This window comes from Nitrincola alkalilacustris (genome assembly GCF_008973755.1).
Taxonomy (GTDB): Bacteria; Pseudomonadota; Gammaproteobacteria; order Pseudomonadales; family Balneatricaceae; genus Nitrincola; species Nitrincola alkalilacustris.
On record NZ_WBOM01000004.1, the window covers coordinates 229755 to 345097 of the forward strand.

Annotated in this window: 101 protein-coding genes and 1 pseudogene (2 of these 102 cut by a window edge); 33 read left to right on the forward strand and 69 right to left on the reverse strand. The window is 54.1% G+C overall.

Annotation, left to right across the window (positions count from 1 at the left end; all coding sequences use genetic code 11):
* Positions 1-249: the 3' end of a bifunctional enoyl-CoA hydratase/phosphate acetyltransferase gene (locus tag F7R27_RS09030; RefSeq protein ID WP_240776311.1), read on the forward strand. The gene continues 723 nt to the left of window position 1, outside the view; 249 of the gene's 972 nt are visible here — the last part of the coding sequence; the start codon falls outside the window, past its left edge; its stop codon occupies positions 247-249.
* On the forward strand, positions 246-1442 hold the full coding sequence (locus tag F7R27_RS09035) for an acetate/propionate family kinase (protein ID WP_151703919.1): 1197 nt from the start codon (positions 246-248) through the stop codon (positions 1440-1442). The genes F7R27_RS09030 and F7R27_RS09035 overlap by 4 nt, the downstream gene beginning before the upstream one ends.
* On the opposite strand, the gene F7R27_RS09040 is transcribed toward F7R27_RS09035, so the two are convergent.
* The 8 genes from F7R27_RS09040 to F7R27_RS09075 form a co-directional block, all read right to left on the reverse strand.
* Positions 1433-3442, reverse strand: a complete 2010-nt coding sequence (locus F7R27_RS09040; RefSeq protein ID WP_151703920.1) for a hydantoinase/oxoprolinase N-terminal domain-containing protein — start codon at positions 3440-3442, stop codon at positions 1433-1435. The genes F7R27_RS09035 and F7R27_RS09040 overlap by 10 nt on opposite strands.
* A 55-nt stretch (positions 3443-3497) precedes the next feature.
* Positions 3498-5528 (reverse strand): ASKHA domain-containing protein, encoded by a 2031-nt coding sequence (locus tag F7R27_RS09045; RefSeq protein ID WP_151703921.1) that lies wholly within the window; start codon positions 5526-5528, stop codon positions 3498-3500.
* A 97-nt stretch (positions 5529-5625) separates the two neighbouring features.
* Positions 5626-6540: a dihydropteroate synthase gene (locus F7R27_RS09050; RefSeq protein WP_151703922.1), complete on the reverse strand. Its 915-nt coding sequence runs from the start codon at positions 6538-6540 to the stop codon at positions 5626-5628.
* A gap of 96 nt (positions 6541-6636) precedes the next feature.
* A complete protein-coding gene (locus tag F7R27_RS09055; protein ID WP_151703923.1) occupies positions 6637-7698 on the reverse strand; it encodes a methylenetetrahydrofolate reductase in 1062 nt (353 codons plus the stop codon).
* Positions 7698-8180 (reverse strand): methylenetetrahydrofolate reductase C-terminal domain-containing protein, encoded by a 483-nt coding sequence (locus F7R27_RS09060; RefSeq protein WP_151703924.1) that lies wholly within the window; start codon positions 8178-8180, stop codon positions 7698-7700. Before F7R27_RS09060 ends, F7R27_RS09055 begins: the two co-directional genes overlap by 1 nt.
* Before the next feature lie 35 nt (positions 8181-8215).
* A complete protein-coding gene (locus tag F7R27_RS09065) occupies positions 8216-8521 on the reverse strand; it encodes a virulence factor (protein WP_151703925.1) in 306 nt (101 codons plus the stop codon).
* Positions 8521-9141, reverse strand: a complete 621-nt coding sequence (locus tag F7R27_RS09070) for a DUF1638 domain-containing protein (RefSeq protein WP_151703926.1) — start codon at positions 9139-9141, stop codon at positions 8521-8523. Before F7R27_RS09070 ends, F7R27_RS09065 begins: the two co-directional genes overlap by 1 nt.
* Before the next feature lie 17 nt (positions 9142-9158).
* Positions 9159-9857 carry a corrinoid protein gene (locus F7R27_RS09075; protein ID WP_151703927.1) on the reverse strand — a complete coding sequence of 233 codons (699 nt, stop codon included), beginning with the start codon at positions 9855-9857 and terminating at the stop codon, positions 9159-9161.
* Positions 9858-10311: 454 nt separating this feature from the next.
* On the opposite strand from F7R27_RS09075, the gene F7R27_RS09080 reads away from it, so the two are divergent.
* Entirely contained in the window at positions 10312-11868 is a 1557-nt protein-coding gene (locus F7R27_RS09080) for a trimethylamine methyltransferase family protein (protein ID WP_151703928.1), read from the forward strand.
* Positions 11869-12053: 185 nt separating this feature from the next.
* Here the strand turns inward: F7R27_RS09080 and F7R27_RS09085 are convergent, their stop codons facing one another.
* On the reverse strand, positions 12054-12524 hold the full coding sequence (locus F7R27_RS09085) for a Dps family protein (protein ID WP_151703929.1): 471 nt from the start codon (positions 12522-12524) through the stop codon (positions 12054-12056).
* 353 nt (positions 12525-12877) lie between these two features.
* Between F7R27_RS09085 and F7R27_RS09090 the strand changes: the two genes are divergently transcribed.
* Positions 12878-15055: a TonB-dependent receptor gene (locus F7R27_RS09090; protein ID WP_151703930.1), complete on the forward strand. Its 2178-nt coding sequence runs from the start codon at positions 12878-12880 to the stop codon at positions 15053-15055.
* Between the two features lie 68 nt (positions 15056-15123).
* Here F7R27_RS09090 and F7R27_RS09095 read toward each other — a convergent pair whose 3' ends face one another.
* The 5 genes from F7R27_RS09095 to F7R27_RS09120 all read right to left on the reverse strand — a co-directional run bounded on the left by F7R27_RS09095 (position 15124) and on the right by F7R27_RS09120 (position 21547).
* Positions 15124-15396, reverse strand: a complete 273-nt coding sequence (locus F7R27_RS09095; protein WP_151703931.1) for a hypothetical protein — start codon at positions 15394-15396, stop codon at positions 15124-15126.
* Positions 15397-15737: 341 nt separating this feature from the next.
* On the reverse strand, positions 15738-17150 hold the full coding sequence (locus F7R27_RS09100) for a methyl-accepting chemotaxis protein (protein WP_151703932.1): 1413 nt from the start codon (positions 17148-17150) through the stop codon (positions 15738-15740).
* A 254-nt stretch (positions 17151-17404) separates the two neighbouring features.
* Entirely contained in the window at positions 17405-18889 is a 1485-nt protein-coding gene (locus tag F7R27_RS18790; protein ID WP_240776312.1) for an HTH domain-containing protein, read from the reverse strand.
* Positions 18882-20438, reverse strand: a complete 1557-nt coding sequence (locus F7R27_RS09115; RefSeq protein WP_151703933.1) for a glutamate synthase-related protein — start codon at positions 20436-20438, stop codon at positions 18882-18884. The genes F7R27_RS18790 and F7R27_RS09115 overlap by 8 nt, the downstream gene beginning before the upstream one ends.
* An 86-nt stretch (positions 20439-20524) precedes the next feature.
* A complete protein-coding gene (locus tag F7R27_RS09120; protein WP_151703934.1) occupies positions 20525-21547 on the reverse strand; it encodes a GlxA family transcriptional regulator in 1023 nt (340 codons plus the stop codon).
* Between the two features lie 156 nt (positions 21548-21703).
* Here F7R27_RS09120 and F7R27_RS09125 point away from each other — a divergent pair, with 156 nt between their 5' ends.
* Entirely contained in the window at positions 21704-22267 is a 564-nt protein-coding gene (locus F7R27_RS09125) for an OsmC family protein (protein ID WP_206060460.1), read from the forward strand.
* 114 nt (positions 22268-22381) lie between these two features.
* On the opposite strand, the gene F7R27_RS09130 is transcribed toward F7R27_RS09125, so the two are convergent.
* From F7R27_RS09130 to F7R27_RS18915, 15 genes and pseudogenes are all read right to left on the reverse strand, one after another.
* A complete protein-coding gene (locus F7R27_RS09130) occupies positions 22382-23611 on the reverse strand; it encodes a Zn-dependent hydrolase (RefSeq protein ID WP_151703935.1) in 1230 nt (409 codons plus the stop codon).
* Between the two features lie 21 nt (positions 23612-23632).
* Entirely contained in the window at positions 23633-24637 is a 1005-nt protein-coding gene (locus F7R27_RS09135; protein ID WP_151703936.1) for a TIGR03842 family LLM class F420-dependent oxidoreductase, read from the reverse strand.
* 114 nt (positions 24638-24751) lie between these two features.
* The gene (gene npdG / locus F7R27_RS09140) at positions 24752-25420 is read right to left on the reverse strand and encodes an NADPH-dependent F420 reductase (RefSeq protein ID WP_151703937.1); all 669 of its coding nucleotides are present in this window, start codon (positions 25418-25420) and stop codon (positions 24752-24754) included.
* A complete protein-coding gene (cofE, locus tag F7R27_RS09145; protein ID WP_151703938.1) occupies positions 25417-26190 on the reverse strand; it encodes a coenzyme F420-0:L-glutamate ligase in 774 nt (257 codons plus the stop codon). The genes npdG and cofE overlap by 4 nt, the downstream gene beginning before the upstream one ends.
* Positions 26187-26930 (reverse strand): 2-phospho-L-lactate guanylyltransferase, encoded by a 744-nt coding sequence (gene cofC / locus F7R27_RS09150; protein WP_168927468.1) that lies wholly within the window; start codon positions 26928-26930, stop codon positions 26187-26189. Before cofC ends, cofE begins: the two co-directional genes overlap by 4 nt.
* 8 nt (positions 26931-26938) lie before the next feature.
* Positions 26939-28003 carry a 2-phospho-L-lactate transferase gene (gene cofD, locus F7R27_RS09155; RefSeq protein WP_240776314.1) on the reverse strand — a complete coding sequence of 355 codons (1065 nt, stop codon included), beginning with the start codon at positions 28001-28003 and terminating at the stop codon, positions 26939-26941.
* The gene (cofH, locus tag F7R27_RS09160) at positions 28000-29340 is read right to left on the reverse strand and encodes a 5-amino-6-(D-ribitylamino)uracil--L-tyrosine 4-hydroxyphenyl transferase CofH (protein WP_240776315.1); all 1341 of its coding nucleotides are present in this window, start codon (positions 29338-29340) and stop codon (positions 28000-28002) included. The genes cofD and cofH overlap by 4 nt, the downstream gene beginning before the upstream one ends.
* Before the next feature lie 55 nt (positions 29341-29395).
* A complete protein-coding gene (gene cofG / locus F7R27_RS09165) occupies positions 29396-30526 on the reverse strand; it encodes a 7,8-didemethyl-8-hydroxy-5-deazariboflavin synthase CofG (protein ID WP_151703940.1) in 1131 nt (376 codons plus the stop codon).
* 204 nt (positions 30527-30730) lie between these two features.
* Positions 30731-31387, reverse strand: a complete 657-nt coding sequence (locus F7R27_RS09170; RefSeq protein WP_151703941.1) for a TetR/AcrR family transcriptional regulator — start codon at positions 31385-31387, stop codon at positions 30731-30733.
* Positions 31388-31699: 312 nt separating this feature from the next.
* Positions 31700-31963: a Txe/YoeB family addiction module toxin gene (locus tag F7R27_RS09175; RefSeq protein ID WP_151703942.1), complete on the reverse strand. Its 264-nt coding sequence runs from the start codon at positions 31961-31963 to the stop codon at positions 31700-31702.
* Positions 31960-32202 (reverse strand): type II toxin-antitoxin system Phd/YefM family antitoxin, encoded by a 243-nt coding sequence (locus F7R27_RS09180; protein ID WP_151703943.1) that lies wholly within the window; start codon positions 32200-32202, stop codon positions 31960-31962. The genes F7R27_RS09175 and F7R27_RS09180 overlap by 4 nt, the downstream gene beginning before the upstream one ends.
* Before the next feature lie 150 nt (positions 32203-32352).
* Positions 32353-32634: a type II toxin-antitoxin system RelE/ParE family toxin gene (locus F7R27_RS09185; protein ID WP_151703944.1), complete on the reverse strand. Its 282-nt coding sequence runs from the start codon at positions 32632-32634 to the stop codon at positions 32353-32355.
* A complete protein-coding gene (locus F7R27_RS09190) occupies positions 32631-32903 on the reverse strand; it encodes a CopG family ribbon-helix-helix protein (RefSeq protein ID WP_151703945.1) in 273 nt (90 codons plus the stop codon). The genes F7R27_RS09185 and F7R27_RS09190 overlap by 4 nt, the downstream gene beginning before the upstream one ends.
* Before the next feature lie 171 nt (positions 32904-33074).
* Positions 33075-33833, reverse strand: coding sequence for a DUF2726 domain-containing protein (locus tag F7R27_RS09195; protein ID WP_151703946.1), 759 nt, complete (start codon positions 33831-33833; stop codon positions 33075-33077).
* Positions 33834-33863: 30 nt separating this feature from the next.
* A pseudogene (locus F7R27_RS18915) lies at positions 33864-33959 on the reverse strand (DUF3024 domain-containing protein); the annotation flags it as partial.
* A gap of 646 nt (positions 33960-34605) precedes the next feature.
* Here F7R27_RS18915 and F7R27_RS09205 point away from each other — a divergent pair.
* On the forward strand, positions 34606-36351 hold the full coding sequence (locus F7R27_RS09205) for an HsdM family class I SAM-dependent methyltransferase (RefSeq protein WP_151703947.1): 1746 nt from the start codon (positions 34606-34608) through the stop codon (positions 36349-36351).
* Here F7R27_RS09205 and F7R27_RS09210 read toward each other — a convergent pair.
* From F7R27_RS09210 to glnA, 8 genes are all read right to left on the reverse strand, one after another.
* Positions 36325-37371, reverse strand: a complete 1047-nt coding sequence (locus F7R27_RS09210; RefSeq protein ID WP_151703948.1) for a restriction endonuclease — start codon at positions 37369-37371, stop codon at positions 36325-36327. The two genes, F7R27_RS09205 and F7R27_RS09210, sit on opposite strands and share 27 nt — an antisense overlap.
* The gene (locus F7R27_RS09215) at positions 37361-37606 is read right to left on the reverse strand and encodes a helix-turn-helix domain-containing protein (protein WP_206060461.1); all 246 of its coding nucleotides are present in this window, start codon (positions 37604-37606) and stop codon (positions 37361-37363) included. Before F7R27_RS09215 ends, F7R27_RS09210 begins: the two co-directional genes overlap by 11 nt.
* A gap of 572 nt (positions 37607-38178) precedes the next feature.
* The gene (locus F7R27_RS09220) at positions 38179-38466 is read right to left on the reverse strand and encodes a hypothetical protein (RefSeq protein WP_151703950.1); all 288 of its coding nucleotides are present in this window, start codon (positions 38464-38466) and stop codon (positions 38179-38181) included.
* A gap of 86 nt (positions 38467-38552) precedes the next feature.
* Positions 38553-39125: a hypothetical protein gene (locus F7R27_RS09225; RefSeq protein ID WP_151703951.1), complete on the reverse strand. Its 573-nt coding sequence runs from the start codon at positions 39123-39125 to the stop codon at positions 38553-38555.
* A 476-nt stretch (positions 39126-39601) separates the two neighbouring features.
* Positions 39602-40075 (reverse strand): tRNA (uridine(34)/cytosine(34)/5-carboxymethylaminomethyluridine(34)-2'-O)-methyltransferase TrmL, encoded by a 474-nt coding sequence (trmL, locus tag F7R27_RS09230; protein ID WP_151703952.1) that lies wholly within the window; start codon positions 40073-40075, stop codon positions 39602-39604.
* Between the two features lie 87 nt (positions 40076-40162).
* Positions 40163-41593 (reverse strand): nitrogen regulation protein NR(I), encoded by a 1431-nt coding sequence (gene glnG, locus F7R27_RS09235; protein ID WP_151703953.1) that lies wholly within the window; start codon positions 41591-41593, stop codon positions 40163-40165.
* Complete coding sequence (gene glnL, locus F7R27_RS09240) at positions 41577-42650, reverse strand: nitrogen regulation protein NR(II) (RefSeq protein WP_151703954.1); 1074 nt, start codon at positions 42648-42650, stop codon at positions 41577-41579. Before glnL ends, glnG begins: the two co-directional genes overlap by 17 nt.
* Before the next feature lie 331 nt (positions 42651-42981).
* Positions 42982-44388 carry a glutamate--ammonia ligase gene (glnA, locus tag F7R27_RS09245; RefSeq protein WP_151703955.1) on the reverse strand — a complete coding sequence of 469 codons (1407 nt, stop codon included), beginning with the start codon at positions 44386-44388 and terminating at the stop codon, positions 42982-42984.
* A 402-nt stretch (positions 44389-44790) separates the two neighbouring features.
* On the opposite strand from glnA, the gene typA reads away from it, so the two are divergent.
* The 5 genes from typA to F7R27_RS09270 all read left to right on the forward strand — a co-directional run bounded on the left by typA (position 44791) and on the right by F7R27_RS09270 (position 51066).
* Positions 44791-46599, forward strand: coding sequence for a translational GTPase TypA (gene typA, locus F7R27_RS09250; protein ID WP_151703956.1), 1809 nt, complete (start codon positions 44791-44793; stop codon positions 46597-46599).
* A 174-nt stretch (positions 46600-46773) separates the two neighbouring features.
* Entirely contained in the window at positions 46774-47724 is a 951-nt protein-coding gene (gene pip, locus F7R27_RS09255) for a prolyl aminopeptidase (protein ID WP_151703957.1), read from the forward strand.
* Between the two features lie 7 nt (positions 47725-47731).
* The gene (gene dtd / locus F7R27_RS09260; protein WP_151703958.1) at positions 47732-48169 is read left to right on the forward strand and encodes a D-aminoacyl-tRNA deacylase; all 438 of its coding nucleotides are present in this window, start codon (positions 47732-47734) and stop codon (positions 48167-48169) included.
* A 186-nt stretch (positions 48170-48355) separates the two neighbouring features.
* Positions 48356-49681, forward strand: a complete 1326-nt coding sequence (locus tag F7R27_RS09265; protein ID WP_168927469.1) for a M16 family metallopeptidase — start codon at positions 48356-48358, stop codon at positions 49679-49681.
* A gap of 11 nt (positions 49682-49692) precedes the next feature.
* Entirely contained in the window at positions 49693-51066 is a 1374-nt protein-coding gene (locus F7R27_RS09270) for a M16 family metallopeptidase (protein ID WP_151703960.1), read from the forward strand.
* Positions 51067-51226: 160 nt separating this feature from the next.
* On the opposite strand, the gene F7R27_RS09275 is transcribed toward F7R27_RS09270, so the two are convergent.
* From F7R27_RS09275 to gcl, 5 genes are all read right to left on the reverse strand, one after another.
* Positions 51227-52492 (reverse strand): glycerate kinase type-2 family protein, encoded by a 1266-nt coding sequence (locus F7R27_RS09275; protein ID WP_151703961.1) that lies wholly within the window; start codon positions 52490-52492, stop codon positions 51227-51229.
* Positions 52493-52538: 46 nt separating this feature from the next.
* Entirely contained in the window at positions 52539-53999 is a 1461-nt protein-coding gene (gene pyk / locus F7R27_RS09280; RefSeq protein ID WP_151703962.1) for a pyruvate kinase, read from the reverse strand.
* Between the two features lie 142 nt (positions 54000-54141).
* Positions 54142-55035: a 2-hydroxy-3-oxopropionate reductase gene (gene glxR, locus F7R27_RS09285; RefSeq protein ID WP_151703963.1), complete on the reverse strand. Its 894-nt coding sequence runs from the start codon at positions 55033-55035 to the stop codon at positions 54142-54144.
* A gap of 57 nt (positions 55036-55092) precedes the next feature.
* A complete protein-coding gene (gene hyi, locus F7R27_RS09290) occupies positions 55093-55872 on the reverse strand; it encodes a hydroxypyruvate isomerase (protein WP_151703964.1) in 780 nt (259 codons plus the stop codon).
* Positions 55873-55890: 18 nt separating this feature from the next.
* Positions 55891-57687 (reverse strand): glyoxylate carboligase, encoded by a 1797-nt coding sequence (gene gcl / locus F7R27_RS09295; protein WP_151703965.1) that lies wholly within the window; start codon positions 57685-57687, stop codon positions 55891-55893.
* Between the two features lie 185 nt (positions 57688-57872).
* Here gcl and F7R27_RS09300 point away from each other — a divergent pair, with 185 nt between their 5' ends.
* Positions 57873-58784, forward strand: coding sequence for a LysR family transcriptional regulator (locus tag F7R27_RS09300; protein WP_151703966.1), 912 nt, complete (start codon positions 57873-57875; stop codon positions 58782-58784).
* Positions 58785-58805: 21 nt separating this feature from the next.
* Here F7R27_RS09300 and glcC read toward each other — a convergent pair whose 3' ends face one another.
* Entirely contained in the window at positions 58806-59555 is a 750-nt protein-coding gene (glcC, locus tag F7R27_RS09305) for a transcriptional regulator GlcC (RefSeq protein ID WP_151703967.1), read from the reverse strand.
* A gap of 236 nt (positions 59556-59791) precedes the next feature.
* Here glcC and glcD point away from each other — a divergent pair, with 236 nt between their 5' ends.
* From glcD to F7R27_RS09325, 4 genes are read left to right on the forward strand one after another with little or no spacing between them, the layout of a single operon-like run.
* Positions 59792-61291 (forward strand): glycolate oxidase subunit GlcD, encoded by a 1500-nt coding sequence (glcD, locus tag F7R27_RS09310; RefSeq protein WP_151703968.1) that lies wholly within the window; start codon positions 59792-59794, stop codon positions 61289-61291.
* Positions 61291-62385, forward strand: a complete 1095-nt coding sequence (gene glcE / locus F7R27_RS09315) for a glycolate oxidase subunit GlcE (protein ID WP_151703969.1) — start codon at positions 61291-61293, stop codon at positions 62383-62385. The genes glcD and glcE overlap by 1 nt, the downstream gene beginning before the upstream one ends.
* Positions 62386-62400: 15 nt before the next feature.
* Positions 62401-63621 carry a glycolate oxidase subunit GlcF gene (glcF, locus tag F7R27_RS09320; protein ID WP_151703970.1) on the forward strand — a complete coding sequence of 407 codons (1221 nt, stop codon included), beginning with the start codon at positions 62401-62403 and terminating at the stop codon, positions 63619-63621.
* Between the two features lie 33 nt (positions 63622-63654).
* Positions 63655-64056: a heme-binding protein gene (locus F7R27_RS09325; protein WP_151703971.1), complete on the forward strand. Its 402-nt coding sequence runs from the start codon at positions 63655-63657 to the stop codon at positions 64054-64056.
* Between the two features lie 17 nt (positions 64057-64073).
* Here F7R27_RS09325 and F7R27_RS09330 read toward each other — a convergent pair whose 3' ends face one another.
* Positions 64074-64514 (reverse strand): GNAT family N-acetyltransferase, encoded by a 441-nt coding sequence (locus F7R27_RS09330; protein ID WP_240776317.1) that lies wholly within the window; start codon positions 64512-64514, stop codon positions 64074-64076.
* 289 nt (positions 64515-64803) lie between these two features.
* Here F7R27_RS09330 and cysP point away from each other — a divergent pair, with 289 nt between their 5' ends.
* The 5 genes from cysP (at position 64804) to F7R27_RS09355 (ending at position 70227) form a co-directional block, all read left to right on the forward strand.
* Entirely contained in the window at positions 64804-65811 is a 1008-nt protein-coding gene (gene cysP / locus F7R27_RS09335) for a thiosulfate ABC transporter substrate-binding protein CysP (protein ID WP_151703972.1), read from the forward strand.
* 24 nt (positions 65812-65835) lie between these two features.
* A complete protein-coding gene (cysT, locus tag F7R27_RS09340) occupies positions 65836-66693 on the forward strand; it encodes a sulfate/thiosulfate ABC transporter permease CysT (RefSeq protein WP_151703973.1) in 858 nt (285 codons plus the stop codon).
* Between the two features lie 3 nt (positions 66694-66696).
* Positions 66697-67551 (forward strand): sulfate/thiosulfate ABC transporter permease CysW, encoded by an 855-nt coding sequence (cysW, locus tag F7R27_RS09345; protein ID WP_151703974.1) that lies wholly within the window; start codon positions 66697-66699, stop codon positions 67549-67551.
* A complete protein-coding gene (locus F7R27_RS09350) occupies positions 67548-68693 on the forward strand; it encodes a sulfate/molybdate ABC transporter ATP-binding protein (protein ID WP_151703975.1) in 1146 nt (381 codons plus the stop codon). The genes cysW and F7R27_RS09350 overlap by 4 nt, the downstream gene beginning before the upstream one ends.
* A gap of 118 nt (positions 68694-68811) precedes the next feature.
* On the forward strand, positions 68812-70227 hold the full coding sequence (locus F7R27_RS09355) for an MFS transporter (protein ID WP_151703976.1): 1416 nt from the start codon (positions 68812-68814) through the stop codon (positions 70225-70227).
* Between the two features lie 178 nt (positions 70228-70405).
* On the opposite strand, the gene aceF is transcribed toward F7R27_RS09355, so the two are convergent.
* From aceF to F7R27_RS09370, 3 genes are all read right to left on the reverse strand, one after another.
* Complete coding sequence (aceF, locus tag F7R27_RS09360; RefSeq protein ID WP_151703977.1) at positions 70406-72361, reverse strand: dihydrolipoyllysine-residue acetyltransferase; 1956 nt, start codon at positions 72359-72361, stop codon at positions 70406-70408.
* A 44-nt stretch (positions 72362-72405) separates the two neighbouring features.
* Positions 72406-75054 (reverse strand): pyruvate dehydrogenase (acetyl-transferring), homodimeric type, encoded by a 2649-nt coding sequence (gene aceE / locus F7R27_RS09365; protein ID WP_151704152.1) that lies wholly within the window; start codon positions 75052-75054, stop codon positions 72406-72408.
* Between the two features lie 215 nt (positions 75055-75269).
* The gene (locus tag F7R27_RS09370) at positions 75270-76031 is read right to left on the reverse strand and encodes an FCD domain-containing protein (protein ID WP_151703978.1); all 762 of its coding nucleotides are present in this window, start codon (positions 76029-76031) and stop codon (positions 75270-75272) included.
* A gap of 247 nt (positions 76032-76278) precedes the next feature.
* On the opposite strand from F7R27_RS09370, the gene F7R27_RS09375 reads away from it, so the two are divergent.
* From F7R27_RS09375 to F7R27_RS09385, 3 genes are all read left to right on the forward strand, one after another.
* Positions 76279-79134, forward strand: coding sequence for an FAD-binding and (Fe-S)-binding domain-containing protein (locus F7R27_RS09375; RefSeq protein ID WP_151703979.1), 2856 nt, complete (start codon positions 76279-76281; stop codon positions 79132-79134).
* Between the two features lie 15 nt (positions 79135-79149).
* The gene (locus tag F7R27_RS09380; RefSeq protein ID WP_151703980.1) at positions 79150-79623 is read left to right on the forward strand and encodes a universal stress protein; all 474 of its coding nucleotides are present in this window, start codon (positions 79150-79152) and stop codon (positions 79621-79623) included.
* 103 nt (positions 79624-79726) lie between these two features.
* Positions 79727-80620, forward strand: a complete 894-nt coding sequence (locus F7R27_RS09385) for an AEC family transporter (protein WP_151703981.1) — start codon at positions 79727-79729, stop codon at positions 80618-80620.
* A 54-nt stretch (positions 80621-80674) separates the two neighbouring features.
* Here the strand turns inward: F7R27_RS09385 and F7R27_RS09390 are convergent, their stop codons facing one another.
* From F7R27_RS09390 to gyrA, 11 genes are all read right to left on the reverse strand, one after another.
* A complete protein-coding gene (locus tag F7R27_RS09390) occupies positions 80675-80965 on the reverse strand; it encodes a helix-hairpin-helix domain-containing protein (RefSeq protein ID WP_151703982.1) in 291 nt (96 codons plus the stop codon).
* A gap of 109 nt (positions 80966-81074) precedes the next feature.
* Positions 81075-81803 carry an orotidine-5'-phosphate decarboxylase gene (pyrF, locus tag F7R27_RS09395; protein WP_151703983.1) on the reverse strand — a complete coding sequence of 243 codons (729 nt, stop codon included), beginning with the start codon at positions 81801-81803 and terminating at the stop codon, positions 81075-81077.
* Between the two features lie 21 nt (positions 81804-81824).
* Entirely contained in the window at positions 81825-83045 is a 1221-nt protein-coding gene (lapB, locus tag F7R27_RS09400; RefSeq protein WP_151703984.1) for a lipopolysaccharide assembly protein LapB, read from the reverse strand.
* Between the two features lies 1 nt (position 83046).
* Positions 83047-83352 (reverse strand): LapA family protein, encoded by a 306-nt coding sequence (locus F7R27_RS09405; protein WP_240776318.1) that lies wholly within the window; start codon positions 83350-83352, stop codon positions 83047-83049.
* A gap of 50 nt (positions 83353-83402) precedes the next feature.
* Positions 83403-83693: an integration host factor subunit beta gene (ihfB, locus tag F7R27_RS09410; protein WP_151703985.1), complete on the reverse strand. Its 291-nt coding sequence runs from the start codon at positions 83691-83693 to the stop codon at positions 83403-83405.
* An 82-nt stretch (positions 83694-83775) separates the two neighbouring features.
* The gene (rpsA, locus tag F7R27_RS09415; RefSeq protein WP_151703986.1) at positions 83776-85440 is read right to left on the reverse strand and encodes a 30S ribosomal protein S1; all 1665 of its coding nucleotides are present in this window, start codon (positions 85438-85440) and stop codon (positions 83776-83778) included.
* A 28-nt stretch (positions 85441-85468) separates the two neighbouring features.
* A complete protein-coding gene (cmk, locus tag F7R27_RS09420; RefSeq protein ID WP_151703987.1) occupies positions 85469-86161 on the reverse strand; it encodes a (d)CMP kinase in 693 nt (230 codons plus the stop codon).
* Positions 86161-88371, reverse strand: coding sequence for a bifunctional prephenate dehydrogenase/3-phosphoshikimate 1-carboxyvinyltransferase (locus tag F7R27_RS09425; protein ID WP_151703988.1), 2211 nt, complete (start codon positions 88369-88371; stop codon positions 86161-86163). The genes cmk and F7R27_RS09425 overlap by 1 nt, the downstream gene beginning before the upstream one ends.
* A gap of 36 nt (positions 88372-88407) precedes the next feature.
* Entirely contained in the window at positions 88408-89529 is a 1122-nt protein-coding gene (pheA, locus tag F7R27_RS09430) for a prephenate dehydratase (protein WP_151703989.1), read from the reverse strand.
* Positions 89530-89544: 15 nt separating this feature from the next.
* A complete protein-coding gene (gene serC, locus F7R27_RS09435) occupies positions 89545-90627 on the reverse strand; it encodes a 3-phosphoserine/phosphohydroxythreonine transaminase (protein WP_151703990.1) in 1083 nt (360 codons plus the stop codon).
* Complete coding sequence (gene gyrA, locus F7R27_RS09440) at positions 90611-93196, reverse strand: DNA gyrase subunit A (protein ID WP_151703991.1); 2586 nt, start codon at positions 93194-93196, stop codon at positions 90611-90613. The genes serC and gyrA overlap by 17 nt, the downstream gene beginning before the upstream one ends.
* Before the next feature lie 207 nt (positions 93197-93403).
* Here gyrA and ubiG point away from each other — a divergent pair, with 207 nt between their 5' ends.
* Genes ubiG through F7R27_RS09455 form a run of 3 tightly spaced genes read left to right on the forward strand, consistent with a single transcriptional unit; the run spans position 93404 to position 95605 of the window.
* On the forward strand, positions 93404-94123 hold the full coding sequence (gene ubiG / locus F7R27_RS09445; RefSeq protein WP_151703992.1) for a bifunctional 2-polyprenyl-6-hydroxyphenol methylase/3-demethylubiquinol 3-O-methyltransferase UbiG: 720 nt from the start codon (positions 93404-93406) through the stop codon (positions 94121-94123).
* Positions 94123-94806, forward strand: coding sequence for an HAD-IA family hydrolase (locus tag F7R27_RS09450; protein WP_151703993.1), 684 nt, complete (start codon positions 94123-94125; stop codon positions 94804-94806). The genes ubiG and F7R27_RS09450 overlap by 1 nt, the downstream gene beginning before the upstream one ends.
* Positions 94807-94846: 40 nt before the next feature.
* On the forward strand, positions 94847-95605 hold the full coding sequence (locus F7R27_RS09455; protein ID WP_151703994.1) for a YciK family oxidoreductase: 759 nt from the start codon (positions 94847-94849) through the stop codon (positions 95603-95605).
* Positions 95606-95734: 129 nt separating this feature from the next.
* On the opposite strand, the gene rluB is transcribed toward F7R27_RS09455, so the two are convergent.
* From rluB to F7R27_RS09475, 4 genes are all read right to left on the reverse strand, one after another.
* Positions 95735-96646 carry a 23S rRNA pseudouridine(2605) synthase RluB gene (gene rluB, locus F7R27_RS09460; RefSeq protein ID WP_151703995.1) on the reverse strand — a complete coding sequence of 304 codons (912 nt, stop codon included), beginning with the start codon at positions 96644-96646 and terminating at the stop codon, positions 95735-95737.
* A gap of 82 nt (positions 96647-96728) precedes the next feature.
* Positions 96729-97121 carry an H-NS family histone-like protein gene (locus F7R27_RS09465; protein WP_151703996.1) on the reverse strand — a complete coding sequence of 131 codons (393 nt, stop codon included), beginning with the start codon at positions 97119-97121 and terminating at the stop codon, positions 96729-96731.
* Positions 97122-97240: 119 nt separating this feature from the next.
* Positions 97241-97861: an L-threonylcarbamoyladenylate synthase gene (locus F7R27_RS09470; RefSeq protein ID WP_151703997.1), complete on the reverse strand. Its 621-nt coding sequence runs from the start codon at positions 97859-97861 to the stop codon at positions 97241-97243.
* Between the two features lie 48 nt (positions 97862-97909).
* Positions 97910-98773 (reverse strand): PHP domain-containing protein, encoded by an 864-nt coding sequence (locus F7R27_RS09475; RefSeq protein WP_151703998.1) that lies wholly within the window; start codon positions 98771-98773, stop codon positions 97910-97912.
* A gap of 116 nt (positions 98774-98889) precedes the next feature.
* On the opposite strand from F7R27_RS09475, the gene F7R27_RS09480 reads away from it, so the two are divergent.
* Positions 98890-99189 carry a YciI family protein gene (locus tag F7R27_RS09480; RefSeq protein WP_151704154.1) on the forward strand — a complete coding sequence of 100 codons (300 nt, stop codon included), beginning with the start codon at positions 98890-98892 and terminating at the stop codon, positions 99187-99189.
* A 172-nt stretch (positions 99190-99361) separates the two neighbouring features.
* Positions 99362-99961, forward strand: coding sequence for an OmpA family protein (locus F7R27_RS09485; RefSeq protein WP_151703999.1), 600 nt, complete (start codon positions 99362-99364; stop codon positions 99959-99961).
* 353 nt (positions 99962-100314) lie between these two features.
* Here the strand turns inward: F7R27_RS09485 and purL are convergent, their stop codons facing one another.
* A complete protein-coding gene (gene purL / locus F7R27_RS09490) occupies positions 100315-104217 on the reverse strand; it encodes a phosphoribosylformylglycinamidine synthase (protein ID WP_151704000.1) in 3903 nt (1300 codons plus the stop codon).
* Between the two features lie 107 nt (positions 104218-104324).
* On the opposite strand from purL, the gene mltF reads away from it, so the two are divergent.
* On the forward strand, positions 104325-105818 hold the full coding sequence (mltF, locus tag F7R27_RS09495) for a membrane-bound lytic murein transglycosylase MltF (protein WP_151704001.1): 1494 nt from the start codon (positions 104325-104327) through the stop codon (positions 105816-105818).
* A gap of 8 nt (positions 105819-105826) precedes the next feature.
* Here mltF and tadA read toward each other — a convergent pair whose 3' ends face one another.
* The 4 genes from tadA to F7R27_RS09515 form a co-directional block, all read right to left on the reverse strand.
* The gene (gene tadA, locus F7R27_RS09500; protein ID WP_151704002.1) at positions 105827-106297 is read right to left on the reverse strand and encodes a tRNA adenosine(34) deaminase TadA; all 471 of its coding nucleotides are present in this window, start codon (positions 106295-106297) and stop codon (positions 105827-105829) included.
* Positions 106298-106413: 116 nt separating this feature from the next.
* Positions 106414-106698: a YqjK-like family protein gene (locus F7R27_RS09505; RefSeq protein ID WP_151704003.1), complete on the reverse strand. Its 285-nt coding sequence runs from the start codon at positions 106696-106698 to the stop codon at positions 106414-106416.
* Entirely contained in the window at positions 106695-107084 is a 390-nt protein-coding gene (locus F7R27_RS09510; protein WP_151704004.1) for a phage holin family protein, read from the reverse strand. The genes F7R27_RS09505 and F7R27_RS09510 overlap by 4 nt, the downstream gene beginning before the upstream one ends.
* A 1-nt stretch (position 107085) precedes the next feature.
* The gene (locus F7R27_RS09515) at positions 107086-107406 is read right to left on the reverse strand and encodes an ElaB/YgaM/YqjD family protein (protein ID WP_151704005.1); all 321 of its coding nucleotides are present in this window, start codon (positions 107404-107406) and stop codon (positions 107086-107088) included.
* 290 nt (positions 107407-107696) lie between these two features.
* Between F7R27_RS09515 and F7R27_RS19025 the strand changes: the two genes are divergently transcribed.
* Positions 107697-108413, forward strand: coding sequence for a helix-turn-helix domain-containing protein (locus tag F7R27_RS19025; protein ID WP_151704006.1), 717 nt, complete (start codon positions 107697-107699; stop codon positions 108411-108413).
* A 131-nt stretch (positions 108414-108544) separates the two neighbouring features.
* Here the strand turns inward: F7R27_RS19025 and guaA are convergent, their stop codons facing one another.
* Together guaA and guaB are read right to left on the reverse strand one after the other, a co-directional pair.
* Entirely contained in the window at positions 108545-110125 is a 1581-nt protein-coding gene (gene guaA, locus F7R27_RS09525) for a glutamine-hydrolyzing GMP synthase (RefSeq protein WP_151704007.1), read from the reverse strand.
* A 93-nt stretch (positions 110126-110218) separates the two neighbouring features.
* Positions 110219-111688, reverse strand: a complete 1470-nt coding sequence (gene guaB / locus F7R27_RS09530; protein ID WP_151704008.1) for an IMP dehydrogenase — start codon at positions 111686-111688, stop codon at positions 110219-110221.
* A gap of 462 nt (positions 111689-112150) precedes the next feature.
* Here guaB and F7R27_RS09535 point away from each other — a divergent pair, with 462 nt between their 5' ends.
* Together F7R27_RS09535 and F7R27_RS09540 are read left to right on the forward strand one after the other, a co-directional pair.
* The gene (locus tag F7R27_RS09535; RefSeq protein WP_151704009.1) at positions 112151-113131 is read left to right on the forward strand and encodes a TAXI family TRAP transporter solute-binding subunit; all 981 of its coding nucleotides are present in this window, start codon (positions 112151-112153) and stop codon (positions 113129-113131) included.
* Positions 113132-113329: 198 nt separating this feature from the next.
* Positions 113330-115343 carry the 5' portion of a TRAP transporter permease gene (locus F7R27_RS09540; protein ID WP_151704010.1) on the forward strand. 587 nt of this gene lie beyond the right edge of the window, so only the first 2014 of its 2601 coding nucleotides appear in the window; it begins with the start codon at positions 113330-113332; the stop codon falls past the right edge of the window.

Sequence of the window (115343 nt, forward strand, 5' to 3'; positions counted from 1 at the left end):
GCAGCCCTGGACAAGCATATCGACTCACCAGTATCGGGTGAGGCAGATATTCTGCTGGCACCGGATCTTGAGTCAGCCAATATGATCGCCAAGCAGTTGATCTATCTGGCAGGGGCCAAATCTGCCGGCCTTGCCGTCGGTGCCAGAGTACCGATCATCCTGACCAGCCGGGCAGAGGGCACACTTGGACGCCTGGCCTCCTGCGCCATGGCCTCGCATATGGTTCACCACCCCGAGCAGATCTCATGAAGAGCATCCTGACCGTCAATGGCGGCTCCTCCAGTCTGAAGTGTGGCCTCTACAGCATCGGGGCTGATGATCAACTGACAGCCGGCTGCATCCTCAAGCTCGGTAATCTGCTGGGTCATCCAGTACAGGTACAGATCCAGCAAGGCGACCATGAGCGTCAGACGTTGACACTCGACCTCAGCGAATCCGGAGCCGAACAGCGCCATCAGGCGGCGCTCGGTTGGGTCCTGACCTGGATTGAGCAGAACCTGCCGGAGCATCAACTGATCGCGACCGGCCATCGTATTGTTCATGGTGGCGATCGTTTCAGTGCCCCCACCCATATCAACGACGATGTGATGAGTCAGTTACTGCAGTTCATTCCACTGGCCCCTCTGCATCAGCCCTACAATCTGAAGTTGATAGATGCCTGCCGCGAACTGGCTCCTGACCTCCCTGTCGTGGGTTGCTTCGACACCATGTTCCACAGTCAGCAACCTGAATTGGAACGCCTGTATGCGATTCCAAGACAGATGACAGAGGCGGGTATCCACAAATATGGATTTCATGGCCTCTCGTATGAGTATATCCAGCGCCAGTTGGTCAAGGCAGACAGCGGCGACCTCAACACTATTGTCTGCCATCTCGGAGCCGGCGCCAGCATGTGTGCCATCCGCGATGGCCACTCCATCGCCTCCAGCATGGGCTTTACGGCCGTGGAGGGGCTGCCGATGGGTAGCCGCAGCGGCAATATCGACCCGGGCGTACTGCTCTATCTGATGCGCGAATATGGGATGGATGCCGATGCGCTGGAAACCTTCCTGTATAAAGAGTGCGGCTGGCAGGGTGTATCAGGTGGCATCAGCTCAGAGATGCTGGCTCTGCATGCGGCGCAACACCCTCATGCAGAAGAGGCGATAGATCTCTTCTGCTACCGTGTTGCGCTTGAAACCGGACGCCTCGCCGCCGCGCTGGGCGGCGTTCAGCAGGTGGTGTTCACCGGCGGTGTCGGTGAGAACGATGCTGATGTTCGCGCACGCATCATCGCTCGTTATGACTGGCTGGGTGCGAAACTGGACGAGACGGCTAATCATCAGCATCAACCGATCATCAGCACACCCGACTCAGCCCTGCTGCTGCGTGTGATGCCCACGGATGAAGAGCGCATGATTGCACAACAGACGCATGAGCAACTGGAGATGGGTCAGGCCTGATGTCGCGGTGAGCCGCTGCCTATGGCGGTCACCCTGGCTTCGAAGAAGACACTGCCATCGATATCATGATCGACACGATTTTCATCCACTTCAAAGCGAATATTCACGCTGCTGGCGCCCGCCTGGAGGGCGAGCGTTTCAGCACGATGCGCTGCTGAGTCTCGAGCCCTGGCGTAGGCCGCATCCAGGGTAGTGAAATCCTGCGGGCCATCGGGAAGGAAAACGCGAAAACAGCCATTCACAGGCTGCAGTACCGTGACATGGACACGCTGAACAACCTGACCAAGCACCGTACCCACGGCATTGGCAACCTCACCATGAGCAGGCAATACCACTTCTGTGCCAAGCGCATCACCTACTGCGGGGTAGTAGCTGGCCGCTGGGCCTCCCACTGCCACAATGGGCGCTGTCGGAGAGAAATGCAGCGTAAAGGTGGTTGAGCTGATGGTACTGCCGGAATCACCGCTCAGGATCAGGGAGGTCAATGAGCTGGCAAGGTGATTGTGTCGTCCCTCAATATCGGCATCATGCAGACCCGCTTCAATGAGTTTGGACGCAATCATCTTTACAACACGGCCATAAACATCCTGCGAAGGTGATACGGCATCACCGTCAGCCCATCTGCCCACTCCATACTGCCGTCGCATGCGCCTGGCCCAGATGATTGCCGACATGCGCGCTGCTTCTGTATCCCAGTGGTGAGAGATGCCCAGCACATGCGCCGCATCGGTCGGAGTAAATCCACTGAAGATAATCAGGCCACGACGCTCAAGTCTGGCCAGAGCACGAGCCAGCCAGCGCTCCTGCTCTACGACACGCAGCATCTCCAGGGGGCCATCGTTCAGACGCTCCAGTGCGGCATGCTCATCCTCTGTCAGTTGGCTGAGCAGGGCTTCACTCTGATGCAAGCGCATGGCAAAGCGATTGTGGCTGCTGCCGGCAGGGCTGCTCAGCTGACGCCGCAGCGCTGCGTGCAACTCGGGATGCTGTGATAACAGCAGACTCATGGGCACGACCCTGCGGGGGCCTATGGCAAAACCCTGGCCTGGATCAAAGCTGATCTCACTGTCACCACCCAGGCCAATTGAGTAGAGTTTTATCGCTTCAACCATTGGCCGCCAGTCGCCCACTCTCGCACCATCGAAGGCAAGAGAGGGCTGGCCGTCCCGTACCACGGCGATATCAGTCGTGGTTCCCCCCATGTCAGCTACGATCAGGTTGCGGCGCCCACTGAGATGCATGGCACCTGTAACGCTTGCCGCTGGGCCTGAAAGCACAGTGGTAATGGGTTGCAGGATAGCGCTGTCGGCTGCTATCAGAGAACCATCCCCCTTGACGATCATCAGCGGTGCGTTGATCCGATGCAGCGTCAGCAGCTTCCTCACCGCCAGAATCAGCTCCGCAACATAAGCAATCATGCGGGCATTCAGTGCAGCGGTCATGGCACGACGAGGAGCTCCCAGAGAGGCGGCAAGCTCGTGGCCACAGGTAACCGGCTTGGCTGTCAGCTCACGTATCAGCGCAGCAGCACGTTGCTCATGTGCCGGATTGCGCACACTGAAGGAGGCCGAAACGGCAAAAGCGGATACACGGCTCTGCCAGGCGGTCACTCTGGCGCACAACGCCTCCTCATCAAGTTCTGCAAGCGCCTTGCCTTCAGCATCGTGCCCTCCCTGAATCAGGGCCAGACTATGGGTTCCGAGCAGCTCTTCGAGGCCGCTGATCTTGACCTGGCGGCTGTCGTAGCCGATCAGCAGTACACCGATGGGCGCACCCTTTCCCTCCACGGCAGAATTTGTAGTCAATGTGGATGACAGGGAGACCAGCTCGACCTCGGCAAGTTTATCTTGCGGCAGCGCCAGCAGGGCATCGGCGATGCCCTGCTGGAGATCCATGCGCGTGGTCAGGCACTTGGCGGTTGACACCACCTGGTCAGAGTCGTCAAGCAGAACGGCATCCGTGAAGGTGCCACCCGTATCAATGCCCAGTCGATAGCTCATACAGGTTCCTTACCAGCCAAAAAGGGCCAGCTAAAAAGAGAGGTCGGAATTGCTTTCATGAAGACTGACTCTGGCGCCGTCGCCTGCGCCCCATGCGGGACTCTGGTGCCAACTCAGATACTGGAGAGGGCAGCACAACCTGTGAGCGTAGCCTGTGGAAGGGATCCTGCCGGTGAGGAATCGCCATGGCATTGATGAAATGCTCCTGAAAGCGCAATTCTGTAGCAGTCTCAACTTTCTGAACACGGCGCACAACCTCTTCAATCTCACGACGCGCCTTGCGGCTGAGCAAAGCAATACGCGCCCCGGTACCGGCAGCATTGCCAGCCGAGGTGACATGTTCAAGATCACAGTCCGGAATAAGCCCCAGTATCATGGCGTACTTGACATCGATATGCGTTCCAAAGGCCCCTGCAAAGCGAATCCGGTCGACGTGTTCAGTGCCAAACCGCTCCATCAGCAGACGAACGCCGGCATAGAGTGCTGCCTTGGCTAGTTGGATGGCACGGATATCATTCTGAGTGATGGCCAGCGTCCGGCTATCATCCCGATGCAGCACATAGGAAAAAGTACGCCCATCGGCCACAACCCGTTCCGTGCGCTCAGCGAGACCACCCTGCACCACCCCGTCCTGGTTGATAATCCCTGCCAGGTACATCTCGGCGATAACCTCGATAATACCCGAACCACAGATACCGGTGATACCATGGGAAGCCGCCCCCTCCTTGAAGCCAGGTTCATCAGACCATAGCTCGCACCCTATCACCTTGTAGCGTGGTTCCAGGGTCAGTGGGTCGATGCGCACGCGCTCAATGGCACCTGAAGCCGCCCGCTGCCCACAGCTGATCTGGGCTCCTTCAAAGGCGGGCCCAGTCGGACTGGAGCAGGCCAGCAGCCGGTGTCGGTTGCCCAGCACTATCTCGGCATTGGTGCCCACATCGACCAGCAGCATCAGCTCCTCCCCCAGATAGGGAGTCTCGGAAAGGATAACCCCGGCAGTATCGGCTCCGACATGTCCAGCAATGCACGGCAGGCCGTAGACTCTGGCATTGGGGTGGATGATCAGGTCCATTTCGGTTGCCCAGAGCCCGTCGATCGCTTCATCACTGGCCAGTGCAAAGGGTGCCCCTCCCAGCTCCACAGGATTGATGCCGAACACCAGACTCTGCATGATGGGGTTGCCGACAAAGGTAGCCTCGAGAATGGCATCAACATGTACACCGGCTTCGGTAGCCAACTCCACGGTGAGCTCATTCAAGGCATTACGCACCGACGCTGTCAGTAATGACTCACTCCCGGGGTTCATCATGATATAGGAGATCCGGCTCATCAGATCCTCACCGTAACGGATCTGAGGGTTCATGCGGCCGGCAGATGCCACAACTTCCCCGGTCTGCAGGTTGCAGAGGTGGGCGGCAATGGTCGTTGAGCCAACGTCCACAGCCATACCGTAGATTTGTTCCTGAAACCCTGGCCAGACTGCGATGATGCGCTTGTCATCGTAAATCGCAACGGTAACACCCCAGTTACCCTTCCTCAGCGCTTCCTGGAGATGCTGCACAACACGTATATCGTTCTCCAGCCCCTCAAGATGCCACTCATAAGCCAATGCGTCTTTCAAGCGCCGCAGATCCGATGCCGGTACGTGCATATCAGGCTCCTGCACCTGCACATAGTAGAGTCGTACGATGGGATCGAGCTCGATATCAAGCACCTCGGCACGTTTGCGCACGATCTGCCGGTGGACCTGGCTGGATGAAGGGACGTCGATAACCGCATCGCCCAGTATCTGGGCCGAACAACTGAGCCGGCGACCGTCACGCAACGGACTGCGACGCTTCTCCCAGGCTTTCTCCGTATCGCTTTTTCCGCTGAGGTGATCCGCCCGGGATTCCACGCCATGCTTGGTAAAATGACCTTCGCAGAGATCAACCTGACAGCGTCCACACAACCCGCGCCCACCGCACACAGAGTCAATATCGACACCCAGGGCCCTGGCAGCCTCCAATATGGGTGTACCCAGTGGAAAACGACCGCGGTGCCCGGAAGGAGTGAAAACGACAAGTGCCTCGCCAGTATCGGACATGGTGACCTCCAGTCGGCAGTGGTTCGTTCATGTAAACAAAGAACCTCATTTGAAGCTCTTGAGCTGTGTTTTAATTATGGTCGCTGACAAGCCTTTTTCAGGTCTCGGCACGCCGACGTCGAGTCTGACGGCGCCCACGTCCCTCAGTGCCGTCTGCTGCAATCGCTGGCGGTTCACGGAACTTCTTGATCCAGCGCATGCAGTCCGGGTCGTGCCCCATCAGCACGTCAGCGCCCATGATGGAGGTCATGATCTCCAGATGCAGTGGATTGGTAATTGCCGAGGTCATACCCGATGCGATAGCCATGCTCATGAAGGAGGCGTTGATGCCATTGCGGTTAGGCAAACCGAAGCTGACATTGGAGGCACCACAGGTTGTATTGACCTTCAGCTCAGTCTTCAGCCGATGACAGAGCTCAAAAACCTGACGCCCTGCAGAGCCTACCGCACCGATCGGCATCACCAATGGATCAACCACCACGTCACAAGCGGGAATACCGTGGTCAGCAGCACGCTCCACTATTTTCCTGGCGATGGCAAAGCGCACATTTATATCCTGAGAAATACCGGTCTCATCGTTGCTGATGGCCACCACTGCAGCGCCATACTTCTTGACCAGTGGCAGCACCGCCTCAAGGCTTTCATCTTCGCCGGTGACAGAGTTCACCAGTGCCTTGCCCTTGTACACGGAGAGGCCCGCTTCCAGCGCCTTGATGATTGACGAGTCGATACACAGAGGTACGTCGGTCAAGGACTGAACCAGCTGAATAGTCTGAGCCAGGATGGCCGGCTCATCGGCCAGAGGAATACCGGCATTGACATCCAGCATGTGGGCGCCGTGGGCCAACTGATCCTCCACATCCTTGATCACTCGGGAGAAGTCACCAGCGGCCATCTCTGCGGCCAGTTGCTTGCGACCGGTGGGGTTGATCCGCTCACCGATAACCACGAAGGGGCGGTCGAAGCCGATCACGACTTCCTTCCTGGACGAGCTAATGACGGTATCAGTCATGGTAGTACCTCTATCATAATGGTTGTTTTTTCAGGCTATTATTTCCGTCACGAGTGATATTTATGGCTACGCTCTCTTCCCGCTGAGGCAGCATCATCATGGATTTTGCTCAAGCGTTCCCTGTAGCGCATCGGGTGATTCAGGATTGAGATCTGCCGGATTGTCACGCCCCGGATACCAGGGCACTCTTCCCTCCAGAACACCGGTCTGTTCAATGATATCCGCGACTGTATGCTCCTGGCGGTAGGCCATGAGATGAGCGCCGCTGACCCCTGGAATTTCGCGGATCTGATGCAGAATATCCATGCACAGCTGCTTGCCCTCCTCCTTCTGGTTACTGGCACCTTCCAGACGCGTGATAACGTTGTCCGGGATGTGCACGCCAGGCACATTCTCACGAATCCAGCGGGCGCTGCGGGCCGAAGCCAGTGGTCCGATACCGGGCAGGATAAAAACCCGATCCGGTCCCTCGAGCAGTCCCAGGTCATTCACCTTGAGCATGAAATCTTTAAGTCGGGGAACATCGAAGCAGTACTGCGTCTGTATGAACTGGGCACCGGCTGCTATCTTCTTGGCCAGACGGTGCGGACGCCAGTCCAGAGGGGGAACAAAAGGGTTTTCCGCAGCACCCAGAAAGATCCGCGGTGGCACAGTGATCTGACGCCCACTCTGGAAACGACAGTCATCACGCATGGTACGCGCTATCTCCAGGAGCGACATGGAGTCGAGATCAAATACCGGCTTGGCCTGGGGATGATCACCGGCTTGAACACCATCGCCCGTCAGGCACAAGAGGTTACAGGCCCCCATGGCAGCGGCACCCAGGATCTCACCCTGAATCGCAATTCGGTTGCGATCACGGCATGAGATCTGAAGGATGGTGGCATAGCCCACCCGGGTCAGCAGCGAGCAGACACCGACACTGGACATATGGCAGTTGGCACCAGAGCCGTCAGTGGCATTGATGGCATCCACGTAGCCATCAAAGATTGCCGCCCGCTTGAGCACCTCCGCCGGATCGGCTGAGTCCGGCGGATCGAGTTCAGTTGTAATTGCAAATTTGCCGGCACGCAACACGCGTTCCAGACGCCCCGGAGAGACATGTCCCGGCAAGATAGGAAGAGAGTATCCTGGTACTGGTTCGTCATCGAACTTCATTACTCAGCCCCTCCATTTTGACCCTGCTCACGCGCTTGGTCGACCTGCTGACGCACCACGCGCAACCAGGAGGAGGAGTCTTTCAAACGGAAGTCGACTGGCTGCTGCACGGCATGGATGAGATTGCCATGTTTCATGCGCAGACTTCCCTCCCAGCCCTCAACCCAGACACATCGCATCTCGGGCTTGACCTCACAGTGACCATTGGCACGAACGCCGCCACAAGGACCATTACGTAGACTCTTCGGGCAGTTCATCGGACAGGACATGCCGGTGGCTGAGAGCGCGCACTGACCACACATCTGGCAGTCGAAGAGCAAGCCCTTGACGCCTTTTTCAACGGCCTTGACCGGGGCTTCGATACGCTCGTAACCGAGCCGACTGAAGAGTGGCGCCAGCCTTACCAGCATCGGCTCGAAGGCATGGTATATTCGTTCGAAGAACCGCGCATGACGCACTACCCATCGCCTTACTCTATACATACCCCCTCCTTTGCAGTCCTGCCTGACACACCACCTCAATCAGGACTGGCGAGCCCTTTCTGACGCGCCAGCAAGTCGAGCAGAGCATCGTCATAACTGGCCTCCAGACGTGCTGCCTCGGCTTCAGCCTCGGCCTGCAGGTCATCACCACACTCGCGATGCTCCCCACGAGACCAGTCAGCCATATAGGCATCTGCCTCCTTGCGCTTGGCCCGCATGGCTGCACGGTCGATGGCGTGCTGAAAGCGTTGCGAGAGAAGCACCTTGGCACTCCTGCGCCCCTGCTTTGCAATTACCTGAGCAGGAATATCTCTCCAACTGACAACAATCAACTTGGCCATTACGTTTCCTCGCGATCAGTGCTGCCCATTCCAGCCTGCCCCACCAGGCGTATCAGGGTGGTCTCCAGACTGCCAAAGCCAGTGTTACGAATCTCCAGCGGCAGTTGCAGCTTCTCCGCAGCCTGATAAGCCAGAGCTTCGAGCTCAGCACCTGGGCATTGGGAGAGGTAGACAAGCCTTTTATAGTGGGCAAAATACACGCTTGTCAGCTCCGGGTGCTTGACGAGGCCCAACTCACGAATAACCAGACGGTCAAAGTGGCGTACCAGAAAGTCGGTCAGATAAAAAGTGCCTGGCTCCTGCTCCGACAGCGCCGCCATCACCGATTCACCTGCATAGATATCATAGCAGTGTGCGCCTGAAAGGCGCTCAACGCCTTGCTCCTCCAGCACCTTGTCCAGACGACCTCCGGTACCACAATCACCATAGGCGACAAGCACCCGGGTTCCCCTGGAAACCTGGCTCAGCTTTTCGCTGACGGCAGCAGGGATCTTTTCCGGACGGTTATGCAGATCGGCCGGTAGACACTCCAGGCGGACATCCGTCCACGCATTAGCACTGATCAGAGCCTTGATCTCACGGCTCAGTGCTCCGCAGGCGATGATCAGCAAGGATGGCATCTGTTGACCCATCGGCATCAGGCTGCGCGACGAGCTGCGATAAGCTCCTTGGCCATATCCACGGCAACCCCGGCATCACGACAGTAGGCGTCTGCACCTATTGCCTTCCCGAACTCCTCATTCAACGGTGCACCACCGACCATCACAATGATGTCATCGCGGATACCCTTTTCCACAAGAGTATCGATAACAACTTTCATGTAGGGCATGGTAGTCGTCAGCAGTGCCGACATTCCGAGGATATCAGGCTTGTGCTCCTCCAGTGCGGCAAGATAGGTTTCAACAGGAATATTGATACCAATATCGATCACTTCAAAACCCGCACCTTCCATCATCATCGTAACAAGGTTCTTACCTATGTCGTGGATATCACCCTTGACGGTGCCGATCACCATCTTGCCGATCGTTTCAGAATCGGAAGCCGCAAGCAGAGGGCGCAGCACCTCCATGCCCCCTTTCATGGCATTGGCTGCCATCAGGACCTCGGGCACAAAGAGAATACCATCGCGAAAGTCTACACCGACGATAGCCATCCCACCCACAAGGGCTTCATCCAGCACTCGATTGGCACTCCACCCTCGCTCAAGCAGGATTTCGGTTCCCTCAACAACCTCTTCTCTGAGACCGTTGTACAGGTCATCGTGCATCTGCTCGACAAGCTCATCATCTGGAAGGTCATTGAGATCAAAGTCTTCTTCGCTGTACTCATCTGACATGCGCGCCACTCCTGAACATGCCGCCCAATCATGGGCTGTGCAAAAAATGATCATTCATCATAATTTATTGAGTTGCCACTTCATCCGCTCAGGCGACACACTCATATCCAGTAACGTCACCAATCGGTCAGTTGATTTGCGAAATTGCCACATATTATTTCAGTCGTGACGTCGATCGTTCGCGTCGCTCACGGGTAAGCACCAAGAGGCAAGCGGAGTAGATTGCAAGATGAGCTATAACAGATTCAATTATTCCAGTGAGGGCTGTAAAGCCCCTGGAGCTTATTGATTGATGCAACAACCCAGTCTGATTGGGGTGAGACCTCTGCTGAACATGTGTGATACCAATCGATGTGCCTGGATCGCAGGTCGAGCAGATTCTCATGCATGTTAATGTTACAAAACACCTGGCGGTCGCTCCCAGGATCGCCACATAGCAAACAGGGAGACCTCTATGAACACCCCCAATGCTCGCCGCCGTACCCGCGGTGGTGGTCGCCGAAGTGAAAGAGGCGCCGCTCAGGCGGTTGCAGCGGCCCCCTACGCCACACGTCAGATACCCTATTATGAAGTCATTAACGAGGAGGGCCTGGCACTCATCGAACACAATGCCGATACGATCCTGGAAGAGATCGGCATCGACTTCCGTGATGACGAGGAGGCTCTGCAGATCTGGCGTGATGCCGGTGCCGACGTTCAAGGGGAGCGTGTACGCATGCCCCGTGGTCTCTGCCGACAATTGATTCAGCAGAGTGCACCGAGTCAGTTCACCCAGCATGCGCGCAATCCGGAGCGCAGTGTGGAGATTGGTGGGCCTCATACGGTATATGCACCGGCCTATGGCTGCCCCTTCATCTACGACATCGACCAGGGGCGTCGCTACGGCACACTTGATGATTTCCAGAACTTCGTCAAGCTGGCCTATCTGTCACCGAGCATGCACCACTCCGGCGGAACGATTTGCGAACCGGTTGATCTGCCGGTGAATAAGCGTCACTTCGACATGGTCTACAGCCACATGAAGTACTCCGACAAGTGCTTCATGGGCTCGGTAACCCATCCAGAACGTGCCCAGGACACAGTGGAGATGGCAAGAATCCTGTTCGGAGATCGCTGGATAGATCCCGAGACCGGCAAGCCGCGCACCTGCGTGATCAATCTGATCAACGCCAACTCGCCGATGACTTTCGACGACACCATGCTGGGGGCCGCCAAGGTATATGCTCGGGCCAATCAGGCCTGCATCATCACGCCGTTTATTCTGGCAGGGGCGATGTCACCGGTGACCGTGGCGGGTACAGCTACACAGACTCTGGCAGAAGCCCTGGCCGGAATGGCTTTTGTGCAACTGGTCAATCCCGGTGCACCGGTGGTGCTGGGCAGTTTTGCCAGCTCCATGTCGATGCAGTCAGGTGCACCCACCTTTGGTACACCTGAACCGGCACTGGTGCTGTATATAATGGCCAGCCTGGCTCGCCGGCTTGGCGTACCTTTCCGCTCCGGTGGCTCACTGACAGCCTCCAAGCTGCCCGATGCTCAAGCGGCCAGTGAGAGTGCCAACACCCTGATACCCACTACACTGGGTGGCGTCAATTTTGCGTTGCATACAGCCGGTTGGCTCGAAGGGGGACTTGCCATGGGCTACGAGAAGTTCATCATGGATGCCGACCAGGCCGGCATGATGCAGACCCTGCTCAAGGGAGTCGATCTGTCGGAGAATGGGCAGGCCATGGATGCGATTCGTGAGGTAGGGCCCGGCAAGCACTTCCTGGGCTGCTCTCATACCCAGGCTAACTTCAAGAACGCCTTCTACCTCTCACCGATCACAGACAATAACAGTTTTGAGCAGTGGGATGCCGATGGCCGACTGGACATGGCCCAACGTGCCAACGCCCGCTGGAAGAAACTGCTGGCTGAATATGAAGCACCGCCTCTGGATGAGGCAGTCGATGAAGCACTGCTTGACTATATAGCAAAGCGCAAGGCAGCTTTCCCCGACTCCAATTACTAGTATAGGCTGGCGAATAAATGGTTAGAGGGGCTTTTTGTCAGTACACCTGATTACTCAAGGCACCGGCCGGTAATACTCAACCGGCTGGTGCCCATAACCCGGTATCTGATAAATCACAACGCTGCATCACCCAGATAAGCAGCACCTGAGATAAGCTTTATTACCACCATCAAAATCCAGGATTTTTACTTGCGCAGTGCGCGCAGCATCCAGGCTGTTTTTTCATGCACACGCATCCGGTCGGATACCAGTGCCGAGGTCGACTCATCATCAGCCGCCTGCGCAACCTTCAGTACCAAACGACAGGTTTTCACAACCTGCTCATGGCCTTTGGTCAGGTAATCCACCATGTTTTCTGCCGAGGGAACCCCCTCCACCTCTTCGATTGAGGTCAGCGCGGCCAGTGATTTATAAGTACCTGGCGCGGCAACATCCAGTGTGCGGATACGTTCAGCAATCTCATCGACAGCTATAGCCAATTCTGTGTAGTGCTCCTCAAACATCAGGTGCAGTTCACGAAAAGAGGGGCCGGTCACGTTCCAGTGGAAGTTGTGTGTCTGCAGATAGAGTGTGTAAGAATCTGCCAGGAGCTTTTTCAAACCTTCAGCAATTTCCTGACGGTCACTTTCACGAATACCGATATCAATAGTGGTCATACATCCTCCACGAATCCATTTGAGTTGTTCATCAATCACTTGCCTCTATCTTAATCAGTGCTTCGTAATATAGCTATTGACTTACATCAATGTGATAGATAGATAAAATCTATCTTATACTCAGGCTTAATAGCTATAAAGACAGATATGATTACCTCTAAACAAACTACGCGATAGTAGGACACAATCATTAGAACATTTAAGCTTAATGATAATTACTTGCGTTAGTTTTAATATTTTAATAACATCCTGTCAACACTCGGTCGGCCGTACAACAGCCAGTCGAGCATCACCAGCGATTTCAGCTCTATCCATAAATCAATTCACACATCATTTTCTATAAGTCAGATGCCATGATCCTCAAAAAGAGAAAGCCACTGTTTATTACATCCCTGTCAACACTCACACTGAGCATCCTCACCGCCACCAGTGCACATGCCCAGGTGTCCGCGGTTCTGCCCACACTGGTGATTGAGGGAATGGATGAAAATGATCCAACGAGAACTTACATCGACTATCAGCAAGCCAGTGTCACGCGTAACAATCTGAATAAAAAAGATATTCCACAAACTATCGATACCATCGATGTACAGAAATACAAACTGTATGGCGCCAATGATCTGAGTGTGATGCTGCAGGGAACACCGGGTGTCTCCACCTCTTATGACATGCGCGGAGACGGCATCATGCTCCGAGGTTTCAGCGCCGACAGCAGCGATATCTACCGTGACGGTAATCGAGAAAGCGGACAGGTCCGTCGCAGTACTGCCAATGTTGAGCGTATCGAAATCCTTAAGGGCCCGGCATCCGTTCTTTATGGCCGCAGTGGCGGTGGTGGCGTGATCAACATGGTCACCAAATATGCCAACTTCAATACCGCCAGCTCCTTCGGTGCTTATGCTGGCTCCTATGACAACAAGGGCGTGGTCGTGGATATCAATGAAGTGATATCCGATCATTGGGCGGTCCGACTGACAGGTGAACATGGCAAGACGGAAAGTTTCAGGCAGGGGATCGAAAGTGAGATCAACATGCTGTCACCCAGCTTCACCTACAATAACCAGAATGGGCTGACCTGGACCGCACAATACACTTACGACAAGCTGCATCGCATCCCCGATCGTGGGCCCGCTTTCCAGAACCTGCCTGAAGGAACATCGATCAAAACCGGCTTTGCCCAGGATGGCGACTTTGTTGATGACAAACTTCAGGTGATCCGTTCAAACCTGCGCTACGACCTCAGCGACACCTGGCAGATCCATTGGGCTGCCAGCTATCGGGAAGCCTATCAGAATTTTGATCATTTCTACCTCGGCACCTACTGTGCTACCGAATTCACCCCTGTCAGAACCGGTGGGGCCTGTGCTGGCCATGTCGGTGAGATCAGCCAGGTCTATTACTGGCAGGAAACCTCGAACAGTACGCTGGCGAATACACTGGAGCTCCAGGGTGAATTCATGACCGGTGCCCTGCGCCACCAACTCACGGTCGGTTTCGATTACTCCATAGAGGAGCGAGAGCCAAAACTGGCAAATGAGAACAGGGATGGCTCTCCGATTTTCGGTTATGTGAACCCCCTGACCGGCGAACGCACCAGTACACGTGGCTCGGGGGATCTGCAGATCCGCACCCATAACTACGCCAAGGGAACGTCATCCGGCCTGTTCATGCAGGATCTGATCTCACTGAGACCCGATCTGGACCTGATGCTGGGACTACGCTATGACCATTATAAAAGCCAGGCACAGAATCGCCTGCTGTCATCTGATGACATCAACTATCAGCGCAGCATCAGTGATCAAACCCTGAGCCCCAACCTGGGTGTAGTCTGGCGTCCAGCTCTGGATCACGCCTTGTACGCTTCTTACAGTAGAAGCTTTGCCCCCTTCGGTGGACGAGTCAGTGTTAACACCGTCAGCGCTAACCAGAATCTGGAGCTGTTCGACGCCGAACCGCAATACAACGATCAATACGAAACAGGGGTCAAAAGTGACTGGCTGAATGAGCGCCTGAGCACCCAGCTATCTCTGTTTGATATCCGCAAGCACAATATTCGCTACCGGCCCGACCCAGACGCTGATCCCTATCTGTGGGCAGTTCAGGGAGAACAGCAATCAAGAGGTCTGGAACTCAGTTTTATCGGCCGTGTTACGGATAATGTGTACCTGCGCGGTGGTTATGGCTACAACAAAGCCACGGTCAAAGAGGATAAGGCGTCACCGGGAAATAACGGTAAAAGTCTAGCGGGGGTGGCCCGACATACCGGCAACCTGTTTGTACGCTATCTGCCCAATGATAATACCTATGGTGAGATAGGAGTGACGCATGTTGGCGACACCTGGACCAACCTCAGCAATACGACAAAACTGGATGGCTTCAATCGTGTGGATGCTGCCGTCGGTTATAACATGGATCAGTGGCGCATGACATTGGCCGTCAGTAACCTGCTGGATAAGGAGTACTGGAGATCCAATGCCATGCCCGGCACACCGAGAAGTCTGCTCTTCCGTGTCAACTACACTTTTGATTGATAACTCATTAAGTCATCACTCCAATGTTAAGAAAAAGCCCCGGTCACTCCCTGCGACCGGGGCCTTGTCTAAGCCAGTGGTGCTCCACTGGGTTTACACGGGCTGTTAACCTTATCAGCTTTCACCGCCTTGTTCTTTCCGGCTCCCGGTGCAGCAGAGATTGTCATGATTAACGAGTCTGTCAGTGGGTTGATCGGTTTCAGGTCTCCACGCTCCCAGTGCAGTCCAATATCTTTGAGCATGCGCTGGTCGTAGTGCTTCAGGGAAGCATGCAGTTTCCGATTGGCATAGTAAGTCCGAACGCCGCGCAGAAGTTGGTTGATAGTACGTTTAATAGCCATTGTACGAGTCTCCTTGTTAAGGGAGGCCGGAACCTGGCGCAGACGTTGCTATCGAAAAGAGGATAACTGAGCCGCGACAGGTGTCGCGGCCAATGTTCAGTTCAACTCAGAATCATGGCACACGACAACGACAATGCTCGCATTGCGTTAATCGAAACGCATCGCGGCATGTTTTGTGTTGTGACGTGATTCAGCCAGTTCATGAGGAACTCATCAGTTTAAAGTGTTGAAAGTCGTTGAACGTCGCACTTTATGATGCGACGTCCTTGTTTTTAACCAATATTCTGGATAGCGTCAACCTTTATTTTCATATCCTTATAACTCATATCAATAAGAGACACTCAGTGTTCCAGAAACGCCGCCAAGCGAACATCCGCACCCAGCACTGCTATCACCCCTCGCTCTGGATGGCGAACCGGGACGCTGACGGTAAAGCAGTACTCATCAGTAGCCACTGAACGATAGACCGGACTGACATAGGGACAACTCTTGTCCAGTGCTTCACGAAACCATTTTCGATCCGACCAGTTACGCCCTTTTCCGGTGCCTTCGTAGTTAACAACCACCCACTCCGGATGAATGTTCGCACTGACCTGTCGCCCCTGCGGATCGACCAGATATAACAACTCAAACCGCTTGCCACTATGCGCCAGCGCTGAACGAAGTGTCCTCTCAATGCGTTGCTCATCCTGCAGATTAGTCAGACCTGCATCAGCTGCCAGCGCTTCAACGTCGAAACGAGCCGCGCCATGCAGATCCAACTGATACACGCCTAGCGCTTCCAGCAACAGATCACCGTGCTGACGGACACTCTTGCTGCCAGATCCCAACAGGGAAGCAGACTCAAGCAGATGGCGTGCGGCATCGGCAATGCCCTGCACATCCTGAGTTGCGCTGCTGATCGCACTGCCGATCTGTGTCGTGCCGGCCGCCACCTGACGACTGCAATCCTCCAGTTGATGCATATCGAGGCGAGTCTGCTTCAGCAGTCCGCGCACCTCCTCTATGCCAACCCAGCCAGTCTCGACCCGCTCACTGACCAGCTCACCGCCTCGGGTCAGTTCCGTGACCTCATCACGTATCAGACCGATACGGCTATCCACCTCTTCTGTTGCATTCATAGTACGGTAAGCGAGTGCTCGAACCTCATCCGCCACCACGGAAAATCCTCGGCCAGCCTCTCCGGCCCGTGCCGCTTCGATCGCCGCATTCAGCGCCAGCAGATTGGTCTGACGTGAGATATCAGCAATCATTTCAACCAGCCGCTGCATCGCTTCCGCCTGCTGATCCACTTTCTGAATGCGCGCCTGCAGATCAGCCATCTCGGCACGCATTGTGGCCATCACCTCCCCCACTGATTGCCCCTTCGCATCACACTGTGTCACCTGGCGTGATGCACCGGAGGCAAGTTGATGCATCGTTTCAGCTGCAGGTGCCAACTCTCGACTGACCGTGACGCTGATCTGCTCACTGGCACTGGCAAGCTGAATGGCAGCCTCACTCAGGCGTGCGCCTTCCTGCTCAGCCATCTGGGCCGAACTGGCAAGCAGCGGCGCCTGACCGGCAATGGCGATCGCATGACGCAAGCCTTCAGTAAAGGAATCGTGCAGACGGGCAGACAGCTGATCAAACACTTTAGCAGCCGGATACTCCACACCACTACGCAGACTCAGATCAGCCGTGTCGGCTGTCATTTGCAAATGCTGGATAAACAGGTGGCGTGCACGGGAGGTGGGTGTGATGCGTAGTTTCATGGCCTAATCCCTGAGATGAAAGATATCACATACCATGCAAACTCAGGGCCATCTGTAACACAGCGCAGCAGCAGCAGAAAACCGGCAGCCCCGGTGCTTCGACCCAAAAGCTGCGCACCACTATAGTGCACACTGTATTAACATTGACTCATATCTGGCAGCAGCAGGTGGCTTCAAGGTACCAGCGGTATCCGGGGCCTGATCAGTCAGTTTCCATTCTGCTGATGCCAGTAGTCTGTCAGCTTCGGCCTTGATCAGATGCCAGCCCAGGCATGTTTGGTCAGCGCCTTTTCAATCATCTGTTCGGTACGCAGATGTGCCGGTCGATTTTTCAGGCCATCCCAGTAGCCCACAAACTCGGGCCGTTTCTCCAGCGTGCCAAACTGCATGCCCCAACCGATATGAGAGCCGACGTAGATATCCGCCGCACTGAAACGATCTCCGGCAATATACTGGCGTCCACGCACAGCACCAGCAAGCGTATCCACCACAGTATCCAGCCGCCCACAACCCAGTTGCATCTCCTGCTCCGGGTTCAGCTCAACCTTGCACAGACTCAGGCCAGCGGCTGCCTCAAAAGGACCTGCCGCAAAAAACAGCCAGCGATAGTAATCCGCACGCAGATTCAACGCGGGTGCCAGACCGGCCTCAGGAAACTGATCAGCCAGATAGGCACAGATTGCTGCTGCTTCAGTCACGATCACGTCACCATGACGAATCGCCGGCACCTTACCCATCGGATTGATTGCCAGATATTCCTGGCCTTTCATCGATTGACCATACTCAAGATATTCCAGGCGATAAGGTACGCCCAGTTCCTCCAGCATCCACAGAACGATTCCGCCACGTGAGTAGGGGTGGGTGTAAAGAATGATTTCCTGTTCCATGCGTTTCTCCATGTTGTTGTTTACGACGGAGAGATCATAATCCCTGATGCTGACAGATTGTGGCAGTAGTGTTTTCCTAGCAATCGGTGCCACGCTTGCCTTGTTTTCGGTAACCAGCTTTTCTGATGAAAGCCTTGATGGTTGCTCTGGCAGGAGATCAGCAGATGACCTTACCTCAGGCCCCAAAGACGCCAGCCACTCCTTGCGCAGATCATGGCGTCGACGCGGATAATGCTCGCCCAGCAAAGTTGCCGATTCAATTCGATCAAGCCGGAACTGACGATAGTCCTGTCGCAGCTCACACCAGGCCGCGAGCATGCGCATCGACTCAAAATATCCCAGCGCAAACGGCCAGATAGTGCGTGCAGAATGGCTGCCGGAGCGATCCCGGTAACGGATGCTGATCTTGCACTCCTCCCTGATCGCCCTGCGCAACTGTGTCAGTTCTACAGACAGCGGCCGTACAAACCCGCTCCCGACAATCAGCGAAGAGTCCTCCAGTTTGTATGACAGCTCCGGTGGCAGCACTGCCCCAACCTTGGCCAGCACATCGGTCGCAGCAGATGCCAGTTCATGATCGGCGCGCCGCTCCACCCACTTCAGCCCCAGTGCCAGCGCCTCCACCTCCTCGGCAGAGAACATCAAGGGTGGCAACATGAAGCCGGGGCTGAGCACGTAACCCAGCCCCGGCTCGCCATCGATATGTGCACCGATCGCCTTGAGGTCGGCAATATCGCGATACAACGTGCGCAGCGAGACTCCCAACTCCTGTGCCAAATTTTTTCCGCTCACTGGCTTGCGATGACGGCGCAGTACCTGCATCAAATCAAATAGACGGGTGGTTCTAGACATCAAAAGCGTGTCCCGGATGAATTAAACCCGCATAGCTTACACCAGTGAGATAGGCCATTTCACGGTGCCAGGTTGCAAGATCCTCCTTGCGAAACTGATTCAGTGCATCATGCCCACAGGCACGCGCCATAACCTGCATCAGGCTCACAGAAGCCTCGAAGAAATTCTTCAACTGATTCGCGGACTGGTCAATATTCAGTCTCTGTCGAAGATCTGCTTTCTGAGTGGCGATCCCTGCCGGGCAATTATTGGTATTGCATATTCTGGCCGCCACACAACCAATCGACTGCATTGCGCTGTTGGCCAGTGCTATACCGTCCGCACCCAGAGCCATCGCTTTGACGAAGTCGATCGGTACTCTCAGCCCACCCGTAATGATCAGTGTCACTCGGCCACTGGCACCCTGCTGATCCAGATAATGACGCGCCCGTGCCAAGGCCGGTATGGTCGGCACACTGATGTGATTGCGGAACATCTCGGGCGCCGCACCGGTACCGCCGCCACGCCCATCCAGAATGATGTAGTCTGCACTCGCATCCAGGGCAAACTGAATATCGCGCTCAATATGATTGGCGCTGAGTTTGAAACCCACCGGGATCCCACCACTTATCTCCCTGACATGCTCAGCAAAACGTCTGAAATCCTCCACCGAGTGAAGGTCTTTGAAGGCCGGTGGTGAAACGGCTGGCGTACCCTCCGGCAAACCCCTCACTTGCGAGATCTTGCCGACATTTTTACTCGCCGGGAGGTGACCTCCTGTTCCTGTTTTCGCGCCCTGCCCACCTTTGAAATGAAAACACTGAACCTTCTCGAGCAACTCTTCGGCATAGCCAAACTTCGCGCTCGCAAGCTCATAAAAATAGCGTGAGTTTGCCGCCTGCTCCTCCGCCAGCATCCCCCCTTCCCCTGAGCAGATACCGGTGCCAGCCAGCTCGGCCCCGCGCGCCAATGCTACCTTCGCCTCCTCAGACAGCGCACCAAAACTCATGTCTGATACCAGCAGCGGAATTTTCAGCGTCAGTGGTTTTCTGGCTTCGGGGCCAATCACCAGCTCAGTCGCCACCTCAGCATCCTCCATCAGCGGCTGAGTGGCCATCTGCGCCACCATCAACTGCAGATCATCCCAGTGCGGTAACTGGTGGCGTGGCACGCCCATTGCCACCATAGGGCCATGGTGGCCTATCCTGGTAAGCCCTTCACGAGCCAGTTGATGGATAAACTCAACTGTAGGCTCCTCCTCGGTTTGCTTCGCAACCGGCGCAGTGTCTTTACTGGCAGTGGGACCCGGTCCCTCCTTGCCAACCTGCTCGGTGCTGAACTGCTTATGTGTACCATCACAATAGGGCGCATTGGCCGTATGCTTACAGCGGCACAACCAGGCGTCGCCGCCCTCGGCTACAAAAGGTTTCGGTTTGAGGTCCGTGCTGGCATGAGAGCCATCACAAAAGGGCTGTTTTCCAGAACGCCCACAGACACAGAAGTAATACTCCTCTCCCTTGTTCAGCGACACTTTTATTGGCTTGTTATCGGCTATGACTGGCTTGCTCATCCCTACCCCTCCTGGCAGATTCAGGTAACGAAGCCTGAGTACTCAGGCCTTTACAATGCATTTAACATAGCACTGATCTGACAGGGTCACATCCGGCTGATCGGTTGAAACATCCGCCGGTATTGACTGGGTGACAGGCCAGTACGGCGCTTAAACAAGCGGCGGAAAAAGGAAGCATCCTCATAGCCCACTTCATTACTGATCTCATCCACCGGCAGCGATGTGGTTTCCAGTAACTGTTTGGCCTGTTCGATACGGATATTCTGTAAGCGCTCTATCAGCGTTGTACCGGTGGCGGCCTTGAAACGGCGTTTCAGTGTGCGCTCCGGTATTGCAGCCTGCCGCACAGCCTTTTCCAGCGCATCCGCTTCACGGAAATGATCACTCAGCCAGGCCTCACAGCTTTTAACAACAGCATCCGCATGCGGGCTGCGCCGGACAAGGGATGCAAAGGGCAGTTGCCCTTCGTCATGCCATTTGAGCAGATAGACTTTGGCGATACGCAACGCTTCGCCGGGGCTGGCATGACGTGCAATGATATGCAGCGCCAGATCATGCCAGGAGGTGGTACCTCCGGCTGTCACGATACGGCCAGCCGGATCGGCAAATGCCAGATTGGTTTCGGGGCGAAATCTCACCTTGGGGTAGCACTGCCGGAACAGGTTCTCGTAGCCCCAGTGGGAGGTTGCCTCACAGCCATCCAGCAAGCCGGTTTCTGCCAGCATCAAGGCACCGGAACAGGCGGAGTAAAGCGTAGCACCCGCTCGATAGCGCCGACGCACCCAATCGATCAGGGCTGTATAGCGACCACTGATCTGCTCATCCGGCCCCAGCCAGATCTCGGGCAAGATAATGATCTCGGCAGATGGATCATCCTCAACTGACAGATCAGGCATCACCGGAATCGCATGGCCGCAGCGAAACGGCTCACGCGATGGCGAAACAATCAGCGGCTCAAACAGGCGTGACGCTGGCTCGGTTCCTACCAGCGATTGCCAGATATTACCGGCAGCAGCGAGCACGTCGATCATCCCATACAGGGCTGATCCGGCGGTTTCCGGTACAGCTACTATCAATACCTGAAGAGTGGGTTTGGTTTGCTTTGTCATCTTCTGTCTGCTCAGGTGAAATAGTGGCGCAAATGAACCGATTCTGACAAAAATCCATCTTAGCGAACACCCTCTGAACTCCTATTCTAGCACTACGTCGCCACACTGCACTGTCGCAGCACGACGCAATCCATTGCTATCCAAGAGGAGTTTTACATGAACACAATGAACACTCAGACACCCACCATCCGTAACGGTGTGAACGTAACCGCACTGTTTGACACCATCGAGGCCGTCAAGGGCAACCAGGCAATCGCTCAGTTCAAATTCCGTGCTGGCAACCGTTGGATGGGAGGCGATCACAACCATACCACCGTAAAGGGCTTCTATGGTGCCTGTGAAGAGATGCAGCATGCACAGACCTTCGAAATGGACAATGGTGAACCGGCTGTGCTGCTCGGTGCCGATGAGTACCCCAATCCGGTCGAATTCGTCCTGCATGCTCTGATCGGCTGCCTGACCACTACAATGGTGTATCACGCAGCCGCACGCGGCATCACCATCGACGGGATCGAGTCGGAACTGGAAGGCGATCTGGATCTGCGTGGTTTCCTCGGCCTGTCGGATGAAGTGCGCAAGGGATTCCATAATGTACGCGTGACCATGCGCGTGAAGTCCACCGCTTCGGCGGCTGCCCTGCGCGAACTGGCCAAATACTCACCTGTGTACGATATCGTGTCCAACTCACTGCCGGTTGAGGTCAGGGTTGAAACCTGCTGACAAAGACTGGTCAGAAAAAGGCTGAAATCCGGTTCATGCAAAAGAACTCCCCCTGCCCGACTGTGTCGAGCAAGGGGGAGAAAAGGGAGGGTCATGGATGTAACAGGGAACCGATCAGCCTGCCTGGTTAAGCACCGCCTGCAGCAGGACGTTGCAGCCGGCTTCCAGATGCGCTGGATCGGCGTTTTCTATCTCGTTGTGGCTGATGCCGTTTTCGCAGGGGACAAACACCATCGCCGTCGGGGCAACGCGTGAGATGTAGCAGGCGTCGTGTCCGGCACCGCTGACAATGTCACGGTGACTGAGGCCTGCAGCGATAGCTGCATCGCGCACGGAGTTAACACAGGACTCGTTGAAGTGCACCGGAGGTGAGTACCAGATCTGCTCGAATGCCATCTCCAGCCCGACATCTTTGGCAACGCTCTGGCAGATCTCACGCAGTTCGTGATCCATTGCCGACAGGACCTTGTCATCCGGGTGGCGGAAGTCGATAGTGAAGAACACCTGGCCGGGAATGACGTTGCGTGAGTTGGGGTGCACATTGAGCAGGCCAACGGTGGCGCAAGCCAGTGGTGCATGACGCAGGCCTATCTCGTTCACAGCACTGATGATGCGCGCAGCACCGACCAGCGCATCCTTGCGGCGTGCCATCGGGGTTGGGCCGGCATGCGCTTCCTGACCTGTCAGGGTCACTTCATACCAGCGCTGGCCCTGAGCATCAGTGACAACGCCAATGGTGATCCCTTCATCTTCCAGAATCGGGCCCTGCTCGATATGTGCCTCGAAGAACGCCTTGAATGGACGCCCGCCTACGTCATCCTCACCGGCATAACCGATGCGCGCCAGCTCTTCGCCCATTGTCTTGCCATCCAGATCAGCACGGCTCAGGCCATACTCCAGATCAAACACACCGGCGAACACGCCGGAAGCGACCATGGCTGGCGGGAAGCGTGATCCCTCTTCATTGGTCCAGACGGAAGCCTCAATCGGCGCATCGGTCTCCACCTTGTGGTCATTAAGGGTGCGGATCACCTCCAGCCCGGACAGCACACCGTAGATCCCGTCGAACTTGCCGCCGGTCGGCTGGGTATCCAGATGACTGCCCATCACCACTGGCGGCAGGCTGTCGTCACGACCCGCGCGGCGGGCAAAGATGTTACCCATCTTATCGACACGGATACTGCAGCCGGCCTCCTTGCACCAGCTGACAAACAGATCGCGCCCCTGCTTATCCAGATCGGTCAGTGCCAGACGGCAGACACCCCCTTTCGGGGTGCCTCCAATCTGTCCCATCTCCATGATGGAATCCCACAGGCGTTCGCCATTAACAGTTATTTTACTCATTGCTCTCTCCTGCTATCGGTTTCAACGGGTGAAGTGCGGGATGATCTTGTTGCCATAGTCGGCAATGATCCGCTCTTCGTCGCCATTATCCAGATAGATGTTGAACTGAGTGGTACCGGCTTTTTCCAGCTCCAGCAGCTTGGCGATATGGGCATCGATGCCCCCCAGCACACAGAAACTTTCGACGATATCGTCGGTGATGAAGTCCAGATAGGGGTTATCGCTCTGGCCATGTTTGGAGTAGTCATAGCCTTTACGCTGTTCGATATAGGCGGTCAGACTCTCCGGCACCAGGCCACTGTGCGCACCGTATTTTTCAACGATATCAGCCACATGATTGCCGACCATCGCCGGGAACCATTTAGTTGCTTCCAGACATTTATCCATATCACCGGTAAAGGCTGGTGCAGCCGCGATCACCTGGAAGTTAGACATATCACGCCCCGCTTCCTTACCCGCCGCAATCGCCTGATCGGCAAACCATTTCACCAGCGCTGGCTCTGCGATCTGCAGGATCACGCCATCGCCCACTTCACCGGCTGTTTTCAGTGCCATGGGGCCATAGGCACCGATATGCACCGGCAGCTCGTAGCCGTTTGCCCAGGGGAACTTGACCGCTTCCGGACTTTCGCCATACTGCACCTCGTCACCGCGCACCATCGCTTTCACCTTCTGAGTGAACTCGGCGACACGCGCCAGTGGAGCGGGTTTTTTGCCCATCACTCGCATGGCACTGTCGCCACGACCGAGGCCCACCACAAAGCGCCCTTCACTCTGCAGCGCGAGGCTGGCAAACAGGCTGGCAGCAACGGACCAATCGCGCGAGTTGGGGTTGGTGACACAGGGGCCGAACTTCATCTTTTTGGTGTGTTCCATGCACATGGCGATGGCGGGATAGCACTCGCGCCAGAGCACGTGCGAGTCATAAAACCAGCAGTGGGTAAAGCCGGCTTCTTCAGCCTGACGAACCAGATTACGGGCGCGAGCCGGGCTGACAAAGCCCTTGAAGGTAATTCCAAATTCCATTGTGCTTACTCCTGAACAGTTGTTTTTCTTTTTCAGTGATGGGTCTGATAACCCTCTGCATTGCGTGTAACAGGTTGTATATAGTGAGTTGGCATTCTAACTGTGTATGTCGACTCAGTGATCCGGTGGTGCAATCCGTATGCCTGCATGGGTGAACGGGACTTTTTTGGAGATATTGATCCGGATCAGTATCGGGGTGATCGCCTCGATGCAGCGCGCACTCTGTGCAGGGCCTGCGTTGTAGGCTTTCACATCCAGTTTCTCGATCAGTTCGATCACCTCTTCACGTGCCGCCAGATCGTTACCGCAGACCAGGATGTCGCAGTTGATCGAGTGATCGAGCTGACTCAAGGTGGTGGCCGAGACGTTATGCAGCGCTCCGATCACCGGGATCTCATCACCCAGCAGCGCCTGAGCGGCTTCGGTGGCAGAGCCTTCGGGCGGCATATCTACCAGCTTCGGATCGCCCTGTTTCAGCGGCACCACGATATCCACCAGAATCTTGCCGCTGAGCTGGTTGCGGATCGCTTCCAGCGTGGCGTTATGGGCAGCGTAGGGCACGGCGAGAATCACCATGCGCTCGGCGGCAGCCACTGCACCCTCATTATCGGTGCCGCTGATAATCCCGGTTGCACCGGGGATCAGTTGGTTCAGTTCGGTAGCGATCTCTGCTGCGCGCTCAGCATCGCGTGAGCCGAGCACCACATCCACGCCGGCCGCTGCAAAGCGCAGGGCCAACCCCTTGCCCTGAGGGCCGGTACCGCCAAGAATTGCGATTGTCATCTGAATAAATCCTCCAGTTGGGGTCTGATAAGGTCGAGTGCGGAACTGTTGTCCGGTGTCCACTCAACCCCTTTAAAAATCAATGCGGGCACCTTGCCCTCTTTGCTCATAAGCAAACCGGATGCGGCAGCCAGCTCATCGGCCAGTGCTGGCACGGTCACTTTCAGCTCGCGACCATAGGCGTCGGACTCACCGGCCAGATCAATTTTGCTCGGCACCCTGGCCAGACCGATCGCGACATTCACCAACCCCATGCGCCAGGGTCTGCCGAAGGTGTCGGTGATCACCACGCCAAGCTGTTTGCCACTGGCCTGCTCCAGACCCTCGCAAAGGCGACGGGCACTGGCATCAGGATCGATCGGCAGCAGAATCACATGCCCCGGCATATCGACATTGGACTCATCCACCGCGGCATTGGCGCAGATAAAACCCAACCGGTGCTCGGCGATCAGCGTGCCCTCCTCCTGACCGGGCCGTTTCACGGCACGCACCACACGGCGTGACTCGGACAGGATCACCTCGATCTTGCGCGGGTCCTTGCTCAGGGTGTCACTCAGTTCAAGCGCCTGCTCCGACGGGGTAACATCAGCCAGATTGACGATCCGCCCTTCCGCCTTGGAGACCACCTTATGTGCGATCACCAGAATGTCGCCGTCCTCCAGCATGATGCGACCACGGTCCAGTGCGGCCAGCAGGATTTCCACCAGATCATCACCGGGATGAATATCAGGGATGCCCGGGAGGGTCTGTAATGTGATCTGTCCGTTCATCCGTTAAGCCTCGTTGGTGAAGTGATGGCAGGTGCCAGGATACTGCTCAGATTGTCGAGCTGATCAGGTGCCGGAATCGCTGTCAGGCAGCCTTGCCAGTGGCGCAGATCATCCGGTGTGTCGATATCACGCGTCAGTTGAGCCAATGTCAGCAGTCGCGCCGGGATGGCACGCTGGTGAGCCTCGGCCAGATGTGCCCGACTGGATTGTTTGCCGAAACGAAAAGGGATCACCCCCGGTGGAGAGGTCAGCAGCGCATTGGTGCCACCGTCATGGGCAGGACAGACCACCACTGATGGCATCTCACCCGCGGCGCTCAACAGATGACGAATCTCGGCGACATTCAGCTCTGCAATATCAGCTGGCAACAGCAACTGGGACTCGAAGCCCTGTTCACGACACCAGTGCGCGGCCAGAGTAACGGCATGGTTGAGTCCTGCTTCCTTATCACCAGCCAGCAGCAAGGTTCGCTCAGCGTCGGTCAGGACAGGTTCCAGTAGCACTTGTGCGCCATGGCTCACTGCGATATCGGCTATCTGCTCCGATGCAGTCACCACCAGCAGAGGGGTATCGCTGAAATGATGTGCGAAAAAAGTCAGGGTCTGCCGGTACAGCGCAAGCGCAACCGCTTCACGCTGGGCCCCATTCAGCAGCCCTGACAAACGACGTTTGGCACACGCAGGCGCCTTCATCGGAACCACGATACAGGTGCTCATGACACTACTCTTAACACTACTCATGACACTACTCATGACACCACCGCTCGCAACGATTCACTCAACACCGCCTGAACATCAGCAGGCGGGTGTGACCGGCCACTGCCGACATAGAGCTGCACCAGAGTCTCGGCCACACGGATCTTGTTCTGTCGCGACTGCATCAGCGTATCGGTTGCCAATACATCCAACCCTCTGGCCTGCAGCGCCGGAATCGCCTCACGATCCAGTTGATCAATCAGCAGACCGTCAATCAGACCCTGATAACAGTCCGCCACACCCAGCACATCGCTGCTGAAGCCAGCGGCGCGCATCATACCGTCTGCTGGGCCCTTGACCGTCTTGCCCTGTATCAGCGGCGATACGGCAACCCGATAGGCCGAGGTATCCACCACTGCCTGACGGATGCCGGGCACCGCCAGAATGGCGCCGATGCTGGCAATCGGATTGCTCGGTGCCAGCACCAGCAGATCGGCTTCGGCAATCGCCCGCAGCGCCTCAGGTGTCGGAGTGGCGTTGTCGGCGCCGATCACAGTGAAGCTTTTCACCGCTGGTTCGCAGCGCTCACGCACAAAGTAGTCCTGAAAATCGAGCCAGCCCTTGTCGGTACTGACCCAGCTTTGAATCACATCATCGGTCGGCAACAGTATCTCGGCCTTCACGCCCAGTTGGCGGGCGATGTTGGCGGCAATTTCACTGGGCCTGATACCGAGCGCACGCTGCTCGGTGCGATAGATATGGGTGGCAAAATCCTGATCGCCAAGGAACATCCAGGTTTCACGCCCCAGCCGTTTCAGCGCCTGCAGCGTATGATCAGTGTCGCCCTTCAGTCCCCAGCCCTTGTCGCGATCAATCATGTCCGCCAGCGTGTAGGTCAGGGTGTCGATATCAGGAGATACCCACAGACCATGAAAGGTCTGGTCATCTGCAACATTACCGATGATTTTCAGTGGGTTGTCTGTGTGATTGCCATCCTGTGCGCAGTAGTGGCAGTGCATCAGACCTTCGGCTATTTTGGCACCACCGACACCACCGGCCAGCAGGGTGATACGCAGCGCCTGATCCGGCTGTTTAAACATTGCTGCCCGGGCATTCATGCGGCACCCCCGGCGCTGGTCGCAATCAGACGATAGCCGCACTGTGCTGCCTGATTGGCTGAAGTACCCTCAGGGGTACCAACAGAAGTACCGACTGAAGTACCGACAGAAGTACCGACAGAGTCAAAGCTTTCAAGCGTCTGATACAGCGTGCCGCGACGGTAAGGTGTCAGACCCGCCTGGCGGATCATGCGCACCATATCGTCGGGTACAATCTCCTGACCATGCTTGCCACCGGAGGAGCGGGAAATGCTCTCGTTCATCAATGTGCCACCCAGATCGTTGGCACCAGCGCGCAGCATCTGACGGGCATAATCCGGTCCCAGCTTGACCCAGGAAGCCTGAATATTATCGATCCAGCCGTTCAGCATCAGACGCGAAACCGCATGCATACGGATATTCTCATCCGCCGTCGGGCCGGGGCGTACCAGCATCTGATTGCGCTTCTGTTCGGTGAAGAGCGGCGACTCATAATGCACAAAGCCCAGCGGCACGAACTCGGTAAAGCCGCCGGTACGTTTCTGAATATCGCGCAGCAGGGCGATATGGGCCGCCCAGTGGCGTGGCTCATCAATATGCCCATACATGATCGTCGAGGTGGTCGGCAGCCCGAGCTGATGGGCCGTGGTGATGATCTCAACCCACTGCTCGGTGGTCAGCTTGTCTTTGGTGAGCTGCTGGCGGATCTCGACATCCAGTATCTCGGCGGCGGTGCCCGGCATGGAGCCCAGGCCGTGATCGATCAGATCCTGAATAAATTCAGCCGTGGTCACTTTGCTCTTGTGTGCACCGAACCAGATCTCAAAGGGCGAGAAGGCATGGATATGCATATCCGGGACCTGCTGCTTGATCGCCTTGAGAATATTGCGATAGTGGCTGCCATCGATATTGGGGTGCAGACCGCCCTGGATGCACACTTCGCTGGCGCCGCGATCCCAGGCTTCCTGCGCCCGTTTGGCCACCTCCTCCATCGACAGCAGCTCAGCATCGGCATCACCCTTGCGCTTGGCAAAGCCGCAGAACTTACAGCCCATGTAGCAGACGTTGGTGAAGTTGATATTGCGCGTGATAACAAAGCTGCCGCGATCTCCGACCGCCTGCTGACGAACCAGATCGGCCGTGGCGACCAGTGCATCCAGCTCAGCACCCTGAGTATTAAACAGCACCACCGCCTCAGCTTCGGATATCTCTTCCCCCTCCAGCGCCCGTGCCAGTATATGGCTCACCTGAGGGTTGATCTGCGCCAACCGGGCATGAATACCACTGCCAAGGCGAGCCTGCATATCCACACTGCGGGGGCCTCTGGCAATAACGTGTTGCTGTTCAAAAATACCCATGATGCTCTCCTTGAAAACTGTATGCGTGTGCCTTGGCTCGATAGCCACTAGATACCTACTGGCAGTACTGCACCGATGCCAGACCATCGACTCGGGCGATCTGCTCCACCCGCTCAGCCACACGCGGCAGAAAGTAACGCTCCGGTAGATTCTGATACTGGGGATAGACTGCCAGCCGCTCCTGCAGACGGTGCCCACAGGCAGCAGTGGCTGTTGCAAGTTGAGCAATCTGCGGCCAGGCTTTTTCAGGATTGATATGGTCCAGCGTCAAGGGGGAGATACCGCCCCAGTCATTGATTCCGGAGTTAAGATAGGCGCTGTAGCGCTGCTGAAGATTCGGTGGTGCCTGCAGGCTGATAGAGGGATCAAGCAGCAGCCGAGCCACCGCCAGGGTGCGCAGCATATCGTCCAGATCCGGCTCGGGTGAGTTGGCCATCGCGGTGCCGGGCTTGGCACAGAAGTTCTGTACGATCACCTCCTGGATATGGCCATAACGCTGATGGATCTCGTTGATGGCGATCAGGCTGTCGACTCGTTCGGTCCAGTTCTCACCGATACCGATCAGGATGCCCGTGGTGAAAGGTACATTTTGGCGCCCGGCACGCTCCAGCGTACGCAACCGCTGCACCGGCACCTTGTCAGGGCAGGCATAGTGCGCCTCGCCTTTAACCAACAGACGACGGCTGACGTTCTCCAGCATCATCCCCATGCTGGCACTGACTGGCTTTAATTTGCGGACATCTTCGGATGACAGAGTGCCGGCATTAACATGTGGCAGCAGGCTGCTTTCATTGATCACCCGCTCACACATGTCGTGCAGGTAATCAACCATCGAGGTGTAGCCTAACTGCGCCAGCGCCTCACGCGCCTGTGGATAGCGCAGCTCTGGCTTCTCACCCAGACTGAACAGAACCTCCTTGCAACCCATGCGCTCACCTTCATGCACCACGGCCATCACCTGCTCGGGTGTCATGATGCGTGCTTGAGGATGGTCGGGATGTTTAACGAAGGTGCAGTAACCGCAGGTATCGCGGCACATGTTGGTCAGGGGTACGAAAACTTTACGCGAGTAGGTGATGCGATCACCCCAGTGCAGATCGCGCAGGGCGCAGGCCTGATCGCGCAGTTGCTGCAGTGCATCTGCACTGACGCCTTCAAGGCTGATAGCCTGGTGTCTGGATAACATGGCAATCTCTCCCGCGTATTATTGTTAGTTTTCCGTGGGGCGGATGTTTCTGTTCAGCGGCACATTGGCCAAACTGATTTATTATTTTTTACCATTTGGTAAATACATACTATCCATATTTTTACCAATCGGTCAAACATTTTTTTAACCATAAAAAAAGCCGGTATCAAACCGGCTTCTATGTAACGTCTCTGCGTGTTCGCTTCAGGTCATGCCCGTGCCTTTCAACACCAGCTCAATCAGAAACTCGCTGGCCTTGTCATAGTCCTGCTGCTGCAGGGCAGGTTTGCCAAGCACCATCTCGATCTGGGTCGAGAAATCGGCATAGGTCTGGGTGGAAGCCCAGATCATGAAGAACAGGTGGTAGGGATCAATATCGTTGATCTTGCCCTCGGCAATCCACTGTCGAATCAGCACCACATCTGCCTCCAACTGAGGCAGCAGACGATCTCGCAGATACTCCTTGAGCCGATCCGCACCATTGATGATCTCGTTGGCAAACACTTTCGAGCCGTTGGGATGCTCCTGCGACAGCTCGATCTTGCCACGGATATAGTTGGCCATCATGGTTCTGGGCTCATCCCCTGCCTGCTCCAGCAGGGTCATCTTATCGAGCCAGAGATCCACGATATTCTGCAGCACACGCTGATACAGCACTTCCTTGGAGGGGAAGTAATACAACATGTTCTGCTTGGAGATGCCGGCACGCTCAGCGATCCCATCTATAGCAGCGCCCTGAAACCCAAATTGAGCAAATACATCCTCTGCTGCTGCCAGAATCTGCTGCTCGATCATTGCGCGTGAACGGCGCTTGGGCTTGGTGGCTGCCGGTTTGTCTGAATCATGGGCAGGACTGGTCATTGGCACAGTTTTGGGGCGTTGCGTCATCGGACTGGTTTTACCACGAAAAGGAGATTTAATAATGCACGCCAATATACCACAAATGGTGGTTTTTTATATTAGGCAATCATTATGCACCATATTGGTGCATAGCCCTATTGGCGCGCCGCTTTATAAATCCACTTACGCGAGAACGCGAAGATCCGATCAGCCCATCGCACCGGCAAAAGTACGTAGTGATTAACTTCGCTAGCAGTTAGGGCGAAGCTTTGCGGCAATTTTGAAGCCGCGAAGCGGTGGAAAAACTGTCCGGTAACAGCGCCTGATTATGCACTATTCGTAGTGAGTCCAGAGCCTGAGAACTTTCACCACCCGCTCATCTTCGAGCACTTGGTAAACCAGACGATGCTGGATATTAATGCGGCGTGAATAGGCTCCCGACAGATCACCAATGAGCTTCTCAAACGGAGGCGGCTTGCGGTATGGATCTTCTGCTATCAGCGCTAAAAGTTCCTGAGCTTGTGGCTTGAGGCCGCCGGAGGCCAACTTCTTTGCATCTTTCTGGGCTTGCTTGGCGTAAACCAACTTCCATGTCACCAGTCCAACTCCTCATCGCATTCATCCACGGGGGTGTCCATCCCCTCACGAATAGACTCCCGCATACCTGGCACGGATAGCAGGTAAAGTGTTTCCTGAATTGCAGACCAGTCTTCCTCGGAAATCAGGACGGCTTTGTTCCGCTTACCCATGATGACAATGGGTTGGTGGGACTCAGCGGTCTCATCAATCAACCGATAAAGGTTGCTGCGCGCCTCGGTTACTGTGATTCCGGTCATGACATACCTCTTGCAGTACAACTTTTAATCAATTGTACGCTTTCAGGTACGTACGTCAAGCCGGACGTTTTACATAACACAAAGTTTTGCGGCAATTTTGAAGCCGCACAGCAGTAGAGAAATTGTCCGTCAACAACACTGGTTAAATTACTACCGTTCACCTTCCAGCTCATGCCATACGCGTAAAATGATGACGGCACTCACATGTACTGAATAGCGGACGACATACTTGCCGAAAACCATGTCGCGGATGGAGTCAGGTACCGGCGCCAATTCAACTGGTGTTCCCATTCCAGGGAAGTCTGGTAGTAATTCGATTTTACTAACCAATTCTGCGGCTACCCTGCCTGCCGCAGGGGGATTGTGAACTGCGATAAACTCCCTGAGGCGCTTCAAATCTTCAATTGCTTCGTCCGTGTAAACCAGTTTCACTTACCTGACCTCGGCGCATCCTGCTCGTTTTCGGTTCCCCAGCTATTGAGCCAGTCATGGACCTCGCTAGCATCGACAACTTTTCCCTGGGCAGCCGACTCCATTGCCTTTAGCGTTTGCTGCCAACGCTCCTGCTCACGTAGCTGCTTTTCAATGTATTCTGATAGAGCCTGATTGATCACCCAGCCTTTACTCCGATGGAGTCTGCCGGCGATTGCTTCCAGATGTTGTTCAACTTCTGCTTGAAGACGAACGGTAGTGACGCTCATGGCGATACCTCCAATGCGATTAACTACATTGTATTACAGCATAGCCTGTGAGATTTTCATATGGATACGTCTATGCCCAGAAAGAGAACATCAGTGCGTAAACTTCGTGAAGTCCTTAGGCTACGTTGCATGCTGGCCTGTCCGCCCGTCAAATCCGCGATTGCCTGCACGTCAATCGTTACTGCTGGCCGTAGCTGCAAGCGAGGCTGTTGTTGACAGGACTTCATTGATCGCCTCAATGTGACGACACTTCGGGTAGGTACTGCATGCCCAAAACTGCTTGCCGGCATTAGCACCACTCCTGGCCACACGCACAACCATTGACGATGAGCACTTGGCACAGCTCTTTTCAATCTTTTCGATCTGCTTCTCAGGTGCTTCAACCGGCAGTTCTGCTTCTGGTTCAGCCGCTGTTTCTGTAGCACTGTTGCTGACAGCAGTCAGGTGCGGTGCCAGCAATGCCTGTATCTCGCTGATGACATAGCCCGCCTTGGCCGGTACGCGAATAAATGGGATATCGGCAGCGCTGCACACCCCGGTCAGAAACTCGTCCCGCTGTTGCCGCTTGCTGGCTTTGTGTGAACTGTCATCCAGCTCCAGCACACAGATCACAGAAAGGTCATCACTGTCGCACAGAACAAAATCGAAATGCTTGGCAGAGATCTTGTTAAACGCTCTCTGCCAGATACTCCTCGCCAACCCCTTCCGCGGGGTTGCAATATCCGCCACCCTGACCTTGCCGAAGATCGTTGCATTCGTGCCGACAGCCTGGCTGAGTACGCCATAAAACGAGCGCTCAGCCGGTGTAAAGAGTGGTCCTGCTTTCTGATAGGGATAGTCTTCGGGGCCAGACACCCGCCCCTTCAGGGATTTGGCAAAGACAAGTGCAATGACGATAATCACGACCGCTGCAATGAGTAACCCTTCCATCTGTTTCCTCCTTTATAACCCTGATATCTGCTACCCGAAAAAGCAGCAATTCTTGTCCTCACGGACGATAGCAAAAAACTCCTCAATAGTGCGAGACTCAGGTGCCGGCGTGTAGAGATGCCACTTGAGATCGCTGCGGCCCGCTCAATCTTTTTACTTCAAATTCACTGAAGGACATATGTGCTCTCTGTGGGTAGGATGGTCATTTGTCATTGTAGAGCTGGTCAGCCAAGGGCTGTAAACTAATCCGATAGCCTCAACGCCGCAATGTTAGGCGAGAGTAATGCATGATCTTCCCCTGACAAATCCTAGGCTAGGAGTGTCCACTATTCCGAGGGAAGTCGATTCGTTAGATCGAGGTGTCCACTAAAACGGGGGAACTACAATTACCGCTGCAAGCAGCAAGATGATTTGCACCTGTACTGAGCCTGAAACTAACTAGCTTGAAACCCGACGCCTTGAATAGTAACAGCCGCAGGTTAACCGATGAATGTGCTGTCAGTACGGAAGCTGAAATCAGTAGGCGCTCATTGAGCATGAGATAAGTGAGCCCCGATATGTTTTTGTTGCAGGCTATCGCCTGGCAACCATGATGACAGATGAAGCAATCTATCTTGCTGATGGACAACAGGCTGGCCGCTAACGCGGCCAGAGGAGCGGTTTTACCTATTGACTCCGTGGAGGCTCATATGCGTTAGGTACTTTTTCCACTTCCACTATCCTCAAATAAACAGTAGAATGATGACTATAAGTATCAATTATGAGCTCAACCATGTCAAATGCACTTAATGTCGCAAGATATACTAACGTTGATCAGCAAAAATCAGATGGCGCTACTTACACTCCTAAGCCCCTAGCTGAGTTTGTAGCCAATCAAATAATTAGTGTATTTGAAATACCCAAAAAAGGGGAGATCAGAATATTAGATCCCGCTTGTGGGGATGGCGCATTGCTTGATGCGTTGGTAAACAACTTGCCATCTTCGACAATAAAACGGTTAGTGGTTCGTGGCTTTGATACCGATTTAGACGCTATAAAAATTGCAACCAGCAAACTACTTAGTAAGTACCCAGGTCTAAACCTCCAACTAGAGCAGAAAGATTTTCTCCACTACGTACTAAATTTACAAGGCAATGGTGATCTTTTCTCAAACAACGAAGCCATTGAACCGTTTAATTTAGTAATTGCTAATCCACCTTATGTGCGAACTCAAATCATGGGATCAGAGCAAGCGCAAAAATTAGCTCAGAGTTTTAACCTTAGCGGACGAGTAGATCTATACTATCCCTTTATTTTGGGGATATCAAAGATACTAGATAAAAACGGGATCACTGGTGTAATAACCTCAAATAGGTTCATGACGACAAAATCTGGACAAGATATACGTAGGGAAATGCTTACCCGTTTTAAAATGCTAAGCATTTGGGATTTGGGTGATACAAAATTATTCGATGCAGCTGTGCTTCCATCGGTTTTTATTGCTAGTGGTAATTGTTGCAAGACCTTAAATACTGGTGGGATTGCATTTTCGTCGATTTATGAAACAAAAGATAGCCCCACCACTAAATCTTCTGACGCTCTTAAAGCTTTGGCAGAGGAAAACGACACAGTAACAGAGGTCCCCGATGGTAGATTTTTTAGAATTCGTCGAGGCACACTAGCTAATGGCAATATTCCAGAGGGTGTTTGGAGAATAGCTACCAAGCAAACAGATAAATGGTTAGCCACTGTTGAAAAAAACACATGGGACACATTTAGTCGGATTGGAAAAATCCGTGTTGGAGTAAAATCTACAGCAGATAAGGTTTTTTTACGTAGTGATTGGGACGATCTGCCAACTGGAAAGCCAGAGTTGTTGAAACCACTCATTACAAGAAAGTGCGCACAACGTTTTAGAGCGCTAGTTCCTGAAAACCCAAAACATCGAAAAGAGATACTGTATCCTCATGAAGCAACAGAGAGCGGTCGTTCTGCTGTTGATCTGAGCCTATACCCCAATTCAGCTAGATACTTAGAGCAACATAGGCAAAAGTTAGAAAGCAGAAAGTATCTCATTGAAGCTGGTCGTAATTGGTATGAGCTCTGGGTTCCACAAGATCCAGCTGCATGGGCTCAACCTAAATTGGTGTTCCCAGATATTTCTGAAAAGCCAATTTTCTGGATGGATACAAGCGGTGGCATAGTAAACGGTGAATGTTACTGGCTTCAATGTAAGAATAAAAATGAGCAGAATCTTATGTGGCTGGCACTCGCTGTAGCAAATTCATCATTCATTGAAGCTTTTTATGACCACCGTTTCAACAACAAACTTTACGCTGGGAAAAGAAGATTTATAACGCAATACGTCGAACAGTTTCCACTTCCGAAGCCTGATTCTCCTGAGGCTATTGAAATTATCAGATTAACAAAAGAAATTCATAAGATAACCCCCTCTGCTGAAGCAGAAAAACTGGGAACAGAACTCGAAGAGCTTATTTGGAAGGCCTTTGGCTTAAATTCCAAAGAAATTTCTAGGTAATGGGATTTGTATTTTTCCATTAATTACTCGACCTTCGAACTGTCTAAAACGATTAAAAAAGTCAGCACCAGTAGTTACATATAAATGGGTAAGTGTCACAAAGGCGCCATCCGTATTTGCATAAAATATAACGTAGCGAGTATCACAATGTTTTGGGTGGTAGTTACCAAGTTGTTGCACATCAACACTTTCATTGCTGCTTGGGAGCACCAATCCAAGATCTATTGTCGGAGACGTTTGTAATTTAACTTCTAGTAGCTGGTGACGAATATCAGGAAACTGGCCTTTATCTTCATATCGACTATATCCTAAATGTTCGCAAATCAAACGGTGTAAGCCCTCACCACGATTACGCTCCTGATCAATACCAGGATCTTTAAACTTATAGCCTACAAGGGGTGATAGGCGGATAAATATTTCTTCAATTGGCAATAGCGCAGAAGATTGTGGCTCATCTACTGGGCTAATATTTTCCGAAAATGTAGCGTTAGAATTTAAATGTGGTAAAAGTTTGGATGTGTCCGTATTTGAGATTAACTCATGGGTTTCAACACCAATCACAAGGCTTGCTTGGTATTTTTTCGTTATTGTTCCTGTAGTATCTAAAATTGCTAGCTCTTGCCCATTCACTACTCTGATTCTAGTGACGATATCCAGCTCAGATATTTCGATTATTGCATAGCGCCTTGTTGGAGAAAGTTCTTCATTCCAAATTTGTAAGTTTCTAGATTTTTGTGTGTAAATGTCTAGCTGCTGACCAAAAAAACGTGGCTGAGTTTTTTTGAAAGAGTTAGGTGAAGGGTAACCAAGCGCTGAACATACGGCTTGTTTGACGACCTTTGATCTAGTTCTTAATGCCAAACCACTCAAATTAAGACCAATTAAACCTTGGTTTAGTAAGGTTTCCAGCTGTAACGTTGGAATCCAATAATTAGCATCTCCGACTTCGATTGGTGAATAAATATCAAAGCCTGATGCTTGAATAGCTGCTTTAAAATCAATTGAGGTTCTATTTGTCACTATCTGCTCTCGACGTAAGCAATTCCACGATGCTTACGCCAAGTGCTTCAGCAAGTACTTCAAGTGTACTTAAAGTTACATTGCGCTCTTCTCGCTCAATTGAACCAATATAAGTGCGATGCAAGTCGCAAATATCAGCTAACTCTTCCTGTGATATACCTCGTGATTTTCGAAAAGCACGGATATTTTCAGCAAGGATAGAACGCAATGAAATACTCGGGGTTCTAGGCATCATTAGGAACGATTAAAAAGAAACCATTGTTCCCGTGTGATGACTATGTATCTACAGACTATAGGTAGCATATTTAGTGCTGGCGAAGTGTGGGCACCTAACGATTAAGCTAAAGGGCTGACTTTAGCTAGTCCCTGCGAACGGAGTGAGCGCTTTGAGCACATAGTTAGGTTACGGCGCGCAATGGTTTACAGCATGAAAGCTGCAACTAGTTTGGCAAATTTCTAGAAGGACGCTCTCGTCGAGTAAGAATTCACGAGAAAACGTGCTCCAAGGTCTTGCGATGCGCAGGCGTGACAACAGCATGGGAGCTGCTTTGCTGTGTTGCATTGCTGCGCCTGGCCAGTTGTCTTACACAAGAAGCCAGTTCTCATCAAACAGCGTGTTGCCTTCTCGACCTGCAACTTTTACCTTCTTGTTGATTAAGTCGGCCATTGCCTTGACCCAGCTATGCTCAACGGAATTACCTACCATCCAAGCGAAGGCTTGTCGGCCTCGATCTCGGCAAAGATGGTAGATCTGCTCTTTCGCGACTCTGTAAGGCTCGTGGGGCGCGTGAAGTGAATACCTGGACCTTAACCTTGGGAGCGAAGAAAGGCTTCCTTTGCGGCGTTCTCGGGAATGGCTTCGGTATGCTCAATCCCAATGCGAAATGCAGCAAGCGTTAGAAGAAAGTCTGGCCCCTCCCGCTTGTCGATAGCGAGTGGGAAGTCATCCAATTTAAAGGAGAGCGAGCCCAATAATCGCACCACCGAGTAGATTTCCACATGCTCCTGTGTGCGCCCCTTTGATCGCTCCGGAACGTCAACGTTTACAGTGCGAAGCCGGCAGTGAAACTGTTCAAAGGTATCAGTGACCAACATGATTAGCTCCGTAATCTAACGCTACTCAGCACGCGCGGTTACGAAATGGAGGCGAAACAACATCGCCGTGTCTGGCATTATTATGCTCAGCCCCGAGTTCGATTGGCAGTGATCTCACGCTCTAACTCTCGGTGCTTTTCGCCCAATTTCTCTTCAAAGTTCTCGATAGCATTCCTAGTATCGATAATTATTTCAATTATCTGCTCTAGAGACTCAACCGAGAACTGGACCAGCTCATGCTCCAAGCCTTGCTTGCCCATTTTGAACCGAACGTGCGTATAGCCCTCGTCGTCGGTGTGCTGCCAGTTTGCATGCACGACCTTATTCCTTAATGTTCCGCATTCTTTTAGGCTTGAAATCACCCCTGAAAAAACAGGAATGTCCAAACCACACTGCCGTAGCTCTTCGCTCCGAAATCTCTCGTAGAGACCAACCTTGGTTGCATACATCATGTTATGAAGTACTAGTAAACCTTTGTAGTCGGTCCGATCAGAAATGTTTTCGCAAATTAGATTGTCAAGGTCAGATTCTAGTGCGTTGAAGAACAGAATCACCTCGCCAATCAGCGGCAATAAATCTTGAACATATTCAAAGGATTCCTCGGTATCCCCAAGGCCATCTATGATGTATTGACCAACTGGTGACTTCCTATTCTTCAATCTGAGATTCCCCAAGCTGCCTTAGTGCATAACTTTGCATTCTGCGCATGCTCATTTTATCATTTCTGATATCCAGAACATGCTAGCGTATCGGCTTGATTTACATACACTATTACAGAAACTCCCTCTATCCAGTAAAAGTAATTCGAGCATGCTCGAATTACCCTGAGCGAATGCGAGGCTAGAGCCTGCGTACTGAAAAGACTGACATTGCACCCAAATGAGCGTCAGGTACCGGGAGCGACTATCCGGGGGAGTCCGCAACAGGGATGTTGCGGTCTAGGCCCCATGGACGGGTTTACGCCGACCCCGGATAGGCGCACCCGGTGCCTGGCACGGGTCAGTGGCATTGGTCATTGGCATGTCAACTGCGAAACACGCTACCGCCCCGACGGTGCTCCATCACACTTGACTACGTCCTGTTTGTTACCTGAATTTAGTACATACCTTTTGTGTGTGCAATCACACTTTCTGCTTTACGCAGGTCCATCAGTACCCATAGCACCGGCAAAATCAAGCTGCCGCCAGGCTTCATACACCACGATGGCACAGGCATTGGAAAGGTTGAGGCTGCGGCTGTCGGCACACATCGGCAGGCGCAAGCCACTGTGTTGCTCACGCACGGCAGGAGGCAATCCGCGGGTTTCAGGACCGAACAGCAGCATATCGCCGGGGGTAAAGCGGGAATCAGTATAGCGGGTGGTGGCATGAGTGGTCAGCGCCCAGACCTGCCCGGGCGCTACACTGGCGATGCATTGGTCCAGATCGTCATGCACCTTGACCCTGGCCCACTCGTGATAATCAAGCCCGGCACGTCGCAGGCGCTTGTCATCCAGCTCGAAGCCGAGCGGGCGAATCAGGTGCAGATGAAAGCCGGTGTTGGCACATAAACGGATGATATTACCGGTATTGGGTGGTATCTCCGGCTCAAACAACACGACATGCAGCATGCTACAGGGCTCCCAGGCAGATTCGGTGATTCAGGCAGCAGTTGCAGCCTGAAAGGGGCCCATTATAACGATCTGTGCGTAGCCGTGTTAATCATCATCCTCATCGGCCATCACTTCATCAAGGTTCAGTTCCTTGATCTTGCGGGTCAGGGTATTACGCCCCCAACCCAACAGTTGCGCTGCATCGCGTCGTCTGCCTGCTGTGTGCTTCAGCGCGACCTCTATCATCGCTCGCTCAAACTGCGGCACCGCCTCATCCAGAATCGAGACTCGCCCGCGTGACAGCTGCTGATCGGCCCAATGACGCAACAGTTGCTCCCAACTGCCACTGACCACACTGCCACTCTCCTGCTGCTCCAACAGCTCCGGTGGCAGATCAGACACCAGCACTTCGCGACCAGAAGCCATCACCGTCAGCCAGCGACAGGTGTTTTCCAACTGCCGCACATTACCCTGCCACGGCAATTCGCAGAGGAAGGCTTCCGTCTCGGACTTGAGCATCTTCGGCTCGACATTAAGCTCTTCGGCAGAGCGCGCCAGAAAGTAGCGCGCCAGCCGTGGGATATCTTCACGCCGCTGCGACAGTTTTGGAATATGGATACGGATGACGTTCAGGCGATGAAACAGATCCTCACGGAAGCGCCCTTCCCGCACCAGTTGCTCCAGATTCTGATGCGTGGCAGCGATAATACGCACATCCACCTTGACCGGCGTATGCCCACCGACCCGGTAGAACTCGCCATCCGCCAGCACGCGCAGCAGGCGAGTCTGAGTTTCGGCTGGCATATCACCTATCTCATCCAGAAACAGCGTGCCGCCATCGGACTGTTCGAAGCGACCCCGCCTGGCAGCCGCAGCGCCGGTAAAGGCACCCTTCTCATGCCCGAACAGCTCGGACTCAATCAGATCACGTGGTATGGCGGCCATGTTCAACGGGATAAAGGGTTTGCTGGCACGTGGGCTGTGCCGATGCAGCGCATGTGCCACCAACTCCTTTCCCGTACCGGAATCACCATTAATCAGCACGGTAATATTGGACTGCGACAGCCGACCGATCGCCCGGAACACCTCCTGCATGGCAGGGGCTTCACCGATGATTTCGGCGGTGTCGGGATTTTCCATATCCGGGGCTTTCTGGCGTCGCTCATAGGCATGTTCCAGCGCTCTGCGTACCAGTGCCACGGCATCATCGACATCAAAAGGCTTGGGCAGATACTCAAAGGCGCCTCCACGATAGGAAGCCACAGCACTGTCGAGATCCGAATGTGCCGTCATGATGATGATCGGCATGTCGGGATACTGCTCCTGAATATGCTCCAGCAACTGCAACCCATCAGTACCCGGCATCCTGATATCACTGATGATCGCATCCGGCTGCTCCCGATCCAGACGCTTGATCAGCTCATCGGCACTCTCAAACGCTGAGGCCTGAATACCGGCCGAACCGAGAGCCTTATCCAACACCCAGCGAATCGATCGGTCATCATCCACAATCCAGACATTACCCGGCGTTTTCATGCTTTTGCTCCAGTGGAATTAGTAATTGGAAACGGGTCTGCCCAGGCTCTGATGAGCATTCGATCAACCCTCTGTGCTGATTGATGATCGCCTGTGCTATCGACAGGCCAAGCCCTGATCCATCGGCACGCCCCGTGACCATTGGATAAAAAATTGAGTTCACCAGATCGGGTGGTATGCCGGGTCCGTTGTCGATAATTTCGACCGAACAGACCAGGCGGTGTCGCTCACTGCCCAGCGTGATCTGTCGCAGCGCACGGGTCCTGATCATGATCTGTGGATCAGGCGTTGCTGCACCCTGCAGCGCCTCCATCGCGTTGCGCACGATATTCAGAATCGCCTGGATCAGCTGCTCCTTATCACCCTCAAACTCTGGAATACTGGGATCATAATCCCGTGTAAAAACCAGTGTACTGCCCGACTCGGCACTGACCAGATTGCACACTCGCTCCAGCAACGCATGGATATTGACCTCTTCGATACGCGGCAACTTATGTGGCCCCAGCAGGCGATCCACCAGGTTGCGCAACCTGTCGGCTTCTTCGATGATAACGCGGGTATAATCGTGCAGCTCCTCGTTATCCAGCTCACGCTCCAGCAACTGTGCCGCTCCCCGAATACCACCCAGCGGATTCTTGATCTCATGCGCCAGCCCACGCACCAGCGAACGCGCCGTGGCATGGCGGGTCAGCAGCTCCTCTTCACGCTCGATACGCATCAGACGATCTCTGGCCTGAATCTCCAGCAGCAAGCCCTTGTGTGACATGGGATTCACGCTGTAATCCACAATCAGCTCCTGTCCGGCCTGAGTGATCAGTCTGGCTTCACGCTTGCTGTAGGGATGCCCGGTACGGAAAGACTCACGTAACACCTCCAGATCCTCCTTGCAGGGCGACAACCACTCTTCAAAGGGGCGTTTCAGCAGTCGGCGCGAAGAGGCCTCCAGCAGCATCTCGGCAGCCGGGTTCATGTACTGAATACACAGCTGCTGATCCAGCAAGAGTACAGCTGTGGTCAGGTTTTCCAGTATCTGGCGACTTACATCGTGACGAAACATTCACCCACTCTCCGATCTCTTGTACTGTTACTGCAAAATAGAGGCCACAATTCACTGACACGCTCATCAACCCGAATACAGGCCCTTCGGGGCTGCCCGACAGGACCGCGCAAGAAAGCCAGGCATGTAACGCACCATTATAGTGCATCACATTCACATACTGTGCACTTTGAAAAAATATGAATCTTTATCAATCAGATAGCCTGCACCTTTTCCGCACTCCCCTCTGCACTCTTGCCGGGCTCTATTGCGCAAAGTGCAGAGGGGAGGATCGAGCCCCCAAGACAAAAAAACCTCCCGAAGGAGGTTTTTTGTGTCGCCTGCAGGCCTCTTAAACTGAGTAGTACAGGTCGAATTCGACTGGGTGAGTGGTCATGTTGACACGCTCAACCTCAGCACGCTTCAGCTTGATGTAAGCATCCAGCATATCCTTGGAGAACACGCCGCCCTTGGTCAGGAACTCGTGATCTGCTTCCAGACAATCCAGTGCTTCAGTCAGGCTTGATGCAACAGTCGGGATCAGCTTGGCTTCTTCAGCTGGCAGATCGTAAAGATCCTTGTCAGCTGGGTCGCCAGGGTGAATCTTGTTCTGGATACCGTCGATACCAGCCATGAGCAGTGCAGCAAAGCACAGGTAAGGGTTGGCAGCTGGATCAGGGAAACGCGCTTCTACACGACGTGCCTTAGGCGTAGTCGTGTAAGGAATACGCAGAGACGCTGAACGGTTACGGGCAGAGTATGCCAGCATAACTGGTGCTTCAAAGCCTGGTACCAGACGCTTGTAGGAGTTGGTGGAAGGGTTGCAAAGCGCGTTCAGCGCCCTGGCGTGCTTCACGATACCACCGATATAGTACAGAGCTGTTTCGCTCAGACCACCGTAGCCGTCACCCGCAAAGATGTTGGCGCCGTCTTTGTTCATGGACAGGTGAACGTGCATACCTGAACCATTGTCGCCTACCAGCGGCTTAGGCATGAAGGTAGCTGTTTTGCCATAAGCATGAGCAACGTTATGTACGGCATATTTCAGAATCTGTACTTCGTCAGCTTTTTTCACCAACGTGTTGCCACGCACACCGATTTCGCACTGACCAGCAGTTGCGACTTCGTGGTGGTGAACTTCGATGGTCAGACCCATCGCTTCCATCGCATCGCACATCGCCGCACGCAGATCATGCAGGGAGTCGATTGGTGGAACTGGGAAGTAACCACCTTTTACACGTGGACGGTGACCGGTGTTGCCACCTTCGATTTTGTGGCTGGATGCCCAGGAAGCTTCTTCGGAAGAGATGGTGTAACCACAGCCACCGATATCCGCATGCCAGTTAACTTCGTCAAATACGAAGAACTCTGGCTCAGGGCCAAGCATCGCTGTATCAGCGATACCAGTAGATTTCAGGTACTGCTCAGCGCGCAGAGCAACAGAGCGTGGGTCACGGTCATAACCCTGGCCGGTAGCTGGCTCAACGATGTTGCAGCGTACAATAACAGTTGCTGCTTCACAGAAAGGGTCCAGGATTGACGCGCTGTCGTCCGGCATCAGGATCATGTCGGATTCGTTGATGCCTTTCCAACCTGCGATTGAAGAACCATCAAACATTTTTCCCTCTTCAAAGAAGGAATCACCCATATCAGATACCGGGATAGTGACGTGCTGCTCTTTACCTTTAAAATCGGTAAAACGCATGTCGACCCACTTTGCACCGCTTTCTTTGATCAGATTCAGAGTATGCTCTGACATACGACTCTCTCCACTTGAATGAATTGTTGTCCGGAAGGGCGATTCGGCACTACAAGCCGGCTGCAACCGCTTACCTTCCTCTTGCCTTTAACTAAGCAAACACCGTGCCAGCACCAAAAAAGTGCTGATCACCTTGATTTCAGGGACCCGTTACGGTGCCGGGCAGTTTCATGATGCACCACAAAATGACATTACGACATTTTAATGCACCATAGCGGTGCAAATATAGAGATTACCCTCAACCCGCTCCACAGTACTGCACATCATCTTAGACCAAACCTTCATTTACTGCCCTATCCTGGGGCAACAAGAATATAATTGACAAGCATACGCTTTAGTGATCGATTGTTGACCGCGTGTCCCGTACAATATCGACCTTCAAAACAGGACCAGGTATAACGCGTGATCGAAAATCTCAGAAATATCGCCATCATCGCCCATGTCGACCATGGCAAAACCACTCTCGTCGATCGGCTGCTACAGCAGTCAGGCACTCTGAATCGCCGCGATGAGGGTGCAGAGCGGATCATGGACTCAAACGACCAGGAACGTGAGCGCGGCATCACCATCCTGGCCAAAAACACAGCTATCCGCTGGAACGACTACCGCATCAACATCGTTGACACTCCCGGCCATGCCGACTTCGGTGGTGAAGTGGAACGTGTTCTGTCGATGGTTGATTCAGTACTATTGCTGGTTGACGCTGTCGATGGTCCGATGCCACAGACCCGCTTCGTCACCCAAAAAGCCTTTGCACAGGGCTTGCACCCTATTGTCGTGATCAACAAGATCGACCGTCCGGGGGCGCGTCCCGACTGGGTCATGGATCAGGTATTTGATCTGTTTGACAATCTGGGCGCAACGGACGAGCAGTTGGACTTCCCGATCGTTTACGCATCCGCATTGAACGGCATTGCAGGCCTGGATGCAGATAACATGGCGGAGGACATGACACCGCTGTTTGAAGCGATTATCAAGCATGTTAACCCACCACGCGTCGATCCTGATGGCCCACTGCAGATGCAGATCTCTGCTCTGGATTACAACAGCTATGTTGGAGTCATCGGCGTAGGCCGCATCACCCGTGGCCGCCTGAAATCCAACACGGCCGTCAAGGTGATCGACAGCCATGCAGGCCTGCGCAGCGGACGTATACTGCAGGTGATGGGCTATCACGGACTGGATCGTGTTGAAGTGACTGATGCGGAAGCGGGCGATATTGTCTGCGTCACCGGTCTGGACAAGCTGAACATCTCCGATACTCTGTGCGACCCCAATTGCGTGGAAGCACTGCCTGCCCTGTCTGTCGATGAGCCGACTGTCTCCATGACCTTCCAGGTTAACGACTCTCCCTTCGCCGGGAAAGAGGGCAAGTTCATCACCAGCCGTAATATCAAGGAACGTCTGGAACGTGAGCTGATCCATAACGTGGCACTGCGTGTAGAGCCTGGCGAGACACCCGAGAAGTTCAAGGTTTCCGGCCGTGGCGAACTGCATCTGTCAGTACTGATTGAATCAATGCGCCGTGAAGGTTTCGAGCTGGGAGTTTCCCGCCCTGAAGTTATTCAGAAGGTGATTGACGGTGAAATCCGTGAACCTTACGAACTGGTCATGCTGGATGTTGAAGAACATCATCAGGGATCGGTAATCGAGGAGCTGGGCAAGCGCAAGGGCGACATGACCAATATGGAAGTGGACGGCAAAGGCCGTGTGCGCCTGACGTTCATGATCCCGTCTCGCGGTTTGATCGGTTTCCGCAGTCAGTTCCTGACCATGACCTCCGGTACCGGCATCATGACCTCGATCTTTGACCACTATGGACGCGTCAAGGATGGCGAGATGGGAGCCCGTAACAACGGCGTACTCGTCTCCATGGTCAATGGCAAGGTGCTGGGTTATGCCCTGTTTACGCTGCAGGAGCGTGGCCGTCTGTTCATAGACCCCAACATCGAGGTTTATGAAGGCATGGTTATCGGTATCCACAGCCGCAGCAATGACCTGGTCGTGAACCCCACCAAGGGCAAGCAGTTGACCAACGTCCGCGCATCCGGCACCGATGAAAACATCGTCCTGACGCCGCCGATCCGCTTCTCTCTGGAGCAGGCACTGGACTTCATCGAAGATGACGAGCTGGTCGAAGTAACTCCGAGCGGTATCCGCATCCGTAAGAAGTTTCTGAAAGAGAATGAGCGCAAGCGCAACAAGAAGTAATTGCTGAGCTGCGTCACCCAGGCGCTGTCGGATAGACTCCGGCAGCGCCTTTTTCATTTCTGACAGTGACCACCTTCTATTTAAGCCATCCAGCAGTGATATACTGTGCTCTGACTCCCTGTTTATAAGAGCCTCTTTATCAGGGCCTTTCATCAGGACACCAAAGGAGAGCCGATGCGCACCCTTTATCCAGAGATTCAGTGTAATAAAAGCTATCAACTGTCTGTTGGCTCAGGCCACACCCTGCATATAGAGGAGTCCGGCAATCCCAGCGGTATCCCGGTACTGTTTGTACATGGCGGTCCGGGCGGTGGCACCTCCCCCAGACATCGTCGCTTCTTCAATCCGGATCGCTATCGCATCATTCTGTTTGATCAGCGCGGCTGCGGACAATCCACACCCCACGCCAGCCTGACGGATAACACCACCGCACATCTGATTGAGGATATGGAAAAGATCCGCGACCTGCTCTCGGTGGAGCAGTGGTTTCTGTTTGGCGGCTCCTGGGGCTCTACCCTGAGCCTGCTCTACGCTCAGAGACACCCCGAGCGGGTGCTGGGTATGACTCTGCGTGGGATTTTTCTTTGCCGTGATGAGGATATCAACTGGTTCTACCAATCCGGTGCCAATGCCATTTTTCCCGACTACTGGCAGGACTATCTGCACCCCATCCCACCCGAGGAGCATGGCGATCTGCTCAACGCATTCCATCGCAGACTGACATCCAGCAACGAAATAGCCCGCATGTCTGCGGCAAAAGCCTGGTCCGTCTGGGAGGGGCGTTGCTCGACACTCGACCCCAATCAGGATGTGGCAGAGCACTTTGCGGACCCTCATTTTGCACTGGCGATGGCGCGCATCGAGGCGCACTATTTTGTCAACAAGGCATTTATAGAACCCAATCAGATCCTGCGCGACACAACACGGATTCTCGACATCCCCACCGTGATCGTTCACGGGCGTTATGATATGGTCTGCCCGGTCAAGCAGGCATTTGAGTTGCATCGGCTGCTGCCTCAGGCTGAACTGCATATCGTGCGCGATGCCGGGCACTCAGCATTCGAGCCAGGTATCATCGACAATCTGATCCACACCACCGATAAGTTTGCAGAATGGAGCGCATGACAGCCATATGAAGGGATTGATTCAGCGCGTGAGCAGCGCCGCCGTGGATGTCGACGGCCAGCGCATCGGAGAGATAGGCCAAGGAATTCTGCTGCTGCTCGGGGTTGAGCGGATTGATAATGAGGCCAGCGCCGACAAACTGCTGCAGAAGGTACTCAACTATCGCATTTTCTCGGATGCCGAGGGCAAAATGAACCTGAACCTGCAGCAGGTCGGTGGGGGCCTGCTGGTCGTCTCCCAGTTCACCCTGGTTGCCGATACCCGCAAAGGCCTGCGCCCAGGCTTCTCCTCCGGCGCCACACCTGCCGAAGGTGAACGTCTGTACAACTATTTCCTTGAACAGGCTCGCGCCATTCATCCGGTGGTTGCCTGCGGCAGCTTCGGCGCCAATATGCAGGTCAGCCTGACTAATGATGGGCCGGTGACTTTTATGTTGGAGGGATAGAGAGCCAATGAGAAAGTCTCATGGACGACCCAGACCTTGACTATTATCTAGGCAATAGTTATAAGAATTACACGCTAGCTTAAGCATTTGATATAAATGATCATATAATCTCAGGCTTGCAGAAAACAATGGATTAATACAGCTATCTCACAAGGCTTAAGGATGAGCAAAAACTGGAACAAGAAGATGAATAAGGCATTCATCTTCTTCTACTTCAGCATGGCGCTGACTGCTTTATTTCTGCCATTGCAAAACAGTGATGCCGCGCAATGCAGCAGCTTGCAAAGCATACCGGCGCAGCCCTTTCATGGTGTCTGGCTGATAAGGGATCCAGACGCGCAACGCATTACCGCTCATCTGGTAGTGCATGCAGGTGAAGCCGACAATCCAGGCACCGAAGGCCTCGCCCATTATGTCGAGCACCTTGCATGGCTGAATACCGGTGCGCAGGATCAGTCTAATTATGACAGCCACAGCAACGCCTGGACCTCTGCCATTGCAACCGGCTACTGGCTCAATTCCTCTGCAGAGAACCTGGAAGAGATACTTCATAAGTTGATGCTTGTTCTGTCGCCGCTGGTGGTTGACGAACAGATCATGCTGGAAGAACGCAATATCATATTGCGTGAGCATGACTACCGCCTTGGCAATAACCCCCTGTCACGTTATGCAGAAGCTTTTTTCGCCCGTTTGCATACACATGACCCAAGAGGGCGCTCAATCATTGGCAAGCCTGAAGTGATCCGCACTTTTTCACTGGACGAAGCGCGTCAACTGCATGCCAATAGCCATTGCATCGACAATGCCACACTCCTGATAGTTGGCAACCTGACAGCACGCCAACTGCGACGGGCACTTAAATCCGCTACCGGCGATATTCAATCCTGCCATGTGAAACCCTCGCCCCTGCACTATCAAATGACAGAAAAGGGCTTGAACGAAAGCGTCACCCTTACAGATAAACAGACTGTACAACACCGGCTGTTTTTCGGCACTACGGTCCAGATACCAAACCCCATCGACCCTCACGCTCTGGAGGCTCAATTACAGCTGTTGAAAGCGGTGTTGAACAGTACGCTGCCGGGCTCTCTGGCACGCCCTTTACGCTTCGATGCACATATTGCGAACAGCTATGAGTTGCAAATGAGTGCCTTGGACAGACAGCATCTCATGCTCAACTTTTTTGCCACCCCGGATATGGGTATCTCACTGGAAAAACTGCTGGAAAGGTTTGAAGCAGAACTTTCGGCCATCGCAGCCGCTGGCATCCCGAAGCAAACCTTCGAACGGATACAGATGCGCATGCTGCGCGATCTAAGCAGAGTCTCTGACCCTCTCGCCAGTAGCCTGCAACACAGCCTGCAACTGATTGCCGCACGCACTGAACCCCAGACGCATGATCAGTATATCGCTCAGATTGAGACCGTCACTTTGGAACAGGTCAATCAACTGATCATGGCATTGGCCGGTGACGGTCATCGCGTTACAAAATTCATTACCCCTCAAGAATAAGGAAATCATACATGCGCTCAATACTGGCCTGCGTGGCCCTTTCAATCACCCTGACCGGCTGCAGCAGCGTTGATATCGCACCACCTCAAGTGACAGATATACAAACGCCGAACGGACTGCAAGCCATGTACATGCATCTGCCGGATGCAAAAGAGGTCACCATCCGAGCAGCCTGGCCCATGCCCTGGAGTTATACTGAAGGCCGCAACCCCGCAACACCCTATATCGGGACGACACTCCTGAATCAAGGGGGCGGCAGCGGCATCCCTCCCGCTAAGATTATGGACAGGTTTGCCGAACTGGGAGCCAACGTACACTTGGACAGCAGTGTTGATATGCTGCAGGGCGTGCTTCAAGTGGAGAAGCAGAGCCTTATGGATGCCATAGCACTCAGCCGAGCCGTCATGGACAGCCCCGACTTTGACGCTGATATGCAGGCACGAGTGCTCTATACACTCATAGCCGGTATTGAAGAGATGAGGCAACACCCGGCCATTTCAGTGATCGAGACCCTTGTCCACGCCGTGTTCGACAACCCCTCATTCGAAACAGCGTTCATGCTGAATGATCAAGCGACACTCGAAGCTGTCAGTCATCAGGATATTAAAACCTGGTATGCACAAACGCTCGTTTCGAACGGCTTGAATATTGCCATTGCAGGACCGGTTACAGCTGCCGAGGCCAGCGCCGCCATTGACGCACTGTTTGCAGACCTGCCAAAAGGTGGTGATTCATCAACAAATTCACCAGAATCAGACTTCAGAGCGCAGACGATACTGCTACACCTGCCGGAAGCGGAAAAATCCTCCTTGACGCTTGTAGGACAAATTCCACCGACTCGTGATGGTCAGGTATTCGAGGACATGATCGCCGCTGCCATACTGGGCGGTAACGAACGCTCTCTGTTATTTCAAGCGCTACGCAATGAATTGCGTGCCAGCTATGCCATCAAAGCCAACACAGTACCCCTTACACGCGACCTGCGTATCATCAGCATGAGCGGAGAGGTTGAGACTGGACAGATCGACACTGCACATGCACTGATTTTACAAACCTATGGTGACTTTTATCAGAACGCACCTGCGTCTGCTGCGGTAGACAGCTGGAAAGCCGTTTTCCGAGAGAACCTCAGAAAAAACTCACGTAATACAAGCATTCAGGCCAGAGTGATGCTGGAAGGACAAATGGATGGTTACTCTGCGGCCAACTGGCCCGATATACCGGCCATGCTGCAGGATGTCAGCCCTGAATCGATTCTGAACCGTGTACAGACACACTACCCCCGACCAGATGAACTTATGGTGATAGCCGTCAGCCCGGATGCCAACGCCCTGCCCGGTGCCTGTGTTATCAGCAAGCCTATTCAGGTTAAAGACTGTCTGTAGAGACTATATTCAACCTTGATCCGTGACTTCACTGAACATCACGGATTCAGGTAATTGCCATAAAAAAATGCCCTGCATTCAAGAGCGCGAATGCAGGGCCAACGGCAGATATCAAGGGAAATTCAGTCTGGTAGTGCGTAAGTAGTGCGTAAAAATTGCGTCAGGCGTCGATCAAAATCGCGCGAAAATCATTCACATTGGTCATCGTCGGGCCGGTGATTACAGCATCGCCCAGCGCCTCAAAAAAACCATGGCCATCGTTGTTTGCAAGTGAGTCCACCGGCCGGATACCCTTCTCACGCGCACGCGCCAGCGTATCGGAATAGATGATGGCTCCGGCTATCTCCTCCTGACCATCAACACCATCGGTGTCCCCGGCCAGCGCAGCGATACCTTCATCGCCCTGCAGCGCTATTGCCAGCGACAAGAGAAATTCAACATTGCGACCACCTCGGCCCTGCCCACGCACTGTCACGGTGGTTTCACCACCCGACAGTAATACGCAAGGCGACTTGATCGGCTGGCCGTTTTTCCGCACCTGACGGGCGATACCCGCCATCACCTTCGCCACCTCTTTTGCTTCACCCTCGATACTGTCACCGAGAATCAGCGGTGTATACCCGGCTGCCTGGGCAACTTCGGCAGCTGCCTCAAGTGAACGCTGAGGAGTCGCGACGAAGTGGGTTTCAATCCGCGCCATACGCGGATCAGACGGCTTGACCGACTCATAGGCACCGGACTCCAGGCCCTGACGGATATGGGCCGGGATATCGATCTCGTAACGACGCAGGATCTCCAGCGCATCGGCGCAGGTAGAGGCATCGGCAATAGTCGGCCCCGAAGCCACATCCACTGGATTATCGCCCGGCACATCCGATATCAGCAGGTTGTAAACCTTGGCTGGGTAGCAGGCTGCCGCCAGACGTCCACCTTTGATGGCCGACAGATGTCTGCGCACCGTGTTCATCTCGCTGATGGTGGCACCGGAGCTGAGCAGGGCACGATTGATCGCCTGTTTATCCTCCAGCGTGATCCCCTCGGCAGGCAGCGAGAGCAGCGCAGAACCACCACCAGAGATCAGTACAATCACCTGATCCTGCTCCGTCAGCCCTTCGACAGCCGCCAGGATGCGCTTGGCGGCCTCTTCACTGGCCTGATCCGGCACTGGGTGAGCCGCTTCGATGATCTCGATCCGCTCGCAGGGCACGCCATAGCCATAGCGAGTTACGACCAGACCGCTGATCTCACCCTGCCAGTTCTGCTCCAGCGCTCTGGCCATGGCCGCGGAGGCTTTACCTGCTCCGATTACCAGAGTTCTGCCTGCAACCGGTGCCGGCAGAAATGGAGCAAGGCAACGCTCGGGCTGGGCCACACGCAGAGCCGCATCAAACATATCGCGTAAAACTTTCTGTGCCTGCAGTTTCATCCTGACCTCTGTGCTCTATGTTCGTAACAATCCGCTACCCGGTCGCTCAACCGGCATTTAATGCAATTCGCTCACCCACGGTAAAAATCTTCATCGTATTGGTGCCGCCCTGAGCATTCAGGTAGTCACCCTTGGTGATGATGACACGGTCACCCTCTTGCAGCGCATCACGCTTGATCAGCTCATCCACCGCACGCTGATTGATCTCTTCCGGCGGTAGCTGATCCGCATAGAAGGGGATCGTCTGCACACCACGATAGAGGGCAACACGATGCTGAGTATCCACCCGGCGTGACAGGGCATAGATCGGCAGTGGCGAGCGGATACGGGACATGATGCGTGGTGTCAGACCGGTTTCCGACATGCAGATGATCGCTTTCACGCCCTGCAGGTGGTTGGCGGCATACATCGCCGACAGCGCAATCGCCTCGTCTATCTGCTGAAACTCTTCATAGATGCGGTGCTTCGACTTGTGCGTGATCGGGTGCAGCTCGGCACCGATAATGATGCGCGCCATCGCTTCCACCGCTTCGGTCGGGTAATCCCCGGCGGCGGTTTCGGCTGACAGCATCACTGCATCAGTGTAGTCCATCACTGCATTGGCCACGTCCGACACTTCAGCACGGGTCGGCATCGGACTGTGGATCATCGACTCCATCATCTGGGTCGCAGTGATCACGATCTTGTTCAGGGAGCGAGCACGCGCAATGATATGCTTCTGCACCCCGACCAGCGTGGCATCGCCGATCTCAACCGCCAGATCACCGCGTGCCACCATGACCACTTCCGAGGCGCGGATCACATCATCCAGTATCTCGTCATCGGCCACAGTTTCGGCGCGTTCGATCTTGGCCACCAGGCCTGCAGTGGAGCCGGTCGCTTCAAGCAGTGCTCGGGCTTCGTGCATGTCAGAAGCATCACGCGGGAAGGAGACGGCAACATAATCCACGCCGATCTCAGCCGCGAGTTTGATATCTTCCTTATCCTTGTCGGTCAGTGCTTTTGCCGACAGGCCACCGCCTTTGCGGTTGATCCCCTTGTTGTTCGACAGTTCTCCACCGATCAGCACGCGAGTGATCACCTGATCGCCTTCGACAGACTGTACCTCCAGCTCCAGGCGGCCATCATCCAGCAGCAGGATATCGCCGGGGCGGGAGTCGTTGACCAGCGCTTCGTAGTCGATACCGACCCGCTCCGCGGTGCCGGCCTCTTTATCCAGGCCTGAGTCCAGAATGAAAATCTGACCCTTTTTCAGGGTGACTTTCTTGCCCGCAAAGCGGGCGATGCGGATCTTCGGACCCTGCAGATCGCCCAACAGGGCAACATAGCGGCCATGACGGGCAGACACTTCGCGCACCAGTCTGGCGCGTTGGCGGTGTTCATCAGCCTCTCCGTGGGAAAAGTTCAGGCGCATCACATCGGCACCCGCCAGCACCAGTTTTTCAATGCTGTCAAAGGTGCTGCTGGAAGGCCCCAGCGTGGCGACGATTTTAGTGCGGCGTAACATGATTTCAGGCTCCACAGAGAGACGAAAAATGGTGAGTGAGGCGTCAACCACCTCACAGTATCTGAGGCCCGACCTGACCGGGCCTCCTGAGCCCCTCAACCGAGGGGCTCGTACAGCTTAACCCAACACTCCAGAGTGCTGATCAGTTGGCATCCGGTGCCACAGCATGGTTTGCCATCAGCTCCAGCGCCTTGACCATACCGGAGTGATCCCAGTTGGCGCCGCCCTGTGCTTCACAGGCGTTGAACAGGGACTGTGCCGTAGCGGTGTTGGGCAGTGACACACCCAGTTGACGTGCAGCATTCAGTGCCAGGTTCAGGTCCTTCTGGTGCAACGAGATACGGAAGCCCGGGTTGAAGTTGCGCTTCACCATACGCTCGCCATGCACTTCAAGAATGCGTGAGGAGGCAAAACCACCCATCAGGGCTTCACGTACACGGGCAGGATCAGCACCCGCCTTGGATGCAAACACCAGTGCTTCGCCGACTGCTTCGATCGTCAGTGCCACGATGATCTGGTTCGCCACCTTGCAGGTCTGACCGTCACCATTACCACCGACCAGGGTGATATTCTTGCCCATCAGTTCGAATATCGGCTTCACCTTCTCGAAGATTTCCGGTCTGCCACCTACCATGATAGACAGGGTGGCCGCTTTGGCGCCAACATCACCGCCTGATACCGGGGCATCCAGGTATTCACAATCCAGCTTGTTGATGCGGCTGGCAAACTCTTTGGTGGCGACCGGACTGATAGAGCTCATATCCACCACGATCTTGCCGGAGGAGAGCCCTTCGGCTACGCCCTTGTCACCGAACAGTGCTGCTTCCACATCCGGTGTATCCGGTACCATCAGAATGATGATATCAGATTTCTGTGCTACCTCAGCCGCACTGCTGCAGGCAGTCGCACCCGCTTCCACCAATGATTCCGGCACCTTGTGCAGGGTATAGGCAGCCAGTTGATGTCCACCGTTGATCAGGTGCTGTGCCATAGGGGTACCCATGATACCCAGTCCGATAAATCCAATTGCAGCCATGTTACATTCCTCTCACATAATGCTTGTCTTGCATGATTCTTGGGGGTGGCGCTGTTTTCAGCTATTCAGTGCCTCGATCCAGCCGAGCCCGGCCTCTGTGGTACCGGCAGGCTTGTACTCGCAGCCAATCCAGCCGTCGTACTGCTTCTGCCTCAGCGCTTCGAACAGATAGCGGTAGTTGATCTCACCTGTGCCAGGTTCATTCCGGCCAGGGTTATCCGCCAGCTGCAGATGCGCGATACGATCCCAGTACTTCTGCATCGTATTGATCAGCTCGCCCTCCATGCGCTGTGCATGGTAGATGTCGTACTGAATGAACAGGTTGCTGCTGCCCACCTGATCAATGATCTCGGATGCCTGAGCCGTGCGGTTCAGATAGAAGCCTGGAATATCAAAGGTGTTGATCGGTTCGATCAGCAGACGGATATTCTCGGCAGCGAGCGCCGCAGCCGCGAAACGCAGGTTCTCGACAAAGGTCTCCTGCAGTGTCTCAGCTCTGACATTCTGCGGAGCAATACCCGCCAGGCAGTTCACCTGTGGGCAGCCCAGTGTTTTGGCATACTCTATCGCCTTGCCAACACCATCACGGAACTCGGCCACTCGATCCGGATGACAGGCGATACCTCGCTCGCCACCCGCCCAGTCTCCTGCCGGCAGATTGTGCAGCACCTGCTGCAGGCCATTCTCAGCCAGCAGGTCGGCCAGTTGCTGTGCTGACCAATCGTAGGGGAAGAGATACTCCACCCCCTTGAATCCCGCTTTGGCAGCTGCCGCGAAGCGATCGGTAAACTCCACTTCGTTAAACAGCATGGTCAGATTTGCGGCAAATTTAAGCATCTTCTCTCTCCTGTTCTGTTATGCCGTTTGCCGAGCAGCCAGTGCGCTCGGTGCATCGTCGATACTCAGAGCAAGAGGTTCAAACTCATTGATCCCTTCCAGCTCGGTACCCATGGCTATATTGGTAACGCGTTCCAGTATAACTTCTATCACAACCGGTACCCGGTGCGTCTTCATCAGTTCTTGCGCTTTGGCAATCGCCGGTGCCATCTCTTCTGGGCGGAATACACGGATCGCCTTGCAACCCAGACCCTCTACAACCGTGACATGGTCGACACCATAGTGATGCACCGCTGAGGTGTCATCCGGATGAACGTTGACATTGTCAAAGGCCAACTGGACACAGTAATCCATATCAAAGCCGCGCTGACTCTGGCGAATCAATCCCAGATAGGAGTTGTTCACCAGGATGTGCAGGTAAGGCAGCTTGAACTGCGCTCCTACCGCCAGCTCCTCAATCAGGAACTGGAAGTCGTAGTCACCTGAGATCGCAACGATGTTACGATCAGGATCAGCAGCACGAACACCCAGTGCAGCCGGTACGGTCCAGCCCAGCGGGCCCGCCTGACCACAGTTGATCCAGTTGCGTGGCTCGAACACATGCAGAAACTGCGCGGCAGCAATCTGTGACAGACCAATGGCACTGACATAGCAGGTATCACGATCCATGGCATTGTTCAGGCACTGATAAACGCGCTGTGGCTTCATCGGTACTTCTTCGAAGTTGGTCTTGCGCAGCATGGTGCGCTTGCGCTCCTGACAGGCCGCAACCCACTCGCTGCGATCCTTCAGGCGCCCTTCGGCTTTCCACTGCTCGGCCACTTCAACCAGCAGTTTCAAGGCGGCACCGGCATCCGACACAATCCCCAGATCCGGGTTGAACACGCGCCCTATCTGAGTCGGCTCGATATCGACATGCACGAAGGTACGACCTTCAGTGTAGGTTTCAACCGTACCGGTATGGCGGTTCGCCCAGCGGTTACCGATACCGAACACGAAGTCCGATTCGAGAACAGTAGCGTTACCATAACGGTGACTGGTCTGAAGCCCTGCCATGCCCGCCATCAGCGGATGATCATCCGGAATCGTACCCCATCCCATCAATGTCGGGATAACCGGCACACCTGTGATTTCGGCAAAGCGCACCAGCAGATCCGAGGCATCGGCATTGATGACACCGCCACCGGATACCAGAATCGGGCGCTCGGACTCATTCATCATGCTCAGCGCTTTCTCGACCTGAGCCAGAGTGGCTGCAGGCTTGTAGGGCACCAGCGGCTCGTAGGTGTCGATATCAAATTCTATCTCGGCCATCTGTACATCGATCGGCAGATCGATCAGTACCGGACCGGGGCGACCGGAGCGCATCAGGTGGAAGGCATGCTGGAAGGCACGTGGCACCAGCGCCGGTTCACGAACAGTTACCGCCCACTTGGTGACAGGCTTCGCGATCGACTCGATATCAACCGCCTGAAAATCCTCTTTGTACAGACGTGCACGCGGAGCCTGTCCGGTAATGCACAGAATCGGGATGGAATCAGCCGATGCCGCATAAAGGCCGGTGATCATATCCGTTCCGGCAGGACCGGAGGTACCGATGCAGATACCGATATTACCGGCCTTGGCACGGGTATAACCCTCAGCCATGTGGGAAGCACCCTCGACGTGACGGCCGAGTATGTGCTGGATGGAGCCATCTTTTCTCAATGCTGAGTAAAGTGGGTTGATAGCGGCACCGGGAACGCCGAACGCCGTCGTAACTCCCTCTTTTCTCATTACTGCAACCGCAGCATCAACAGCACGCATACGAGCCATGGTATCACCTCTTGTTCATTCTATCGGGTCATTCAACCGGATCATTCATTCAAGTCATTCAATCTTTTTACTGATTGAATCCAGCATATAGATCGAATATTCTGCGGTGAATAGCAGTTTTTTTACTTCTGTCGATACTTTTTGTATCTAACAAGCGGGTTATATCGAACGAGCTGGAGTATTGAATGGATCGTTATACTGAAGTGCGCAGCTTTGCCCTGGTGGCCGAGCATGGCAGCTTTGCCGCTGCAGCATTAATCGAAGGTGTCACGCCGGTGATCATGGGCCGCCGCCTGGATGCACTCGAGAAGCGCTTAGGTGTCAAGCTGATGCATCGCTCCACCCGTGGTCTGAAGCTGACTGATCTCGGTGAGCAGTTTCTGGAAGGAGCCATGGCTTTGCTCAAGGAGTTCGACAAAATCGAATCCAGCATCACGGCGGATCGCAACACTGTGCGCGGTCATCTGGTGGTATCGGCTCCTGCCGCCTTCGGGCGCAAGCATGTGGCACCTCATGGCCCCGCATTTCAGAAGCGCTTTCCCGAGCTGAAGATCTCCTTCAACCTGACCGACAGCGTCGTGGACCTGGTGCGCGATGGCTACGATATGGCGCTGCGTATCGGCACTGTCACCGACCCCAATTATGTTGCGGTCAATCTCTACCCCAATCGTCGTGTGCTGTGTGCGACTCCCGATTATCTGGAGCGCAACGGTGCTCCGCAAACGCTGGAAGAACTCTCACAGCACAACTGCCTGGCCTTCAACCTGATGGGTGGCCAGCAGCGTGGCTGGACCTTTCTGCGAGATGGCAAACCGATTGCGATCAGGGTATCCGGAAACCTGGACTGTAACGATGGCGAACTGCTGTTCGATTGGGTCAAGCAGGGGCTGGGTATCGGCTGGCGCTCCACCTGGGAGATACAGGCGGAGCTGAAACGCCGCGAACTGGTAACACTGCTGGATGAATATGCGATCCCGGCCTATGACATTCAGGCGATCTATCCACAGCAGCGCTTTCTACCCGCCAAGGTACGCTTTTTCATCGATTATCTGAAGGAGGTTTACAACCAGCCGGGCTATTGGGACGGCAGTCGTTGAGTGGATCAGAATCAGTGCTGGTTACCAGCCATTCAGGCGCATTGAGGCTCTCACCAGGCGCTGCTCCTCCGCTTCTATCTCCTGCAGGTTATCGCGAATACTGGAGATATGATCCAGTGCCGCCCGTCTCGCCTGCTCCGGCAAGCGATCCACCACGGCGCGATAAAGCCGCGCATGCTGACGATCGATCTGGCGTTTTTGCACAGGTCGGTGGTAAAGATTGTTGACCGATGCAAAGACCGAGCTGATCAACAGATCCGTCAGCGATTGCAAGGTCTGCACCAGTACCGGATTGTGCGATGCCTGACAGATCGCCAGATGGAAAGCATGATCCAGATGTGCGTGCTGCTGCGGCTCAACATCATCACGACTATTGGCTGCGACCATCTCCTCATAGCGTCGCCTGATCATGATAAAATCCGCCTCCGTTCCACGCAGTGCTGCCAGCCGCGCCGACTCACCCTCCAGCAGTGCCCGGACCTCGAGCAGATCATAAAGGGTGCGGGGGTGATCGCTGAACAGATGCATCAGAGGCGTGGTTGGCGCATCACCCATCATTCTGGCAACAAACGAACCCTTACCCTGGCGCGTCTCAATAATGCCGCGCCCACGCAGCACGTTCAGCCCTTCACGCAGGGCCGAGCGTGAGAAACCCAGCTTTTCCGACAAGCTTCTCTCGGAGGGCAGTCTCTGCCCTACCTTCAAGATACCATCCAGTATCAGGTGCTCGATACGCCCCGCCACAACATCGGCAATATGTCGTTTTTCCATCTCACATACCTCTACTGGTATGACCAGTTTGAAAGCACAAGATTAAAAACCATCTATAATATCTAAATGCATGATATTTAATGCAATTACAAGCAAACAGTATAATTGAAAATAGATAAACTGGTAGGACCAGTAAACATTTACATTGACTGACACAAGAATAACACCAAACTGAAGCGGTTTTCAGTACCCTTATTCCAGTCAAGACAACTGGATCCACTCAGGCGGAGCCTCGGATGAACATTCTCCATGACGAACGCATAGACGGCGCATTGCCGGATGTAGACAAGCCAGCGCTGCTGAATGCTCTGCGAACCGACATGCCCGAGCTTCAGATACTGCACCAGCGCGAAGATCTAAAACCCTACGAGTGTGATGGCCTGTCGGCTTATCGCACCACGCCTTTGCTGGTGGTGCTGCCAGACAGGATCGAGCAGGTGCAACAGATCATGCGCATCTGTCACCAGCGCCACGTCCCGGTGGTTGCCAGAGGCGCCGGCACCGGGTTATCGGGTGGTGCCCTGCCACTGGAGAAAGGGGTGCTGCTGGTAATGGCCAGATTCAACCGGATTCTGGAAATAGATCCCGAGGCTCGCTGTGCGCGTGTGCAGCCTGGCGTGCGTAATCTGGCAATCTCGGAAGCCGCGGCCGCACATCAGCTCTACTATGCCCCCGACCCCTCCTCTCAGATCGCCTGCTCGATCGGTGGTAATGTCGCGGAAAACGCCGGTGGCGTACACTGTCTTAAATATGGCCTGACGGTCCATAACCTGCTGCAGGTGGAGATAGTCACAGTCGAGGGTGAGCGCATGACGCTTGGCAGCCACGCTCTGGACGCCGCAGGCTATGATCTGATGGCACTTTTTACCGGTTCGGAAGGGATGCTCGGCATCGTGGTGGAAGTCACGGTCAAGCTCCTGCCGAAACCGCCCATGGCTCGCGTGCTGATGGCCAGTTTTGACGATATCGGTAAGGCCGGCCGCGCCGTCGGAGAGATCATCTCAGCCGGGATCATTCCCGGCGGGCTGGAGATGATGGACAATCTGGCCATTCGTGCCGCCGAAGACTTCATCCATGCAGGCTATCCGGTAGAAGCCGCCGCCATCCTCCTGTGCGAACTGGATGGTGTCGAGTCGGATGTCAACGAAGATACCGATACCGTACGCAACGTGCTGGAAGCAGCCGGTGCGACCGAAATCCGCATCGCGAAGGATGAAGCAGAGCGTCAGCGTTTCTGGGCAGGTCGAAAAAATGCCTTCCCGGCTGTCGGTCGCATGTCACCTGATTACTACTGCATGGATGGCACCATCCCGCGGCGTGAACTGCCCCATGTACTCCAGGGAATTGCCGATCTGTCAGACACCTATGGTCTGAGAGTGGCAAACGTTTTCCATGCCGGTGATGGCAATATGCATCCGCTGATTCTGTTTGATGCCAATCAGGAGGGCGAACTTGAGCGTGCCGAAGAGCTGGGCGGCAAGATTCTGGAGCTGTGCGTCAAGGTCGGCGGGTCCATTACCGGAGAGCATGGCGTCGGGCGCGAAAAGATCAACCAGATGTGCACCCAGTTCAATGATGATGAGCTGGAGCTTTTCCATGCCGTGAAAGCCGCCTTTGATCCGCAATGTCTGCTCAATCCCGGCAAGAATATCCCGACCCTGCACCGCTGTGCCGAGTTTGGCGCCATGCATATTCATAATGGCGAACTGCCCTTCCCCGAACTGGAGCGTTTCTGATGAGTCAGGTTGAACAACACTCACACCGCCCCGGCGAACGCGCTGCCTCCGATACCGAGGCGGCCCTGCTGGAGCAAGTCTGCTCGGCGATTCACAGCCGTACCCCACTATCCATTCAGGGTGGTGGCAGCAAGTCTTTTCTCGGCCACAGCGTTCCCGGTGAACTGCTGGATATCAGTCCGCACCGAGGGATAGTCACTTATGACCCGACCGAGCTGGTGATCACGGTCAGAGCCGGAACGCGTCTGAGCACACTGCAGGCCGAGCTGGATGCACAAGGACAGATGCTGGCATTCGAACCACCGCATTTCAGTGATCGCGCCACAGTGGGTGGTATGCTGGCGAGTGGCCTTTCCGGCCCCCGCCGCCCCTGGACAGGCTCGGCCCGCGACTTCGTACTCGGCACACGCGTGATCACCGGCCAGGGCAAGCTGCTGCGTTTTGGTGGTGAGGTGATGAAGAACGTCGCCGGGTATGATCTGTCCCGTCTGCTGGTGGGCAGCTATGGCACACTTGGCATCATCACCGAAGCCTCGATGAAAGTCCTTCCAAAACCCCGCGCCAGCGCGCATCTCAGCCTCGAGATGGATCCTGGGGCAGCTCTTCAGAAACTTTCCGAATGGGGGCAGAAGCCATTTCCGATCACCGCAGCCTGTCATGATGGCAACGCCTTGCATCTTCGCCTTGAAGGCGGCACGGGATCAGTCAAGGATGCCACAGAGATGCTCGGCGGCGATGAGCTGGACCCAGCCTTCTGGACACAACTGAGAGAACTGACCCTGCCATTTTTCAGTGATCCACGCCCACTCTGGCGCCTTTCACTACCCAACCATTCACCGCTTTTGAACACCGAAGGCGATGAACTGATCGACTGGGGCGGTGCACAGCGCTGGCTGAAAACGGATATGTCGGAACATGCCGTTCAGCAACTGGCACTGTCATTGGGTGGTCATGCCACCTGCTATACCCCCGGCCACAGTGAGTATCCTTTCCAGCCGCTGCCACCGCTGTTGATGAAGCACCATCAGCAACTCAAACAGAAGCTGGACCCATCAGCAATTTTCAACCTTGGTCGGCTCTATGCCCTTCTCTGAATCAGGAACTGAGTGATGCAAACAAATCTGTCTGATGAAGCCAGAAAACTGCCACGTGCAGCCGAGGCTGAAGCCATACTGCGCAGCTGTGTTCACTGTGGTTTCTGTACCGCCACCTGCCCAACCTACCAGCTACTGGGTGATGAGCTGGACAGCCCCAGAGGGCGTATCTACCTGATCAAACAGATGCTGGAAGGTGAGGAGGTGACACGCGCCACTCAGACCCATCTGGATCGATGCCTGACCTGTCGCAACTGCGAAACCACCTGCCCCTCAGGAGTGGAGTATCACAGCCTGCTGGATATCGGGCGCGCCATGGTTGAAGAGAAGGTTGAGCGACCGGTTGGTGAAAAGCTGATGCGTTTTTTTCTGAGGCAGGTGATACCCAATCCAATAATATTTGACTCGTCAGTCAAGTTTGGGCGATTATTGACCCCAGTGCTGCCGAAATCACTCAGCAGCAAGCTGCCGGCACGGATAACTCCCCCCGGCACTCGACCGAACACGCAGCACACGCGCCGGATGCTGATACTGGAGGGCTGCGTGCAGCCGACCCTGTCGCCCGTTACCAATGCTGCCACCGCACGCGTGCTGGATCGGTTGGGGATTCAGGTACAGGTGGCACGTGAAGCTGGCTGCTGTGGCGCCATGGAGTACCATCTTAATGCCCAGGATGCCGGACTGCAGCGCGCCAGACGCAACATAGACGCCTGGTGGCCAGCGATAGAGGCGGGTGCCGAAGCGATTATACAGACCGCCAGTGGCTGCGGCGCGTTCGTCAAAGAGTATGGACATCTACTGAAGGATGATCCGGCGTATGCCGAGAAGGCCAGACGAGTCAGTGAACTGGCACTGGATCTGGTCGAAATACTGCGTGCCGAGAAGCTGGAAAGCCTGCAGATAAACAGCAGCAAACGCCTGGCCTTTCACTGTCCCTGCACCCTTCAGCATGCCCAGAAACTGGGTGGTGCAGTGGAAGCAGTACTGACGCGGCTGGGTTTCAGCCTGACTCAGGTACCAAATGCACACCTGTGCTGTGGATCAGCCGGGACCTACTCAATCACGCAACCGGTGCTGTCCAAACAGCTGCGAGACAACAAGTTGGATGCACTGGAGAGCGGCAATCCAGAGCTGATCGTAACTGCCAATATCGGCTGTCAGACTCATCTGGATGGCGCAGGCAGGACCCCGGTCAAGCATTGGATCGAACTGGTGGATGAAGCCCTGACCGAATAACTGATTAATCATTGAACTGACCGGAGAACAATAATGAACAGCAAACCCGTACTGACACTGGATGAAGCACAGAAAATGCTGGCAGCCGCCAGAGCAGAAGCAGAAGCCAACAACTGGGCCGTTGCCATTGCCATCGTCGATGATGGCGGCCATCCACTTGCCATGCTGCGACTGGACAACTGTGCACCCGTCTCTTCCTATATCGCCATGGAAAAAGCCCGCACTTCAGCGCTCGGACGCCGTGAAACCAAGATCTACGAAGAGATGATCAACGCCGGCCGCACCGCCTTCCTGTCGGCGCCCGTGATCAGCGCCACTCTTGAGGGTGGAGTACCACTGGTAGTGGATGGCCAGGTGGTCGCCGCTGTCGGTGTGTCTGGCGTCAAGTCCGATCAGGACGCTCAGGTGGCACGTGCCGCCATCAGCGCCATCTGATTTGATCAGCAGCCTGCTCAGGCTGCCTGCTCAAGGTACCAGGTCATGACCACTTCGGTCTGGCCTGTGTGCTGATCCGTCTGTTCGCGTACCGGCTGAAAACCACAACGCTCATAGAAGTCCACACTGCGCCAGTTACACTTGTACACAGCCAGATCCAGCCTCTCACGCTCCTCCTTGGCCATCTCCATCAGTTGAAAACCGATTCCCCGACCCTGATATTCCGGTCGAATGAACAAGGCTGCAAGAGTATCGTCCTGCAACGAGAGAAAGCCCTGGATGATGCCGTTTTCTTCATAGACATAGATCTCTGAAAGGGGCAGATAGATATGCCGCATATCTTCGATTCTGGATGCCCAGAACTCTCCATCGACAAAATCATGTGCCAGCACGGAAGCATCCAGCCAGACCTGCAGCACCTGATCCATATCCGCTAAGTTGAAAGGTCTTATCATCATTATTCTCTTAACCTGTCGGATTGTATTTCAGTTGGATTACAAGCTGAGACGCTATTACGTTTCAGTGCATAAATAAAGAGCAGAATACGTCATCTGCCCTATTTGAGGTCACCTTCTGGTTCAATTGGGATAAAGCAGGCACTAGTTAAGGTAAGCCTTATATATAAGTGTTAGATATACCGAAGAAAATATCATAAAGAGAAGGCTTGAGTAAAAATTTAACTGGTTATAATATTTGGTTACTAAATTTTATATTCATTATTCTTTTAAAGAATACTCGGAGTCACAGATGAAACTCTACAAAAAGGTCAGAACCACCGCTGCGATACTGGCCCTGTCAGTCGCATCAGGCTCCACGCTGGCCAGCGACCAACTGCTCAACTCATCCTATGATATCGCTCGAGAGCTGTTTGCCAGCTACAACGAGCATTTTGCTGCTCACTGGAAAACCACTACCGGAAAGGATATTGAGATTCGCCAATCACACGGCGGCTCTTCACGACAGGCTCAGGCGATCATTGAAGGTCTTCGTGCGGATGTGGTCACCTTCAACCAGGTGACTGATATCGATATTCTGCATCAGCGTGGAAACCTGGTCCCGGTTGACTGGCGTGAACAGTTACCCAATGCCAGTTCCCCCTATTACTCAACCATGGCGTTTCTGGTCCGCCAGGGTAATCCAAAGGGGGTCAGTAACTGGGATGACCTGGCACGTGACGATGTCAGCAGTGTTTTCCCCAACCCGAAAACGTCCGGTAACGGCCGCTACACCTATCTGGCTGCCTATGGCTATGCGCAGAAAGCCCATGACAACGACACAGTGCAGGTGGATGACTTTGTCCGTACCTTCCTGTCACGTGTAGCCGTTTTTGACACAGGCGGGCGCGGTGCCACCACCACTTTTGTTGAGCGTAGCATCGGTGATGTTCTGATCACCTTCGAATCGGAAGTGAACAACATCATTGCCGAGTACCCGGATCATGGCTTTGAGGTGGTAGTACCACCTGTCAGCTTCCTGGCTGAGTTCCCGGTGGCAGTTGTGCAGCGCCACGCCGAGCGTAACGGCAACCTGGAGCTGGCACAGGCGTATCTGGAAGAGCTTTACTCCGAGGATGCACAGAGACTACTGGCAGGATTCAACTACCGCGTTCACAACGAAACCGTTCAGACTGAGTTTGCCGATCGTTTCCCTGCCGTTGAGTTGCTGAGTGTTGAGCAGATCGCCGGTAGCTGGGAAAACGCCATGGCTGAGCATTTCAGCAATGGCGGCAAACTCGACCAGTTGCAGCGTCGCTGATCCATCCGTGAGGATTCACCAACCATGACAGTGGCCATCAGCCAACCTCTTCTCCTGAACCCCGGCAAGCGCGTGCTGCCGGGGTTTGCGCTGAGCATGGGTATCTCTCTGCTGTTTATCAGCCTGGTTCTGCTGCTACCCATCACAGGGTTGATCATACAGACGGCGGGCATGAGCTGGAACGAGTACTGGTACGTCATCAGTGATCCCCGTGTTGTCGCTTCCTATAAAGTGACTCTCTATGCTGCTGCCATTGCTGCTCTGTTCAACGGTGTGTTCGGACTGCTGCTGGCCTGGGTACTCGTGCGTTATGAATTTCCCGGAAAGCGCATAGTCGATGCCCTGATGGATCTGCCCTTTGCACTGCCTACCGCCGTTGCCGGGATCACACTGGCGGCACTGTTTGCCGAAAATGGCTGGTATGGTTCCATTCTGGCAGAGGCGGGTATCAAGGTGGCCTATACACCTCTTGGCATTATTGTCGCCATGTCCTTCACCAGTTTGCCGTTCGTGGTCAGAACCGTACAACCGGTACTTGAGGATCTGGCACCGGAGGATGAAGAGGCCGCCATCACCATGGGCGGATCGGATCTGAGCGTGTTTCGCCGCGTGGTCTTCCCTAGCCTCTGGCCGGGACTGCTCACCGGGATCGCCCTCTCCTTCACTCGCAGCCTGGGTGAGTTTGGTGCAGTTATCTTCATTGCAGGCAATATGCCCTATATCAGTGAGATCACCAGCCTGATGATTTTTATCCGGCTGCAGGAGTTCGACTATGCAGGTGCCAGCGCCATCGCGTCGGTGGTGCTCATGGCATCACTGCTCCTGTTATTTATGATCAATATCTGGCAGGCGCACTATCTGCGCCGCATACATGGACGCTGAACCATGACACCTCACAGACTACGCGTTGGCGACCAACCCTGGGTCAAATGGAGCCTGATCGGACTGGCACTGAGCCTGACCACCCTGCTGTTGGTGATGCCTCTGGTTGCTATATTTGTTCAGGCTTTTCAGGGCGGGCTGCAGACCTATCTCGATAATCTGCTGGATCACTACACCCTGCACGCCATAGGGCTGACGCTTTTTGTCGCGGCCCTGACCGTGCCGATCAATCTGGTGTTCGGCGTCTTTCTGGCCTGGCTGGTCACCCGTTTCGAGTTCACCGGTCGCAAACTGCTGATTACGCTGATCGATATCCCCTTTGCTGTCTCGCCTGTCGTGGCTGGCCTGCTCTACCTGTTGCTCTATGGCTCCAATGGCTGGATCGGGCGCTGGCTTTATGATCAGGATATTCAGCTGATGTTTGCCTGGCCGGGTATTCTGATGGTGACTGTTTTCGTTACCTGCCCCTTTGTGGCACGCGAACTGATCCCTCTGATGCAGCAACAGGGCAAGGAGGAAGAGGAAGCCGGCGTGACGCTGGGCGCCAGCGGCTGGCAACTGTTTCGTCGCGTAACTCTGCCCAACATACAATGGGCGCTGCTCTATGGCGTGGTTCTGACCAACGCCCGAGCCGTGGGAGAGTTCGGTGCCGTGTCGGTGGTATCCGGCAATATCCGCGGTGAAACCAACACCCTGCCACTGCATGTCGAGTTGCTGTATCAGGATTACAATGCGGTCGGCGCCTTTACCAGCGCCTCTCTGCTGGCAGGTATTGCCATGATCACGTTGATTGTCAAATCCCTGGTGGAGTGGCGCCAGGCCCGTCAGCGCAGCCGTCTGAGCGAGGAAATCTTATGAGCATCCGGGTTGAAAATATCAGTAAGCATTTTGGCCGTTTCCAGGCGCTGCAGCCGCTGTCGCTGGAGATCCCCGATGGTCAGTTGACAGGTCTGCTCGGCCCCTCTGGCTCCGGCAAGACCACCCTGTTGCGGATCATTGCCGGGCTGGAAACACCCGACACAGGAAAGGTCTATTTTCACGGCCAGGATGTCACGGATATCCACGTGCGTCAGCGTCGTGTCGGCTTTGTGTTTCAGCACTATGCGCTGTTCAGGCATATGACCGTATCGCAGAACATCGCGTTCGGGCTGGAGGTGATGCCGAAACCGGAGAGGCCGAACAAGGCCGAGATTCGAAAGCGCGTAGGTGAGCTGCTGGAGATGGTGCAACTTGGCCATCTGGCCAACCGCTACCCTGCTCAATTATCGGGTGGTCAGAAACAGCGTGTGGCACTCGCCAGGGCGCTGGCGATGCAGCCTCAGGTTCTGCTGCTGGATGAGCCCTTCGGTGCGCTGGATGCCAAGGTGCGTAAAGAGCTGCGTCGCTGGCTGCGCAGTCTGCATGATGAACTGCACTTTACCAGTGTATTTGTCACCCATGATCAGGAAGAGGCGCTGGAACTGTCTGATCAGGTAGTGGTGATGAGCGCCGGTCGCATAGAGCAGGTCGACACACCGCAAAAGCTGTATTCGCGCCCCGACAGTCGCTTTGTCTTCGACTTCCTGGGCCATACCAATGTGATCCGCGGAGAGATAGATCATGGACGCCTGCAGCAGGGTGAAGCCTGGGTGAATCTGCCGGGAATAGCGGCAGATCACACAAGCGGCCAACTATACCTGAGACCGCATGAGGTGCGCCTGCAATCCCACCCCTGCACCCAGGCCCACCTGCCCCTGAGCATCAATGCCGTCAGCCTGATCGGTGCCGAAGTCAGACTGGAGCTGCAGCCTCAGGGCTGGCACAGTGATGAGCCCTGGGAGATAGGTATCAGCCACTCGACTTACAATGCCTGGCAACCGATGCGCGGAGATACCTGCTACGCTGTACCGGAAGTTGGGCACCTGTTCAGTGAGCAGGATAAGGAGCCGTTGACCTTTCACTGGCAAAACGACCTGCCTGCTCCGCAACGGACAACCAGGATGGCAAGCGCCATGGCTTAAGCGATACAGCAGCAGGACTGGCACCATGTCTGTATCCTGCTTCCCGACAAAAACTGTATGGGTAAAAATTTCACCTCCTGCTGTACTATGATGAAGGCAGTTAATCCAAGGAGGCATCGTGAGCAGCAGCCATACAGAAAGTCAGGCGTATTATGATCAGAACCCGGCGGCACGCTGGATAGCATTGCTCAGCATCTGTATCGCCACCTTCATCGCGCCACTTTCAATGTCTGCCGTCAATCTGGCTTTACCCGCCATCGCCACCGATCTTCAGGCCGACGCCGTTTTGGTGAGCTGGGTACCCACGATCAATCTCTGGGGCAGTATTCTGCTGATGCTGCCGGCTGGCAGACTGGCCGACATGGTGGGCCGCAAACGCGTATTCAATATCGGCATCGCCTTCTTTGCACTCAGCTCACTGATGGTGCTGCTGGTTGGGTCCATTGAGTGGTTACTGGTGGTTCGCGTCCTGCAAGGCATAGCTGGCGCTTTGATCTTCGGCACCGCAATGGCCATTGTCAGCTCAATATTCAACTCCAGCAACCGGGGCACGGCGTTGGGGTTCACCGCTACCTCCGTCTATCTTGGCCTCACGGCTGGCCCTCTGATTGGCGGCTGGCTGACGGAAGTGCTGGGCTGGCGCAGTGTGTTCTGGGTACCTGTCCCCTTCATTCTGCTGGCGATCCTTCTCGTGAATGTCTACCTCAAGGGCGACTGGAAAAGCGAGCAACGGGAGCGCTTTGACTGGGCAGGTACCGTGCTGTTTTCAATCTGGACCACCGCCTTCTTCTTTGGGTTATCCGGCCTGCCAGGCCCTGGATATGTCGTACTTTTTCTGGCAGGGCTCCTGTTTCTGGCCCTTTTCCTGCGCCAGCAGAGCGTTGCGCCTGCACCGCTGATCAGGCTCAAGGCTCTGGCCGACAACCGGGTATTCAACCGTTCCATACTGGCCAGCCTGTTCATGTATGGCGCGCACTATCCTGTTCTGTTTCTGCTCAGCCTGTATCTGCAATACATCGAGGGGATGTCTCCAACCAGCTCAGGGCAGTTGATTCTGATTCAGGCACTGGCGATGGCGATACTCGCTCCACTGGCCGGAAAACTGTCAGACCGTTACCAACCGAGATTGATCGCGACCACCGGCTGCCTGCTGTTCTGCAGTGGCTTTGCGGTCCTCTTCTGGATCAGCATGGAGAGTAGCCTGACTCTGGTGGTTGTCGGCCTGTTGCTTCTGGGTATAGGTTTTGGTCTCTTTTCGACCCCCAACAACAACGCTGCCATGAGCTCGGTGAACCAGGATCGTCTCAGTGCTGCGTCCGCCATGCTGAACCTCGCCAGGACGCTGGGGAACCTTTGCAGCATGGCCATAGTGGTACTGCTGTTCAATCACGTGCTCGGCAATACTCAACTCGCACCCGATCAATATCCGGCCCTGCTGCTGGTGATTCGGATTGCATTGGGATTAGCTTGCCTGTATACCCTGGCGGCCGCCTGGTTCTCCTATTCTCGCGGAAATGTGACGCGTCCAGAGTAAAGCGCACACAGAATCAGAGACAAGTGCTGAGCAAAACTGATGTGCAGATTCGTAAAGTAAAGGGGTGTGCAAAGAGGTAACGGCAAAGCGAGAGACTGACACGAAGAGTCAGGATAAAAGCGGGGGAATCAAACCAACAGAAATATCAGGCACCGGCAGAAGCCGGTGCCTGATAGCATCAGAGTGCCAGGCGACGGATATCGCTCAGCAGTCCATTCAGCTCGGTCAGGAAGCGACCGGCATCACTGCCATTGATCGCTCTGTGGTCGTAGGACAGACACAGAGGCAACATGGTGCGCGGCACAAACTCCTTACCGTTCCAGCGCGGTTTGATATCCGCTTTGGAAACACCCAGAATGGCCACTTCAGGCGCATTCACGATGGGGGTAAAGCCAGTGCCACCAATCCCACCCAGACTGGAGATGGTAAAGCAGGCACCCTGCATCTCGTTTGGCTTGAGCTTACGATCCTTGGCCTTGCCAGCCAGCTCATTCGCTTCAAGCGACAACTGGTAGATACTCTTCTTGTCGGCATCCTTGATCACAGGAACCATCAAACCATTCGGCGTATCAACCGCCAGACCGATATTGATGTATTTCTTGTAAACAACATGCTCACCATCAGCGTGCAGTGATGCATTGAACTTCTGGTGACGACTCAGCGCAATGGCCGCAGCCTTGATCATGAACGGCAGAGGAGTCAGTTTGACACCCGCCTTCAGCGCCTCTTCCTTCATCTCCTTGCGGAAAGCTTCCAGCTCGGTGATATCGGCCTCATCAAACTGTGTGACGTGAGGAATATTCAACCAGCAGCGCGACATGTTATCGCGGGTCAGGCGGTCGATCTTGGTCAGCTTGACCAGCTCTATCTCACCAAACTGACTGAAATCGACTGCCGGAATAGCCGGAATACCGGACCCCGCAACAGCAGTGGCTGTAGCCCCCTGACTGACCCGCTTCAGCGTTTCCTTGACGTAGTTCTGAACATCCTCTTTCAGTACACGCCCTTTGGGTCCTGAGCCTTTAACGCTGGCCAGATCCACACCAAACTCACGCGCCAGGGCACGCACCGCTGGACCTGCATGCACGCTGCGGTTTTTCTTTTCCAGCGATCCCAGATCAACTGACTTGCCAGCCGCCGGAGCAGCCGCTTTTGGCGCAGCTGCCGCGGGAGCAGGAGCAGGAGCCGCTGCGGATGCCGCTGGAGCCTGAGCCGGTGCTGGAGCACTGCCAGCCACTTCCAGCTCAATCAGCAGATCACCCTCGTTGACCTTATCACCCTCTTTGATACTCATCGACTTGATGACACCCGCTTTCGGGGCAGGTACTTCCATCGAGGCCTTGTCGGTTTCCAGTGTGATGATACCGTCGCCCTCTGCAACCGTATCACCCACCTTGACCAGCACCTCAATGACATCAACATCGGAGGCACCACTGAGGTCGGGGATCAATACCTTCTCGATACCGCCTGAGGTGGCTGGAGCGGCTGCTGCAGGTGCAGGAGCTGCTGGCGCGGACTCTGTAGCTGCCGGCGCGCTCGCTACAGCACTCTCAGCCTCGCCACCGCTAACCTCCAGTTCAAGCAACAGATCACCTTCGTTGACCTTATCACCCTCTTTAATGCTCATCGACTTGATGACACCCGCTTTCGGAGCAGGTACTTCCATCGAGGCCTTGTCGGTTTCCAGCGCGATGATGCTGTCACCTTCGGCGACAGTGTCACCCACTTTCACCAGCACTTCGATAACATCGACATCTGTTGCACCACTCAGATCAGGGATCAGAATTTTCTCAACAGACACTGATGCTGCTGCAGCTGGCGCAGCAGCAGGGGTGGCGGCAGGTGCCGCTGCAGGTGCCGCTTTGGGTGCTTCAGCTTCAGGAGCAGCAGCTTCACCGGCTGCCTCCAGCTCAACAATGGCATCCCCTTCTGAGCAGGTACCACCCTCCTGGACCAGAATCTTCTTCACAACGCCAGACGCCGTTGAAGGCACTTCCATCGAGGCCTTGTCAGTTTCCAGTACGATCAGGGAATCGCCTTCAGCGATCGTGTCACCCTCTTTAACGCAAACTTCAATGATATCGACCCCGTCGTGGCCGCCAATATCCGGTACTGTAATAGTAATTGTGCTCACAATAATGTCCTCTCGCTTAACCAGTCAGATGTTCAGCGGCCGACTTACACGGTCCAGGGGGCCGGTTTGTCGGGGTTGATATTGAACTTCTTCATGGCCTTGGCGACAACTGAAGCTTCCAACTTGCCCTCCTCCTGCAGTGCCTTGAGTGCCGCCAGCACAACATAGTGGCGATTCACCTCAAAGAACTCACGCAGTTTAGAGCGCGTATCGGAGCGTCCATAACCATCAGTACCCAGCACCTTGTAGCGGCGCGGGATATACTCCCTCAACTGATCGGCATACATGCGCATGTAATCAGTAGATGCGATGACAGGACCGTCGTGACCTCTGAGGCACTGCTCCAGGTAAGACTCGCGAGGCTGATCTTCAGGGTGCAGCATGTTCCAGCGATATACCGCCTGAGCATCGCGACGCAGCTCATTGATCGACGTGGTGCTCCAGACATCAGATTCGATACCATAGTCTTCACGCAGAATCGTCGCGGCTTCACGTACTTCGCGCAGAATTGAACCACAACCCATCAGCTGTACGCGCAGGTCTGCCTTCTTGCCCTCTTCGAGCAGATACATCCCCTTGACGATACCCTCTTCAACACCCACCGGCATTTCAGGGTGCTGGTAGTTTTCATTCAGCGTGGTGACATAGTAGAACTTGTTCTCCTGCTCCTGGAACATCCGGCGCAGACCATCCTGAATGATCACGGTCAGCTCATAGCCATAGGTCGGATCATAGCTGACACAGTTGGGAATCATCTGTGCCATCAGGTGGCTGTGACCATCCTGATGCTGCAGACCTTCACCGTTCAGCGTTGTACGTCCTGAGGTCGCACCGATCAGGAAACCGCGCGCCTGGCTGTCACCGGCCGCCCAGGTCAGATCCATCACGCGCTGGAAGCCGAACATGGAGTAGAAGATGTAGAACGGAATCATCGGGCAGTTGTTGTTGCTGTAGGAGGTTGCACAAGCCAGCCACGCACTGAATGCTCCCGACTCGTTAATACCTTCCTCAAGTATCTGACCGGTCTTGGACTCCTTATAGAACATGATCTGATCACGATCCTGAGGAGTGTAGCGCTGCCCTTCAGAGGTGTAGATGCTCAGCTGACGGAACATACCCTCCATACCGAAGGTACGTGCCTCGTCCGGTACGATCGGCACAATCCGCTCACCGATATTCTTATCCTTGACCAGCGTGCTGAGCACACGGTTCATCGCCATCTGGGTGGAGATTTCACGTTCGCCTGTCGATTTCAACTGGCTGGCAAAATCTTCCAGCGCTGGAATCTCCAGCTTGGCAAACTCCTGACGGCGTGCCGGATAGAAGCCCCCAAGCGACTTACGGCGCTCGAACATGTACTTCATTTCCGGAGAGTCCGGCGCAGGACGGTAATAGGGCAGCTCTTTCAGCTGATCATCATTCACCGGAATATTGAAGTTATCACGGAAGGACTTGAGATCTTCCAGTGCCACTTTCTTCAGTGAGTGAGTGTCGTTCTTCGCTTCGCCTGACTTGCCTGTTCCGTAACCCTTGACTGTCTGTGCCAGAATCACGGTCGGCTGACCCTTGTGATTCATCGCCGCATGGTAGGCTGCATAGACTTTATAGGGGTCATGACCGCCCCGGTTCAGGTTCATGATATCCTGATCCGACATATCCTTGACCATCTCAAGCAGCTCAGGATATTTGCCAAAGAAGTGCTCGCGGGTATAGGCGCCGCCATTGGCCTTACAGTTCTGCAGCTCGCCATCGCACACTTCATCCATGCGTTTTTGCAGCAGACCTTTATCATCTTTCTCGAACAACGGATCCCAGTGGCGACCCCACAGGCATTTGATCACGTTCCAGCCGGCACCACGGAAAATGGATTCCAGCTCCTGAACGATCTTACCGTTACCACGCACCGGTCCATCCAGACGCTGCAGGTTACAGTTGATGACGAATACGAGGTTTTCCAGCTGCTCACGACCTGCCAGTGAGATAGCACCCAGCGATTCCGGCTCATCACACTCACCATCACCCAGGAATGCCCAGACTTTACGCTCGCCACGTTGAATCAGGCTGCGAGCAGACAGGTAGCGCATGATGTGCGCCTGATAGATCGCCTGGATCGGGCCCAGCCCCATGGAAACAGTCGGGAATTGCCAGAAGTCCGGCATCAGCCAGGGATGGGGGTAGGACGACAGACCATTACCGTCGACTTCACGACGGAAATTATCCAGCTGCTCTTCAGTCAGTCGGCCTTCGAGATAAGCACGGGCATAGATACCGGGAGAGATATGTCCCTGAAAGAACACCATATCTGATTCACGGTCACCATCCGGACCATGGAAAAAATAGTTAAAGCCAATATCATAAAGAGTTGCAGCAGAAGAAAAACTGGAAATGTGACCGCCAAGACCTTCATCGTTGTCGTTGGCCCGCATCACCATTGCCATGGCATTCCAGCGGATAAAGGAGCGGATTCGGCGCTCCATGAACAGATCACCCGGCATTTTCACTTCGTCGCGGGGTGGGATCGTATTGCGGTACGGGGTCGTTATCGTGCCGGTAGAACCAACACCTATGTCAGACGCTTTTCTGCCCAGCTCCTTCAGAATAAACCGTGCGCGCTCATCGCCTTCGTTCTTGGCGACGGACTCCAGTGCGTCAAGCCATTCCTGCGTTTCAATCGGATCCACATCTTCAATCATATCTTGCACCTTGAATTCTCCAGACACTTGATGGATGAGTCCTCTTAGACTAGACGCATGAAAAGTTTTTTTCATGCTGCACTGCAAAGTCAGGGGCCCTTATAGTTGTGTAAATATACTACACAAAGATGCACTTTTTGTCTATCCACACCCTTTGAAATCGTAAAAAGCCGTAAACAGACCTCATTATCTGTAGTTTTAATACAAAAATCACTTTACCGATGCAGATGAGCTCTGCGCAACGCACGCTCAAGCCGCGTATTTTCCTTCCCCTGCTCCAGTAAAGCCTCCTCGACATAAACCAGATGATCATGAGCAGCCTGCCTGGCCCTCTCAGGATCCCCCATCTCTATCGCTTCCAGCAACACACCATGCTGATGATGGATACTGGAGCGCCAGTTGGCTTTCGGATAAACATTTCTCAGGTTATCGCCGATGTGCTGCTTCATCAGATTGAACAGCGCTCGCATCATATGCAGCAACACCATATTGTGAGTGGCGGCAGCAATAGCAAGGTGAAATTCAACATCTGCCGACACCTCCTTATCGAAGGCTTTCTGTTCGTGATAGCGTTGCAGATCTTCATAACGCTCGCGCAGGATTTTTTTGTCCGCGGCGGTACTGCGAACTGCAGCATAGTAAGCAGATACGCCCTCCAGAGCATGGCGGAACTCAAGCAGATCATACTGAGCTTCCGGATGATTGCGAAATAGCTCCAGCAAAGGATCGGAGAAAGTCCCGCCCAGGTTTTCAGATACGTAAGTACCACCACCCTGACGACTGATCAGCAAACCCTTTGCCGCGAGCTTTTGCACCGCCTCTCGCAGCGACGGGCGCGAAACCTCAAACTGCACAGCCAACTCTCTCTCAGGCGGGAGTTTCTGACCCGGTAGCAAGGTACCTTCCAGGATCATCTCCTCCATCTTCAGCATGATCACATCTGATATTTTTGACTGCTTTACACTGGGATATGCCATTCATTCCGTCCACTTTCATCAGTTTGATCGCAAGCGATCAATTTACAACAGGTTTACTAACAGATCATGCAGATTCAGTCTAAGCTCAATCTTGAATTGGTTTAACCACTTTTTCAATGTAAGCAATTACCCTAGGTACCACACAGACCCGAATTTTGATTGACAGCATCAATCAAGATTCAATAAAGTGTACTTCATATTTGGATAAATGGTATTACCAATTAATAAAAATAGCCGGTAACACTCCATGCAAGAACCATTTCTGAGTTTTCTGAAACAACTGCAGCACCTTCTGCCTGAAGAGCGCATCATCACCGATCCGCTGAGAACACTTGCCTATGGTACAGATGCCAGTTTCTATCGCCTGATCCCGCAAATCGTCATCAGAGCCAATGATGAAACCGAGATCATCCGCATCATTAAACTCGCACACCAGGAAAACATTGCAGTTACCTTCAGGGCTGCAGGTACGAGCTTGTCAGGCCAGGCGATTACGGATTCCGTGCTGATTCAGCTCGGCGATGGCTGGGATGGTTACCTTATCAGCCCTGACGCCAGGAGTATTGCGCTGCAGCCGGGTGTGATAGGTGCGCAGGCCAATCGCTTCCTCGCACCCTACAAACGTAAGATTGGCCCGGATCCCGCATCTATCAACACAGCCAAGATAGGTGGTATCGCGGCGAACAATGCCAGCGGTATGTGTTGTGGAACTGCACAGAACAGCTATCGCACCCTGCTCAGCATGCGTATGGTACTGGCAGACGGAACACTCCTGGATACATCGGATCGAGATTCGATAGAGGCCTTTTACAGAAGTCATCAGGGCTTACTGGACGCCTTGAGAGCCCTGAGTGCTCAGGTCAAGGCCAATCAAACTCTGAAGCAGCGGATTGAACATAAATACCGCCTGAAAAATACCACCGGCTATGCTTTGAACTCACTGGTGGACTATGACGACCCGATTGATATCCTGCAACACCTGATGATAGGTTCAGAAGGCACGCTGGGGTTCATATCCGAGATCACCTACAAGACGGTAGAGGAGCATGAGCACAAGGCATCTTCCCTGGTATTTTTCAATACCGTTCGTGCCGCCTGCGAAGCCGTTGCACTGCTCAAAAATGCTCCTGTTGCAGCGGTGGAGATGATAGACCGTGCAGGACTCAGATCGGTAGAAAGGAAGCCCGGCATGCCTGGCCTGATCCGTGAGTTGCCGGAAGATGCTGCTGCTTTGCTGGTGGAAACACGCGCCGGTGATTCCGATGCACTTGACAGTCAGATCCAGCAGATCATTCATATCCTGAGCAGCACTCACACCTGCCAGCCAGTAGATTTCACAACAGACGCAGCGCAAAGCGCCCTTTACTGGTCTGTTCGCAAGGGGCTTTTCCCTGCCGTTGGCGCGGTTCGACTCACGGGTACCACCGTCATCATTGAAGATGTTGCCTTTCCGGTCGAGCGTCTGGCGGATGCCGTGGCGGACCTTCACCTGCTATTTGAGCGCTGGCATTATCATGAAGCGATCATTTTCGGCCACGCCCTGGAGGGCAACCTGCACTTTGTCTTCACTCAGTCCTTTGATACGGATGAAGAGATCAAGCGATATGAGGGGCTGATGGATGAGGTCGCGGACCTGGTCGTTAACCGCTACGATGGCTCTCTGAAGGCTGAGCACGGTACCGGCCGCAATATGGCACCCTATGTTGAGTTGGAATGGGGACAGGAAGCCTACCAGTTGATGTGGGAGCTGAAGGCACTGCTCGACCCAACCAATATTCTGAACCCCGGTGTAGTTCTGAACCGCGATCCTCATGTCCACCTGCAGAATCTGAAACCTCTGCCACCGGCCAATGCGCTTATCGACAAGTGTATAGAGTGTGGTTTCTGCGAACCTGTCTGCCCATCACGAGCCCTGACACTGACGCCACGCCAGCGCATTGTGATCTGGCGGGAAATAGCAAGACTTACGCAGTCAGGTGAAGACCCGGATCGCCTGCAGCAATTGAGACAGGACTACCGGTTTCAGGGGGATGCCACCTGTGCGGCCTGTGGCCTTTGCTCAACCGCTTGCCCAGTAGGGATAAATACCGGAGATCTCACGCGCGAGATTCGCCATGATGAAAATCTGAAGCATGCCGGCAAGGCCGAATGGATCGCACGCCATTTCAGCGCCACGACACAGGCAAGTAGAATAGCCTTTGGACTTGCCAACACAACGCACAGGCTGATCGGCACTTCTGCCATGACAGGAGTGACAGGTTTTGCACGCAAGCTCAGTGGCAACAGACTGCAGCAGTGGACACCAGCACTTCCCACCGCTGCGCGTCGCATAAAGCCGAAAGGCTCAAGCGCTTCGTCTGCGCATAAGGTAGTTTATCTGCCGAGCTGCGCCAGTCGCACCATGGGGCCGGCATCAGGTGACAAGGACCAGACCTCTCTGGCAGATAAGACAGAAGCTCTGTTGCGCAAGGCGGGGTTCGACGTGATCTATCCTGAGAAACTGTCCGAGCTGTGCTGCGGCATGCCTTTTCAATCCAAGGGGTTCTTTGAGGCGGCCACACTGAAAGCCAAAGAGTTGAATGATGCCCTGCTTGACGCGACACAAGGCGGAGATATACCCGTTTACAGCGATACCAGCCCCTGTAGTCTGCGCATGAAAGAGGGTATTGATGAACGCATCAAACTTTATGACAGTGTCGATTTCATCGCCCGTTTCGTGTTGGACAAGCTCACAATCACTCCGATCAAGAAACCTGTGGCCCTCCATATCACCTGCAGTACGACTCGCATGGGACTGGCTGACTCACTGACCAGAATTACATCTGCCTGCTGCGAGGAGCTGGTTATACCGCCGGATGTCACCTGCTGCGGTTTTGCAGGTGACAAGGGTTTTTCTGTTCCTGAGCTCAATGCATCAGCACTGCGCAATCTTAAAAGCCGCGTTTCACACTGCAGCCTGGGCGTTTCGACCAGCAGAACCTGCGAAATCGGGCTCAGCCATCACAGTGGCATCAGCTATCAATCTGTTGTATACCTTTTAGACAGCTGCTCAGAGGCCCGGCATGATCCATCAGCCGACAAAACCATTCATCCGATCGATTGACAAGGAGTTACCCCAATGTCACTTCCCGAACTGAAAACACTGCTGTATACCACAACGCTGGGCGGCAACACCCGCCCTGTTTTTCGCCATGCAGTGCAGCTGGCTTTGAAAATGAACGCCAGAATAATCATGCTGCATGTGATAGAACCGATCAATGCAACCTCCCACGCTCTTATCCACAACTTCCTGCCTGAGGATGTGATTGAAAAACTGCATACAGAAGGCGTTTCCCAGATGCATGAATTGATGCAGGATCGTGTGAAAAAGTTCTGCGATGAAGAGTTGGATGCGCTGACGGGTGAAATCAAACTGGATATTGCCACACTGGTTGAAGAGGGTAACCCGACAGATGCCATTCTGCGCGTGGCAAAACGCATGAATGTAGACATGATTGTAATGGGCGCCGAGAACAGTTTCGGTCATCACAGCCATACCACTCAGGAGGTTATTCGTGAAGCCAAACTGCCTGTCTTCGTGATTCCAACCTGAGACTTACATTTCCTTTTACTTATGAAAGTCTTATAGTGGCCTATCCAACACAGGGCAGGTATCACATCGATACCTGCTGCGTCAGTCATCACAGGACGAAAAAATGGATGGTGCCACCTACAGCCTGATCGAACGCATTTTTCTGACTATATTCCCACTCCTGGCGATAGTCTGCGTCGGTTATTTTTACGCCCGAAAGCGCCAGACAGACATGTCGGTTGCCAACAAGATCAACATGGACATCTTTACACCGGCTCTGATCTTTTCGGTCATGTCGGCAGAATCCTTTGATCTTCCCAGTTACTCCACCCTGGCGATTGGCGCATTGATAGTTGTGATAGGCTCTGGCCTGCTGATATGGCCCTTCTGTCGACTCCTGAAGGTACACCCCAAGACATTCCTGCCACCGATGATGTTCAGCAACAGTGGCAACCTCGGTATTCCATTGATCGTACTGGCTTTTGGTGAGGCTGCACTACCCGCTGCTGTGGTTCTGTTTCTGGTCGAGAATGTGCTGCATTTTACACTGGGGCTCTACATGCTGGATAACCGTACCAATATTCTGCGCATGCTCAGAATCCCGATGATCATGGCAACCATCGCAGGCCTTGTCTGGAGCAGCCTCGGTCTTGCACTCTATCCTGCCCTGAGAACCTTTGTTGATATGCTGGGGCAGATAGCCATTCCGTTGATGCTGTTTGCACTGGGTGTGCGCATGACCAGTATCGATTTCTCCAACTGGCGCGTCGGGGTCGCAGGTGCGATTCTGGCACCTGTCAGCGGCATACTGATTGCGCTGGCACTGCAGCCATTCCTGCAACTGGAGCCGGTACAGTTTGCCTATCTGGTTCTCTTTGGCGCCTTGCCACCAGCGGTACTCAACTACATGGTTTCCGAACGTTACAACCAGGAGCCTCATCTGGTAGCGTCGATTGTGTTGATCGGAAATGTCGGCAGCCTGATCATTATCCCGGTCGTGCTGTTCTTTATCATTTAAAGTCTTTACAGAGTGTCGGCCCCAGGGGAACAGCCCAAGGCCGACACCTGTCACTCACTCCTCGGCCGCTGCGACCTCATCACCGATTGAGATGACATCCCGGTTACGCTCTACCGTCGCCGGGCCTATGCCACGCACCTGAGACAACTCCTCGACGCTGACAAATGGGCCGCGGGACTCCCGGTACTCAACTATCGCCTGAGCTTTCGCAGGACCCACACCGGACAACACAGATGCGATCTCCTCTGCGGAAGCGGTATTGATATTGATGCCTGAAGCGGCTGCAAATGAAGAGAAAAAAAGCAGAAAAAGCAGTGCGAATGCACGCAATGATGTGCGGTTCATAAAACCTCCTTGTTTATGGTTATCTGCCAGCCTCCTGCCAGCAGATTCAACACTATTATACTTTAAAGCGCTTTTCCAGCCCCCAGGCATATTTTTACATGGATGAACTTCAGCTCAGCTGCCGTTGAGCCACAGCCTGATTCACCTCATCCAGAATGGCACGTGCAGCAGCAGCGGGATCAGTCGCCTGAGTCACTGGTCTACCCACCACCAGATAATCACTGCCGGCGAGTATCGCATCAGTAGGTGTCATGATTCTGCGCTGATCACCTGAGGCCGTATCCAGAGGCCGGATACCCGGTGTTACCAGGCTGAAATCAGCATCCACCACCTCTCGCAGCATAGCGGACTCCTGTGCAGAACAAACAACGCCATGCAGGCCCGATGACTGAGTCAACAGTGCCAGCCGCTTAACATGTTCCAGCGGCGATGCCGTAATACCCAGCTCCTCCAGATCAGATGCTTCCATACTGGTCAGCACCGTCACGGCGATCAACAGCGTATTACAGCCCGGCGTCTGCTCCAGCACCTCGCGTGCAGCACTCATCATGCGCCGCCCGCCGCCGGCATGCACGTTCACCATCCACACGCCAAGCTCCGCTGCTGCCTTGACAGCCATTGCCGTTGTATTGGGGATATCGTGAAACTTGAGATCCAGAAACACATCAAAGCCGAGCTTCTGTAAGGACTCGACAATCGAGGGCCCACAACGGGTAAACAACTCCTTGCCGACCTTGACTCTGCAATTTGCCGGCTCAAGCCTGGCAGCCATTGCCAGTGCACTTTTCGCATCAGGATAATCCAGCGCCACTATTATCGGCTTGTGATTTTGCTTCATCTTTACTCCAGTAATCCTGATCTATTCACCTTCCAGCCCCTGTACCGGCCTGGTGCTATCCCATTCCCGGCACGAAGGGCAGTGCCAGTGCAGCGTCCGCCCTTCGAAACCACACTGCAGGCACTGATACACAGGCTTGCTGCGTTCCAGTTGCCCAGTCAACCCTCTCAGGGTCGTCAGGCTTTCTTTGACACTATGCCCGCCCTGTTGAATATGAAGGTCGATCAAACGATTGAACCCTCGTATCGAGGGCCGTTTTTTCAGCTCCTCCATTATAAACATGGCTGCGGCGTTAATCCCCTCTCGCGCATCAACCCTCTCTGCCATGGCAAGAATAACCGTTGTTGAGGGTGCTTTGTGCAGGCATAGATTGAGATACTGCTCAAACTCATGCATTGCACCCTGCTCACGATAACAGCGCTCAAGCAGGGGAATCGTTTCTGACACCAGCAGCAGATTCTGATCCGGTACCCGTTTAAGCACCTTGATCGCCGAGCGCCAGGCACCTGCTCGCATATGCACATGGGCCTGCAACAGCGTTGCCCGAACACAGTTTCTATCCCGCTGCAGTGCTTTTTGCAGGTATCCTGATGCTTTCTCGTCGTTCTGCTGAAAATGAAAAATCTCGGCAAGCTCACAATAGTAGTGAGCAAGCTTATGCTGAACCGAGTGCATCTGATCGTGTTCCAGCCTGGCCGCCGTCTCTAGCGCCTTCCGCCACTCTCCCTCCTTTTCATACAGACGCATCAGCAGCATCAGCGCTTTGGTTCTGATCTCTGCTTCTGGCTTGCTCTGGACTATTTCCAGAAGTATCTGTTCAGCACGGTCCAGCAAACCGATTGCATCATAATCCCGCGCCAGCGCCATCTGAATGCGCTGCAAATCACTGGAGGAGAGATTCGGACGATTAAGCAGATCCTGATGGATCTGAATCGCCCTTTCAAAATCACCCTTACGTCTGAAAAGCTTGGCAAGGGCCAGATGAGCAGGGATGGTATCGGAATTGACCTCCAACACCCTGATAAAGCTCTCAATCGCTTCATCAGGCTGGTCATTGATCAGAAAATCAAGACCACTGTAGTACTCTCGATTAGAGTGCTCTCTATTAGAGTGCTCTCTATTGTGATCTCGATTCAGTGAAGGCAGTATCTTGCGAAAGCGCACACGGTTCTGAAAACGACCGAGTCCCCAACCGGCAGCAACAGCAAGCATCAGTGCAATGAAGAGAAATATATCCCCCATTTCATGCCAGATCTTTCGAGCTCGACAGTCGTGATTTTTCCAGTTCGCGCTGTGACGCGCTGATGCGTTTATTCACCGCGTAGAGTCGGGTTTTCAGTGACATGATGACAAATGAACTGAAAATCAGGCCCAGTATCGCTCCCAGTGCAAAAGCCCCGATCAGCCACAGCGAGAGACTCGCTTCGGGCAAAGTGACAAGCACCAGATCAATACTGACTCTGGTTGTATTGTGAATCGTGAACATTACACCCAGCAGTACTACCGCCAGCGCAATCAACAGCATGAGTAGTCGTTTGATAAAACGCACGCCTTAACTCCCTTGACACTGTCTGACGCATTTTTTGTCAGACTGAAATTTTAAGTCTTGAGACTTTGATTTACCTGATCTCGCATCTCTTTTCCAGGTTTGAAATGCGGAACATACTTGGCACCCAGCGGAACTGACTCCCCGGTTTTAGGGTTACGCCCAATGCGTGGTGCACGATAGTGCAGCGAAAAACTTCCAAATCCTCTGATCTCGATCCTATCACCATTGGCCAGCGCTTCAGTCATGTGATCCAGCATGGCCTTGACGGCCAGCTCAACATCTTTCACAGACAGTTGAGGATGAAGATCGATCAGCCGGTCTATCAACTCTGATTTGGTCATACCCTTCTCTCCACTTTTAAACGGAGCAACCACTAGGATGGTTGATCCGTTTCCAGGGTAACAGGCCCGAAAAAGGGCCGGTTTACTTTTTCTTTTCCATCTGAGCCTTGATCAGATCACCAATGGTGGTGGGCCCTGCTACCTCAGGCGCCTGCTCCTTGACTGTCTTGAGGGCCTGTTTTTCCTCTTTCTCGGCCAACTGCCTCACAGACAGATTGATGGTCCGATTACGCCGATCGATACTGACAATTACGGCCTCCACAGCGCTGCCAATGGCAGGCTCAGCTCCATCCTTGTCAAACTCGGACAGTTTCAGCAAGCCCTCCACCCCTTCAGCCAGCTCTATGGTCACCTGACGATCAGCTACCTGAGTCACCTTACCAGCGACAATACTGCCTTTGGCATTGACATCAGCAAACTCGGCAAAGGGATCGGAATTGATCTGCTTGATACCCAACGCAATGCGCTCACGCTCCGAATCAACAGACAGAACAACCGCTTCGATCTCCTGCCCCTTGGTATAGCGCTTGACGACCTCTTCGCCCGGCTCCTCCCATGACAGGTCAGACAGATGCACCAGACCATCGATATTACCTTCAAGGCCGATGAAAATACCGAAGTCCGTGATCGACTTGATCACACCGGTTACCTTGTCACCCTTATTGTAACGGCTGGCAAAACCTTGCCACGGATTTTCACTGCACTGTTTGATCCCCAGTGAAATTCGACGACGCTGCTGATCGATATCAAGGATCATCACCTCGATCTCATCACCAACCTGCACCACTTTGGAGGGATGAATATTACGATTCGTCCAATCCATTTCTGATACATGCACCAAGCCTTCAACACCATCACCTATCTCGGCAAAACAGCCGTAATCGGTCAGATTGGTGACACGCGCCTTGACCTTGTCACCCACAGCCTTTTCACGTATCAGTTGATTCCAGGGATCCTCATGCAGCTGCTTCAGGCCCAGTGATACACGCTTACGCTCTGGGTCATACTTGAGTACCTTGACATCAATTTCCTGACCGATGCTGAGCAACTCGCTCGGGTGCTTGACACGCTTCCACGCCATATCGGTGATATGCAGCAGGCCATCGATACCACCCAGCTCGATAAAGGCGCCGTAATCCGTCAGGTTCTTGACCACACCCTTGATCACCAGCCCCTCTTCCATGGTCGCCAGCAGTTTCTCGCGCTCTTCACTGTAAGCTTCTTCAAGCACGGCACGACGTGATACGACGATGTTGTTGCTGCGGGCATCAAGCTTGACCAGTTTGAACTCGAGTTCCTGGCCTTCAAGATGAGTGGTATCACGCAGAGGGCGCACATCCACAAGCGAACCCGGCAGGAAAGCGTTGATGCCATTGACATCGACAGTCAGGCCACCGCGTACCTTACCGGTAATATATCCAGTGATGGTTTCCTGGTCAGCAAAGGCTTTCTCCAGAACCTCCCAGGACTCTGCGCGTTTGGCTTTTTCTCTGGAGAGCTTGGTCGTGCCGAAACCATCCTCCAACGCCTCAAGCGACACCCTGACTTCATCGCCGACGGCCAGTTCCAGCTCACCGTTCTCGTTGACAAACTCACTGACAGGAATGATTCCCTCTGACTTGAGGCCTGCGTGTATCACGACAAAGTCATTTTCAATTGCAACAACCGTTCCCGTCACAATTGAACCAGGGGACATCTCCAGCTCTTTCAGGCTTTCTTCAAAAAGCTGCGCAAAACTTTCACTCATCACCGTGCATCCTCAAAGTAAAGCTGCTTCAGTGCAGCCCTTTATGTCTTGCTTCATCCAACACTGCTTTGAACACTGCCTCAATCGCCATCGACGTCGAGTCCAGTACCATCGCATCAGACGCCGGTTTCAGGGGCGCCACCGCGCGATTCATATCGCGTGAGTCACGCGTTTTGATATCGTTCAATATATCATCAAGGCTAGCACCCAGACCCTTGCTAATCAACTGCTTATATCGACGACTTGCGCGCTCCTCGGCACTGGCGTCCAGATATATTTTCAAGGGGGCATCAGGAAAGACTACCGTACCCATATCACGACCATCTGCAATCAACCCCGGAGGCTGTGCAAAATCTCGCTGTCGCGCCAATAATGCCATGCGAACCGGGCCCAGTGAGGCAACAACAGAAGCATCGGAGCTCACTGATTCTGTTCTGATTGCATTGGTGACTTCCTCACCTTCGAGGATGATACGCGCCTCATCACCACCACTTCCGGCAACAAACTGCACATCCAGATGCGCGGCCAGCACCTGCAGGGTTTCAACATCATCCAACGCAACACCATGATGTCTCGCCGCAACTGCCGTTAATCTGTATAAAGCACCACTATCCAGCAGATGAAAACCGAAATGGCTGGCCAGCATACGTGACAAAGTTCCCTTACCTGACCCACTCGGGCCATCAACCGCTATGACAAAACACTGATCACTGGTGGACATCAGTCCGCCTCCTTATGAATCTGAACACCTATCCGCTGCGCCTGCTCCACAAAATCCGGAAAAACTGACAGGACAGACGCACAATTTATTATTCTGATCTCCTCAGTCGCAGACAGCCCTGCAAGTACACATGCGAGGGCTATTCTCGGATCTGCAACACCTCTGATTTCTCCTCCTCGGAAGCATCCGGGTGAGACGAGCAACTCACGTCGGGTATAGGTAACGGCTACACCCTGATCAATCATCAACGCTACCATCGGATGAAGTCGCTCATGCAGTCGCTCAGCACACTCATCCGGTAATTCAAACCGGGTCTGGCCTTCGGCACGCATCGCGGCCACCATCAGCAGAGGCAGGTCATCCAACATCCCATAGAGCAGTTCCTCACTGATCGTGACACCTTGAAGCCGGGCGCTTCTGACACAGATATCCGCTACCGCCTCGCCTCTGGTCTCAGTAGCATTGTTGTAACTCAGCGCAGCACCCATCAGCTCCAGTGCATTCAGCGCCGCCATCCGCGTTGGATTGACGCCCATGTAGGGAAGCTGTAACTCGGACCCCGGAGTCATTGTAGCCGCTATAATGAAAAACAGCGCACTGGACGGGTCGCCGGGTACACGCAGTTGCGTTGCCTGCAACGACTCGCCACCACCAAGGCTGACCTGATGCGCCTGTCTGTCTACAGTATAGCCAAATCCCTGCAGCATTCTTTCCGTATGATCACGTGTAACATGCTGACCTGAAACCTCTGTTTTGCCTGTCGCATAAAGACCGGCCAGCAGCAGACTGGATTTGACCTGAGCACTGGGTTGAGGCATCTCATAACGTATGCCGATCAACTTTTCTGACGGCTCGATTTTCAGCGGCGGCAAGCTCGCGACAGCCTGAATATTGGCGCCCATCTGGCGTAACGGTTCAATAACTGACGCCATGGAGGTCTGACTCAGCGATTCATCGCCAAACAACTCAGTGGCAAAGGTCTGCGCCGACAGCAGACCAGCAAGTAAGCGCATGGAGGTGGCTGAATTACCCAGATACAGAGGCCCCGGTGGCGGCTGCAGCCCGTGCAGACCGACGCCATAAATTCGCACCTGCCCCTGATGAGGCCCTTCGATCACTACGCCCATATCACGGAAGGCCTGCAGAGTCGCCAGACTGTCTTCACCCTCGCGGAAACCTTCTATATCAGTGATGCCCTCTGCCAGAGCGCCGAGCATGATCGCACGGTGTGAGATGGAGAGATCGCCAGGAAGGGTGATTTCACCCCTGAGCTGAGCGGCACCCTGCACCCGCAGATCTATCGCCTGCTGCGACAGCACCTGTGCATAAGCTGAGCCACTGAGAATACGCGTGAAATGCTCGCGTGCCACTTTGGCGCGCGTGAAGATACCGAGCAGACTCTGACTGTCACCGGCCACTATCGCTTGCCTGAGCCGGGCCAGACCATTCGTGAACTGATCCATCTGCTTCAGCAGTGCATCGCGATTAGCCAGACATACGTCATGCCACATCACGGGATCACTGGCAGCTATGCGGGTGAAGTCACGAAAGCCACCGGCCGCATAGCGGAAAATATCGGTATTTTCCTCCTCATGCGCCAGCGTATCGACCAGAGAAAAAGCCAGCATATGTGGCAGATGACTGGTCGCAGCCAGCACCTGATCATGACGATCAACATCCATCTGCAACACTTCAGCACCGATCGACTGCCAGAGGCGGGCGATCTGCAACGTAGCATGGGAGTCGGTTTCTGGCAGAGGGGTCAGAATCACTTTATGGCGTTCGAACAGATCGGCATCCGAGGCTCTGACGCCGCTCTTTTCAGCACCCGCAATCGGATGCCCAGGTACAAAGGTGGGGGGTATGACAGAAAAGATGCTTCGCGCAGCGGTAACCAAATTAGCCTTGGTGCTGCCGACATCCGTCAACAGAGTATGAGGCTTGAGATGGGGTTCTACTGCAGCCAGCACAGCCTCCATCACCTTGACCGGCACTGCCAGCATCACCAGATCAGCTTCACCGACCGCCTGCGCCAGATCATCGGCAGAACGGTCGATTACACCCAGCTTGACTCCCAGCGCAGCTTCATCCGCATTGCGATCATAGCCGACCACTTCACGCACGATTCCACGCGAACGCAGCGCTCTGGCAAAAGAGCCGCCTATCAGGCCAAGACCGATTACCAGCACCCTGTCTATTGCGTACTTCACAGTCTTACCTTTGTCAGCGACATCAAACAATCCAACTTAGAGTACTGCCTTGGGATAAGAACCCAGCTGTTTGAGTTCAACGGTGCCCTTTTCAAGCTCTTCCAGCAGTTGCTGTACCTCGGGGTCATCACGATGCCCTTCGAAATCAATATAAAAGAGCGTATCCCAGCCGGCCTTGGTACCAGAACGGGTTTCCAACCTTGTCAGACTGATATCACGGCGCCGGAAAGGCTCCAGCAGGTCATACAAGACCCCGGGTTTATCATGTGCAAGCAGCAGAATCGATGTCTTGTCCTGACCACTGGGTGACACATCCTGATTGCCGATGATCAGGTAGCGCGTCACGCTGTCGAGCTGATCTTCAATATTGCGCTCAGCCACGACAAGATCAAACAGCTCGGCCGCAATATCACTGCCGATGGCCGCAGCCACATCTCCGGCAGCAATAACCATATCAGCGGCTTCCGCATTGGAAACCACAGCTATGCGTTCGGCATCCGGGTAGCGGGCATCGAGCCAGTGATGACATTGGGAGAAGGCAAACTGGTGGGCGTAGATACGTTTGATCTTGCTGACATCGGCGTTCTGGCCGGTCAGCAGATGATAATGAGTCTGCAGTTCGACCTCGCCACAGATGCTGACATCGAAACGACTGAACAGGTCCAGCGTTCGGCTGACAGCGCCCTCGTTCGCGCTTTCAATCGGCACCACACCATAGTGGGCAGCACCTGATTCAACATCGCGGAAAACCTGATCGAGCGTTTCCAGCGGCGCGCCCTTGACGGCATGCCCGAAATGTTTCAAAACAGCCTGCTGAGTGAAGGTACCTACCGGCCCGAGAAATACCACATGCAGTGGCTGCTCCAGCGCCAGACAGACCGACATGATTTCACGAAACAGGCGCGCCATCTCCTGATCGGGAAGCGGCCCCTCATTACGCGCCATTACGGAACGCAGCACCTGTGCCTCACGTTCGGGGCGATAGAAAACAGCTTGCTGCGCGCCCTGAAACTGCTGTTTCACTTCGGCAACCTGCTGAGCACAACGTGCACGCTGGTTGATCAACTGCTGAACCTGAAGATCGATACTGTCTATCTGATCCCTCAGTACACGAAGGGCATCTTCCTGTACTGAAGTTTTCTGCTCATCGCTACTCATGGATCGACTCCGATCTCAGCCATGCCTGCGTTCAAAATCAGCCATAAAGCTGATCAATGCATCTACCGCCTGTTCAGGAACCGCATTATAGAGGCTGGCGCGCATGCCACCCACAGAGCGATGACCCTGAAGATTCATCAGATTTGCCTCTTCCGCTTCGCGCAGAAACACCTGATCCAGACGACTGTCTGCAAGAGTGAAGGGCACGTTCATGATCGAGCGATTGGCTTTGGCCACCGGATTGGCGTAGATGCCACTGCCATCAATCGCGGCATACAGTTTGGCAGCCTTACGATGATTAACCTGACCAATCGCCTCAACACCACCCTGGTTCTTGAGCCACTGAAACACCAGCCCTGCCAGATACCAGCCAAAGGTCGGCGGGGTGTTGTTCATGGAACCGGCATCGGCATGCAGCTTGTAGTCATACATGGAGGGTGTGCCTGGCAGCGTATTGCCGAGCAGGTCGTCACGCACGATAACAACTGTCAGACCGGCAGGCCCGATATTTTTCTGTGCACCGGCATAGATCAGACCAAAGCGATCCACTTTTATCGGTTTGGCCAGTATGTCGGACGACATATCCGCCACCAGCGGGCGACCTGCCGCATCGGGAATATAATCGAACTCAACACCACCGATCGTCTCGTTTGTGGTGTAGTGCAGATAGGCCGCATCATCACTCAGGCGCAGCTCATTCTGTGAGGGTGCTGAGGTAAAGTTGTTGCTTTCGGTGCTGGCCACTACATTCACGTCGCAATAATGCTTTGCTTCTGCAATCGCCTTCTTCGACCAGATGCCGGTATTGATGTAATCCGCACGACCATTACCGCGCAACAGATTCATCGGCACCATGGCAAACTGACTGCTCGCCCCGCCCTGGAGGAACAGCACCTGATACTGCTCCGGGATCTGCATCAGCTCACGCAGATCCCGTTCAGCCTGCTCCGCCACCGCAACGAACTCGTCGCTGCGATGACTCATCTCCATGATCGACAGACCGGTTCCCTGCCAATCCAGCAACTCCTGCTGCGCCTGCAGCAGCACCTCTTCCGGCAGTGCAGCAGGACCTGCACTGAAGTTAAACTTCCGCGTCATCTGCGACACCCTCTGACTCGCCTTCAATCACATCGATCTCTTCCGGCTCTTCAATGCGAGCCAGACCTACCAACTGCTCATCTTCGGACAGACGAATCAACATCACGCCCTGGGTATTACGGCCCAGCACAGAGATCTCATCCGTACGGGTACGCACCAGCGTGCCACGGTTGCTGATCAGCATTACGCCGTCGCCTTCGAACACCTGTACCGCACCAGCCAGTGCACCATTACGCTCAGTACACTGCATCGCGATAACGCCCTGACCACCACGACCACGCAGCGGGAAGTCTTCCACAGCAGTCTGCTTGCCATAGCCCTTCATGGAGGCGGTCAATATCTTGCCACCTTCGCGCGGGATGATCAGCGAGATCACCCGCACATCATCACTGATGCGCACACCACGAACACCACGGGCGGTACGACCCATCTGGCGCACATCACCTTCGTGGAAACGGATCGCCTTACCGGCGCTGGTCATCAGCATTACATCATCATCACCACTGGTGATGGCGGCACCGATCAGACGGTCACCCTCCACAACATCCAGTGCAATCAAACCACTGCTGCGAGGACGAGAGAAGCTGGTCAGAGGCGTTTTCTTGACTGTACCAAAACCGGTCGCCATGAAGACGAAACGATCTTCCGTAAACTCTTTGACTGGCAGAATGGCCGTGATGCGCTCATTCTCAACAAACGGCAGGATGTTCACGATAGGACGACCACGTGATGCACGGCTGGCCGGTGGAATCTCATACACTTTGAGCCAGTAAACCTTGCCCAGGCTGGAGAAGCAGAGAATCGTATCGTGCGTATTGGCAATCAGCAGATGTTCAATGAAATCCTCATCCTTGATTGCTGTAGCGGACTTGCCTTTACCGCCACGACGCTGCGCCTGATAGGCATCCAGCGGCTGAGTCTTGGCATAGCCACCGTGGGAGATGGTTACCACCATATCCTCTTCGGTGATCAGATCAGCCACTGTCAGATCCTGCTGTGACGCCATGATTTCAGTGCGGCGCTCATCCTGATACTCACTGACCAGTGCAGCCAATTCCTCACGGATCACCTCCATCAGACGCTCACGAGAGCCCAGAATAAACAGCAGCTCGGCAATCTTGTCGACCAGTACCTGATACTCTGCGATCAGCTTCTCATGCTCCAGACCGGTCAGACGATGCAGACGCAGATCCAGTATCGCCTGCGCCTGAACAGGTGACAAATAATAGAAACCTTCACGCATACCGAACTGAGGTTCCAGATCTTCCGGACGACAAGCGTCTTCACCGGCTTTTTCCAGCATGGTCAGCACACTGCCGGGCGCCCAGCGCTCAGCGATCAGGCGTTCCTTGGCATCGCTTGGTGTGGGCGACTCCTTGATCAGCTTGATCACAGGATCGATATTGGCCAGAGCAACCGCCAGACCTTCGAGAACATGCGCCCGCTCACGCGCTTTGCGCAGTTCGAAAACGGTGCGACGCGTGACCACTTCGCGGCGGTGGCGAATAAAGCACTCGAGCATCGACTTCAGATCAAGCGTGCGTGGCTGGCCATCGACCAGTGCCACCATGTTGATCCCGAACACACTCTGCAGCTGCGTCTGAGTAAAGAGGTTGTTGATGATCACCTCGGGCACTTCGCCACGACGCAACTCAATCACGATGCGCATGCCGTCCTTATCGGACTCGTCACGCAGCTCGCTGATCCCTTCGACCTTTTTCTCTTTTACCAGATCGGCGATCTTTTCGATCAGACGCGCCTTGTTCAACTGATAAGGTATCTCTGTGACCACCAGCATCGGACGACCGTTACGCGGGTTATCCTCGATATGATGTTTGGCACGGACATAGATACGGCCACGACCGGTACGATAGGCCAGCAGAATACCGGCACGGCCGTTGATAATGGCACCCGTCGGGAAGTCAGGACCGGGAATGTACTCCATCAGATCATCGACGCTGAGATCAGGGTTGTCGATCAGTGCGACACAACCGCGAACCACTTCACCCAGATTATGCGGCGGGATATTGGTCGCCATACCGACTGCGATACCGGCAGAACCATTCACCAGTAGATTCGGTACGCGTGTCGGCATGACGGCGGGAATTCTTTCCGTGCCATCGTAGTTATCAACAAAGTCGACCGTTTCCTTGTCCAGATCCGCCAGCAACTCATGCGCAATCTTGGACATGCGGATCTCGGTATAACGCATGGCAGCCGCAGAATCGCCGTCAACCGAACCGAAGTTACCCTGCCCATCCACCAGCATGTAACGCATCGAAAAGTTCTGCGCCATCCTGACAATCGTGTCATAAACGGCACTGTCGCCATGCGGATGGTACTTACCTATCACGTCACCGACCACACGGGCGGATTTCTTGTAAGGCTTGTTCCAGTCATTGCTCAGTTCATTCATCGCAAAGAGCACGCGACGATGAACCGGCTTCAGGCCATCTCTGACATCAGGGAGGGCACGACCCACGATCACGCTCATTGCGTAGTCAAGGTATGACTGTTTGAGTTCATCCTCTATATTGATCGGGAGGACTTCTTTGGCTAGATCACCCATTCGTTCAGCTTTCCTTGATTCGGTCTGCTCACACGCCGCATCGGCGGCAATTCAATAGCCGGCAATTGTACCATAAAGCAGCCAAATGGTGCCTCCTGATAGTCACATTTCAGTGACTTATCCTGATCCTCATCAAGCGTCAAGCTGTCACCTCCGGATCACGGGTGTTAGAATCGCCGGATGCCGCCAGGATTTTGAGAAGCGAAGATGACAGAGCCTCATACACAGAATATTGATCCATCCGAAATCGCCAAGTTTGAAGAGCTCGCCAGCCGCTGGTGGGATCGCAACAGCGAGTTCAAACCGCTGCATGATATCAACCCGCTCAGAGTCGGATTCATAGACCGCATAGCGCCTCTTGCAGGCAAGCGTGTACTGGATGTCGGCTGCGGTGGCGGCATTCTTTCTGAATCCATGGCCGCCAGAGGCGCCAGCGTCATGGGTATAGACATGGGTGAAGCGCCTCTCAAGGTCGCCAGACTGCATGGACTTGAAAGCGGCATCCAGGTTGATTATCAGCGTATTACCGTTGAAGAGCTGGCCAGCACTCATGCTGGCACCTTTGATATCGTCACCTGCATGGAGATGATCGAGCACGTTCCCGACCCATCATCAATCATTCGGGCCTGCTCAGAACTGGTCAAACCCGGTGGCCACCTCTTTCTGTCGACTCTGAACCGCAACCCGAAGAGCTATCTATTTGCGATCCTCGGAGCCGAGCGCATTCTCAAGCTGGTCCCTCAGGGCACGCATGACTTCAACAAATTCATCAAACCGGCAGAGCTGGCGGAATGGGTACGCAGCAGCGGCTTGAGCATCACCGAAATGACAGGACTGGTGTACAACCCACTTACCCGCACCTATCGCCTTGATCCCAAAGATGTTGATGTCAACTACATGCTGGCTACGCGCAAACAGGACAACTGATGATGACACTGCAGTCAGCCCTGTTCGACCTTGATGGCACACTGTTGGACACCGCTCCCGATTTCCATCAGGTGATTATCCAACTGCTGGCCGAAGAGGGGCGCCCCGCGATCAGTTATGAGGCAGTCCGCGCTGAAGTATCAAATGGCGCGCGTGCATTGGTCAGCCGAGCATTCAACCTGACACCGGAGGCACCTGGATTCAGCGAGCTGCACCAGCGCATGCTCGAACTCTATGCCAGCCAACTGACACAGCACAGCCGCCTGTTTGACGGCATGAACAACCTTCTTGATTGGCTTGAGAGCAACCATATACCCTGGGGTATCGTCACCAACAAACCATCACTTTACACCCTGCCCATACTGGAAGGCCTGCAGCTGCAATCTCGTTGTGGATCAGTCATCTGCCCGGACCATGTCAGCAAAACCAAGCCCGATCCCGAAGGACTGCTGATGGCATGCCGGGAGTTGAACGCAGAACCCGGTCGCAGTGTCTACATAGGCGATCACCGGAGAGATATCGAAGCCGGACAGGCTGCTGGCATGATCACCATCGCCGCAGCCTATGGCTATATCGACCCTCGCGACCCGGTCACTGACTGGAACAGCCACCACACGGCAGCTGACGCGCACGAGATTCTTTCCCTGCTACAATCAATACATGAACACACATCGCCTGCCTGAAGCAGCCGCGATAACGGATGAAAAAGGACCCTGACCGATCATGTTTGCATACAGCGCACCCACCGATCTCCTGAAAGATCGCATCATTCTGGTCACTGGCGCAGGTGACGGCATAGGCAGAGAAGCAGCCAGACAGTTTGCTGCTCATGGTGCTACCGTCATCCTGCTGGGCAGAACCATAGAAAAACTTGAATCCCTTTATGATGAGCTGGAAGCCGCTGGCTATCCACAACCCGCCATCGTACCCCTGAACCTGGAAAGCGCCGGCGAGCACGATTTCATTGAGCTGTGCAACACTCTGCATCAGGAGTTCGGCAAGCTGGATGGCATTCTGCACAACGCCAGCCTGCTCGGGGTTCGCACACCTATCGAAAACTACGACCCAACCATCTGGCTGCAGGTGATGCAGGTCAATGTCAACGCGGCCTTCATGATGACCCAGACATTGATGCCACTGTTGAGAGCCTCAGATGACGCATCAGTGGTTTTCACCACCTCCAGTGTGGGAAGCAAAGGGAAGGCATACTGGGGCGCCTATGCTGTCTCAAAATTTGCCACGGAGGGGATGATGCAGGTACTGGCCGACGAGCTGGAAAACTCCGGCAACATCCGCGTCAATTGCATCAACCCCGGCGCCACCCGAACCAATATGCGCGCCAACGCCTACCCGGCTGAAAATCCAGACAACAACCCCGCTCCTGCTGACATAATGCCCCTGTACCTTTATCTGATGGGGCCGGACAGTAAAGGCCAGAACGGCCACACACTGAGCGCTCAGGGCAACGGACAACCACTGTGACGCAATACAAAAAGAAAAGCCCGGTATCATAACCGGGCTTTTCAGTATCAGCGTGCTCTTTAGTACCAACAATCAGTAGCAACAATCAGTAGCAGTAAATCAGTACCAACAATCGGCCAGCACCCGCAATCAGCGTGCGTTACGCTTACCGACAGAGCGCACCTTGCCGGTCTTACGCTTTTGTTTGACCTCCTGGCGCACAACCCGCTCTTTGTCAGCAGACTGACGCACCCGCTGCTTCTTATGCAGACGCTCGTCAGCTGCGCGCTGGATCGGCGTTCTAACCACTCGACTGGTATCCTGCTCGAGACCCATCTCCAGCGCCAGCAGATTACACGCCTTGCGATCCATCTCCTTCCAGGTTCCAACCTTGATATCGCTAGGCATGAACACTGGTCCGAAGCGAACCCGCTTCAGACGACTTACCTTGAGCCCCTGAGACTCCCATAGACGCCTGACTTCGCGATTACGACCCTCCATCACGACGCAGTGGTACCACTTGTTAGCTCCCTCACCATCAAAAAACTGCACATCGGTAAAGTTCGCCATACCATCATCAAGCAGAACGCCCTTCTTCAGACGGTCCAGCATCTCTTCATCCACCTCACCCAGCACTCGTACCGCATACTCGCGATCAATCCTGGCTGAGGGGTGCATCATCTTATTGGCCAACTCACCATCCGTGGTGAAGATCAACAACCCGGTGGTGTTGATATCCAGACGCCCGATAGCGATCCAGCGCCCCTGCTTAAGCGGCGGCAAGGCATCAAAGACCGTCGGCCTGCCTTCAGGGTCATGGCGGGTACACACCTCACCCAGCGGCTTGTTATATAAAAGCACGCGCCGCGGCTCAGCGCCGGCAAAAACCAACTCTACCAACTTGCCATTAAGCGACACCTTATCCAGAGGCGTTACACGATCACCCAGGGTTGCCAACACCCCGTTGATATTGATCCGTTTCTCTTCAATCCAACGCTCCATCTCACGACGTGAGCCAAAACCGGAGCGCGCCAATACTTTTTGCAGTTTTTCACTGTCCATGACGCAACCTTTCTGTAAGACAAAAAAGCCCCACAGGAAACCTGGAGGGCCAGTACAGCAATATTAGCAGAGTTTCTTCAGATCAGGCAGATGGCAACTGCTCTTTGGAAATACCCTTCGCTTCCATATATTCTTTGAATACGGTTGGCGTACGCCCTCTGCCGGACCACTCATGACGCTCACCCTGAGCATCCACAATGGAGTATTTGGCCTTGACGCTTTTACGCTGCAGAGAGTCACCAACCTCAGCCAGATCATCAAGATCCAGACCTGCTGAAAGCATGGCTTTGCGAATCTCTTCAATCTTGGCTTTTTTCTCCTGCTCAACAGCCTCTTTGGCAGCCGCCTCTTCCAGCTTTTCCTGGAGGATATCAGACAGATCACCGATAACCTTTTCGATATCACTTACTGATATTTCCTGAACCTGTTTTCTCAGAGAGTTCTTGCGCGTAAGCACTTTAATAAAGTCAGACATGATATTTTATTCCAGATTTACTGAGAGATGGATATAATACTAATTATCTAGATATATATCAGTTTTGCAAGCGATGCCTGACAATTTAACTCATTATTTTCTCAGCCAGCAACAGCACCTTAAATAAAGTGAGCCACATCGCCAGCACCCTCCCTCATAACCTCAGGCACATCACCGGTCAGATTAATAACCGTCGTAGCCTCCATACCACAAAAACCACCATCAATAATCAGATCCACCTGATGCTGCAGCGCATCACGCATATCATAAGGATCAGTCAAAGGAAGATCCTCACCAGGCAGAATAAGCGAAGTACTCATGATAGGCTCACCCAACGCATCCAGAAGATCCAGCACTATCTGATTGTCGGGAACACGCATACCTATGGTGCGCCTTTTGGGGTGCAGCAGACGTCGTGGCACTTCTGTCGTGGCATTCAGAATAAATGTATAGGCACCAGGAGTATGAGCCTTCAATAGTCTGTAAATCTGATTATCCACCTTTGCATAAGTGGAAATAACTGAAAGATCACGACAGACCAGCGTAAAATTGTGCTTATCATCCAATTGCCTGATCTGTTTTATCCTGTCCAGCGCCTTCTTGTTCTCTAGGCAGCAACCCAGCGCATAGGCACAGTCCGTGGGATAAATGATAACCCCACCTTTACGCAGGATTTCTACCGCCTGAAGGATAAGTCTCTTCTGGGGATTATCCTGATGTATCTGAAAAAATTGACTCACGTTTCTACCTCAAGCGATCAGCAGATAAACAACAATGATGGGAAAGGATCATATTATAGCATTCAAGCCATGTAACAGATGACCTCCTTTGATCGGCAGCGGAGGAAAACGCCCTAATGCAGACCAGCGATTATTATTGGAATGAAAGTCACTCCCCCCCGAAACCAACAACTCTCTCTGCGATGAAATACGCTGCAACTCACGGGTATGATCAGGAATAACACCGGGATAACTGACCTCCAACCCATCCCCTCCGAGGGCTTTAAAATCATCACAAAGCTGACGAATTTTAGTAAATGTCAGATTGTACTTCGTCGGATGCGCAATAACTGATAAACCACCAGCCGACTTGATCACCTCAACCGCTTCAGCAATACCCGGCCAGTCAACCTTGACGTCACCTGCTTTGTTTCGACCCAGATAAAGCTCAAAAGCCTCCTGCGCCGTTTCCACTATACCCGCACTGATCAGGGCTGCCGCAAAATGAGGCCTCCCTATCTGCCCCCCCGCCGCAATCGCCAGCGCCTCCTCAAGCAGATTCGGCAGCCGCTTCTGCTCCAGTTTCCTGGCGATACGCTCAGCCCGCTCCAGTCGCAACGCATCAAGCCGCGCGAGATAAGGCTCAAAGCAGGATGCTTCAGCATCAAACCCCAGCCCCAGCACATGAATACAGTGCCGCTGCCAGATGCAGGTGAGCTCAATGCCATTAATCAGACATAACGTCTTATCCGACGCCGCAGCACGGGCAGCAGCAAGGCCGCCCAGCGTATCATGATCGGTGAGTGCCAGATAACGTACTCCTCGGGCATCCGCCTCACATACCACCTCCGCGGGAGACAGCAGACCGTCAGAAGCCGTGCTGTGGCAATGCAGGTCATATACAGGCTGCTCGCTATCAGAAATACTCACCATCACCTCATGAACAAAACTTGAAATCTAAAACGGGTTGATAACTGACATTATAATCGCGGATGATAGGTTCAGCGTATTAATTAATGAATATTGAACTTATTCGTTCGGAGAACGTCATGTATTATGCCATTATTGCAGAAGATACAGCGAATAGCCTGGAAACAAGAATGAAAACCAGACCGGCACACCTGGAACGCTTGCAGGATCTGGATCAGCAGGGTCGCCTGCTGATTGCAGGACCACATCCAGCCATTGATCAGGATGATCCGGGGCAGGCAGGTTTCACAGGAAGCCTGGTGGTGGCAGAGTTCGAGTCTCTTCAGGCCGCCAGAAGCTGGGCCGATCAGGACCCTTACCTTGCGGCAGGGGTTTACGAAAAAGTGACGGTTAAGCCTTTTAAAAAGGTATTACCTTGAATTCGCTGTAATCTGATATACTCTTTAAGTATTATATAACCGTATCAGTTGAGCCCGGCAACCGCTATGGTTAAACTCATGTGGTTTAACTTAGGTTAAGGTTAAGGCTGTTCTAATAGGCTAAGATTGATAACTGACTGACCAACATCCAACCTGGCACAAGGAAATGATGATGAAGAAAATTGCAATTGCTGCTGGACTGGCACTGGCACTGGGCGTGACCAGCGTACAGGCTCAGGTTCCCGGCTATGCCGCTAACTCAACCAACACTGTATGGCGCACCACCCTGAGTGACTGCTGGAAAACCAGCTCCTGGACTCAGGACAAGGTTGTTGCTGGCTGCCCAGGCTATGTTGCCCAGGCTGAACCAGCTCCTGCTCCTGCTCCCGCTCCTGCAGCGCCTGCACAGACAATGATGGAAGTTGAAAACAAATTCGCTTTGTATTTCGATTTCGACAGCACGCGCGTTGGTGATATCTCCACCATCGTCAGCCACATCGGCTCCATGGCCAAAGTTGATAGCATCAAGCTGGTAGGTCATGCTGACCGTATCGGTCAGGTTGCCTACAACGACCGCCTGTCTCAGCGCCGTGCTGATGCCGTTGCTGCCGCTCTGACCAGCGCTGGCGTAGATGGCTCTAAAATCTCCACCAGCTCAATGGGTAGCCGCTCACCAGTTGCCAACTGTACTGGTCGTGGTGCTGAGCTGATCGCATGTCTGCGTCCTGACCGTCGTGTAGACGTCGAGATCAAAGGCACAAAGAGCAACTGATCAGAAGCTGACGCTTCGACAGTCCTCAAAACAGGAGCCCCAGGGCTCCTGTTTTTCGTTACTCCCTTCTCTTCCAAACTTATTCCTGACATGAGTCAGCTTCAACGGACAATCAGGCGCATACTTCGACATCTGAATTGTGAATATACTGCCGCATGAGATTGAACATGTGAAACAGCAGCACAGTTTGCATATGGTTGCCCAGTCACTTTGATCAGCGATGGTTTTCGGTCTGGTATTCGGTGACCTGGAAGCCGCAAGGAAAGTAGTAGTAAGGGGAAGGAGTAGCAAGGGGAAGGAGTAAATGATCGGGTGAGGCAAACACTGCCTCACCCGTCACGACAGAGTCTGAATCAGCCGATCCAGACTCTGGCATTTCTGAACATTCGCATCCAGGGTGCATCTTCCTGCCACTCATCAGCACGCCAGGAGTTCTGTACTGCACGGAACACCCGCTCCGGATGTGGCATCATGATCGTGACACGACCATCCGCCGCCGTCAGACCCGAGATACCCTCAGGAGAACCATTCGGATTGGCAGGATACTGCTCAGTCACACGTCCATAATTATCGACATAGCGCAGAGCGATCTTGCCCGATCCCTGCAGTGCACGCAGCTGCTCAACACTCTTGAACTCGGCACGCCCTTCACCGTGTGCAATCGCAATCGGCATGCGCGAACCACTCATACCCTGCAGGAAGATAGACTCGCTTTCCTGCACTTCGACCATCGCAACACGCCCCTCAAACTGCTCTGAGCTGTTACGCACGAAGTGCGGCCAGAGCTCAGCCCCGGGTATCAGATCATGCAGGTTGGACAGCATCTGACAGCCGTTGCAGACACCCAGTGCAAAGGCATCTTCACGCAGGAAATATGCTGCAAACTGATCGCGTGCACGCTGATTGAAGAGTATCGACTTGGCCCAACCCTCGCCTGCGCCTAACACATCACCATAGGAGAAGCCCCCGCAGGCAACCAGACCGCGGAACTGATCCAAAGTGACACGGCCCGACAGGATATCGCTCATGTGCACATCAATGGCAGCAAATCCAGCACGATCAAATGCAGCCGCCATTTCAACCTGCCCATTCACGCCCTGCTCACGCAGAACCGCAATACGCGGAGCCACACCCCGATTAATGAAAGGCGCCGCCACATCATCATTGAGGTCAAAGCTAAGGCGTGCATGCAGCCCCGGATCTTCCCGATCCAGCAACTGATCAAACTCCTGCTTCGCACCCGCAGGGTTATCACGCAGGGCCTGAATTCTGTACGAGGTCTCGGCCCAGCAGCGCTGCAACTCGATGCGGCTGCGGCTGTAAATCTCCTCATCATCGAAGAAGAGATTGATAGAGTCATCCGGATTGATGCTGCCGATCACCATGACGCAATCGCTCAGACCTGCCGCATTGAGCTCAGTCAGCACCTGCTCCGTATGCTCACTGCGGATCTGTACAACCGCGCCTGGTTCCTCGGTAAACAGAGCAGCCAGGATATCTGACTCACTCTCCACCAGCAGATCCAGATTGACGTCAACACCGCAATGACCGGCAAAGGCCATCTCGGCGAGTGTTGCCATCAGACCACCATCAGAACGATCATGGTAGGCCAGCAGCAGCCCCTGCTCGTTCAGCTCCTGAATAGCCGCAAAGAAGGCAACCAGCAGTTGCGGATCATCCAGATCAGGCACATCCTGGCCCACCTGATTATAGACCTGCGCCAGCGCAGACAGACCCAGACGGTTACGACCCTTGCTCAGATCCAGCAAGATCAGGTCTGTCTGTCCCTGATCGGTACGCAGCTGTGGCGTCAAAGTCTTGCGCGCATCAAGCACCGGTGCAAAGCCTGAAATAATAAGCGACATGGGAGCGGTAACACTCTTCTGCTCCTCACCATCACGCCACACAGTGCGCATCGACATGGAGTCCTTGCCAACCGGAATCGTGATACCCAGCTCAGGGCACAGCTCCATACCAACCGCACGCACCGTATCAAACAGTTTTTCATCTTCACCGGGATGACCCGCCGCACACATCCAGTTGGCCGAGAGTTTGATATCAGAGATATCACCGATTCTGGCTGCAGCCAGGTTTGTGATAGTCTCGGCAATGGATATACGGCCGGATGCCGGCGCATCAATCAGCGCCAGAGGTGTCCGCTCTCCCATTGCCATCGCTTCGCCGGCACAGGTATCAAAGGATGCTGTCGTGACGGCACAGTCAGCCACCGGCACCTGCCAGGGGCCAACCATCTGATCGCGAGCTACCTGACCGGTAATGGTCCGATCACCAATCGTGATCAGGAAGGATTTGGAACCGACTGCCGGCAGTCGCAGTACACGCTCGATGGCATCATCCAGTTGCAGACCTGCAGTATCAAAACCGGGCAACGCATAAGTAGCACGCGTAACACTGCGATGCATCCGTGGCGGCTTACCGAACAGCACGCTCATCGGCAGATCAACCGGCTTGTTCTCGAAGTGCTTGTCGTTCAGCAGCAGATGCTGCTCGCCAATCGCTTCACCCACCACGGCAAAGGGGCAACGCTCGCGCTCGCAGATGGCACGGAATCTATCCAGATCCTCTGGATTGACCGCCAGTACATAACGCTCCTGGGCCTCGTTACACCAGATCTCCAGTGGTGACATGCCCGGCTCGTCATTATTGATATTGCGCACTTCGAATGCGCCACCACAGCCACCATCTTTCACCAGCTCAGGGAAAGCGTTGGACAGACCACCGGCACCGACATCATGAATAAACGCGATGGGGTTATGGTCACCCAACTGCCAGCAGCGATCGATCACCTCCTGGCAGCGGCGCTCCAACTCAGGGTTCTCACGCTGCACTGACGCAAAATCAAGATCTTCCGCCGAGCTGCCGGACGCCATGGAGGACGCCGCACCACCACCCAGGCCAATCAGCATCGCAGGTCCACCCAGGCAGATCAGCTTGGCACCCGGCGTGATCTCGCCCTTTTCAACATGACTGTCACGGATATTACCCAGACCACCAGCGATCATGATCGGTTTGTGATAACCACGCACCTCTTCACCCGCCGCACCATTGACCTGCTGCTCGAAGGTACGGAAATAGCCATTCAGATTGGGACGGCCAAACTCGTTATTGAAAGCCGCCGCACCGATCGGGCCCTCAATCATGATATCCAGCGCAGATACAATACGATCCGGCTTGCCATAATCCGATTCCCATGGCTGCTGGAATCCCGGTAGATTGAGGTCAGAAACAGTGAAACCGCACAAACCCGCCTTCGGCTTGGAGCCACGACCTGTTGCACCTTCGTCACGGATCTCACCACCTGAACCGGTCGCCGCACCCGGACGGGGGGCAATGGCCGTCGGATGGTTATGGGTTTCGACCTTCATCAGGATATGAATTGCTTCCTGATGGTAAGCATACTGGCCACTTTCCGGGCTGGGGAAGAAACGCCCCGCGTCGCTGCCCGCAATCACAGCGGCATTATCCTTGTAAGCCGACAGCACATTTTCGCCACCGACCTCATTGGTATTCTTGATCATGCCAAACAGTGATCTGTCCTGCTGCTCGCCATCGATATCCCAGGTGGCATTGAAGATCTTGTGGCGGCAATGTTCAGAGTTGGCCTGAGCGAACATCATCAGCTCAACATCGCTGGGATTACGCCCCAGGTCAATAAAGCTCTGTACCAGGTAGTCGATCTCATCGTCTGCCAGCGCCAGCCCCAGATTATTATTCGCCTCAACCAGTGCCTGGCGACCACCTGCCAACAGATCAACATGTGCCAGTTCGCGCGGTGTTTCATGGCGGAACAGCTGCCCGGCCTGCTCGATGGAATCGAACACAGCCTCCACCATCCGGTCATGCAGTGCTGCCGCAATGGATTGACGCTGTTGCTGAGTCAGTGCACTATCAACCTCAATATAATAAGCCAGCCCCCGCTCCAGGCGCAGAATACCGGTCAACCCGCAGTTATGAGCTATATCACTGGCCTTACTGGACCAGGGGGAGATGGTACCGGGGCGCGGAGTGACCAGAAACAGGTCTCCGCCTGGCTCTCTGGCCTGTGCCGTGGGGCCATAACGCAGTATATGTTCCAGCACTTTGATTTCATCCTGAGTCAGATCAGCCTCAAGATCGGCAAAGTGAACATATTCCGCATAGACACCAGTAACCTGGCTCACCAAGGCTTGCAGTGAGGTTAGCAGTTTTTCATGACGGAAAGCCGAGAGAGCGGGTGCTCCACGCATAACGAGCATGTTGATTTCGAGCCTCTTGAAAGGGCCTGCAAGCAGGCATTAACAGCGGGAAACTAAGTGCATAGTTTACCCGAACCGGGACCCGAGATACCAGAAAAGCAGTCACTATGTTCAGCAGCCGACAATATCCCCATATCAGAGCACTGATCTATCTGATCAGCCTGATTCTGATCACCTTTGTTCTGGTGCTGATCGGTCTCAACACCAGTTCGCAGGTTGAGACGATCAGGAAGCAGGGGGTGCTGCGTGTCGGCACACTCAACAACCCCATGAGCTATTACCTTTACCGCTCCGAGCCAGCGGGATTCGAGTATGAGCTGAGCAAGGCATTTGCTGACTTTCTGGGGGTTGAGCTGGAACTGATTGTAGCCAGAGATCTGAAGGAGCTGTTCGACCTGCAGCGCAATCGAAGTGTGCATCTGATTGCTGCCAATCTGATGGTGACCGAACAGCGACGACGCCAACTGGAACATGGTCCTGTCTATCGCTACAGCGCACCGACCGTCATCTATCGTGTTCGCCAGGGTATTCCAGCACCTGAGTCAATTGAAGATCTGTATGACAGCGATCTGGCAGTGTTGTCCGGTTCCAGTTATGCCGACCTGCTGCAAAGTCTGAGTGAAGAGCATCCTGACCTTGTCTGGAGCGAAAAAACCGATATCGATATTATCGACCTGATGCGCAAGATCCATGAGATGGAGCTGGACTATACCATCATGGACACCTTTTTGTTCGACGCCCAGAGCTCATTTTTTCCGGGCCTGAGGCGCACACTGCTGCTGGATGACCCCCAACCTGTAAGCTGGTTGCTGGCTCGAAACCCGGATAATACGCTGAAGACTCAACTGCAGCATTTTTTCGATACCCGACAGACAAAGGATCTGATTGCCGATCTTGAAATACGCTATTTTTCTCAGCAAAACCGCCTGAATTTTTTTGATACAGCCTCATTCAGGCAGCATCTGCAGGAGCGCTTTCCCAGCCTGCAGCAACATTTTCTGGAAGCAGCAGAGCAGACGGGGTTTGAGTGGTCACTGCTGGCAGCGCTCGCGTATCAGGAATCTCATTGGGACCCTGATGCTGTTTCACCTACTGGCGTCAGGGGTATCATGATGCTGACCAATGCGGCTGCCAGTGAAGTTGATGTCACAGACAGAACTGATCCTGTACAGAGCATTTTTGGTGGCGCACGCTATCTGCAGAACGTTAAGAAAAGAATCCCTGAGCGTATCCCCGAGCCAGACCACACCTGGTTCGCGTTGGCGGCTTACAACGTCGGTTATGGTCATCTTGAAGATGCCAGACGACTTGCTCAGAGCAAGGGACTGGACCCGGACATCTGGGAGGATGTCCGATCCGTTCTTCCACTGCTGGCACAGGAGCGCTATTACAGCCAGTTGCGCTATGGCTATGCCAGGGGGCACGAGCCAGTCACCTATGTCGATAACATTCAGAAATATATCGAGATACTGGAGTGGGAGATTCAGACAAGCCTAGCACGGGCACTGGAAGAGGCACTGGCTGAAGAGGAGCAGGAGAGCGGAGATACCCCCCCTGATACCGGTGAGAGAATACTGCGAAGCATCTCACCCAGCCTCTGAGCAGTAGACTATTTCTGTCGTCGTGAGCGGAAGAAGGCCCGGATCTGATCACTGCACTGCTGAGCCATCACACCGCCGCGAAACTCAACCTGATGATTCAGGTGTGGTAGCTCAAGCGCCCGCAGCTGACTGATCACCGCACCTGCCTTAGGCTCTGTAGCGCCAAAGATCAGGCGTCGGATCCGTGCATGTACCATCGCACCGACACACATCATGCAAGGCTCAATCGTGACATAGAGATCAGCATCCACCAGACGGTAGTTACCGACCCGACGCGCCGCATCACGCAGCGCAACCACTTCAGCATGGGCAGTTGGGTCATCACCGCTGATCGGCTGATTCCAGCCCTCGCCGATGATCTCACCATCACGCACAATAATCGCCCCCACCGGCACTTCCAGTTGCTGTGCAGCAAGTGCTGCACGTGCCAGTGCTGCAGCCATCCAATACTCATCACTCCCCGGAAGCAACGACTCCATCAGACAGGATCACTCCCACTCAGTTATCAGTAAGCGGCGAAAATAACATACCCAATCCAGCTTCTACAACGCCAGAAGAGGACCGTCATGATATTTCCGCCTGCCCGGCTGGAGGTCTACTGCCGTTCACGTAACTTATTTATAAGCTGCCATGCCATCCAGCCACGCCTCAGCCACACCCCGGAAGAGCGGCGAGACCTCATTGCTGCGATCAGAACAACCACACCTGCTACCCACTGGGGATGGCTTCGGAGATAGCGCAGCACACTCACACCCTGATCAACCATCGCCAGCGGCGCTTGCCACTCATCGACAGCCGCGCCCAGCGCGCCACGCTGCTCCGCAGCTTGGGCCACAAGGCGAGCACGGCGCTGTGCCAGAGACAGCTTTCCTGTGCTCATGAGCGGGACTCAAGCTGCTGCCGATCTTCGTACAACTCCGACAGACTCTGAGCAAACAGTCTCGGCTTGGCTTTCATCCTGTGCAGGATGAAAGCACAGACCGCCAGACCCGTTAGCAGAAAAAACCCAGCCAACGAGCCCAGCACTAGAAGCCTGTGAGTGTCCCAGTAGGCCACAACCAGCAGCAGAGTCAACAAAATCACCCCAACCCCAAGACAGAACAGAGCTACCAGCGACAGAACCATCAGGGAGAAAGCATGATCCAGCTCCTCCTCCAGATCGGTGGACAGCAAATCAATACGCGTGTGCGCCATCCCAGCAAGCGTGGCTGCAAGCCCTGTCAGAGAGTCGAGCAATCCCTTGCTCTTGTATTCATCCCTCGCCATGCTAACGGCGACCGGAAAGCAGACCGACGAGCAGACCAACACCAGCAGCTATACCTATTGCCTGCCACGGATTGTCATGTATATACGCATCGGTCGCCTTGGCGGTATCTTTGGTTTTATCCATCAGATCCACCCCTTCATCAGCCAGTCTGGCTTTGGCAACCTTGAGAGACTCCTCCGCCGCGGCGCGTACTTCATCCATCTCTTCACCGCCATGACTGACCGTCGCTTTCACTAACGCTTCAGCATCAGCAACAACTCGCCTGAAATCGGCAAACAGCTGCTCTTTGGTGACATCTTTAATGACTTTTTCCTTTCCCATATATTTCTCCATGACTGCGTAGTAAATGTTATGACGGACTTGATTCAAGCAGCCCAGAATCTGACCTCGCATGAAGTATGGCCGAAAGCTGATACAAGTTCTGTGCGTTGACGTACATATCTATGGATCCTGTGGCTTATGTGCGCCAGCGCCCAGACCAGAGTCATGGGCTACCACACAATCATCTGTATCGATAATGGAAAACCCCAGAATGTTAGTACTCACTATCAGGAATTCACCAACAGAGTATTAAAATAGTTTGCAAATGTTTCCGAAACCAGGACAGTCAAATGCCAACACTCCAGCCAGTCCCTGCAACAAACCAACTGATCGCAGCCTTACCACGCCATAGTCGCCTGCGATTTCTTGGAGGCTGCACACCCATAGAATTGGTCTTTGGCGAAGTCCTAACCAGGCCTGGCGAGCGAATACGCCACGTATACTTCCCAATTGAAGGTTTCATTTCTTTGATGTCATCACAGGATAATAAAGCAAACCTGGCGGTCGGACTGGTAGGCAATGAAGGCATGCTTGGAACATCCCTGGTACTTGGTGTAAACCTTTCTCCGCTGTACGCTGTGGTTCGACAAACAGGAATGGCCCTACGAATGAGCGCCACTGATTTTCGACGTGAACTAGATGCCACCCCCGCACTGCAACAGGAGGTAAAACGCTATCTCTATGTTGTGATGGGCCAACTCGCACAAAACACCATCTGTGCACACTTCCATCTGCTGGAAGCGCGTCTGGCCCGCTGCCTTTTGATGATGCGTGATCGCGCTCATTCCGAAACCTTTCACGCAACGCATGAAATCCTAGCTCAGATACTGGGCGTGCGCCGTGTCGGTATCACCAAGGCAGCCACCTCGCTGCAAAATCACAGTCTGATCAGCTATAACCGTGGTGCGATCACAATCATGGACAGCACCGGCCTTGAGGCCGCCTCCTGCGATTGCTTCTCGCTAGATAACGCCAGTTACAACAGAATCATGCTCAGGCCCACCTGAGAGGGTGCCGCACCAGAGCTCTAGTCGTCCGCAAAAGCTCAGCCGCATTATCTGCCAATTCAATAACCCACCTGTTCCCAATAAAAAACCGCCTTTCGGCGGTTTTTTATCAAACGTTATAGAGCTTAAGCTCACTCCCACTCAATAGTAGCAGGCGGCTTGCTGGATACGTCATAGGTGACACGAGACACCCTGGCGATCTCGTTGATGATACGACCGGATACCTGTTCCAGAAGCTCATAAGGCAGATGCGCCCAGCGAGCGGTCATGAAGTCGATGGTTTCTACGGCACGCAGCGCGATCACATACTCGTAACGGCGCCCATCACCGACAACACCGACTGTTTTGACTGGCAGGAATACGGCAAATGCCTGGCTGGTTTTGTGGTACCAATCCGCCTTGTGCAGCTCTTCGATAAAGATCGCATCGGCTTCGCGCAGAATATCGGCAAACTCTTTTTTGACTTCGCCGAGAATTCGCACACCCAGACCAGGGCCCGGGAAAGGATGACGGTAGACCATGTCGTAAGGCAGACCCAGTTCCAGACCGATCTTGCGTACTTCATCCTTGAACAGTTCACGCAGCGGCTCGACCAGATCAAACGCCATATCTTCCGGCAAACCACCGACATTGTGATGCGACTTGATCACATGTGCCTTACCGGTTTTGGAGGCAGCGGATTCGATTACGTCAGGATAGATCGTCCCCTGAGCCAGGAAGCGACACTCCTTCAGCCGCTGAGCTTCCTCTTCAAACACCTCGATAAAGGTATTACCGATCGCTTTGCGCTTGGCCTCAGGGTCAGCTTCGCCCTTGAGGCGATCAAGGAAGCGCTGCTCGGCATCGACACGGATCACATTGACGCCCATGTTCTTGGCGAACATGTCCATCACCTGCTGGCCTTCATTTTTCCGCAGCAAACCGTTATCAACAAACACACAGGTCAGCTTGTCACCGATCGCCTGATGCAGCAGTGCAGCCACAACGGATGAGTCCACACCACCGGACAGACCCAGCAGAACTTTTTCATCGCCTATCTGCTCACGCACTTTGGCAATCAGGTCGTCAATAATATTCTGGGCAGTCCAGAGTCCATCCGTTGAGCATATCTCACGGACGAAGCGTTCCAGAATTCTCAAACCCTGCTTGGTGTGCGTCACTTCAGGGTGGAACTGCACGCCGTAGAAGTTTTTCTTCGGATCACACATGGCTGCAATAGGTGCAGACTCGGTTGAGGCGATGACATGAAACCCCTCAGGCAGCTCTGTGACCTTGTCGCCATGGCTCATCCAGACATCCAGAGACAGGGTGCCATTATTGGCGATATGGTCGTCTATACCTTCCAGAAGGCGACTCGGACTGTCTGCCAGCCGGACGCGGGCATAACCAAACTCTCGCTTATCTGAGCTGGATACAGCTCCACCGAGCTGCTCTGCCATGGTCTGCATGCCGTAGCAGATCCCCAGAAGCGGCACGCCGAGATCAAAAACCGCTTGCGGTGCACGTGGCGAGTCCAGTTCTGTCACAGACTCGGGACCACCCGCAAGAATAATACCCTGCGGAGCAAACTCACGCAGCGCAGCCTCATCCATATCCCAGGGATGAATCTCGCTGTAAACCCCGATCTCGCGCACTCGCCGGGCGATCAGTTGGGTATACTGAGACCCGAAGTCCAGAATCAGAATGCGTTGCGCGTGAATATCTATGCTCATACTCAGTGACTCCACCGATCAGTTGTCTTCCTGATGCTACAAACAAAAAGTGGGGCAGCTACCGCCCCACTCAGAAAAGTAAATCTTTTACAATCAACCAACCCGGTAGTTCGGGGCCTCTTTGGTAATGCTGACATCATGCACATGACTTTCAGTAATACCGGCACTGGTGATACGAACAAAACGCGGTTTGGTACGCATCTCGTCGATAGTGGAACAACCTGTGTACCCCATTGAGGCACGCACACCACCCATCAACTGGTGCACGACACCAACCATCGGCCCTTTACAAGGTACACGCCCCTCTATCCCTTCCGGCACCAGTTTTTCAACACCGGCCTTGGCATCCTGGAAGTAGCGATCCGAAGAACCACTTGAACCGGACATCGCACCCAGAGAGCCCATACCTCGATAAGACTTGAAGGCACGTCCCTGATACAGCTCGACCTCACCCGGTGCCTCATCGGTACCGGCCAGCATCGAGCCAACCATCACGGCTGCCGCACCGGCAGCAATCGCCTTGGCGATATCACCGGAAAAACGGATGCCACCATCTGCAATCAAGGGTACATCATATTCGCGCAACGCCTGAGCCACATTGGCTACGGCAGAGATCTGCGGTACACCGATACCGGCTACAATACGCGTGGTACAGATAGAACCGGGGCCTATGCCTACCTTGACACCATCTGCACCCGCTTCTGCCAGTGCAATCGCGGCTTCTGCCGTTGCGATGTTGCCACCGATCACCTGTACATGAGGGTAGGTCTGCTTGACCCAGGCCACACGATCGATCACGCCCTTGGAGTGGCCATGAGCGGTATCCACAACAATCAGGTCAACACCGGCACGCACCAGCGCATCAACACGCTCCGGGGTTTCCGGGCCGGTCCCGACAGCTGCACCAACGATCAGGCGCCCCTTGTCATCCTTGGCCGCATGCGGGAAAGCCTGCGCCTTGTTCATATCCTTGACCGTCATCATGCCGCTGAGGCGGAACTTGTCATCAACAATCAGGATTTTTTCAATACGATGCTTGCGCAGCAGACCCTGGATCAGCGCCAGGTCATCGCCCTCATTGGCGGTTACCAGACGATCCTTGGGGGTCATGATGCTGGAAACACGTGCATTCATGTCACTTTCGAAACGCACATCACGACTGGTGACAATGCCCACCAGTTCGTCATTCTGCAGCACGGGAAAACCTGAGAAGCCATAGGCACGCGCCATTTCCAGCACTTCTCTGACGGTGGTATCGGGTGAGCAGGTTACCGGCTCAGTCACGACGCCTGCTTCAAACTTCTTGACCCGGCGGACTTCTGCAGCCTGCAGTTCAGGTGTCATATTCTTGTGAATGATGCCGATACCGCCTTCCTGAGCCATGGCTATCGCAAGCCGCGCCTCGGTGACTGTATCCATTGCTGCCGATACCAGAGGGATATTCAGTTCGATCCCCTTGGTCAGGCGGGTCTTCAGCGACACCTCTTTCGGCAGCACCTCGGAATACCCGGGAACCAGCAATACATCATCAAAGGTGAGTGCTTCTTCAACGATTCGCAACATGCTCAACCAGCCTGTATATCTAGGTAAAATTAAACCGGCTATTGTACTCCATTGCGCCCATGCACTCAATCGGCTGGAACTATCTCACTACCAATCAACTCTGGGAAAATGCTTTCAGCTCCGCCGATAGAAAAGAGGTCTGACGGTGATCGAAATTCATGTCCGGAAGTGTGACGCCAGCACTTTTTTGCACGCGCCCCAACAGGCTTGGCTCATAACCAACAGCATAGACAGGCCGTTTAGCACTTTAAATCAACAAGTTATTTATATAATATGCGCCACAGCCTGGCAGCCTGAAAACTTTTCATTTTCAATTTTATGAGCTACTTTGAATCTAGCGTGGTGTATTGAAGACTGAAACGCATTTTCAGGCGTAGAGGCGAAATCGTCAAATGGCCTTCTTTTTTCGATACATTAACGATATTGAGCACAAAACCAATAATAGTATTCAGGGGTAACAACATGAAGAAGCTTAGCTTTTCTGCCGCAGCAGCCACCGCTACCCTGCTGTGCGCATCTGCCTTCTCCTCCGTGGCAGCAGCTGATCAGAAGTTCATTACCATCGGTACAGGTGGTCAGACCGGTGTTTATTATGTGGTTGGCCAGTCCGTCTGCCGCATGGTCAATCGTAACAGCGATGATCATGGCGTCCGTTGTAACGCTCCATCCACCGGCGGCTCGGTTGCCAACGTGAATGGCATGAAAAGTGGTGAACTGGACATGGGCGTCGTTCAGTCTGACGTTCACTATCGCGCCTACAATGGCCAGGCGAATTTCGAAGCAGATGGTGCCTGGGGTGACATGCGCTCCGTTTTCACCATGCATGGTGAACCTCTGACAGTCATTGCCCGGATGGACTCAGGAATAGAGAACTTCGCTGACCTCAAAGGCAAACGCGTCAATATCGGCAACCCTGGCTCAGGTCAGCGCAACACCATGGATCTGGTAATGGATCGCATGGGCTGGACAGTGAGCGATTTTGCACTGGCCTCTCAGTTGGATGCTGCCGAGCAATCTGCAGCACTATCTGATAACAACATTGATGCGATGATCTATGTTGTCGGCCATCCGAACGGCTCGATTCAGGAAGCAACAACGACTGTTGATGCACGTATCGTTCCGGTAACGGGTCCTGAAATCGATGGTCTGGTATCCGAGTTTTCCTACTACACCCGCTCAGTGATTCCAGGTGGCCTGTATCGCGGTAATGACAATGATGTCGAAACCTTTGGTGTAGCAGCAACATTCGTCAGCCACGCAGGCGTTGATGAAGAGATCGTTTATCAGACTGTGAAGGCAGTATTTGAAAACTTCGATCGTTTCAAGCGTCTGCACCCAGCGTTTGAGAATCTGACCGAAGAAACCATGATCTCCGATGGCCTGACTGCACCTTTGCATGACGGTGCTGCGCGCTACTACAAAGAGCGCGGCTGGATTCAGTAATAACAGGCCCATGCGCCTATAACTATTGAAAACAAAATGCGCGTTGTGTGACGCGCATTTTTTTTCAGGCACTATTATTCATAACGAAGGTACTCGATAACATCTTCGATGCCTTAATGCATCTGGTCATCAGTCTTGAAAATCCGGGCAGTCATCAAGTACCGGCCCAGTAGACAACTACTTTGACAGGGTATATCAATGCCAAAAGATAACCATCAAGCAGGTACACAGGCGGTCGATCTGGATGAGCTTGTTGCAGCATCTGATACCGGGTCACGGTCACCAAAGGGATTTCCGGGCAAACTGCTGCTCAGCATCGCCGCACTCTGGTCACTGTTTCAGCTCTGGATAGCATCGCCACTTCCCTATATCGCAGGCTTTGGCGTGTTCAACGCCACCGAGGCCCGCTCTATCCATCTGACATTTGCACTGGTACTGGCCTTCATGGCCTATCCAGCCTTCAAGCGCTCACCCAGAAACCGAATTCCTGTGATGGACTGGGGTATCGCCGCCATAGCAGCTTTCTGCGCCGGCTATATCTACATTATGTACAACGAACTCGCGCAACGTCCCGGCGCTCCCATCCAGCAGGATGTGATTGTTGGCGTCATCGGGATAGTATTGCTGCTGGAGGCCACACGCCGCGCGCTGGGGCCGCCTCTGGTCGTTGTTGCATCACTTTTTCTGTTGTACAGCCTGTTTGGCCCACACATGCCAGGCATTCTTGCGCATCGTGGCGTCAGTCTTAACGGTCTGGTTAACCATCAGTGGCTCACAGCTCAGGGGGTATTTGGCATAGCCCTGGGCGTATCGACCAGCTTCGTATTTTTGTTTGTACTTTTTGGCGCCCTGCTGGATAAAGCCGGTGCCGGTAACTATTTCATCAAAGTGGCCTTCTCCATGCTCGGCCACCTGCGCGGGGGGCCTGCCAAAGCTGCAGTCGTCGCTTCCGGTCTGACCGGTCTGATTTCCGGCTCGTCAATTGCCAATACTGTCACCACTGGCACCTTCACTATCCCGATGATGAAGCGCGTCGGCTTCAGCTCCGAGAAAGCCGGCGCTGTCGAGGTCTCCTCCTCCGTCAACGGTCAGATCATGCCACCAGTGATGGGGGCTGCAGCCTTCCTGATGGTGGAATATGTAGGAATATCCTATGTTGAAGTGATCAAGCACGCTTTTCTGCCTGCCATTATCTCCTATATTGCATTGATCTATATCGTTCACCTGGAAGCGCTCAAGGCCAACATGAAAGGCCTGCCTTCAAGCAACCCTGTGCGCCCGCTGCTGAACAAAGTGATCGGATTCATGACCGGGCTGATCCTGCTGATGGCGCTTTCCTTTGCCGTTTATTACGGACTAGGCTGGCTGAAACCCCTGCTGGGTGATGCGACTCCATGGGTGGTCTCGGTAGCCCTCGCCATCGTTTATGTATTCCTGCTTAAAGTGGGTGCACGCTACCCTGAGCTGGAGTTGGATGATCCCGAATCCGCCGTCATTAAACTGCCGGAAACCCGTCCAACCGTGATGGTGGGGCTGCATTACATACTGCCTGTCATCGTGCTGGTCTGGTGTCTGATGGTTGAGCGCCTGTCTCCGGGGCTGTCTGCCTTCTGGGCGACCGTCTTCATGATATTCATCATGCTCACCCAGCGCCCGATCATTGCCATTTTCAGACACCGCAGCGACATCTCGGGCGATATCAAGGAGGGTATCCATGACCTCTGGACAGGCCTGGTAGCCGGCGCACGCAATATGATCGGTATCGGTATTGCCACTGCAACAGCCGGCATCGTCGTCGGCGCTGTTTCGCAGACAGGTGTTGGTCTGGTGCTGGCTGATGTGGTCGAGGTACTGGCAATGGGCAACCTGATGCTGATCCTGCTGCTGACGGCTGTGCTCAGCCTGATTCTCGGCATGGGCCTGCCGACAACTGCGAACTATATAGTGGTTTCAACACTGATGGTGCCGGTTGTGGTGATGCTCGGCCAGCAAAACGGCCTGCTGGTCCCCTTGATCGCAGTTCACCTGTTCGTTTTCTATTTCGGGATCATGGCGGATGTTACGCCGCCGGTTGGGCTGGCCTCCTTTGCAGCCGCCGCGGTTTCGGGAGGAGACCCGTTACGAACGGGGTTCCAGGCTTTCTATTACAGCCTGAGAACGGCAGCACTGCCCTTCCTGTTCATTTTCAACACCGACCTGCTGTTGATCAATG

What these genes read in the sequence shown, in the direction of transcription:
- F7R27_RS09370 (WP_151703978.1), bottom strand. Translation starts at nt 76,031, where the DNA reads ATGGCATATCCCAGTGTAAAGCAGTCAAAAATATCAGATGTGATCATG.
- cysT (WP_151703973.1), top strand. Translation starts at nt 65,836, where the DNA reads ATGACAGTGGCCATCAGCCAACCTCTTCTCCTGAACCCCGGCAAGCGC.
- cysW (WP_151703974.1), top strand. Translation starts at nt 66,697, where the DNA reads ATGACACCTCACAGACTACGCGTTGGCGACCAACCCTGGGTCAAATGG.
- cmk (WP_151703987.1), bottom strand. Translation starts at nt 86,161, where the DNA reads ATGTCCACCAGTGATCAGTGTTTTGTCATAGCGGTTGATGGCCCGAGT.
- F7R27_RS09325 (WP_151703971.1), top strand. Translation starts at nt 63,655, where the DNA reads ATGAACAGCAAACCCGTACTGACACTGGATGAAGCACAGAAAATGCTG.
- purL (WP_151704000.1), bottom strand. Translation starts at nt 104,217, where the DNA reads ATGCTCGTTATGCGTGGAGCACCCGCTCTCTCGGCTTTCCGTCATGAA.
- pheA (WP_151703989.1), bottom strand. Translation starts at nt 89,529, where the DNA reads ATGAGTAGCGATGAGCAGAAAACTTCAGTACAGGAAGATGCCCTTCGT.
- F7R27_RS09535 (WP_151704009.1), top strand. Translation starts at nt 112,151, where the DNA reads ATGAAGAAGCTTAGCTTTTCTGCCGCAGCAGCCACCGCTACCCTGCTG.
- tadA (WP_151704002.1), bottom strand. Translation starts at nt 106,297, where the DNA reads ATGGAGTCGTTGCTTCCGGGGAGTGATGAGTATTGGATGGCTGCAGCA.
- dtd (WP_151703958.1), top strand. Translation starts at nt 47,732, where the DNA reads ATGAAGGGATTGATTCAGCGCGTGAGCAGCGCCGCCGTGGATGTCGAC.
- cofG (WP_151703940.1), bottom strand. Translation starts at nt 30,526, where the DNA reads ATGTTATCCAGACACCAGGCTATCAGCCTTGAAGGCGTCAGTGCAGAT.
- serC (WP_151703990.1), bottom strand. Translation starts at nt 90,627, where the DNA reads ATGACGCGGAAGTTTAACTTCAGTGCAGGTCCTGCTGCACTGCCGGAA.
- glnL (WP_151703954.1), bottom strand. Translation starts at nt 42,650, where the DNA reads ATGTTTCGTCACGATGTAAGTCGCCAGATACTGGAAAACCTGACCACA.
- cofH (WP_240776315.1), bottom strand. Translation starts at nt 29,340, where the DNA reads ATGGGTATTTTTGAACAGCAACACGTTATTGCCAGAGGCCCCCGCAGT.
- glcF (WP_151703970.1), top strand. Translation starts at nt 62,401, where the DNA reads ATGCAAACAAATCTGTCTGATGAAGCCAGAAAACTGCCACGTGCAGCC.
- F7R27_RS09190 (WP_151703945.1), bottom strand. Translation starts at nt 32,903, where the DNA reads ATGAGCGTCACTACCGTTCGTCTTCAAGCAGAAGTTGAACAACATCTG.
- F7R27_RS09450 (WP_151703993.1), top strand. Translation starts at nt 94,123, where the DNA reads ATGATGACACTGCAGTCAGCCCTGTTCGACCTTGATGGCACACTGTTG.
- F7R27_RS09125 (WP_206060460.1), top strand. Translation starts at nt 21,704, where the DNA reads ATGAACACAATGAACACTCAGACACCCACCATCCGTAACGGTGTGAAC.
- F7R27_RS09485 (WP_151703999.1), top strand. Translation starts at nt 99,362, where the DNA reads ATGAAGAAAATTGCAATTGCTGCTGGACTGGCACTGGCACTGGGCGTG.
- F7R27_RS09480 (WP_151704154.1), top strand. Translation starts at nt 98,890, where the DNA reads ATGTATTATGCCATTATTGCAGAAGATACAGCGAATAGCCTGGAAACA.
- F7R27_RS09465 (WP_151703996.1), bottom strand. Translation starts at nt 97,121, where the DNA reads ATGTCTGACTTTATTAAAGTGCTTACGCGCAAGAACTCTCTGAGAAAA.
- F7R27_RS09120 (WP_151703934.1), bottom strand. Translation starts at nt 21,547, where the DNA reads ATGACAAAGCAAACCAAACCCACTCTTCAGGTATTGATAGTAGCTGTA.
- lapB (WP_151703984.1), bottom strand. Translation starts at nt 83,045, where the DNA reads ATGGGGGATATATTTCTCTTCATTGCACTGATGCTTGCTGTTGCTGCC.
- pip (WP_151703957.1), top strand. Translation starts at nt 46,774, where the DNA reads ATGCGCACCCTTTATCCAGAGATTCAGTGTAATAAAAGCTATCAACTG.
- gyrA (WP_151703991.1), bottom strand. Translation starts at nt 93,196, where the DNA reads ATGGGTGATCTAGCCAAAGAAGTCCTCCCGATCAATATAGAGGATGAA.
- F7R27_RS09455 (WP_151703994.1), top strand. Translation starts at nt 94,847, where the DNA reads ATGTTTGCATACAGCGCACCCACCGATCTCCTGAAAGATCGCATCATT.
- ubiG (WP_151703992.1), top strand. Translation starts at nt 93,404, where the DNA reads ATGACAGAGCCTCATACACAGAATATTGATCCATCCGAAATCGCCAAG.
- F7R27_RS09475 (WP_151703998.1), bottom strand. Translation starts at nt 98,773, where the DNA reads ATGGTGAGTATTTCTGATAGCGAGCAGCCTGTATATGACCTGCATTGC.
- F7R27_RS09195 (WP_151703946.1), bottom strand. Translation starts at nt 33,833, where the DNA reads ATGGAAGGGTTACTCATTGCAGCGGTCGTGATTATCGTCATTGCACTT.
- F7R27_RS09035 (WP_151703919.1), top strand. Translation starts at nt 246, where the DNA reads ATGAAGAGCATCCTGACCGTCAATGGCGGCTCCTCCAGTCTGAAGTGT.
- F7R27_RS09265 (WP_168927469.1), top strand. Translation starts at nt 48,356, where the DNA reads ATGAATAAGGCATTCATCTTCTTCTACTTCAGCATGGCGCTGACTGCT.
- glcD (WP_151703968.1), top strand. Translation starts at nt 59,792, where the DNA reads ATGAACATTCTCCATGACGAACGCATAGACGGCGCATTGCCGGATGTA.
- hyi (WP_151703964.1), bottom strand. Translation starts at nt 55,872, where the DNA reads ATGCTTAAATTTGCCGCAAATCTGACCATGCTGTTTAACGAAGTGGAG.
- pyk (WP_151703962.1), bottom strand. Translation starts at nt 53,999, where the DNA reads ATGTTACGCCGCACTAAAATCGTCGCCACGCTGGGGCCTTCCAGCAGC.
- F7R27_RS09070 (WP_151703926.1), bottom strand. Translation starts at nt 9,141, where the DNA reads ATGCCATCCTTGCTGATCATCGCCTGCGGAGCACTGAGCCGTGAGATC.
- F7R27_RS09040 (WP_151703920.1), bottom strand. Translation starts at nt 3,442, where the DNA reads ATGAGCTATCGACTGGGCATTGATACGGGTGGCACCTTCACGGATGCC.
- F7R27_RS09045 (WP_151703921.1), bottom strand. Translation starts at nt 5,528, where the DNA reads ATGTCCGATACTGGCGAGGCACTTGTCGTTTTCACTCCTTCCGGGCAC.
- trmL (WP_151703952.1), bottom strand. Translation starts at nt 40,075, where the DNA reads ATGCTGCATGTCGTGTTGTTTGAGCCGGAGATACCACCCAATACCGGT.
- F7R27_RS09180 (WP_151703943.1), bottom strand. Translation starts at nt 32,202, where the DNA reads ATGACCGGAATCACAGTAACCGAGGCGCGCAGCAACCTTTATCGGTTG.
- F7R27_RS09515 (WP_151704005.1), bottom strand. Translation starts at nt 107,406, where the DNA reads ATGGGAAAGGAAAAAGTCATTAAAGATGTCACCAAAGAGCAGCTGTTT.
- glcC (WP_151703967.1), bottom strand. Translation starts at nt 59,555, where the DNA reads ATGGAAAAACGACATATTGCCGATGTTGTGGCGGGGCGTATCGAGCAC.
- mltF (WP_151704001.1), top strand. Translation starts at nt 104,325, where the DNA reads ATGTTCAGCAGCCGACAATATCCCCATATCAGAGCACTGATCTATCTG.
- F7R27_RS09385 (WP_151703981.1), top strand. Translation starts at nt 79,727, where the DNA reads ATGGATGGTGCCACCTACAGCCTGATCGAACGCATTTTTCTGACTATA.
- F7R27_RS09300 (WP_151703966.1), top strand. Translation starts at nt 57,873, where the DNA reads ATGGATCGTTATACTGAAGTGCGCAGCTTTGCCCTGGTGGCCGAGCAT.
- pyrF (WP_151703983.1), bottom strand. Translation starts at nt 81,803, where the DNA reads ATGAAGCAAAATCACAAGCCGATAATAGTGGCGCTGGATTATCCTGAT.
- F7R27_RS09205 (WP_151703947.1), top strand. Translation starts at nt 34,606, where the DNA reads ATGTCAAATGCACTTAATGTCGCAAGATATACTAACGTTGATCAGCAA.
- guaA (WP_151704007.1), bottom strand. Translation starts at nt 110,125, where the DNA reads ATGAGCATAGATATTCACGCGCAACGCATTCTGATTCTGGACTTCGGG.
- aceE (WP_151704152.1), bottom strand. Translation starts at nt 75,054, where the DNA reads ATGATTGAAGATGTGGATCCGATTGAAACGCAGGAATGGCTTGACGCA.
- cofC (WP_168927468.1), bottom strand. Translation starts at nt 26,930, where the DNA reads ATGAGTAGTGTTAAGAGTAGTGTCATGAGCACCTGTATCGTGGTTCCG.
- F7R27_RS09075 (WP_151703927.1), bottom strand. Translation starts at nt 9,857, where the DNA reads ATGTCAGATGAGTACAGCGAAGAAGACTTTGATCTCAATGACCTTCCA.
- F7R27_RS09215 (WP_206060461.1), bottom strand. Translation starts at nt 37,606, where the DNA reads ATGATGCCTAGAACCCCGAGTATTTCATTGCGTTCTATCCTTGCTGAA.
- rluB (WP_151703995.1), bottom strand. Translation starts at nt 96,646, where the DNA reads ATGGACAGTGAAAAACTGCAAAAAGTATTGGCGCGCTCCGGTTTTGGC.
- glcE (WP_151703969.1), top strand. Translation starts at nt 61,291, where the DNA reads ATGAGTCAGGTTGAACAACACTCACACCGCCCCGGCGAACGCGCTGCC.
- F7R27_RS19025 (WP_151704006.1), top strand. Translation starts at nt 107,697, where the DNA reads ATGCCAACACTCCAGCCAGTCCCTGCAACAAACCAACTGATCGCAGCC.
- glnG (WP_151703953.1), bottom strand. Translation starts at nt 41,593, where the DNA reads ATGAAAACGCCGGGTAATGTCTGGATTGTGGATGATGACCGATCGATT.
- gcl (WP_151703965.1), bottom strand. Translation starts at nt 57,687, where the DNA reads ATGGCTCGTATGCGTGCTGTTGATGCTGCGGTTGCAGTAATGAGAAAA.
- F7R27_RS09050 (WP_151703922.1), bottom strand. Translation starts at nt 6,540, where the DNA reads ATGACTGATACCGTCATTAGCTCGTCCAGGAAGGAAGTCGTGATCGGC.
- F7R27_RS09170 (WP_151703941.1), bottom strand. Translation starts at nt 31,387, where the DNA reads ATGACCAGTCCTGCCCATGATTCAGACAAACCGGCAGCCACCAAGCCC.
- F7R27_RS09065 (WP_151703925.1), bottom strand. Translation starts at nt 8,521, where the DNA reads ATGGCCAAGTTGATTGTTGTCAGTTGGAGAGATATTCCTGCTCAGGTA.
- F7R27_RS09270 (WP_151703960.1), top strand. Translation starts at nt 49,693, where the DNA reads ATGCGCTCAATACTGGCCTGCGTGGCCCTTTCAATCACCCTGACCGGC.
- F7R27_RS09510 (WP_151704004.1), bottom strand. Translation starts at nt 107,084, where the DNA reads ATGGCGAGGGATGAATACAAGAGCAAGGGATTGCTCGACTCTCTGACA.
- F7R27_RS09130 (WP_151703935.1), bottom strand. Translation starts at nt 23,611, where the DNA reads ATGAGTAAAATAACTGTTAATGGCGAACGCCTGTGGGATTCCATCATG.
- guaB (WP_151704008.1), bottom strand. Translation starts at nt 111,688, where the DNA reads ATGTTGCGAATCGTTGAAGAAGCACTCACCTTTGATGATGTATTGCTG.
- glxR (WP_151703963.1), bottom strand. Translation starts at nt 55,035, where the DNA reads ATGGCTGCAATTGGATTTATCGGACTGGGTATCATGGGTACCCCTATG.
- rpsA (WP_151703986.1), bottom strand. Translation starts at nt 85,440, where the DNA reads ATGAGTGAAAGTTTTGCGCAGCTTTTTGAAGAAAGCCTGAAAGAGCTG.
- F7R27_RS09115 (WP_151703933.1), bottom strand. Translation starts at nt 20,438, where the DNA reads ATGAGCAAGCCAGTCATAGCCGATAACAAGCCAATAAAAGTGTCGCTG.
- F7R27_RS09390 (WP_151703982.1), bottom strand. Translation starts at nt 80,965, where the DNA reads ATGAACCGCACATCATTGCGTGCATTCGCACTGCTTTTTCTGCTTTTT.
- F7R27_RS09220 (WP_151703950.1), bottom strand. Translation starts at nt 38,466, where the DNA reads ATGTTGGTCACTGATACCTTTGAACAGTTTCACTGCCGGCTTCGCACT.
- glnA (WP_151703955.1), bottom strand. Translation starts at nt 44,388, where the DNA reads ATGTCAGAGCATACTCTGAATCTGATCAAAGAAAGCGGTGCAAAGTGG.
- F7R27_RS18790 (WP_240776312.1), bottom strand. Translation starts at nt 18,889, where the DNA reads ATGTCTAGAACCACCCGTCTATTTGATTTGATGCAGGTACTGCGCCGT.
- F7R27_RS09080 (WP_151703928.1), top strand. Translation starts at nt 10,312, where the DNA reads ATGAACACCCCCAATGCTCGCCGCCGTACCCGCGGTGGTGGTCGCCGA.
- cofE (WP_151703938.1), bottom strand. Translation starts at nt 26,190, where the DNA reads ATGAACGGACAGATCACATTACAGACCCTCCCGGGCATCCCTGATATT.
- F7R27_RS09135 (WP_151703936.1), bottom strand. Translation starts at nt 24,637, where the DNA reads ATGGAATTTGGAATTACCTTCAAGGGCTTTGTCAGCCCGGCTCGCGCC.
- F7R27_RS09275 (WP_151703961.1), bottom strand. Translation starts at nt 52,492, where the DNA reads ATGAAACTGCAGGCACAGAAAGTTTTACGCGATATGTTTGATGCGGCT.
- npdG (WP_151703937.1), bottom strand. Translation starts at nt 25,420, where the DNA reads ATGACAATCGCAATTCTTGGCGGTACCGGCCCTCAGGGCAAGGGGTTG.
- F7R27_RS09375 (WP_151703979.1), top strand. Translation starts at nt 76,279, where the DNA reads ATGCAAGAACCATTTCTGAGTTTTCTGAAACAACTGCAGCACCTTCTG.
- cofD (WP_240776314.1), bottom strand. Translation starts at nt 28,003, where the DNA reads ATGAATGCCCGGGCAGCAATGTTTAAACAGCCGGATCAGGCGCTGCGT.
- F7R27_RS09380 (WP_151703980.1), top strand. Translation starts at nt 79,150, where the DNA reads ATGTCACTTCCCGAACTGAAAACACTGCTGTATACCACAACGCTGGGC.
- F7R27_RS09100 (WP_151703932.1), bottom strand. Translation starts at nt 17,150, where the DNA reads ATGAAACTACGCATCACACCCACCTCCCGTGCACGCCACCTGTTTATC.
- F7R27_RS09060 (WP_151703924.1), bottom strand. Translation starts at nt 8,180, where the DNA reads ATGTATAGAGTAAGGCGATGGGTAGTGCGTCATGCGCGGTTCTTCGAA.
- F7R27_RS09090 (WP_151703930.1), top strand. Translation starts at nt 12,878, where the DNA reads ATGATCCTCAAAAAGAGAAAGCCACTGTTTATTACATCCCTGTCAACA.
- F7R27_RS09085 (WP_151703929.1), bottom strand. Translation starts at nt 12,524, where the DNA reads ATGACCACTATTGATATCGGTATTCGTGAAAGTGACCGTCAGGAAATT.
- F7R27_RS09055 (WP_151703923.1), bottom strand. Translation starts at nt 7,698, where the DNA reads ATGAAGTTCGATGACGAACCAGTACCAGGATACTCTCTTCCTATCTTG.
- F7R27_RS09350 (WP_151703975.1), top strand. Translation starts at nt 67,548, where the DNA reads ATGAGCATCCGGGTTGAAAATATCAGTAAGCATTTTGGCCGTTTCCAG.
- F7R27_RS09330 (WP_240776317.1), bottom strand. Translation starts at nt 64,514, where the DNA reads ATGATGATAAGACCTTTCAACTTAGCGGATATGGATCAGGTGCTGCAG.
- F7R27_RS09505 (WP_151704003.1), bottom strand. Translation starts at nt 106,698, where the DNA reads ATGAGCACAGGAAAGCTGTCTCTGGCACAGCGCCGTGCTCGCCTTGTG.
- F7R27_RS09095 (WP_151703931.1), bottom strand. Translation starts at nt 15,396, where the DNA reads ATGGCTATTAAACGTACTATCAACCAACTTCTGCGCGGCGTTCGGACT.
- cysP (WP_151703972.1), top strand. Translation starts at nt 64,804, where the DNA reads ATGAAACTCTACAAAAAGGTCAGAACCACCGCTGCGATACTGGCCCTG.
- ihfB (WP_151703985.1), bottom strand. Translation starts at nt 83,693, where the DNA reads ATGACCAAATCAGAGTTGATAGACCGGCTGATCGATCTTCATCCTCAA.